This is a genomic window from uncultured Polaribacter sp. (assembly GCF_947503855.1).
In the GTDB taxonomy this organism is placed as follows: domain Bacteria; phylum Bacteroidota; class Bacteroidia; order Flavobacteriales; family Flavobacteriaceae; genus Polaribacter.
The window spans coordinates 56,716-172,058 of the sequence record NZ_CANNFF010000003.1 but is presented as its reverse complement, the minus strand read 5'-3'; the positions used below and the strand labels follow the sequence as shown (position 1 = coordinate 172,058).

Here is a 115,343-nt window from a genome sequence, read left to right as displayed (position 1 = left end):
CTTTATACCAGGTTCTGTAGGGGAAACATCAACATTGCTAATTCTTTTAGGAGCCGCTTTTTTAATATTTACAAAAATAGGAAGTTGGAGAATTATTGTATCAACTTTTATGGGTGCAGCTGTTATGGGTTTAATATTTAACCAAGTTGTAGCAGCAGATATTATTACAGAATCTAGTAAGTTTTACGGATTAATGAACACACCATTTTGGGAACACTTAATGATTGGTGGTTTGGCATTTGGTGCTGTATATATGGCTACAGATCCTGTAACTGCATCGCAAACTAACAAAGGAAAATGGATTTACGGTTTCCTTATCGGTTTCTTATCAATAATGATTCGTGTCTTTAATCCAGCATATCCAGAAGGAGTATTCTTAGCAATATTATTAATGAATGTTTTTGCACCAACCATAGACCACTATGTAGTACAAGGCAATGTTAAGAGAAGAATGAAACGTTTAAAAGCTAAAACTGCTTAATTATGAGTAACAAAACAGATAGCAATAGTTATACAATAATATTTGCCATTGTAATGGTAATTGTTGTAGGGTCATTATTAGCATTTACAGCTTCTTCATTAAAACCTAATATTAAGGAAAATGAAAGAATGGAAAAGCAACAAAATATTTTGTACGCTATGGGTGTAAATGAAAATGAAGAAGGAAGTATTACATTTATATCAACAGAAAAAGTTGCAGAAGCATTTTCAACAAAAATTTCTGAACAAATTGTTTTAGAAGTCAAAGACGGTAAAATTTTAAAAGAAATGAACCGTGATGAATTTATGGCAGCAAACAACAATAAAGAACCTTATTTAATTGATATTAAAAAGCAGCAAACCAGAGCAAAAAATGGTAAATCTCGTTTTTTACCTTTATTTAAAGGTCAACAAGAAGGTAACACTGTTTATGTTGCGCCAATTAGAGGAAATGGTCTTTGGGATGCAATTTGGGGTTATGTAGCTTTAGATACAGATATGATTATTAAAGGAGTATTTTTTGATCATGCTGGTGAAACACCAGGCCTTGGAGCAAACATTAAACAACGTTATTTTATGGATGATTTTTATGGAGAAAAATTATTAACAGAAGCAGGTGTATTTAAAGGAATTACAGTTGCTAAAGGTAATAATGATCCTAAAAACGAAGATAAAGACGATTATGAAGTAGATGCATTAGCAGGTGCTACAATTACAGGTGATGGTGTTTCTGCAATGATAAAAAAAGATTTAAAGTTGTATTTACCATACTTCAAAAACTTAAAAAAATAAAACACAATGGGACTACTTTCAAAAAAAGACGCAAAGTTAATTACAGATCCATTAGCAGATAATAACCCAATTACGATACAAGTATTAGGTATTTGTTCTGCATTAGCAATAACAGCAGAATTAAAAGCCTCTTTAGTAATGGGGATTGCTGTATTATTTGTTCTTGGTGTTGGTAATGTGGTAATTTCTTTAATGAGAAACATTATACCCTCTAAAATTAGAATTATTGTACAACTTATTGTAGTTGCCTCTTTAGTAATTATAGTAGATCAAGTACTTAAAGCATTTGCTTATGAACTCAGTAAAACATTATCTGTTTTTATTGGTCTAATTATTACAAACTGTATCATAATGGGCCGTTTTGAGGCTTTTGCATTAGGTAATGGTCCTTGGAAATCTTTTTTAGATGGAATCGGAAACGCATTAGGATATGCAGTAATTTTATTAATTGTTGGTTTCTTTAGAGAATTATTAGGTTCTGGTACTTTATTTGGTATTCCAGTTTTAGGAGACCCAATTGAAAAAACAGGTTTGTACGCTACAGGTTATGAAAATAACGGATTCATGTTAATGCCACCAATGGCACTAATTATTGTAGGTCTAATTATCTGGGTACAACGTAGTAGAAACAAAGCATTAATTGAAGATTAAAAATTAGTTATTAGTTACCGGGTTTTTCTTGATACTTGTATCTACTAAAAACCAAAAACTAAACACTAAACACTAAAAAATATGGAACATATAGAATTATTTTTCAAATCTATCTTTATAGATAACATGGTATTTGCAGTATTCCTAGGAATGTGTTCATACCTAGCAGTATCAAAAAAAGTATCTACAGCAGTAGGTTTAGGAGCTGCAGTAATATTTGTTTTGGCTATTACAGTACCTTTAAACTGGCTGTTAGATCAATATTTATTACAACCAGGTGCTTTAGTTTGGTTAGGACCAGAATATGCAGATTATGACTTAGGTTTCTTATCATTTATCATGTTTATTGCAACCATTGCAACCATGGTACAATTGGTAGAAATAATTGTTGAGAAATTCTCCCCATCATTATACAATTCATTAGGGATTTTCTTACCATTAATCGCTGTAAACTGTGCAATTTTAGGAGGAAGTTTATTTATGCAATCTCGTGAAATACCTTCTTTAGGTTTAGCTTTTAACTATGGTATCTCATCAGGAATAGGATGGTTTTTAGCAATTTTAGCAATTGCAGCTATTCGCGAAAAAATTAGATATTCAAGTGTACCACCTGCATTAAGAGGTTTAGGAATTACGTTTATAATAACAGGTTTAATGGGAATTGGTTTTTTAAGTTTTGGAGGCATGTTAACTGGGGGAGATGAAGAAGAAAAACCAGCTACAAAAATAGAAACAACTCTTAAAAAAGTAGACGTAGAAGAAGCACAAAAAGAAGAAATAGCAAAGAATACGAAAACCATACAATAATATGATATTAGCAGCAGGCACAACAGGAACTGTTATAGCAACAGTGGTCGCATTTTTAATAATAGCTTTATTATTAATAACTCTATTATTAGTCGTAAAACAAAAATTATCTCCATCTGGTCCCGTAAAGATTATGATTAATGGAGAAAGAGAAATAGAAGTAGCTTCTGGAGACTCTTTATTATCTACTTTAGGTAGTAACAAAATCTTTTTACCATCTGCTTGTGGTGGTGGAGGTACTTGCATACAATGTGAATGCCATGTTACAGAAGGTGGAGGAGAAGCTTTACCAACAGAAGTACCACACTTTTCTAGAAAAGAGTTAAAGGATGGAGCTCGTTTAGCTTGCCAGGTAAAAGTAAAACAAGACATGAACATTTCTATACCAGAAGAAGTTTTTGGTATTAAGAAATGGGATGCTGTAGTAGTTAGAAATTATAACGTAGCTTCTTTTATTAAAGAATTTGTGGTAGAAATTCCAGAAGATATGGGTTACAAAGCTGGTGGATATATTCAAATAGAAATTCCTCCTTGTGAAGTAAAGTTTTCTGATATGGACATTACTGCTCATCCAGAAGAGCATGACACTGCAGATAAATTTGAAGCAGAATGGGATAAATTTAATTTAAGACCCCTTGTAATGAAAAATACCGAAACTGTTGAAAGAGCCTATTCAATGGCTTCTTACCCAGCAGAAGGTAGAGAGATTATGTTAAATGTACGTATTGCAACTCCTCCTTTTGACAGAGCCAAAGGTGGTTGGATGGATGTAAACCCAGGTGTTGCTTCTTCGTATATTTTCAATTTGAAAAAAGGAGATAAATGTGTAATTTCTGGTCCTTATGGAGAGTTCTTTATTAATGAATCTGAAGCAGAAATGTTGTATGTTGGAGGTGGAGCAGGTATGGCACCAATGCGTTCTCACTTATACCAATTATTTAGAACTCTAAAAACAGGTAGAAAAGTAACATATTGGTACGGTGGTCGTTCTAAAGCAGAGTTATTTTACATAGAACACTTTAGAGCCTTAGAAAAAGATTTCCCTAATTTTAAATTCTACTTGGCATTATCTGAACCTTTAGAGTCAGATAACTGGAAAGTTAAAAAAGATATTAACGATGAAGAAGGTGATGGTTTTGTTGGTTTTATTCATAATTGTGTAATCGAAAATTATTTAAATCATCATGAAGCACCAGAAGACATCGAATTGTATTTCTGTGGACCACCATTAATGAATAAGGCTGTTCAGAAAATGGGAGAAGATTTTGGTATTGCAGATGAGAATATTCGCTTTGATGACTTTGGTGGATAAACCAATAAAAATTTCATAAATTTTTAAATAAACCGATTCAGAAATGAATCGGTTTTTTTATTTTTTAAATCTTTCGATAGATGACACATCTATAGCGTGTTTATCAATGATTTTTATATTTTAGACTTTACCAAGTAGAAAAAACTTTACTTAAAAAAGAGTTCTCTTTTAAAACATTAAATATGTTTCTAAATGATATTTTGCGTGGTTATTTTCATATTCAAACAACTTAGAATAATACATCACATTGGGAACATAATCTAACTTATGTTAATTAATATTTTACTTTTTTAACTCTAATTTTTCTGCAAAGTAATCACAAAAATCTTTCATTGTCGCGCTCATTTTCTGATCATCTGTAGCACGTTCAAAAGTATCTGCCATAGACACTAAGGTTTGATGATAAAATTGCTTCATTTCATCTACAGGCATATCTTTTGTCCATAAATCCATACGTAGAGTATCTTTCTTTTTATGATCCCAAACAGATAACATTATTGCTTTAGAGGCTTCATTATCTATACCTCCGTCTTTTGCAGACCAAGCAATTTCTTCTGGCACTTTATTTTCGTCTAAACCAACTTTAAATTTAATTTCTGAATGATGTTTTACTGACATTATCTTTTAGGCTTATATTTAGATTTTTTATATAAATCTAATTCGTTTGTATTTATTAATTCTTGCAAAGATACATCATTATGCTGCATATAAGAACGAACAATTTGCCATCCTACCCAAACACCAATTCTACCAGGAGATAAATTATCTTGCTCCATATAAAACTTAGAAAAAGGTGCTACGTCTAAAAAACGACTATTTAATTTTGTATCTGTGCTAAAAAGCAAATTCTTTTCTACAAAATAACTCCAAATTTGCTCTTCATTTGCTTTTGCCCAAGCCAATTTATCTTCTGCAAAACCAATTTTTTCTTTGTCTGATACTAAGGGTAAATAAGCGTCTAACAAATACATTTTTTTTCCTTCAAAAATCATTTTATTTACAAAACTTCTATTGTTAGATGGTGGTATTTGTTTTTTTACAATCTCTGTAGCAACATCTATAATTAAATGTTCTTTTGAATTGTTTTCTTTTATATACTTGGGATAATCTTTATAGAAAGGATGATTTTTTCCCAAATAAACATCTAAAGAAACAATTAACAAACTATCTGCATAAATTACCCTACTTGCATAATCTATATTGGTAAGCATTGTTATTACTTTTGGAGCTCTAAACTTTGGTTTATAGTATTTTATATGTTTAAACAGATTCGTTAACTGCAATTTGTACTCCGTAAAATCCTTATATATCTTCTGAGTTTCTGCAAATAACTCTTGTTCATCTTTATTATATATTTTAGCTAAAGAAACACTATCTGTTATTTGAGGTGGAAAAAAGTAAGGATATTTTTCCTTTAAATCAGGAAGCTGACTTTCTGTAGCCATATAAAAATCTTCCTCAAATCTTTCTATGGTAAAATCTATATTCACCTTAGAAACATCAATTTTATGTTTTTTAGTCTCAGTACATGCAGAAAACCCAAATAAAACCATCAAACCAATTAGAAAAAATCTCATAAACTTTGTATATTGTTGTTTTAAAGTTAAAACGATAAAAATACTAAATTAGTTTATTACATGAATACAGAAAAAGTAGCAAGTCATATTATAAATTGGTTAAAAACATATGCAGAAAATGCAAAAGTAAAGGGTTTTGTTGTGGGTGTTTCTGGTGGAATAGATTCTGCTTTAACCTCTACTTTATGTGCAAAAACGGGATTGCCAACGTTGTGTGTAGAAATGCCTATACACCAAGCAGAAAGTCAAGTTAGCAGAGCAGAAGAGCACATAAAACAATTAAAAGAACACTTTAAAAATGTTACTAAAACTAGAGTAGATTTAACTTCTACATTTGAAGATTTTAAAAACGCTGTACCTCAAGTAACTGCTTCTGCTAAAGTAGACTTATCTTTAGCCAATACAAGAGCAAGGTTAAGAATGACCACTTTATACTATTTAGCAGGATTAAACAATTATATAGTTGCAGGAACAGGAAATAAAGTAGAAGATTTTGGTGTAGGTTTTTATACCAAGTATGGTGATGGTGGTGTAGATGTTAGTCCTATTGCAGATTTATTAAAATCTGAAGTTTATGAATTAGCAGCCTATTTAAAGGTGCCAACCTCTATACAAAAAGCACAACCTACAGATGGCTTGTTTGGAGATAGTAGAACAGATGAAGACCAAATTGGCGCTTCATATGACGAATTAGAATGGGCTATGAAAATGCAAGATGCTGGAAAAACTGCTGCTAATTTTAAAGGAAGAGAACAAGAAGTGTACACCATTTACGAAAGATTGAATCGCATTAACCAACATAAAATGGTACCTATTCCTGTTTGCGAAATTCCACAAGCTTTAAAATAAAAAAAAAGCTATCAAATATTTGATGGCTTTTTTTCAAATTTTTTAAAATGGTTTTATAGTAAGTTTGCTGCCATCATCATTTTTTTAATCCTCATGTGGGTTCTTTTTTTAGAGCCTTTAGAAATTTCAAAAGGTAATAAAATAAATAATTGAATAATTTTTAGTAGTAATAAAATTCTTTTCATAGGTTATTTTTTTTCTTTCTGCAATATACAAATATTTCTATTTTATATAAAACTATCAGAAAATACCTATTTTTAGAATTTAATAAACAATAATATCATAGTTATACAACTCTATTTAATTTCTCAAAAAGTCTAATCTTTAAACCTGTATAGCCTTTTATAGTTTCTAAATCTATGATTTGTTTTTCTGTAGATTCTTTAAGTAATTCTTCTATTTTTTTACCAATTAAAACTCTTCTTAAATTAAAAACAGCATCACTAACTAATTTTGGCAACACTTCTTTTTCAGACTTCACCTCTATGTTTTTACTTTCCCAATTACTTAATTGATGTTTTTCTTCATCCATTAAAATAGAAGTAACTGTTTCAGAAATTTCTACATTTTTATGGTTAACCAAAGCATCTATTTCTAATTTTTCAAATTGATTTAATTGATGAATAATTTCTGTATATATTTCTTGAAATACAGAATTTGTAAATTCTATTTCATCATCCTGTAAATGCACATAAATTTCTGCAGAAACATTGTTATTATATTTTCTAATAGTGGTGGTTATTTTACCATCTTCGTCTTCATTTTCTATTTCTTCAGAAAACTCTGTAACTTCATTACCAAATAATAATAATATTCTTATAATTTCTTTTTCTAAAATAGCTAACTGATCTATTTTTTGAGAAGCAAAACCACCTTTTACTAAGCCCATTTGTGCTTGTTCTTGTTCTAAAAAATATTCTGGGGGTGGCTCATTAGGGTCTTGCTGCTTTGTTTTAAAATTTTGTTTTTTAGCACTTTTACTTTTTTCTTGAATCTCTTTTTTAAGTATTTGTGCCAATTCGCTAAATAAAACACGCTCAGAAATATCCATAATTCTAGCACATTCTTGTACATAAATTTCTCTTTTTATTCCATCTGGTATTTTAGAAATACTTGTTACAATTTCTCTTATTACACTTGCTTTTTTTATAGGATCATTTTTAGAATCTTGTAATAAAAGAGATACTTTAAAATTGATAAAATCTTGAGAATTATTATCTAAGTGCGCTTTTAGTTGTTCTGTTGAATGTGCTTTGGCAAAACTATCTGGATCTTCTCCATCTGGAAATTGCACCACTTTTACATTCATGCCTTGTTCTAGTATTAAATCGATACCACGTATGGAAGCTCTAATACCAGCTGCATCTCCATCAAATAAAACAGTAATATTTTTTGTTAACCTGTTTACCAAACGTATTTGGTCTGATGTTAAGGCTGTACCAGAAGAAGCTACTACGTTTTCTATACCAGATTGATGAAAAGAAATTACATCTGTATAGCCTTCTACCAGATAACAATTATCTTGTTTGGCTATTTCTTTTTTTGCCTGATAAATACCATATAAAATTTTGCTTTTATGGTAAATATCACTTTCTGGTGAGTTTAGATATTTAGCTGCTTTTTTATCAGCAGTTAAAATACGACCTCCAAAACCTAAAATACGACCAGACATAGAATGTATAGGAAACATAACTCTACCCTTAAAACGATCGAATTGTTTGTTTTCTTTTACAATGGTTAAACCTGTGGAGGCTAAGTATTTAATATCGTAACCTTTTGCTATGGCTGCGTCTGTAAAACCACTCCATTCATCTAAACAATAACCCAGTTCAAAAGTTTTTATAGTATCGTCTCTAAAACCTCTTTCTTTAAAGTAAGAAAGTCCAATTGCTTTACCTTTATGGGTATTAAGCATGGTTTCATAAAAGTAATCTTTGGCAAATTTAGATACCAAAAACATACTTTCTCTTTCGTTCATCTGAGCTTTTTCTTCTGATGTTTGCTCAGTTTCTTCTATTTCTATATTATACTTTTTTGCCAACCATTTTATGGCTTCTGGGTAGGTGTAATGCTCATGTTCCATTAAAAATGAAATGGCATTACCTCCTTTTCCTGTAGAGAAATCTTTCCAGATTTGTTTTACTGGAGAGACCATAAATGAAGGTGATTTTTCGTCTACAAAAGGACTTAAACCTTTAAAATTACTACCCGCTTTTTTTAGTTGTACAAATTCACCGATAACCTCTTCTACTCTTGCAGATTCGAAAACACGGTCTATGGTACTTCTGGATATCATTTAAAGTTTTAATTTTTAATGTGAAACAAATATAAGGACTTTGTTTTTCTATTTGTTTGGTTGGTTAAAAAAACCTTACAGGTTTAAAAAATCTGTAAGGTTTTTTTCTAATTATTGTTTTAACGAACTTCCTTTTTTAAGTTAGCAATACGCGTTAAGGATTGAGCAATTGTTTGAGCTCTTTTTTGTTTTTTCTACAAAAAAAAGCGAGTGCGAAAGCCTGACCTGAAAGGGAACGCCAAAAAAATTATGAAGCTGCCTTAAGCTTTTTTAAAGTTGTGTTGGTTAATTTTGCTGCTGCATATTCTTTGGTTACGCTTAATTCTTTTTCGTCAGAACTTGGTAAATCGAACATAGCGTCTGTAAAAATAGCTTCGCATAAAGAGCGTAAACCTCTTGCACCTAACTTGTACTCTACTGCTTTCTCTACGATATAATTTAAAGCGTCATCTGATATAGTAAACGCAACATCGTCTATAATAAACAGTTTTTCATATTGTTTAATTATAGCGTTTTTGGGCTCTGTTAAAATTGCTCTTAGTGTTTTGGCATCTAAAGGATTCATATGACTTAACACTGGTAAGCGCCCAATAATTTCTGGTATTAAACCAAATGCTTTTAGGTCTGATGGTATGATGTATTGCAATAAATTTTCTTCGTCTACTTTGTCTTCATCTAAAGAGGCTCCAAAACCAACAGCTTGCATGTTTAAACGTTTGCTAATAATTCTTTCGATTCCAGAAAAAGCGCCACCTGCAATAAATAGGATTTCTTTGGTATCTACTTCTATAAATTTTTGTTCGGGGTGTTTTCTACCTCCTTTTGGTGCTACATTTACAACTGTACCTTCTAATAATTTTAGTAAGGCTTGCTGCACACCTTCTCCTGAAACGTCTCTTGTGATAGATGGATTGTCTCCTTTTCGGGCAATTTTATCTATTTCGTCTATAAATACGATACCTCTTTGGGCTTTTTCTACATCGTAATCTGCAGTTTGTAACAACCTGCTTAAAATGCTTTCTACATCTTCGCCAACATAACCTGCTTGTGTTAATACTGTTGCATCTACAATAGAAAATGGTACGTTTAACATTTTTGCAATGGTTTTTGCTACTAATGTTTTACCTGTTCCTGTTTCTCCTACTAAAACAACATTCGATTTTTCTATTTCTACCTCGTCTTCATTGTCTTTGGTTTGTAACAATCTTTTATAGTGATTGTATACAGCTACAGACATGGTTCTTTTGGTTTCGTTTTGACCAATGATGTATTTATCTAAAAAGTCTTTAATTTCTTTAGGCTTTTTTAGTGTTAAATCTTTTGATAAACTACTTGATTTTGCCTCAGAAATTTCTTCTTCTACAATACCATGAGCTTGCTCTATACATTTATCGCATATATGGGCATCCACTCCAGCAATAAGCAAATCTGTTTCTGCTTTTTTGCGTCCGCAAAACGAACATTCTAAGTTTTCTTCTTTTGACATTTAATTGGCTTTAGGCAATAGGCTATATACTTTACGCAAAATGCTTTTTATAATTATTTAAGCAAATTGCATATGGCTTTTAGCTTATAGCTTTTTATTTTCTGGCTAATACTTCATCAATCATTCCGTAAGCTTTTGCTTCTTCTGCTTTCATCCAGTAGTCTCTGTCAGAATCATTATGTACTTTTTCTACGGTTTGGCCAGAATGATTTGCTATGATAGCGTATAATTCGTCTTTTAATTTTAAGATTTCTCTCGCTGTAATTTCGATGTCTGATGCTTGTCCTTGTGCGCCTCCTAATGGTTGGTGAATCATAATTCTAGAGTGTGGTAAAGCAGAACGCTTTCCTTTTTCTCCTGCACACATTAAAACGGCACCCATAGACGCAGCCATACCTGTACAGATAGTAGCTACATCTGGTTTTATAAATTGCATGGTATCGTAAATACCTAAACCGGCATATACGCCTCCACCTGGAGAGTTGATGTAGATAGAAATGTCTTTATTAGCATCTACACTTTCTAAAAATAATAATTGTGCTTGTATAATATTAGCAACTTGGTCGTTAATTCCTGTTCCTAAAAAGATAATTCTATCCATCATTAAACGAGAAAAAACATCCATTTGTGTAATATTCATTTGGCGCTCTTCCATAATATATGGTGTTAAGCTACTTGTAATTTTTGTGTAGCTTGTACTGCTGATACCATGGTGTTTTGTTGCGTATTTTTCGAATTCTTTTCCGTAATCCATTATCTTGATTCTTTTAGTGTTTGTTTTGTAAAGATAAGAACATTTTTCTTATTTTTTTCTTAGTTTTTATGGCTAAAAAAACCTGAATTTTACAATTCAGGTTTTCTATTTTACTTTGCTTCTAAAGCAAATTCAGCATATCAAATAAAGATAGTTTATTTGTATACTTCTTTAATAAAGTCTTCGTAAGAAAGTTCTTTGGTTTTAAAGCTCATGTTTTCTTTATAAAAAGCCAGTAATTTTTGACTGATTAATTGAGATTGTAATTTTTGAGCTTCTTCTTGGTTTTGCAATATTCTACCAGCAATATCATCTAATTCTTTTTCTTCTGGATTCATGTTACCAAACTGTGCCATTTGTGTTCTAATAAATCCTTTTGCATAGTCTACTAACTCTGCATAGTCTATTTTAATGTCGTTATCTTTCATGATTTTTCCTTCAATTAATTGATAACGTAATCCTTTTTCAGATTTATCGAACTCTTCTTTTGCTTCTTCTGCAGTTAATTCTTTTTCTCCTGCAGTTGCTAACCATTTTTGTAAAAATTCTGCTGGTAAATCAAATTTTGTATTTTCTACTAAATGCTCTGTGATGGCATTTAATAAATATTGATCTCCTTGTTGTGTGAATTGTTTTTCTGCGTCTTCTTTAATTTTATCTCTTAATTCAGTTGCCGTTTTTACGCTTCCATCAGGAAATAATTTATCAAATAATTCTTGATCTAAATCTGCTGGTTCTGTTTTGGTAATTTCTTCTACCGTAAACGTAACTTTAATAGCTAAATCTTTAACGTCTTCTTCTGCAATGCCTAAAATGTGTTGTAATTTATTTTCGTCTTCAAATAATTTCTTAGTTTCTAACTCAATTACATCACCTACTTTAGCACCAATAACTTTTTTCTCGTTTTTCTTTCCTTTTAGGTCGTTTACTAAAAAGGTAGATTTTTTATTGATTTCTTTTTCTTCGTTAACAAATGTACCTGTTACGTTTGCATGTTCTGTAGCTGCTTCTATAGAACTCATTTTGCCATAACGTGTTTGTATATTTTTAACTTCTTCGTCTAAAAGATCTTCTGTAGCTATAATATTGTAAGCTGTTACTTTCTTTTTTGGTTTTAAATCTACATCAAATTCTGGCACTAAACCTAATTCGAACTCAAAAGAAAAGTTGTCTGCATCCCAGTTAAAATCTTCTTTTACTCTTGGTAAAGGGTTTCCTAAAATGTCTAATTTTTCTTCTGTTATAAATTTATTTAAAGAATCTTGTAAAAGTTTATTTACTTCATCTACCAATACAGATTTACCATACTGTTTTTTAACCATACCCATAGGTACATGGCCTTTTCTAAAACCAGGTATGTCTGCTTTTTTACGATAATCTGTTAATACTTTTGCTACTTTTTCTTGATAGTCTTCTGCAACAATATCAACTTTTACCACTGCGTTTAACGCATCTATGTTTTCTTTAGTAATATTCATTTCTTTATGCTCTTATTCTTTAAAAAATCGAGTGCAAAATTACGCTTTTTAATTGATTGCACAAATGTTTAAGTGGTTCTATTTCAGTGATTATTTTATTAATCGAGTTGTTATTTATCATCTTTTAGTAAAGAAAATAATGCAGATCTAAAAAATGACAATAAAATACTAAAAAATAATGCTGCCCAAAAGCCTGAAACAGCAAAGCCATCTACTAATTTATCTGCCAATAATATAATTACTGCATTTATTACAAATATAAATAACCCAAAGGTTACTAGGGTTGCAGGTAGTGTAAAAAAGATTAACAGTGGTCTTACAAACATATTTAACAAAGCAATTACAAAGGCTACAATTATTGCAGATATGTAACCAGATATAGCTACCCCAGGTAAAATATTAGCCAAAACAATTACTGCTACAGCCGTTAATAATATTTTTAAAAATGTTTTCATTTTACAGGTATTTATTTGATAATTAATTAGCTAAAAACGTACCAAATAAAAAAAACTGCTTTTTTGGCAGGTTTTTTCCTGTAAAGGATTCTTAATTTTTTAAAAAAGTTAATTACTGAAACTTTTTTACTACAATTTAAATCACTTTTAAACATGTTGTTTGTTATAAAAGTAGAGCTTTCTTACTATCTTTGTAAAAACAAAATAAAATAATGAGTAATATACTTGCACCTTCAGTTTTAGCAGCAGACTTTGCCAACTTACAACGCGACATAGAAATGGTTAATAATAGTGAAGCAGATTGGTTTCATATAGATATTATGGATGGCGTTTTTGTACCAAACATTTCTTTTGGTATGCCTGTTTTAAAAGCCATAACCAAACATGCTAAAAAAACAATAGACGTGCATTTAATGATTGTAAATCCAGATCAATACATACAAACATTTGCAGATTTAGGTGCCAATATTCTAACAGTACACTATGAAGCTTGCACACATTTACACAGAACAGTACAAGCCATAAAAGCAGCGGGTATGAAAGCGGGTGTTGCTTTAAACCCCCACACACCGATAGCTGTTTTAGAAGATATTATTTCAGACTTAGATTTGGTGTGTATTATGAGTGTAAATCCTGGGTTTGGAGGACAATCTTTTATTGAAAATACTTACAAAAAAGTTAGTCAGTTAAGACATTTAATAGAGTTTACAGCCTCTAATTGCCAAATAGAAATTGATGGCGGTGTTACCAATAAAAATGCAAACCAATTAATAGAAGTTGGTGCCAATGTTTTGGTGGCTGGTAGTTATGTTTTTAAAGCAGAAAACCCAACAGAAACTATTGCCGATTTAAAAAATATTATAGCATAATTGTATGCGGTTGTCGACATAGAAACTACAGGAAATGGCCCTAAAGGTCAAAAAATTACAGAAATTTCTGTGCTGGTTTTTAATGGCGAAAAAATAGTAAATGAGTTGACAACTCTGGTAAACCCAGAGCAAAACATTCCAGCTTTTATTACAAATCTAACAGGCATTGCTAATGCTATGGTTAGAAACGCACCCAAATTTTATGAAATTGCACAAAAGGTAGAAGAAATTACGCAAGATTTAATTTTTGTTGCCCACAATGTTAATTTCGATTACAATATCATAAGAGACGAGTTTAAAAGTTTAGGCTTCGATTGGAAACGTAAAAAACTATGTACAGTGCGGTTAACAAGAAAAATTATTCCTGGCTTACCTTCTTATAGCTTGGGTAATATTTGTTCTGGAGAAAATATTCCAATTAATGGCAGACACAGAGCAAAAGGCGATGCAGAAGCTACTGTAGAATTATTTAGAAGATTGATTAAAAGAGACCAACATTTTATCATCAATTCTTTTTTAAATCCACGTTCTAGACAAGCTACTTTACCACCACTTTTAGATAAAAAAACAGTAGATAATTTACCCGAAACTTTTGGAGTTTATTATTTTAAAAATACAGCTAAAGAAATTATTTATGTTGGTAAGGCCAACAATATTAAACAAAGAGTTATTAGCCATTTTTATGACAAAAAGAAAAAAGAACAAGCAATGTGTATGGAAATTGCACATATTTCTTATTCAGAAACTGGTAGCGAATTATTGGCGTTGTTATTAGAATCTTCAGAAATAAAAAACAAATACCCAAAATACAATCGCTCTCAAAAAAATAATAATGCCGCTTTTGGTATATTTTCTTATGAAGATCAAAAGGGAATTATCCATTTAGCATTTAATAAAATTAAATTAGTTTCAAATTCGATAACAACATTTTACACTTTGGCTGCTTGTAGAGTTTTTCTAGAAAAAATTTGTAAAGAATTTACTTTATGCCCAAAATATTGTCATTTACAAACCAATGTAAAGCAATGTTTTCATCATCAAATTAAAGAATGTAAAGGTATTTGTTGTAACAAAGAACCTGTTAGAGAATATAACAAAAGGGTTTTAAAGGCGATACAATCTGTTAGCGTAGCATTAGAAAATATTGTGATAAAAGAAACGGGGAGGTTTGCAAACGAAATTGGTTTTGCTTTAATTTTAGAAGGGGTTTACCAAGGTTTTGGATATATTGATAAGGAACTAGATGCGCAACTACAAAACCCAGAAGATTATCAATTTTACATACAACCCAAAAGAGATAACAAAGATGTGCAAAAAATATTAACTTCTTATTTACAAAAAAAAGAAGGTTTAAAAGACTTAGAAAATGGAAAAATCAGCATATAAGATACATATTATTGGTGCAGGAATTAGTGGTTTAATTGCAGCACAAGTTTTAGAAAATCATGGTTATCACCCAACAATTATAGAAGCTAGTGCTACAGTTGGTGGACGTGTAAAATCAGATATTGTAGACGATTATATTTTAGATCATGGTTTTCAGGTGTTGTTATCTTCTTATCCCGCAGCACAAAAATATTTAGATTATAAAGCGTTAGATTTACAAGAATTATTACCAGGAGCCACAATTTTTAAAAATGGTAAAACGCAAACTATTGGAGATCCTTTGCGTAATTTTTCTTTGTTATTTCCTACAATAGTATCATCTATAGGAAACTTTTCTGATAAGCGAAAAATTTTTCAATTAAATAGGCTATTAAAAAAGAAAAAGATAGCTAGCATTTTTAATGAAGAAGAAAAAACAACACTTAAATATTTACAAGATTTTGGTTTTTCTAAAGATATTATCTCTAACTTTTTCAAACCTTTTTTTAGTGGAATTTTCTTAGAAGAAAAACTAAACACCTCTAGTAGAATGTTTGAATTTGTGTATAAAATGTTTGGCGAAGGAAAAGCTGTATTGCCAAAAGGTGGTATACAAGCGATCTCTAATCAACTAAAAGACAAGCTACAAAACACCACTTTTATTTTTAATACAAATGTAAAAGAAGTTTTAGATTCTAAAATTATTTTAGACGATGCACACGAAATTCAAACCCATATAAGTATAATTGCAACAGAAGCCAGTGCATTCATATCAAATTTAAACAATCAAGAAACCAACTGGAAAAGTTGCCATACGTTCTATTTTGAAACTAGAAACAAAGCAATACATAAACCTTTAATTGGTTTAATTGCAGATGGTGATGCTTTGATTAATAATATTTTTTATCATACAAGTGTTGCTACAAAATCTAAAGGCACTGTAGAATTACTTTCTGTAACTGTAGTAAAAGAACATAAATTATCTGAATTAGACTTGATATTAAAGGTTACAGAAGATTTAAAAATTCTTTGTGGAATAGAGGTTAAAAGGCTTTTAAAACACTATCATATTAAAAAAGCCTTACCCCAATTAAGCAATTTGCAATACGAAATTTCGAGTTCTGAAACCAAGTTAAAATCTACCATATTTTTGGCAGGAGATCAATTGTTAAATGGGTCTTTAAACGCAGCTATGATTTCTGGTGAAAGAGCTGCATTAGGGGTTGTACAAGCCTTAGAAGATGGTTTAATTGTAGATGAGTTAACATCTGAGTATCAATAAAAAAATAGGCTCTTTTAACAAAAGCCCCTTTTTAAACTACTATTACTAACTAAAAACTATAATTGTTGTACTAAAAAATTTATTAAATCTGTGGTTGTTATAATACCAACTAACTCGCCATTTTTAGCAACAGGTAGTGCATGAAATTCTTTTGCTGCTAACAATTTAGACACCTCTTTTATGGTAGCATCTGGATCTACAACAGTTACATTTTTAGCCATTACTTGTTTAATGGTAAATATATCATACACGAAGGTGTCTACATTATTTTCATCATCTGAAATATCTGCAAAACTAATTCTTAAAATATCTGTATAGCTTAGTATCCCTAAAATTTCTTTATTTCTAACTACAGGTATGTGCCTAATTTTATTTTTTTTGAAAAGTTTTTCTGCTTTTTCTAAAGTATCAGAAACATGTAACTATAACCTTGGTTGTCATTATAGATGATATTGGTGTTCGTTTTTTCATGATTTTTTTATTTAGAATTATAAATCAAATTTCAGGAAAACTATCAAATTAAAAGATGATTTTTATCAGTAATAAACAACAATTTTTTGGTATTTTTTATAGAATTATGTAGAAAAAAACTACTATTTAAAATATAGATAAACTTTATTTTAAATAGTAGTTTTTCTTATTTGTGACCTCCACTGTTGACTCTTCTAACTTTATTGAAGATTTAAATTATATTCTATCCTTAGATTTTTGACTATCTAAAATATAGTACAAAAAAATATTCCCAAGAATAAAAAATTATTCTTGAGAATAAAAAGTGACTCCAGCAGGATTCAAACCTGCAACCCTCAGAGCCGAAATCTGATATTCTATTCAGTTGAACTATGGAGCCTTTTTTAATTTAAATAATCTTTAACTTGGGCTAAAGATAACAATTTGGTAATAAAATTATTTCATTAAATGTTTTCTAACCAATGTAGAAATTATTTTTCCTTCTGCTTGTCCTGCTAACGCCTTTTGTACTACTTTCATTACTTTACCCATATCTTGCATTCCAGAAGCATTTAAATTGTCTATGGTTGCAATTACAACACCTTCTATTTCGGCTTCTGTTAAGGCTTCTGGTAAAAACTGTTCTAAAATGGCAATTTCCGCCAATTCAGGTGCAGCTAAATCTTCTCTACCTTCTTTTAAAAAGATGGTAGCACTATCTTTACGTTGTTTTACTTGCTTTTGTATAATTTTTAGCTCTTGGTCTTCTGTTAATTCTTCTTGAGAACCTGTTTCTGTTTTGGCTAATAAAAAAGCAGATTTTACAGCTCTTAAAGCTTGTAAAGCAACTGTGTCTTTTGCTTTCATAGCTTGTTTCATCTTGTTCATTACCTCTTTTTGTAAACTCATATTCTATTGTTTTAGTTATTTGTTTTTATTTACCTTTTTAAGGTATAAAACGTTTTTATTATAATCTATTATTGCTTTTCCTTTCTGTAAAATATCTGCCCCAATAATACCTGTAACTTCTTTGGCATTGTGTTGTAATAATGCTGTATTTACATGCGATAAATCAAACAAAACCAAATTAAAAGTATTAGTTTGCCATTTGTCTATTTTAAGTTGATTTTTTGTGGATATTAGTGTTTCCATATCAGTTGCTCCTGCACCTGCAGCTTTGGTATCACTTTCTTCTGTTTCTAAATTAAAGTGTTCAATCGATTTTAAACCAACACAAGAATTAGAGGCACCTGTATCTAAAATAAAACGACCTTTTACACCATTAATTTTAGCTTTTAATTCTAAATGGTTGGTGGCAATTTTTTTTAATTTTATTTTAATGTATTTTTTCTTTGTTAAGATTTTTTTTAAACGTTTCATAAAAATTTTTAAGGTCTCAAAAATAAGATTTAATAGATTTAGAAAATACCAACCTACAAAATTTCTTGTAGTTTTTGTTTGTACAATTTAAAGGTTCTAATATTATGATGTGTAGCTTCTTGTAAAGTGATAAAACTATTTACAGGATTGTTATTTAATTGAAATAGTTTTTTTGCACCTTTAATAGGTGTAACACGATCTTTTTTGCCTTGAAAAATGCATATTGGTACTTGTACATTTTTAAAAAAGGTATGTGTTTTAAATTTATATTTTAATAAAAAAGTTGGTGCTAAAAAAAAGGCCTTTTGTACTGCTTTTTTTAAACTATAAAATGGAGATTCTAAAACAAGATGTTTGGGTTTGTACTTTTCTGCAATTTTAGTAGCAAAAGTACAACCTATGGAATAACCGTAAACTACAATTTTGTCTTCACTATACATTGTGTTGACATATTGATACACTTGCATGGCATCTTGATACATTTTTTGTTCATTAAAAGCACCAACGCTTTTACCATAATTTCTATAATCAAAAAGAATTACTTCATAATTGTAGTCTAAAAGATAAGAAACTCTGTTACCCCATTTTGTTAAATTACCTTTATTACCATGACAAAAAAGAATGATTCCTTTAGGATTTTCTAGTTTAAAATGTACTGCATTAATTAGAGTATTATCTTTAGCTTTAATAAATAATTCTTTAAATGAATATAGAAACTGATATTGATAATTTTTGTTTAGTTTTTTACCATTTAAAAAAATAAATTTCTCTTGAAAGAAATAAAACAAAATACAAAAAGCAATTATAAACAAGATTGGTAAATAAATCATTTGTAAAAATTAATTAGCACGAAACTAATGATTTTTAAGGATTCTAAATAATAACTCGACCACCAAATTTACTAGCTAGTATAGTCTGGTTAAAAGCAAGAAAAAACAGAAATGTAATAAATAATCATATTTCCCATTTTTACAGATGTATATAATATACATTGAATAATATTGCAAACGTTCTGGGCGATATTAAAAATATAAGACAAAGTATACGCAGAAAATCGAAGTTCAAACTTTGAAAAAATACTTTGAAAACAATCTTAGATTACGAATAATAGTTTTTAAAAAGAGTAAACGATTAGTGATAAAAAAGTTTTACCTAAATAAAAAAACCGAGACATATGTCTCGGTTTTTGTACTGAAGATGGGACTTGAACCCATACGAGCATTACTGCTCACTGGATTTTAAGTCCAGCGTGTCTACCAATTCCACCACTTCAGCATTGGTATTATTTCATAATAGAGCGAAAGACGGGATTTGAACCCGCGACCCTCACCTTGGCAAGGTGATGCTCTACCCCTGAGCTACTTTCGCAGTCAATGTTATTATGAACTTGCTCCTCTTCTTGGGCTCGAACCAAGGACCCTCTGATTAACAGTCAGATGCTCTAACCAACTGAGCTAAAGAGGAGTTTGCTTCACATTTGTGTTTAGCGAGTGCAAATATATATCTTTTTAATATATCACCAAATAAAAAGTAAAAAAAAATTATTTTTTTCACTTTTTTTATAACTAAAAAAAATTATTTCTTTTATCTCAAATATTGTATTTTTGTCTTCACAATTAGCTAAAAAGATAGCACAAACTATTATATGGATAAATTTTCGTTTTTAAACGCAGCGCATACAGGCTTTATAGCAGATTTATACGATCAATATTTAATAAACCCAGATTCTGTTGAACCTAGCTGGAGAAGTTTTTTTCAAGGATATGATTTAGCAAATGAAAATTATTCTCTTTCTGATGAAGAAACTTCAATAGAAGTACCACAAGAAGTAAAAAAAGAGTTTTTAGTTGTAGACCTAATCAATGGTTACAGAACAAGAGGGCATTTGTTTACAAAAACAAACCCGGTTAGAGAAAGAAGACAGTATCAACCAGTTTTAGATATCGAAAATTTCGGTTTAACTGAAAAAGATTTAGATAAAGAATTCTCTGCTGGAGATGTGTTAGGGTTAGGAAGGGTAAAGCTTTCTAAAATTATAAGTCACCTAAAAACTATTTATTGCGATTCTATTGGGGTAGAGTATATGTATATGCGTAATCCAGAGAAATTAAAATGGTGGCAAAGTCGTTTAAACGAAAATGATAATCATCCTAATTACTCTCAAGATTCTAAAAAATATATACTTTCTAAACTAAACCAAGCAGTTACTTTCGAGAGTTTTTTACAAACAAAATATGTAGGCCAAAAACGTTTCTCTTTAGAAGGTGGTGAGGCCTTAATACCAGGAATCAGTGTAGCTTTAAGAGAAGCTGCAGAAAACCACGGAGTTAAAGAATGTGTTTTAGGGATGGCACACAGAGGTCGTTTAAATACCTTAGTAAACATCTTTAAAAAACCGGTAAGAGATTTATTTAGCGAGTTTGAAGGAAAAGATTTTGAAGATGATGACATTGATGGTGATGTAAAATACCATTTAGGCTTAACGTTAAGTAAAACCTACAGAGATGGCAATGAAATTAAGATGAACTTAGTTCCAAATCCATCTCATCTAGAAACTGTTGCAGCAGTTGCAGAAGGTATTACTAGAGCAAAAATAGATAGAAAATATAATGGAGATTCTAGTAAAATATTACCCATTGTAATTCATGGTGATGCAGCAATTGCAGGCCAAGGTATTGCATATGAAGTAGTACAAATGGCAAAATTGAATGGCTATAAAACAGGAGGAACAATTCATATCGTTGTAAACAACCAAGTTGGGTTTACTACCAATTATTTAGATGCACGTTCTAGTACCTATTGTACAGATGTTGGTAAAGTTACATTATCGCCAGTTTTACATGTAAATGCAGACGATACTGAAGCTGTATGCCACGCAATGCAAATGGCATTAGAGTTTAGAATGAAATTTAAAACCGATATTTTTATAGACTTATTAGGATACAGAAAATATGGCCATAACGAAGGTGATGAACCTCGTTTTACACAACCAAAATTATACAAAGCAATATCTAAACATAAAAATGTAAAAGATATTTATGCAGAAACATTGTTAAAAGAAGGTTGTATAGATAAAGATTATCTAAATACAATTACTACTGAATTTAAAGAAATGCTTAACACGCAATTCGATTTATCTAAAGAAGATAAAAACTCTAAAGTAAAAGAGTTTATGAAATCTACTTGGGAAGGTTTTGAGCGTGAACAATTAGCCACTATGTTACAGCCTGTAGATACAAAATACAAATCAGACAGGTTAAAGCACATTGCTAAAGTAGTTTCTACAGTTCCAGAAGGCGTTAAATTTGTAAGAAAAGCAGAACGTATTTTACAAACAAGAGCAAAAATGGCATTCGAAACCAATCAATTAGATTGGGGAATGGCAGAAAACCTAGCTTATGGTTCTTTAATGGAAGAAGGTTTTAATGTGCGTATTTCTGGCCAAGATGTAGAAAGAGGTACTTTTTCTCACAGACACGCTATTTTACGTGATGAAATTACCGAAGATAGAATTAATTTATTAAATACAAACCCAGATACAAAAGGTCAAATGACCATTTATAACTCTTTATTATCTGAATATGGAGTGTTAGGTTTTGATTATGGTTATGCCATGGGAAATCCAAATACGTTAACCATTTGGGAAGCACAATTTGGAGATTTTTCTAACGGTGCACAAATTATGTTTGACCAATATATTTCTGCTGCAGAAGATAAATGGAAATTACAAAACGGAATTGTAGTGCTTTTACCTCATGGTTACGAAGGGCAAGGTTCTGAACATTCATCTGCAAGAATAGAACGTTATTTACAGTTGTGTGCAATTGATAATATGACAGTTGCCAACTGTACAACACCAGCAAACTTTTATCATTTGTTACGCAGACAAATGAAACGCGATTACAGAAAACCATTAATTGTGTTTACACCAAAAAGTTTGTTACGTCATCCAAAAGTAGTTTCTACTATAGAAGATTTAGCAACTGGCGAATTCCAAGAAGTAATAGATGATACCATCAACCCAAAAAATGTAAAAAAATTAGTTTTTTGTATGGGTAAATTCTATTATGACTTATTAGAAGAAAGAGAAAACCTAAATAGAGATGATGTTGCTTTGGTAAGAATAGAACAACTATTTCCTTTACATTTAGATAAAATACAAAAAGTAATAGACAGATATCCAAATGTAGAAAATTATATTTGGGCACAAGAAGAACCTAGAAATATGGGAGCTTGGAGTTTTATGTTAGAGCGTTTCGATTTGGTAAAACTAAATGTATGCTCTCGTAAATACTATGCAGTACCCGCAGCAGGTTCTAGTACACGTTTTAAAAAGCGTCATAGAGCAGTTATAGATAGTGTTTTTAACGATAAAGAGTAAGCGCGTTAAGGATTGAAACGACATCCTTTTTTTGCTGTCAGTTCCAGTGAAATTTCTTTTTCAGAAATTTTGTATCGAGAACAAAAAAGCAAAAAAAGATACAGTGGAAAGCCTGTTTAAACGCCCAAAAAATAAAAAAAGAATTTCAGATTAAAATAAAATAAGAAACCATGAGTGTTTTAGAAATGAAAGTTCCCTCTCCAGGAGAATCAATTACAGAAGTAGAAATTGCAACTTGGTTAGTTGAAGACGGAGACTATGTAGAAAAAGACCAACCCATTGCAGAAGTAGATTCTGACAAAGCAACTTTAGAGTTGCCTGCTGAAGAAAGTGGAATTGTCACTTTAAAAGCAGAAGAAGGAGATGCTGTAGAAGTTGGTGCTGTTGTTTGTTTGATTGATATGGATGCTGCAAAACCAGAAGAGAATGCTGCTCCTGCCAAAGATGAAGCTCCTAAAGAAGAAAAGAAAACGGAACTTGCTCCAGCTCAAAAAGCAGCTACTTATGCAACAGGAACCGCTTCGCCAGCTGCTAAAAAAGTATTGGCAGAAAAAGGAATTGACGCATCAACAGTAAAAGGAACTGGAAAAGAGGGTAGAATTACCAAAGATGACGCTGTAAAAGCAGTACCATCTATGGGAACACAACCAGCAAACGGTACTCGTGGTATAGAACGCAAGAAAATGTCGATGTTACGTAGAAAAGTAGCAGAGCGTTTGGTAGCTGTAAAAAGCGAAACAGCCATGCTAACTACGTTTAACGAAGTAAATATGCAGCCAATTTTCGATTTACGTTCTCAGTACAAAGAAGACTTTAAAGCAAAACATGGTGTTGGTTTAGGGTTTATGTCTTTCTTTACATTAGCGGTTGTTAGAGCGTTAAAAATGTATCCAGATGTAAACTCTATGATAGATGGAAATTACCAAATAAAACACGATTTTCAAGATATTTCTATTGCAGTTTCTGGCCCTAAAGGCTTAATGGTACCTGTAATTAGAAATGCAGAAAACTTGTCTTTTAGAGGTGTAGAGTCAGAAGTAAAACGTTTGGCTTTGCGTGCAAGAGATGGACAAATTACAGTTGATGAAATGACGGGTGGAACCTTTACCATTACCAATGGTGGTGTATTTGGTTCTATGTTATCTACACCAATTATAAACCCTCCACAAAGTGGAATTTTAGGAATGCACAACATTGTAAACAGACCTATGGCTGTTAATGGCGAAGTTGTAATACAACCAATTATGTATGTTGCCTTGTCTTACGATCATAGAATTATTGATGGAAGAGAATCTGTAGGTTTTTTAGTAGCTGTTAAAGAAGCTTTAGAAAATCCTATAGAATTATTAATGGATAACAATCCAACAAAAGCATTAGAAATGTAGCCCAGAATCTGGGTTCATAAGTATGTAAAACTGAGCTTGTCGAAGTCTTGAACTGAGCTTGTCGAAGTTTATCATAAAATATTAAAATCCTAAGCTTTTGCTTGGGATTTTTTGTTAGTAGTTATTTTCTGTTTGGAATTAATCCTGGGCAAAGACCGAAGTATATAAAAAGAGCTAAACTTAGTCTGTTGACTTTTTAATCAAAAAACCCAAAATACAAAGACTTCGTATACGCCTTATTAAAACACCCACATCTGCTAAACTATTTACAAAACTCCAAAATCACACCTTTTATTTAGTAAATAATTTTTAATTATTTACCTTGCATCAAAAAGAAAAAATGTCCAAAAATCCTGAATTAGAACTTGCCCTAAATTTTATAGAAAAAACAGATAGAAATCTGTTTATTACAGGTAAAGCAGGTACAGGAAAAACTACTTTTTTACATAAAATAAAAAACGAATCTTTAAAAAGAATGGTTATTGTAGCACCAACAGGTGTTGCAGCTATTAATGCAAAAGGTGTTACGATACATTCGTTTTTTCAAATGCCTTTTGGCCCAATTTTACCAAATCAAACTCAAAACAACCAACAACGTCGGTTTTCTAAAACAAAAATAGATATTATAAAATCGTTAGATTTAGTAATTATAGATGAAATTTCTATGGTTCGTGCAGATTTACTAGATGGTATAGACCAGGTAATGAGGCGTTATAAAAACCGAAACAAAGTATTTGGTGGTGCACAAGTTTTAATGATTGGCGATTTGCAACAGTTAGCTCCTGTGGTAAAACCAAACGAATGGAGTTTATTGCAAAGTTATTACGAAACAGTATATTTTTTTAGTAGTAAAGCTTTTCAAGAAGCCAATGTAGTTTCTATTGAACTAAAACACATTTATCGCCAAAAAAACGAAGATTTTATTAAAATTTTAAATGAAGTTAGAAATGATACTTTATCAGCAGTATCTGCAGAAATTTTAAATAAAAATTACAACCCGTCTTTTTCTCCGGAGAAAGAAGAGGGCTACATCACCTTAACTACGCACAACAACAGAGCCAATTTAATCAACAACTCTGAGTTGCATAAAATTAAAAATAAAAGTAATTTTTTTACTGCAGAGGTTTCTGGTAAGTTTAATGAAAACTCATATCCTAATGACGAAAAATTAGAGCTAAAAGTTGGTGCACAGGTGATGTTTATTAAAAACGATTCGTCTATAGAAAAAAGATATTTTAACGGAAAAATAGGAGTTATAACCGATATTTCTAAAGAAACTGTAACGGTACAATGTGCTAATGAAGCAGATGAAATTGTTACAGAAAGAGAAAAATGGGAAAATATAAATTACACTATAAACGACGAAACCAAAGAAATTAAAGAAGATTTGGTGGGTTCTTTTTCTCAAATTCCGTTGCGTTTGGCTTGGGCAATTACCATTCATAAAAGTCAAGGTTTAACCTTTGAAAAAGCTATTATAGATGCAGAAGCCTCTTTTGCACATGGGCAAACTTATGTAGCTTTAAGTAGGTGTACTTCTTTAGAAGGCTTGGTTTTAAAAACTAAAATAACTAGCAATGCCATTATAAACGATAGTACTGTAAGTGTTTTTAATCAATCAGTAGAAGAAAACCATCCAGATGAAAGCATTTTAAACGAATCTGAAAAACAGTTTCAATTAAACTTAATTGCAGAACTATTTGATTATCAGACTTTCTTATATCCCATTACTCGTTTAATAGATATATTTTACAAGAATCAAACTTCTATTAAAGGTGATGTTATAGATCATTTACAAACTATAAAAGATGATGGTGTAGTTGCTTTAATGAAGGTTTCAAATGGATTTAAAAATCAATTACAAAATATTTCTGATGCTAATATTTTACCAGAAAATAGCTCTCAAATTCAAGAGCGCTTTACAAAAGGAGTAGATTATTTTTTAAATCATACCAAAACAAATATTCAAAAATCTTTAGATGCCATTTCATTTTCTACAGATAATAAAGCTGTAAAAAAAGATTTTTTAAAACAGTTTGATGCTTTGCAAGAAAAATTAGAAGAAAAATTATTTGCATTGCAAAAAATGTCAAAGGGTTTTAAAACCAAAGCGTATTTAGAGGTAAGAGCAAAAGCAGTTTTGCAAAAAACGGCACCCAAAAAGAAGAAAAAATCGCCTTCTCAAAGAGACCCATTATTAGCTTTAAAATTGCGCGAATTAAGAGACGAAATTCGCATTGCAGAAAACATACCCGCTTTTCAGGTATTTACGCAAGAAACCTTGTATGCCATGTGCGATGCTTTACCTAGAACAGAAAAAGAACTGATAAAAATCAAAGGCATGGGTAAAATTCGTGTCCATAAATATGGCGAAGAAATTTTACAGGTAATAGAAACCTATTGTAAAGAAAACGGAATTAACCAATTTAACGAACAGAAAAAAGAAGATAAAAAACCGACCAAACAAATTACGTTTGAGCTTTTTAAATCTGGATTTTCCATAAAAGAAATTGCCAAAGAACGCAGTTTAACAACAGGTACTATAGAAAACCATTTGGCAAATTACATTCCTTCTGGAGATATTGATGTGTTAGAATTGATAGATTTAAAACGCTACAAAAAAATATTGAATCAAATAGAAGAGGCTGGAGATGTAAAGGGTTTAACAGTGCTTAAAGAAAAAGTAGATACAGATATTACATACATGGAACTAAAAATGGTTTTAATGTCTATGGAGCGTTAATTTTCTTTTTTTTAGAAGCTATTTCCAGCTTTCGCTACTCAATCTTTTTGCTAAAAAAAGCAAAAAGGATTTCAAACAAATAGCTCAATCTGGGCTAGACTTATTTGCCGACAAATTAGATAATTTTAAAGATGTAAGAGATATTTTAAAACACTTAAAAGCAAATCATATAAAACTAGAAAGAGAAGCTAGTGCAAACACTTCTGGTTCTGCAAGTATTGTTTTTTTTGATCCTAATGGAAATACTATTTTGATTGATAAACATCTTTAGGCGACTTCAAATCCTTCAAAACTAACTGTACAGACTTATAACCTTGCCACTCATTTTCCTCTAAAGCATACACAATATCAAATTTGTCTTGTACAACATCCATTTTATCACCCAAATTAAAACCAATGGCATTATAGGTTTTTTGGTTATCACCTTGAAAAATATTTAATTTTAAATGCGTTTTGTCTGCACCTACTTTTTTACCATAACCATTATCTCTTACACAAGTACTTTTAAAAACGGGTTTCATATTTTGTGGACCAAAAGGTGCCATTTGCTGAATAATTCTAAAAAATTTAGGGGTTATTTCAGACAGTTCTAACGCTGCATCAATAGCAATTTCTTGAGTTAATAATTCTTTGTTGATGGTTTTTGCAACTACTTCTTCAAACTTATTTTTAAAATTTTGGTAGTTTTCTGGTAACAAAGTCAAACCAGCAGCATATTTATGGCCACCAAATTGTTCTATAAATTCGTCACATTCTAATAGTGCATTGTATACATCAAATCCTTTTACAGATCGTGCAGAAGCCGCTAGTTTATCGCCACTTTTTGTAAATACTAAAGTAGGTCTGTAGTATTTTTCTATCAATCTAGAAGCTACAATACCAATAACACCTTTGTGCCAATCTTCTTGAAAAACTACAGATGTAAAACGCTCTTCTTCTTCTTCATTATCTATAATTTGAATAACAGCTTCATCGGTTATCTTTTTGTCTAAATCTTTTCTATCAGCATTAAAAATTTCTATGGATGCTGCAAACTCTACAGCAGCTTCAAAATCCATTTCTGTAAGTAATTCTACAGCATAATTACCATGTTTCATTCTGCCAGCAGCATTAATTCTGGGAGCAATGATAAATACTACATCTGTAATGGTTAATTCTTGTTTTTTTATTTGATGAATAATGGCTTTAATTCCGTTTCTAGGTTGTTGATTAATTACTTGCAAACCAAAATAAGCCAACACTCTATTTTCGCCATTCATGGGTACTATATCTGCAGCAATGGCAGTGGCTACCAAATCTAAATAAGGCACAAAATCTTTTATCGTTTGATTTCGTTTGGAGCCCAAAGCTTGAATCAATTTAAACCCAACACCACATCCACAAAGTTCATCAAAAGGGTAGTTGCAATCTTCTTGTTTTGCATTTAAAACAGCTACCGCATCAGGAATTTCTTTTCCTGGTTTGTGATGATCACAAATTATAAAATCGATATTTTTTTGGTTTGCATAGGCTACTTTGTTTATGGCTTTTATACCACAGTCTAAGGCAATTATTAGAGAAAAATTGTTGTCTTCAGCAAAATCAATTCCTTTATAAGAAATCCCATACCCCTCCTCATATCTATCAGGAATATAAGTGGCAATATTGGAAGTTATTGTTTTTAAATATGAAGAAACCAAAGATACAGCTGTGGTGCCATCTACATCATAATCTCCATACACTAAAATATTTTCATTATTTGCAATGGCTGTTTCAATTCTTTGTACTGCCAAATCCATGTCTTTCATTAAAAAAGGGTCATGAATATCTGTTAAACTGGGCCTAAAGAATTTTTTAGCTTCCTCAAAAGTTTCAATATTTCGTTGACAAAGAATTTTTGCAATTATTAAATCGACTTGAAGTTCTTTAGCTAGATTTTTTACTTTTTCTTTATTAGGTTCCGATTTTAGTGTCCATCTCATAGCAAGTTATTGGGTTACTTTTCTAAAGTATGTAAATATATTTCTGTTTCTACAGTGGCAAATTGTCTAAACATTTCCATGACTCCACAGTATTTTGTAACGGATAGATTTACAGCTTTTTGTATTTTTTCGGGTTTTAAATCTGAATCTGTAAAATGGTAATCTACTTTTACGTTTTTATAAAATTTCGGATGTTCATCTGTTAATTCTGCAGTAACAATTACTTTAAAATTAGTAACTTCTGCACGCATTTTTTCTAATAAAGAAATTACATCTAAACCAGAACAACCTGCTAAAGAAGAAAGCATTAACGCTTTGGGTGCAAAACCAACTGTATTTCCATTGTCTTGAGATTTATCAAACATGGTTAATTTATGCCCACTAAGATTGTCGGTTTCAAAATGCGATTTCCCTGTCCAAACTGTACTAACAATATTTTTAACCATAAATAATATTTTTTAAATTTGAAGTATTAAATTGTGTTTCTTTACAAAAATAAGAAAAGCTTATAAGTTAATGATAAATTTAAATAAATCTCTTTGCAATAAAACCAAAATTTTGCTTGGCTTTTGCTTTTCTCTAGTATTATTTTTGCATGCTCAAGGAAGTCCACCAGAACTTTCTGCAACTGGAGACCAAGCTTATTGCATAGGAAGTCCTATAAAAATAGTTACCAATTTTACAATAACAGATCTAGATAATACTACAATTGATTTTTTTTACATACAAATCTCCTCTGGATATCAAGTAGGTTTTGATCGATTAGAATTGAGTGGAACTCACCCAACTATTTCTCAAAGTTGGAATATGAATGAGGGGAAATTAACTTTGACTTCTTCAACGACTCCAGGAATGTTACTAACTGAATTAGAAAACGCAGTTAAAGATGTAGTTTTTGTAACTACTGCTACTTCTGTAATTACAGAAAAATTATTTTCTCTATCTGCAGATGATGCTAATTATTTACCTGAAACTGATCATTTTTATCAATTTATATCTGCACCAAATATTACTTGGAAAGATGCTAAAATAGCTGCTGAAAATAGTACGTATTATGATAGACAAGGATATTTGGCAACTTTAACAAGTGAAGTAGAAACAATTTTTGCTGGTAAACAAGCTTCTGGTTCGGGTTGGATTGGTGGTTCTGATGAAGAAACAGAAGGGGTTTGGAAATGGGTTACTGGACCAGATGCTGGTACGGTTTTTTGGAATGGAGCTGTAAATGGCTCTACACCAAATTATGCAAAATGGAATAATAATGAACCTAATGATTTTAGAGGAAATAATTCTACAGGTGAAGATTATGCACATATTACAGATGCATCAATTGGGATTGTAGGTGCTTGGAACGATTTGCCAAATGAAGGTGATACTGGTGTTTATGCAGCAAAAGGTTATGTAGTAGAATATGGTGCACCTGGTGATCCAAAATTAAATATTGTAGCAAGTACTAGAATTTATATACCGCAGATAACTTCAATAACTGAAGGCAGAATTTGTGAATCTGGAATAACAACATTATCTGCGACATCAGATGAAGGTATAATAATTTGGTTTGATTCACAAATTGGAGGTACAGAATTAGATAGAGGTACTAATTTTATAACACCCACAATAAATACAACTACAGATTATTTTGCAACAGTGTCTGTAAACGGATGTACAACATTACCAAGAACTAAAGTTACCGCTTCTGTAACACAAAGACCACAAATTACCAATATTTCTGAAGATGTAAATTGTGGTGGTTCCGCAGATTTAGTAGCAAATTCAACTAGTGGAACTGTTTTTTGGTACGATTCTCTAACGAGTACAACTCCTATTTTTTCAGGAAATAATTTTCAAACCCCCAATTTAACAACAACTACTTCTTATTTTGTAGAAGCTAGTTTATTTGGCTGTACCTCTACAAGAAAAGAAGTTGTTGCAACAGTCGATAGCACGATTCCATATTTTGAATTGGAACAAGATACTTATATTTTATGTAGTGATATTGGATCTATAACTTTAAGAACTATCAATTCGAAAGGAAATTATACTTATAGCTGGTCAAAAGAGAATCAAACTATTTCTGGTAATACCACTGAAATATCTGTTTCAGAAGCTGGTTTATATACTGTAAAGGTATTTTCTGACGCTGGTTGCGAATATGTAGAAAAAACCATTATTGTAAAAAACTCAGAAATAGCAAGCATTACTAAAGATGATGTAATTATTATCGATGATAGTAACAATAATTCTATGGAGATAATTGTGTCAAATATAGGAATAGGAGATTATGAATTTTCATTAGATAATGAATTTGGAGGGTATTCTAAAAATAATATTTTTGAAAATATTACAACAGGGACGCATACCTTATATGTGAGAGATATTGGTGGTTGTGGTATATCATCTTATCAATTTTCAATTTTAGAATATCCAAGATTTTTTACACCAAATGAAGACGGAATCAACGATTATTGGTCAATAAGAGGGTATGATAAAAATGTAAACCCATTATCAGAAATATATATTTATAACAGATTTGGAGTTTTATTATACAAAATGGATGCATCTGGACCCGGTTGGAACGGAACTTATGAAGGAAAAAAACTACCCTCAAATACGTATTGGTTTAAGACTTTACTTACAGATCAAAATGGTTTGTCCATAGAAAAAAATGGAAGTTTTAGTTTAATAAGAAAATAAAAAATTAGATTTATGCCCTTAGTAACACCACTATCATCGGAGCACGATTTAGAAACAAAAAAATTAGCAGAATTTTTTAATGAAACTTTAGGGTTTTGCCCAAATTCGGTATTAACCATGCAACGTATACCTGCAATTTCTAAAGCTTTTATCAATTTAAACAAAGCAGTTATGGCAAACCAAGGTAGAGTTACATCTGCTTTAAAAAGAATGATTGCTTGGGTTTCTAGTAACGCATCAGGCTGTAGATATTGTCAAGCACACGCCATTAGAGCTGCAGAACGTTATGGCGCAGCACAAGAACAATTAGATAATATTTGGGAATACAAAACACACCCAGCATTTTCAGATGCAGAACGTGCAGCCTTAGATTTTTCGTTAGCAGCTTCTGTAATACCTAACGCTGTAAATACTAAAATTAAAAAGGAACTTTACAAGTATTGGGATGAAGGTGAAATAGTAGAAATGTTAGGTGTAATTTCTTTATTTGGATACTTAAATCGCTGGAACGATTCTATGGGAACCACTTTAGAAGAAGATGCTATAGATTCTGGAAATCAGTTTTTAGGCAAACACGGTTTTGAGGTGGGTAAACATATTTAATCTATTTTGGTTAAAGCTTGCTTGTCAAAAGATAAACCATCAAAACCTGTTTTTATAAAATTTCTAATATTTTGATGCGATGTTCCATTGATATCTTTTAAAACAGACTGATAATGCTCGCCAAAACAAAAAAGTGTCTCTTCTTTGTTTAATTGTTGGTGCACTGCAAATGCAAATAATTTACAAGAACCCGAGTTTTCTCCTGCTTTATTTTCAATTGATCCATTTCTAAAAGCAGTAGGTATAAAGTTATAATTATCTTCTATTACTTGCATGGTTTCTGCAAACAAAATTACTGTTGGGGTTTCTTTTAGTTTGGTTTTAAAGTTTTGGATGTTCATTTTAGTATCTTTATAAAGTGTCAAATTTAAAGCAAAAAAGGTATCAAAGAAAATGTTTTTATAAAAGTTAAAAAAGGCGCAAACCCATTTTATTTATGTAAATGGTAAAGTTAAAGGCAAAAAATATTTTCAATATAAGTTCATAAACCTACAAATTTTTTAAAACCTTGTAGGTTTTCTTTTATTAAAAGTTATTTGGAAGATTTCCCTTCAACAACCACAACAATTTCTCCTTTTGGAGGTTTCGCAGTATAATGAGCCAATACTTCTGTAGCAGTTCCTCTAATAGTTTCTTCAAACATTTTTGTAAGTTCTCTAGAAACAGAAACTTTTCTATCTGCTCCAAAATACTCAATAAAATGGCCTAAAGTTTTTACCAATTTGTGTGGCGATTCATAAAAAATCATCGTTCTTGTTTCTTCTGCTAACAATAAAAAACGTGTTTGTCTCCCTTTTTTTACAGGTAAAAACCCTTCAAAAACAAACTTGTCATTAGGCAAGCCAGAATTTACCAAAGCTGGCACAAATGCAGTTGCACCAGGTAAACATTCTACCTCAATATTATTTTCTACACAAGCTCTTGTTAATAAAAAACCAGGATCTGAAATAGCAGGTGTACCAGCATCCGAAATTAACGCACAAGTTTCTCCAGCTTGTAAACGTTTTAAAATCCCCTCTATAGATTTATGTTCGTTATGCATATGATGACTGTGCATTTGCGTAGCAATTTCAAAATGCTTTAACAATTTACCACTGGTACGTGTATCTTCAGCCAAAATAAAATCCACTTCTTTTAAAATTTTAATAGCTCTAAAAGTCATGTCTTCTAAATTACCAATGGGTGTAGGTACTAAATATAATTTGCTCATTTTTTTTGGTTTATAGTCTTTAGTTGGCGTCAAATTAGATCAATAATTATAAACCAACAACTAATTAAATTTCCTCATAAGTTTCCATAGTAATATCGGCAACAACATCTCCAGTATGTTTAGTAGATAGAGGCTCAAACAATAAAATATGTACTTCTTCTTTGGCAACAGGTTTGTGTTCAACACCTTGTGGTACAATGTAACATTCGCCTTCATTTATGGTGATGATTTTATCTCTTAAATGAATTTCTAAAATGCCTTTTTGTACCATAAATAACTCATCTTCATGGTCGTGCTTATGAAAAACAAATTCGCCTTTTACTTTGGCTAATAAAATTTGTTGCCCATTTAACTCACCTATTTTTTTAGGCGACCATTGGTCTGAAAACAAATTAAATTTTTCTTGAATATTAATGACACTCATAAAGACAAATTTACAAAGATTTTATGGGAATAAAACAGTAGTAAAAACAATCGAAATTTCTTTAAAAATGATTAATTTTGCTCCTTACTAAACAATAAAGTAATGTATAGAAGTCATTCTTGTGGCGAGTTAAGAGATTCGCATATAAATACAGAAGTAACCTTAGCTGGTTGGGTGCAAAAATCACGTGATAAAGGATTTATGATTTGGGTAGATTTACGAGATAGGTATGGTATTACTCAACTAATTTTTGATGAAGAGCGTACCCCAGCAACCATGATGGAAAAAGCAAAATCTTTAGGAAGAGAGTTTGTTATACAAGTTACAGGTACAGTAATTGAGCGCGAATCTAAAAACAATAACATAGCAACTGGTGCTATAGAAGTGTTGGTTTCTCAATTAGAAATTTTAAATGCAGCTAAATTACCACCTTTTACGATAGAAGATAAAACAGATGGTGGAGAAGATATTAGATTGAAATACAGATATCTAGATATCAGAAGAAATCCTGTAAAAGATAGTTTGATTTTTCGCCATAAAGTAACTATGGAAGTCCGTAAATATTTGTCTAACCAAGCATTTATAGAGGTTGAAACGCCATATTTAATAAAATCTACTCCAGAAGGCGCACGTGATTTTGTGGTGCCAAGTAGAATGAATGAGGGGCAATTTTACGCTTTGCCACAATCTCCTCAAACCTTTAAACAACTATTGATGGTTGGAGGAATGGATAAATATTTTCAGATTGTAAAATGCTTTAGAGATGAAGACTTACGTGCAGATAGACAGCCAGAATTTACACAAATAGACTGTGAAATGGCGTTTGTAGAGCAAGAAGATATTTTAAACATTTTTGAAGGCTTAACACGTCATTTATTAAAAGAAATTAATGGAGTAGAGGTAGATAAATTTCCAAGAATGTTGTTTGATGATGCTATGCGTTTGTATGGAAATGATAAGCCAGACATCCGTTTTGGAATGGAGTTTGGCGAGTTAAATGAAGTAACACAACACAAAGATTTTGGGGTGTTTAATAACTCAGAATTAGTAGTTGGTATTGCAGTTCCTGGTGGAAATGCCTACACAAGAAAACAAATAGATAATATTATTAAATGGGTAAAACGCCCGCAAGTAGGTGCTTTAGGGATGGTTTATTGTCGTGTAAACGAAGATGGTACTTTTAAATCTTCTGTAGATAAATTTTACAACCAAGAAGATTTAGCAAAATGGGCAGAAGTTACAGGAGCAAAACCAGGAGATTTAATTTGTATTTTATCTGGAGAAACCAATAAAGTAAGAACGCAATTGTCTGCTTTAAGAATGCATTTAGCAGAAGAATTAGGTTTACGTAAATCTAATGAGTTTGCACCACTTTGGGTAATTGATTTTCCATTGTTAGAATTGGATGAAGAAACGGGTCATTACCATGCAATGCACCATCCATTTACATCGCCAAAACCTGGTCAATTAGAATTATTAGATACAGATCCAGGAGCAGTAAAAGCCAATGCCTATGATTTAGTATTGAATGGAAACGAGATTGGTGGAGGTTCAATTAGAATTCACGATAAGCAAATGCAAGCAACTATGTTACGTCATTTAGGTTTTTCTGAAGAAGATGCCAAAGCACAATTTGGTTTCTTAATGGATGCTTTTGAATATGGTGCACCTCCTCATGGAGGTTTGGCTTTTGGCTTAGATAGACTAGTTGCTATTTTAGGAGGTCAAGAAACTATTAGAGATTTTATTGCATTCCCAAAAAATAATTCTGGTAGAGATGTAATGATAGATGCGCCAGCTTTTATAGATAATGAACAATTGAAAGAATTAAGTTTGAAATTAAATATTCAAGAATAAATATTTAAGTTGAATTTATTTTAATTTCTTTTTTAAGAATATTTAGTAAACCTTGCAGCTTTTTAAAAACTGTGAGGTTTTTTTTATGAATAAATTTAGTACATTTAAAACATGAAAAATCTACTTCTTTTTTTTCCTTTACACTATGGCAATTAATGGCAACACAAACCCATCTGAAGAACTCAAAAAGAAATTCAGTTTAAGTAACGAGCGAGCTAATTTGTATAAAATTATTATACATATTTATATGGTTTGCCCATGAAATTAAAAAACTAAGAAACTATTATTCACGAAAAAGTAGAAAAAAATTAAAAGAAAAGAATACTTGGTTTTAAAAGCGACTTATAAAAAATAGAGCTTGGTATTATAATAAAAACAAAATATATTTAGGTATAGATATTTTATCGGCAACCAAAAATTAAAAAAATGTCAAAGCAAATTTATGAGGCGATTATCTATTTAAAGATTGCATCATTTTACTCGCAAAAACAACAAAAAAATAATGGCATCATCAAAAAAAATATTTAAAAAAATACTAGTTTGGAGATACAAAAACATCTCTGAAAGACAATTTGTATATGTTTTAAGTATTTTGGTAGGCTTTTTAGCAGGTTTTGGTACTGTAATTCTAAAAAACTTAACACATTATATTCAACTTTTGCTAAGTATCGATTTTGTAAAAAAGTATCAAAACTCCATGTACTTTGTGTTTCCTATTATTGGTTTGATAGTGGTGGCAATCATCAAAAAAAAATGGCTTAAAAAACACATTGGTCATGGTATTTCTTCAACCTTGTATGCCATTTCTAAACGTAAAGGAATTATACCAAGATACAATATGTATGCCTCTTTAATTACGGCGCCACTTACGGTTGGTTTTGGTGGTTCTGTAGGTTTGCAAGGACCCGCAGTTAGCGCTGGTACAGCTTTGGCCTCCTATACGTCTAAGTTGTTTCATATGAACACAAAAACTAGAATGTTATTAATTGGTTGTGCAACAGCAGGTGCTATGTCATCTATGTTTAAAGCACCTATTGCAGGTATCGTATTTGCTTTAGAGGTATTTAGTTTAGATATTGCTTTTGTATCACTTATACCTTTATTGTTGGCCTCTGTAGCAGCTATTGTAACTTCTTATTTGTTTTTAGGTTCAGATGTTTTATTAGGCTTTGAATTGAATGATAAATTTCAAATAAGCGAAATTGGTTTTTACGCTATCTTTGGTGTTGTAACAGGAATTACTTCTGTATACTTCTCTGTAGTTTATTTTGCAATTAGAAAGTTTTTTCATCTTTTTGAAAAACGATTTACAAGATTAATTTTAGGAAGTTTAGTAATTGGTTTTATTTTATATTTAATGCCCTCTTTATATGGTGAGGGGTATGGTTTAATCAATAATCTTCTTAAAGGAAACCATATTGCAGCTATTGGGAACACTCCATTTTCTTTTAATCATGATAATATTTGGTTGGTCATTTTCTTTTTATTGTTAATTACCATTTTTAAAGCGATTGCTATGAGTACTACTTTTGCTGCTGGTGGTGTAGGTGGAATTTTCATTCCAACTCTAGTAATGGGGAGTGCCTTAGGAAATGCTTTTGCCAAAATTATTAATAATATAGGCCTTGGCTTTCAGGTTTCGGAAGCTAATTTTACATTGATAGGGATGACAGGTTTAATGGCAGGTGTATTGCACGCTCCATTAACAGCTATTTTCTTAATTGCAGAAATTACTGGTGGCTACGATTTATTTGTGCCACTAATGTTGGTCGCTGCTATTTCGTTTTCTATTACAAAATACTTTATTTCTAACTCTATTTATACCTATAAATTAGCTCAAAGAGGAGAACTCATTACCCATGATAAAGATAAAAATGTAATGATGATGTTACAAATTGACAAGCTAATTGAAACCAATTTTAAACCAGTACACCCAGAAATGTTATTGGGAGACATGTTAAAAAAAGCAGTAGCAACTTCTGTAAGAAATATTTTTCCGGTAATTAATAAACAAAAACAATTTTTGGGGATTGTATTGTTAGACGATATTAGACCCGTAATGTTTGATACAGAAATGTACAACAGCATTAAAGTAGAGGCTATAATGAAAGCTGCACCAGAAATTATAAAAGAAACAGATCCTGTAGAAAAAGTGATGCAGAAATTTAAAACCAGTGGAGCATGGAATTTACCCGTAGTTAAAGATGGTAAATACATTGGTTTTATTTCGAAATCGAAATTGTTAACTGCTTACAGAAATAAATTGGTAGAAGTAACTGCTTAAAACCAAGGATTTTCGTTGGTTTCTAGTTGTTTTTGACTTTTTATAATAGACTTAGATTTAAACTCATTTTCGCCAACTAAAAGACAAGCGTATAGTAAGAAAATTATTTTCAATTCATTTGTATTTAAAACTAATAACTCTACTCTTTTATTGGTAAAAGATTCATCAAATTCAGCTATTTTTTCACCATCTTTAAAGATAGATTTCTTTTTCTTGTAGTGCACTTTTATTTCGTAATTGCCTGATAATAGGTCAAGCTTAAAAACTGTATTTCTGTTATTTTGAGCAATTAAAATAGATAAATCTGCAGTTTTTTGAGAGATTAAATACACCATTCTCCATTTCCAAAACTGGAATTTTTTGGTGATAGAAAATACAACCTCGTTTTTAGCATTTTTTATTTCTGCACAAGTTTTTCCAAACTCCATAAACCAAAAAGAAGAATAAATAACTTCATTATTAACGGCTTCAGAAATTTTTAAGATATTGTTATTTTGAGATATATGATATCGTTTTAAATTCATAGAAATACAATTTTATCAAATTTAGACGATGTATTTTTACCTGGCAATAATATTCATAAAAAAAATGCTTAATAATTTATAAAATACAGATTACTATATTAAAAGTTATAGAATAAAGATTGATTTGTGAAAATTCATGAAATTCGTATCAAATTATTTTTAAAGATAGACTTTTTGTAATTTTGTAACATGAAAAAAGTACTAACAGTATTGTTTATTGTTTTTTTAGTTTGGATGTCTATTGGAGGTTATTTAATAAATACAGAACATGAAAAAGCAAAAATTGTTATGGGTTTAGGGGTTTTGTATTTGTCTTTTATATTTATGCCCATTTTTATTTATTATAGATATAAAGATGGTAAGTATAAAAAATACATAATAAATGATGATAAATTAAGAAACGCATTTAAACAACAAGGAAAAGGATAACTTCTCTTTTCATAAAACATACACAGGAAAATAGTCTAAAAGCCACCTTAATACCAGGGTCAAATATAGGTTCTAAAAAGGTATCCTTTATAATTATCTTCAAAACATTTTCTACTAAAAATATATTTTTTTAACATTAAATAAAGAATTTATTAATACCACTTTAAGAATAATATTCAAAACGAAATTATAAATTTGTAATACGGGAAACTTAGTAGACTTTCTGTATTTGAATTTGAGTTATATAAATTAAATCTAGACTTTTGTCTAGATTTTTTTTGTGCCAATTTCAAACTAAATCTTTGTATTTTTGTAAATTATGATAGACGCAAAAGAAGCCATTTCCGAAAAAGCCATATTAATCGGTATTATTACCCAACTTCAAGATGAAGAAAAGTCTGAAGAATATTTAGATGAACTGCAATTTTTAACAGAAACTGCCGGTGGTGTTCCTATAAAACGTTTTGTACAAAAAATGGACAAACCCAACCCTAAAACATTTTTAGGAACAGGTAAGTTAGAAGAAGTAAAAGCATATATAGACAGGCATCATGTGGGTACGGCTATTTTTGATGACGAATTATCGCCTGCACAATTAAGAAATATTGAGAAAATATTAGATTGTAAAATTTTAGATAGAACCAATTTAATTTTAGATATTTTTGCACAAAGGGCACAAACAAGTTCTGCAAAAACTCAAGTAGAATTAGCACAAAGCGAATATTTATTACCACGTTTAACAAGACTTTGGACTCACCTTGACAAGCAAAAAGGGGGTATTGGTATGCGTGGACCAGGAGAAACAGAAATAGAAACAGACAGACGTATTATTAGAGATAAAATTGCAGTATTAAAAAAACGTTTAAAAACCATAGATAAACAAATGGCTGTGCAACGTAAAAACCGTGGTAAAATGGTACGTGTTGCATTGGTTGGGTATACCAATGTTGGTAAATCTACTTTAATGAATGTTGTTAGTAAAAGTGATGTTTTTGCAGAAAATAAATTATTTGCAACATTAGATACTACTGTGCGTAAAGTGGTTATTAAAAATATTCCTTTTTTAATGACAGACACAGTTGGGTTTATTAGAAAATTACCTACGCAATTAGTAGAGTCTTTTAAATCTACTTTAGATGAGGTTCGTGAAGCAGATTTGTTGTTACATGTTGTAGATATTTCTCATCCAAATTTTGAAGATCATATAGCTTCTGTAAACACTATTTTGGCAGATATTAAATGCGATGACAAACCAACTTTAATGGTTTTTAATAAAATTGATGCCTACCAATATGAAACCATAGATGATGATGATTTGGTAACTGAAAAAACCAAAGAACATTATACATTACAAGATTGGAAAAAAACTTGGATGAATGATAAAGAAGTAGCCTCTATCTTTATTTCTGCTTTAAACAAAGAAAATTTAGAGGACTTTAAAGAAAAAACATATGAAGAAGTTAAAAAGATTCACATTCAGCGTTTTCCTTATAACGATTTCTTGTATTATGAATATAAAGAGGAAGAATAAAAAAATGAGACAAGGTTAAATTAAGCCTTGTAGCCCTTTTTTTAATATATATTATTTTTCATCAGTTTTCTCATCCTCAATAATACCCATTCTTTTGGCTCTGGTTTTCCATGATTTCCTTGCTAAATCTTGTAGATCTGCAACATTATCGCTTTCATCCATAATTTCTAAACCCAACAGGGTTTCTATTACATCTTCTTGAGAAACAATTCCACTAACAGAGCCATACTCATCTACTACCAAAGCAATATGTTCTTTTTCTTTAATAAGTTTTTCAAATAAATCAGGAATAGATAACTCTCTATTAGTAATTAAAATAGTTCTTTTTATAGTTGCTAATTTTTCTTTACCCTTACCATCTATAATCGCTTTATATAAATCATTTTTTAAGAAATACCCTGTAATTTCATCAGGATTGTTGGCAAAAACAGGAATTCTAGAAAAACGTAGTGTTTTATGATTTTCATAAAATGATTGAATGTTTACGTTTTCGTCTGCAGTCTTTAAAACAGTTCTAGGAGTCATAACATCACTTACCTTAACCTCCTTAAAACCCAATAAATTTCTAATTACTTTGCTTTCATTTTTTTGAAAAACGCCTTCTTTTTCAGCCATATCTGCCATCACTAAAAAGCTTTCTCTACTTAAAATACTACCATGACCTTTACCACCAATTAGTTTTGTGGTTAATTGTAAAACCCATAAAATTCCTGTATATTTTAAAGGAAAAATCATTATTTTTAGGGCTTTAGTTGTAAAGTTAGCTAATTCTTTCCAATAGGTTGCACCCATGGTTTTAGGTATAATTTCTGAAGCCACTAAAATTAAAATCGTCATAATTGTAGATACAAAACCTACCATTATATCTTCGGTAAATTGTATGCTTAAAAAACTTCTACTCGTAGTACCATACATTTCTGCATACGCAACTTTTGCTTGTACACCTACCAAAATAGCACCTACTGTGTGTGCAATGGTATTTATAGTTAAAATGGCAATTAAAGGTTTGTCTACATCTTTTTTTAGTTTTTCTAAAGACGCTGCATATTCCAAACCTTCACTTTTTTTAAGGTTGATAAATGTTGGAGTTATGCTTAATAATACAGCTTCTAAAATAGAACACAAAAACGAGAAAAATATAGAAACGGTTGCATAAATAATTAGAAAAGTCATAAAACAATAAGGTTTATGCGAATTTACATAAAATAAAAAACCTCAAGAATTTCTTCTTGAGGTTTTCTGTAAAATATGTTGTTTTTGTTTAGAAAGAGTAGCTTAAACCAAACAACCAATAAGATTGTAACTTATTGTCTACACTGTTAAAAGTCTCTACAGGATTGTCTATTAATGCATTTAGTAAAGCTTCTTGTTTGTTTTTACGCAAACCAAGTTCAAAACCAACACCTACACCTTTCCAGATTGTGTAACCTAAAGAGTTGGTTAATGTCCAGTTAGAAAAATCTGTAGATTTGTAGCTATGAAACATTGATAAATTAGATTTTACACTAAGTTTACCATATTTGTTTGTGTAATCTGTTACTACTTTTGCTCCTAAAGAAGATTCAAAAACAGTATCTCCACTACTAAATACAAAGTTGTAGTTTCCTGGGTGAATTACCACAACTAAATGGCTTGATGGTGTCCATGTTGCCCCTGCGCCAAAATCTAAATAACCAGGATTATTAAAGTTTTCTATAAGTGTTGTTCTGTATTCTCCTAAAGCAGAAATTGCCCAAGTTTTACTTAATCTTCTACCATATAAAGAAGAAATGTTAAAAACATCTGTAGCAGTTTCAAAATTAGGATTGTCAGTTGCGCTATCTTTATCATCAAACTTTACCCATCCTAAATTAACAGATGCAGCGTTTCTCCAAAAAAAATCTTCTTTTATTAAATTGGCAAATCCATTTACAGAAATACCAATGTTTGCAGATGATGTGTTTGGAGCAGTTCTTGCGTACCAATTATTAAAGCCAGCAATATTTCCACCAATAGTACCAAAAGCACCAATTTTCCAACCAGGTAATGCATCTATTTTAGATTGCAATCCTTTAGCTTCTTTTTGTAATTTAGAAATCTCTCCCTTTTTTTCTTTTAGTTCTTTTTTTAATTCTACTTCAGTTTGTGCATTTGCAGTAAAACTTACACATACAAATACAATTAAAACAATTAATTTTTTCATTAGATTTTTTTTAAGTTTATAGTATGTAAAAGTACTTTATTCTAGTAAACCAAAAACTATTAATAAGTCACTTTTTCGTGGAAGTTATAATTTACACCCAAACCAAATAATTGTCTAAATTGTATTTTACTAGCAGTATTATCATCTACAATGGCTTGAAAAGTTAGTTGCATTTTAATATGCTTATTTACTTTAAAACGAATGTTAGTTTGGTAATCTATATCAAGGTTACCAACATTTGCAAGATAATCTGTATAAATAGATAAAATATTTTCCATTTCAATATTCTCCATTAGTACAAACTTATAGTAACCAGATAAGTTAAAACCCAAACTAAACGCAACTGTTTCTCCTTGGTCTACACCAAATCTGCCAGCATCTTTAGTAAAAAAATCGTTTACAAATGTATATCTGGCTGTAGCTGGTGCAATGTTTAAGTTTATGTCATCAGATTTTTTCCATAACATACCTGGTCCGTAAGTTAAATACGCGGGCGATAAAAACTCTGAGACTAATACTTTTGGGTCTTTTTTATAATCGTAACCTTTTGCATACTGTGTTCTAAAATTGGCTATAAACGAAAAAAACCAATATTTACTCGTTTTAAAACCAAAAAGAGAATTCACTTCAAAACGGTCATCTGTTTTTCTATAACCTTTTTCACTAATATGACTCAAACCATATCCTGTTATAATTCTAGTATCCCAGTTTACGTTCTTTTTTTTGTAGTTAAAATCGTAATTTATATTGATATTTCCTGCAACTGTATTTTCACCACCCGAAGCCCAATTAGAAAAAGAAGATTGGTTAAATATAAAAGCAAATCTTCCGTTAATTTTCCATTTTGGCTTAGGTAAGGAGTCTTGTTTCTTTTTTTGAGAATAAAAAGTTGTAGCCAGTAGCATAAAAAAAAGGATAAATATTCTTTTCATGAAGCATTTTTAAAATGACAAGCAAAAGTAAAATTATTTCTTGGCTTTGAAAATTGGTACTGTAGAACAGGCCTCTCCAAACATAATAGATTTTGCTATGGGTTGTAATTTTGTTATTAATAAAGAGTATGCAGCATTAGGTATGGGTTTTTCTCCACAACCTTTTATGATTACAGGTACATCTGTAAATTCTTTGTAGTCTATAAATTCTAATAATTCTTGATATAAAACAGTCTCTAACAATTCTAAATTACCGATAACCACTTTGTTTGCATAAGGGTTTAACTCTGCAGCAACCAACATAAAAGCCCAAGAAGGTATAATAGCATCTACAGAACAAGTAATTGCTACAAAACAATTTTTGTATTTAGACCAATCATGGTTTTTTACGTAGGCTCTAAAATCTACTTCTTTTAGAATAAGTTCTTGAAAAAGCCAATCTTTTATATCAAATAAAACGCGTTTTCCATCAGGATAAATTTCCTCAAGGTCAAAGGTTTTTAGTTTGCTATTAGCAACTCTGTTTACAATTTCTTCCATTTTATTTTTAGTTTCAAAGTTGTTCTCGATACAATTTCGATGAAAAATCGAAATCACTCGAACTTACAATGACTGCGAATTGTTGACTAACTAATGCCAACTAATTTTACAGCATGCCCAATTCTAATTTAGCTTCTTCGCTCATCATTTCTTGCGTCCAAGTTGGATCGAAAGTAATTTCTACTTCACACTCGTTAATTTGTTTTAAAGATTTTACTTTTTCTTCTACATCTCTTGGTAAACTTTCTGCAACAGGGCAATTTGGCGAGGTTAATGTCATTAAAATTTTTGCGTTGTTTTCATCAGAAACAAAAACATCATAAATTAAGCCAAGTTCGTAAATATCTACAGGTATTTCTGGATCGTAAATGGTCTTTAAAACGCCTACAATCTTATCTCCTATTTCCTCTAATTCTTTATCTGTCATTTTGTAAAATCTTAGTTTTTTAATTTAGTTTGTTGTGCAATTGCATACATTTTTATTTGTTTAATCATAGAAATCAACCCGTTTGCTCTTGTTGGAGACAAATGCTCTTTCAAACCAATTTCGTCAATAAAATTGGTTTCTGCGCCTAAAATATCTACAGGTTTTTGTTCAGAAAAAACGCGCAATAACAATGCCACAATTCCTTTGGTTAAAATAGCATCGCTATCTGCTGTAAATTTAACTTTATCATTTTCTAGTTCAGAGTACAACCAAACTTTAGATTGGCATCCTTTAATTAAATTTTCTTCTAATTTATAGGTTTCGTCTATTATGGGTAAAGATTTACCAAGTTCTATAATATATTCATAACGCTCCATCCAATCATCAAACATAGAAAACTCATCAATAATTTCTTCTTGTATTTCTTTGATAGTCATTTTTAAAACTTATTTTTGCAGTATCGCAGATACCTTAATTATAGTGCAAAAATACGATAAAAATGCATTAAACGTAACTGTAGAATATAAGAATATCAAATATTAACTATTATAATAAATTCCTTCCTTTTGCGAAGGTTAGAATACTAAAATGAGTAAATTATTAGCAGTTGGTACTGTAGCTTTTGATGCCATAGAAACACCTTTTGGTAAAACCGATAAAATTTTAGGTGGTTCAGGATCTTACATAGGATTATCTGCATCTCAATTTGGAGTAGAAACAGGCGTTGTTTCTGTTGTTGGTGGAGATTTTTCTGCATCGTATTTAGAAATGATGAATTCTAAAGGAATCAATACGGATGGAGTTGAAATAGATAAAGACGGTAAAACTTTTTTCTGGAGTGGAAAATATCATAATGATATGAATTCGCGCGATACTTTACTTACAGAATTAAATGTTTTAGAAACATTTACACCAGTTGTACCAGCAGATTTTAAAGATGCAAGTATTGTTATGTTAGGTAATTTACACCCATTAACACAAGCATCTGTATTAGATCAAATGAACCAAAGACCAAAATTAGTAGTTTTAGATACTATGAATTTTTGGATGGATATCGCTTTAGATGATTTACACACAGTATTAAAAAGAGTAGATGTAGTTACTATAAATGATGAAGAAGCGCGCCAACTTTCTGGAGAATATTCTTTGGTAAATGCCGCTAAGAAAATCCATAAAATGGGGCCAAAATATGTAGTGATAAAAAAAGGAGAACATGGAGCTTTGTTATTTAATGAAGGAAAAATGTTTTTTGCACCAGCTTTACCATTGGCAGAGGTTTTTGATCCAACAGGAGCTGGAGATACTTTTGCAGGAGGTTTTTGTGGTTATTTAGCAAAAACAGAAGATGTTTCTTTCGAAAACATGAAAAATGCTATTATTTATGGTTCTAATTTAGCATCCTTTTGTGTAGAAAAATTTGGTACAGAACGCATGCAAGATCTTACAGCGCAAGAAGTTAAGTTGCGTTTGAAAGCTTTTAAAGATTTAACACAATTTGATATAAAAATATCTTAATTTTAATCCGCAGTATTTACGCTGCGGATTTTTTTATAAAACACACACAACTAAAAACTATTATTACCAATGAGTGACGCTATTAAACACGAATGTGGAATTGCACTTGTTCGATTAAAAAAGCCTTTACAATTTTATAAAGATAAATACGGTTCTGCTTTTTACGGAATTAACAAAATGTATTTATTGATGGAAAAACAACACAACCGTGGTCAAGATGGTGCTGGTTTTGCAAGTATAAAATATAATGTGGCACCAGGTACAAGGTACATTAGTAGAGTTAGATCTAACCAGCCACAACCCATACAAGATATTTTTGCACAAATTAACCAGCGTTTAAATGGTGTTTTAGAGCAAAACCCAGATAAAAAAGACGATGTTACTTGGCAAGAAGAAAATATGCCTTATGTAGGAAACCTTTTTTTAGGACACGTTCGTTACGGAACTTTTGGTAAAAACAGCATAGAAAGTGTGCATCCTTTTTTACGTCAAAGTAACTGGAAACATCAAAATTTAATAGTTGCAGGTAATTTTAATATGACCAACTCTAAACAATTATTAGAAGAATTGATAGAGTTAGGGCAGCATCCAAAAGAGTTTACAGATACGGTAACTGTAATGGAAAAAATTGGTCATTTTTTAGAAGATGAAGTGGCTAAATTATACCAAAAAGCAAAGAAAAAAGGCTTCAGTAAAAAAGATGCATCGCCATTTATAGAAGAAAATTTAAGCCTTAAAAAAGTTTTAAAACGCTCTTCTAAAAATTGGGATGGTGGTTATGCAATGGCTGGTTTAGTAGGCCATGGAGATGCTTTTGTGTTAAGAGACCCAAATGGAATTAGGCCTACTTATTTTTATGAAGATGATGAAGTGGTAGTTGTAGCATCAGAAAGACCAGTAATACAAACCGTTTTTAATGTAAATATTGATGAAATTAAAGAATTAGAAAGAGGGCATGCATTAATTATTAAAAAAAGTGGTAAAACATCTATCAAACAAGTGTTAGAACCAAGAGAAAAAAAGGCCTGTTCTTTTGAGCGTATTTATTTTTCTAGAGGTAGTGATGCAAGTATTTACGAAGAAAGAAAAAATTTAGGAAAATTTGTATTTCCAGAAATTTTAAAATCAATTGATAGTGATGTTTCAAATACTGTTTTTTCTTACATACCCAATACGGCAGAAACTTCTTTTTATGGGATGACAGAAGCTGCAGAAGATCTATTAAATCAGCAAAAAACAGCTAAAATCTTAGCTGGTGGAAAACAATTATCTGCAGAAAAAGTAACTCAAATTTTATCTGAAAGACCCCGTTTTGAAAAAATTGCAATCAAAGATGCAAAATTAAGAACATTTATTGCAGATGATAGCAGTAGAGATGATTTGGTAGAACACGTTTACGATGTAACTTATGGGGTTGTAAAACCTACAGATAATTTGGTAATTATAGACGATAGTATTGTACGTGGTACTACTTTAAAAAAGAGTATTATTAAAATTTTAGACAGATTAAGTCCTAAAAAAATAGTAGTAGTTTCTTCTGCACCGCAAATTCGTTATCCAGATTGTTATGGTATAGATATGGCAAGAATAGATGCCTTTATTGCATTTAAAGCAGCTATTGCTTTGTTAAAAGACACCAATCAAGAACATATTATAGACGAAGTTTATAAAAAATCGAAAGCACAACAAAAAACTGAAGATGAAGGTATTGTAAATCATGTAAAAGAAATTTATAAACCTTTTTCAGCTGAACAAATTTCAGCAAAAATTGCAGAAATGCTAAAAACAAAAGATATAAAAGCAGAAGTAGAGGTAATTTATCAATCTATAGAAGGCTTACATAAAGCTTGTCCAGATAATTTAGGAGATTGGTATTTTACAGGAAATTACCCAACTCCTGGAGGTCATAGAGTAGTAAATGAAGCCTTTATAAACTTTTATGAAGGAAACGATAAAAGAGCTTATTAACCTCAATCAAGTTTTAGAACGCATAAAAAAAGCATCCAATTTATTGGATGCTTTTTGCGTATATATAAAATGCTGAAATTTATTTAGCTTCAGCGTAGCGTCTTTCAACTTCATTCCAATTGATTAATTTAAAGAAAGCATCAATATAATCTGGTCTTCTGTTTTGGTAATTTAAGTAATATGCGTGTTCCCAAACATCTAAACCTAAAATAGGTGTTCCTCCACAAGTAACGCCAGGCATTAATGGGTTATCTTGATTAGGTGTAGAACAAACTTCTACTTTTCCTCCAGGAAGCACACATAACCAAGCCCAACCAGAACCAAATTGTGTAGCTGCTGCTTTAGAAAAAGCATCCATAAATTCTTCTTTAGAACCAAAAGCGGCTTCAATAGCATCTTTTAATTCACCAGATAAAGTACCTTTGTCTTTTGGATTCATAACTGTCCAGAACAAAGAGTGATTATAATAACCACCACCGTTATTTCTAACAGCACTATTACTCATGTCTAAATTTGTTAAAATATTTTCAATAGATTTACCTTCTAAATCAGTACCTTCTATTGCTGCATTTAATTTTGTTGTATATCCATTGTGATGTTTGCCATGGTGAATTTCCATAGTTTTTGCATCAATATGTGGTTCTAATGCATCATGTGCATATCCTAATTCTGGTAATTGAAAAGCCATTTTTTTATTGTTTATAAGTTAGTATTTTATTTGTAAATGTAAAATTACTTAATATGTAAGTAAATCCCAAAATATTAGCCTTTTCTTAACTTATAGCAGTATAAGAACAATTTATTCGCCATATATTTTCATAAACTCCTCTACTTTTTCTACCATATTTTTACTACCGCAAATAAAAGGAACTCTTTGATGAAGTTCTGTTGGTATAACATCTAAGGTTCTTGTATAACCATCGGAAGATTTACCATTAGCTTGTTCTGCTAAAAATGCCATTGGGTTACATTCATAAAGCAAACGCAATTTCCCATTTGGATTTCTAGAGCCTTTTGGATACATATAAATACCTCCTTTAATCATATTTCTGTGAAAATCTGATACTAAAGAACCAATATATCTACTCGTGTAAGGTCTGTCTCCCTCTTCTTCTTGACAATATTTTATGTATTTTTTTACTCCTAAAGGGAAATCTAAATAATTACCTTCATTTACAGAGTAAATACTGCCATCTTCTGGAAAAGTCATATTTGGATGCGATAAATAAAACGAACCAATTGCAGGGTTTAAGGTAAAACCATTCACACCATCTCCAGTTGTATATACCAACATTGTAGAGGTTCCGTAAACGATATAACCTGCAGCTACCTGTTTATTTCCTTCTTGTAAAAAATCTTCTAATTGTACAGGTGTTCCAACAGGTGTTACGCGTCTGTATATAGAAAAAATGGTACCTACAGAAACATTTACATCGATGTTAGAAGAACCGTCTAAAGGATCAATTAAAACCACATATTTATTTTGATGATTCTCATCTTGACTGTTAATCGTTATAAAGCTATCTTCTTCTTCACTTGCAATACCACAAACAATGTTTCTTTTGGTTAAGGTTTGTATAAATTTATTATTGGCATAAACGTCTAATTTTTGTTGATCTTCACCTTGAATATTTGTGCCGCCAATGGCACCAATAATATCTACCAAACCAGCTTTATTCACCTCATGGTTTACTACTTTTGCAGCTAACCTAATAGAGTTTATAAGCCTAGAAAGCTCACCAGAAGTGTATTTAAATGCGTGTTGATTTTCAATAATAAATTCGCCAAGAGTTTGTTTTTTATGCGTCATTTTAATAGATATGGTTCTTAATACAAATATGTTATTTTTTTTTTACTATTTAATTTTTTACATCAGTTAATTTACCTGTTTTTTTAAACAAATCATAAAAAAATGTGTAAAATATTCAAAAAATTTTGTCAAGTATCAAATAAACTATCTTTGTACAAAATTTGTAAAAATGAGTTTTATAATTAGAAGAGCAATAGAAAAAGATGTACAAGCTGTGCACGATTTAATTACAGAATTGGCAGTTTTTGAAAAAGAACCAGATGCGGTAGAAATTACTGTACAAGATTTATTAAATGATGGTTTTTCTGAGCGCCCAAAGTTTAAATTATTTGTTGCAGAAGAAAATAATACAGTAATTGGTATTGCTTTGTTTTATGAAAGATATTCTACGTGGAAAGGAAAAACCATACATTTAGAGGATTTAATTGTTACAAAAAGTAGACAAAAAATTGGAGCAGGCAAAGCTTTGTATACAGCTGTTTTAAAATATGCTTACGATCATAATTTTAATAGAGTTGCTTGGGAAGTTATAGATTGGAATACCAACGCAGTTAATTTTTATAAAAGCACAGGAGCAACCTATTTAAATGATTGGTCTGTGGTGCAAATGAATAAAGAAAACTTAGCAAAATTTATTGAAAATAATTAGAAATGAAAATTTTTAAATTTGGAGGTGCATCTGTAAAGGATGCTGTAAGCGTAAAAAATGTTATAAACATTTTACAATCCGAAGGTACAGAAAATATATTAGTTGTAGTTTCTGCAATGGGTAAAATTACCAATGCTTTTGAAGACGTAATAGAAGCTTATTATAACAAAACAGATAATTTGTCTGAAAAATTAGGAGTTATAGAAGATTTTCATAAAGCCATCATGGATGATTTATTTGAAAAAGAGGCTCCAATTTATAAAGAAATAGATATTTTATTGGGCGAGTTAAGTTGGTTTTTAGCTAGAAATACATCGCAAAGATATAATTATGTGTACGACCAAATTATTTGTTTTGGTGAGTTGTTATCTACCAAAATTGTTAGTGCTTATTTAGAAAAAATTGGTGTAGCAAATAATTGGTTCGATGTAAGAAATTACATAAAAACAGATAGTAATTATAGAGATGCAAAAGTTGATTGGAACTTAACCCAAGAACTTATTTCTAAGAAAGTAGATGCTTCTAAATTAAACATTACACAAGGTTTTATAGCTGCAAACGATACAGAAAATACAACCACTTTAGGTAGAGAAGGATCTGATTATACAGCTGGTATTTTTGCATATTGTTTAAATGCAGACAACGTAACTATTTGGAAAGATGTACCTGGTGTTTTAAATGCAGACCCACGCGTTTTTGAAGATACTACTTTGTTAAAACAAATTTCTTACCAAGAAGCTATAGAGATGGCATTTTATGGAGCATCTGTAATTCACCCCAAAACTTTACAGCCTTTACAACAAAAAGAAATCCCATTATTAGTACGTTCTTTTGTAAACCCAAAAGAAGCTGGTACAAGAATTTCTAAAGGGTCTAATTTAGAGCCTTTAATACCTTGTTTTATTGTTAAGAAAAATCAAGTTTTAGTATCTATTTCTGCTTTAGACTTTACTTTTATGGTAGAAAATAATATTAGTTATATTTTTAAGAAATTACACGATTATCAATTAAAAACCAATCTAATACAAAATTCGGCTATTAGTTTTTCTATCTGTATAGATAATAAATTTAATAAGTTTGATAGTTTTTACGAAGAACTAAAAACGGAATTTAAAATAGACGTACAAAAGAAAGTAGATTTGTATACAGTGCGTCATTTTGATGACAAAGCAATTGAAAGTATACAAGAAAAAGGTACTTTTTTGTTAACGCAAGTTAATAAGGAAACTATGCAAATTATTTTGGATGCAAAATAATTGAATTCCTATTTCATTTTTTTAGTATGTTTGTATGAAGCTCTAATTGTATTTTATGGCATTAGTAACCTCTAAAGAAATTGCACAAGTAATTGGTATTCAGAAATTTAGATTTCTAGGTACTTTTGTAGGATGGATTTTATTAAGAATACTTCGTATATCTACTATTAATAAAATTTACGATAAGAATAAAAATAAATCTGAACTAGATTTTTTAAACGGTGTTTTAGACGATTGTAATATAAAGTTTGAAGTTCCAGAAGATGATCTTAAAAGAATACCAAAAGAAGGTCCTTTTATTACAATTTCTAATCATCCTTTAGGGGGGATAGATGGCGTTTTACTATTAAAGTTATTGATAGAAAAAAGAGCTGATTATAAAATAATTGCCAACTTTTTACTACATAGAATAGCGCCATTAAAGCCTTATGTAATGCCCGTAAATCCTTTTGAAACCAGAAAGGACGTAAAATCTAGTGTAGCAGGAATTAAAAGTGCTTTATCACATTTAAGAGAAGGAAAACCTTTGGGAATTTTTCCTGCAGGAGAGGTGTCTACCTATAAAGATGGTAAATTAAAAGTAGATAAGCCTTGGGAAGAAGGTGCAGTTAAATTGATAAAAAAGGCAGAAGTACCTGTTATTCCTATATATTTTCATGCCCAAAATAGTAAACTTTTTTACTTTTTATCTAAAATTTCAGATACGTTAAGAACAGCCAAATTACCATCAGAAGTGATTTCTCAAGGAGGTAGAGTTGTAAGAGTTAGAATAGGAAAACCAATTTCTGTAAAAGACCAAAGTGATTTTAAAGACATTCCGTCTTTTTGTGAGTTTATAAGAAAGAAAACCTATATGTTGGCAAATCCTTTTGAAAAAGCTCACAAACTAATTTCTACTCAAAATATAAAAATTAAAAAGCCAGCAAAAAAAATTGCTGCTCAAAAAAATGTAGATTCATTTATTAACGAAGTAAATATTTTAAGAGCTAAGAATAGTAGATTATTAGAAAGTAAAAACTACGAAGTATTTTTTGCGGGCGCTAAAGAAATACCAAATCTATTGCATGAAATTGGTAGGTTAAGAGAAATCACGTTTAGAGAAGTAGGTGAGGGCACCAATAAATCTTTAGATTTAGATAAGTACGATAAATATTACTCCCACCTTTTTTTATGGGATAGAGAAGCTAGTTGTTTGGTAGGAGCTTATAGAATGGGACTTGGTAAAGATATTTTTAAAAAGTATGGTATCAATGGGTTTTATGTGCAAACCTTGTTTAAAATAGAACCAGAATTACACCAAATGATGAGCAATACCATAGAGATGGGACGCGCTTTTATTGTAAGTGAATATCAACAAAAACCCATGCCACTATTTTTATTGTGGAAAGGAATTGTACATGTTACTTTACGTTATCCAGAATATAAATATTTAATGGGTGGTGTTTCTATTAGCAATCAATTTTCAGATTTTTCTAAATCGTTAATGATTGAGTTTATGAAATCTCATTATTACGACCCATACATTGCCCAATATATTTATGCCAAAAAAGAATACAAGGTAAAACTAAAAGATGGTGATAAAGACTTTGTATTTGATGCTACTAAAGCAGACATGCAAAAGTTTGATAAAATTATAGACGAAATTGAACCAGGAGCATTAAGAATTCCAGTTTTATTAAAGAAATATGTAAAACAAAATGCCCGTTTGGTAGCTTTTAATGTAGACCCAAAGTTTAACAATGCTGTAGATGGTTTAATGTATATAAAAGTAGCAGACATACCAGAAAGTACAGTAAAACCTGTGATGGAAGAATTTCAAGCAGAGTTAGAGCGTAAAGCTACTGAATTACAGAATAAATAGATTTTTCAGATCTTTTGATAATGTTAACAAGATTTTTTTCAAAATAAGCTACCTAAACACCTTGATTTAATTTGAATTAAATTTGTTTTTAAATTGACAATGACAAGTTTTTTTAATAGTTTAAAAAAAATAACTATTATTTTTGTGTTTAAATGCATAAAGAACTCAATTCCTTTTTTTTTCAAGATTTTATTACTGAAAATCAACACGTTCATCTACCTATTTTAGAAGAAAAAAAAGTAACACTTTACATAAAAAGAGAAGACGTAATCCATCCTTTTGTTTCAGGTAATAAGTTTAGGAAACTAAAGTACAATTTAACAGAAGCTAAAAAACTTAAAAAAAATACCTTACTTACATTTGGTGGAGCTTTTTCTAATCATATTGTTGCAACTGCTGTTGCTGGTAAGTTGGCGGGTTTTAAAACCATTGGTGTTATTAGGGGAGATGAGTTAGCTAAAAACTTAAAAGAAACGCTAGCTAATAATGCTACTTTACAAGAAGCCTATAAAAACGGAATGAAATTCCATTTTGTTTCTAGAGAAAATTACCGACAAAAAAATAGCCTTGGTTTCGTAGAAAAATTAAAAAATAAATTGGGTGATTTTTATCTAATTCCAGAAGGAGGTACTAATTGTTTGGCCGTAAAAGGTTGCCAAGAAATTTTAACAAAATTAGATCATAATTTCGATTATATTTGCTGTGCAATAGGTACAGGTGGTACTATTTCTGGTATTATTAATTCTTTAGAAAATGATCAAAAGGCAATGGGTTTTCCTGCTTTAAAAGGTGATTTTTTAGCTGAAGAAATAAAAAAATATACCACAAAAACCAATAATTGGACTATCGTAAAAGATTATCATTTTGGGGGTTATGCAAAATATAATGATGAGCTCATTCGTTTTATAAACGATTTTACAAAACAAACCAAAATTCAGTTAGATCCAATTTACACAGGTAAAATGTTATTTGGTATTTTAGATTTAGTTCAAAAAGATTATTTTCCAGAAAACAGTAAAATTTTGGCAATTCATACTGGAGGTTTACAGGGTATTGCAGGTTTCAATCAAAAATTAAAACAAAAAAATAAAGCGCCAATTAATTATTTTATGAAGTTAAAAATACTTTTCAGTTTTCTATTATTATTGATATTAGCAAGTTGTGGTTCTAAAAAAAGAGTAATTAATAAAAAAAATACAGGGGTGGTTATTGCAGAGCCAAAACCTAAAGAATTACCTTCTGTAAATCAAGTTGAATTTACTAAAAAATTAGCTAATAAAAATCCTCGATTAAATAAACAAACCCTTGCTTATATTAAAAAATATGCACCTATTGCTGTACAAGAAATGCACGAATATAAAATACCAGCAAGCATAACTTTGGCACAAGGTATTTTAGAATCTGGTAGAGGTAGAAGTGAGTTGGCTTTAAAATCTAACAATCATTTTGGTATTAAATGCCATACACAATGGAAAGGAGAACGAGTGTATCATGATGATGATGAAAAAGGCGAATGTTTTAGAAAATACGTATATCCAGAAACCTCTTATAATGATCATTCTTTGTTTTTAACCCAAAGAAAACGTTATGCTTTTTTGTTTGATTACCCTATAAAAAACTACAAAAAATGGGCTTATGGATTAAGAAAGGCAGGTTATGCTACAGATAGAAAATATCCTGTAAAATTGATTCAAATCATAAAAGAGTATAAATTGTACGAGTTTGATAAATTTAAAAAATCTAAATTTAAAAAGGAAGTTAAAAAACTGAATAAAAACAACGAAATAGAGCAGGCTATTGTGATACAAAAAACAGCTAAAAACTATTATATTGTGCAAAAAGGAGATACCCTATATGCAATTGCAGCAAAAAATAATATTACTATAGAATTGCTTAAAGAAATCAATAATTTAGATGGTAATACCATTTCTATTGGACAGAAATTATTAATAAAATAAGTTTCTAGTCTTTTAGTTCGAGTCATTTTAAGGAACGAAAAATTGTGTCGAGATTTTTTTTTATCTTTTAATTTAATGTCTTACTTTAAGAATTATTTGATACAAGTGGCAATCAGTTTGTCATATATTCTATTGATATTTGAGGTAAAAATTTCAAAATTTGTATGCCTGTAAAATCAATACCAAAAAACTAAAATTATGCCCATTATAAAACCTGTAAAAGGTAAACATCCACAAATATTTAAAGATTGTTACATAGCAGAAAATGCCACTATTGTTGGTGAGGTTTCTATAGGCAAAGAATGTAGTGTTTGGTTTAATGCTGTTATTAGAGGAGATGTTCATTTTATAAAAATTGGTAATAAAGTAAATATACAAGATGGAGCTGTAATTCATGCCACATATCAAAAATCGCCCACAACTATTGGTAATAATGTTTCAATTGGTCACAATGCAATTGTACACGGTTGCACTATTAAAGACAATGTTTTGGTTGGTATGGGTAGCATTATTATGGACGATTGTATTGTAGAATCAAACTCAATAATTGCAGCAGGTGCTGTAGTTACAAAGAATACACATATAGAAAGTGGAAGTATTTACGCTGGTATACCTGCAAAAAAAGTAAAAGACATTTCTCAAGAATTAATCTCTGGCGAAATTGATAGAATTGCTAACAATTATGTAAAATATTCAAGTTGGTTTAAAGATTAACAATCTTTTATTTTTTTATAAGTTCATCTTTATTTGGGCGTTTTAACAGGCTATCCATTCTATCTTTTTTTTTTGCACTAATTTTTTTTAGCACTTTTCTATTTAAACTTAGTGTTTTTTTTAATTGAAATATTGTTTCAAGTTTAGAAAAAAAAGGATGCCATTTCTATCTTTAACGCAGAAAATAACTCCCAAAATAAAACCCGACTCCTATCTAGAAATCGGGTATTATATTTCAAATAAATACGATATCGTATAATTATTTTCTTCTCATTTTTTGACCTCTTTTGTCTTGCATTTTTTTCATCTTCATTTTTTTTGTTCGCATTTTTCTTACTTTCTGCATTTTCTCAAACTTTTCAAACTGCTCTTTATTTAAAATTTCTTTCATACTATTTCTCATCGCAATTTGATTGTCTAACACTTTACTTTTTAAAGCATAAACTTCGTCTGCAGTAGGTTTTTTACGCTCTTTTCTAGCTTCTTTTCTTTTTTCCATAAAAGCTTTTCTCTCTGTCATTTTAGCTGCAATTAAAGGCTTAATTTTGTTCTGTTGGTTTTCAGATAAATCTAAGTCTAGGGTCATTTTTTTAACTGCTAAATTAGTATGTTGTTCAATGGTAAGCTGTGGTCTTTTATGACTTCTTTTTTTCTGTTTTTGTGCTTGTGTTGTAAATGTAAAAGCAAATACAAATGCTAAAATTGTTGCTAAATTTTTCATGTTTTTTAAATTTTAATTAATGTTTTATGTTGTTAGGACCTAGTAACTTTAAAAAGGTTTAATTATAGATACCTATTTATTAATATTTATACTTCTTAGGCCTTTAAAAAAAACAAATAGATTAAATTTGTAATTCTATTTATAAATAATTAAATTATTTACATGAAAAATATCATCTATATTATCTTGATTTTTCCATTATTTGTATTTGCTCAAGTACAAGATAAAGACTCTGTAAAAGTAGACTTAAGTAGCCCACATGCAATTATTTATACGCATTTATATTTCCTGCAATCAGATTCTTTTCAACCCAAAAAAGCGGCAAAAACTATTTATGGGTTATCTGAAAGTAAAGCAGAAAAAAAGGCCATAAAAATAAAACAAGTTTTAGATGGCAAGGGGTTGTATGTAGATTTAGATAGAGTGCCTACAAATCCTAACTACAAAGATAGTATTGGCTACTCTTCTTATTATAAATATGTTTTATTTCCTCAAAGAATGCCACAAATTTATGTAGAAAAAGTTGGCAATAAATGGTATTATTCATCAGAAACTATTGCAAAAATAGACGATATTTACAAAGAGGTTTTTCCTTGGTATGTGCAACAAATACAAGAAATAATTCCAGTTTCTGGACATAAAAAGTTTTTTGGAATAGAGATATGGCAGTTTATTGCCTTAGTTTTACTTTTCGTTTTGGCTTATATTGTGTTTTTAGTAGCAAAAAGAATTGCTTTTTTTGTATTGCAAAAAATAAAATCGGTCATTCAGAAAAACACTTCTTTTGAGGTAAATACAGTCTTAAAAAAATTAGCACATCCAATTAGTTTGTTAGTTACATCTGCTTTTGTAGATAAAATATTTCCGTCCTTACAATTTAGTTTAGAAATTAATACCTGGGTATTCTTAAGCCTTAATATAGCTGCAACTGTTTTTTGGATCTATGTTTTCTTAAAGCTTGTAAAAGTAATTATGAAAATTTACAGCGAATACACAGAAACTACACATAATAAGTTAGATGATCAATTAGCCCCTATCGTAAATAACTTTTTTACAGGTTTAGTTATTTTAATTGGTGTTTTTAGGTTGCTAACACTTTTTGGTGTAAATACAACCACAATGTTAGCAGGAGCAACCATAGGAGGGTTGGCATTTGCTTTAGCATCTCAAGACACTGTAAAAAATCTAATAGGTACCATTATGATTTTTTTAGACAAACCCTTTCATATAGGAGATTGGATTGAAGCAAGTGAAGTTGTAGGTACCGTAGAAAAAGTTGGTTTTAGATCTACAAGAGTGCGCGCTGCAGATACTTCTGTGTACCAAATACCCAATAGTAAATTGTCTGAAATTGTTATTAATAACAAAGGTTTACGATTGTTTAGACGTTATAATACAAATTTAGGTTTGCGTTATGATACACCACCAGAATTAATAGAAGCTTTTGTAAAAGGTGTTAGAGAAATTATAATAGCACATCCAGAAACACGTTCAGATTCTTACAATGTAGAGTTTACAGGTTTTGGTGATTCTGCATTATTAGTAATGGTAAATGTATATTTTAAAAGTTTGGCCTGGGGTGTAGAGCAATCTTCTAAGCATAGATTACATATTGCAATTATAAAATTAGCAAAAGCACTGGGTGTAGATTTTGCATTTCCATCGACTACTGTTACAATAGAAAATTTTCCAGAAAAAAAAGCTATTAACCCAAAATATGATACAGAGTCTACAAGAATTAATGAAGCAATATCAAAAGTTTTAGAAGAATTTAATCAAGAAATTGTAGCGGCTAAAAATGAAGAAAATAGAATTTAAAAATTTAACTCTGAATTTTTAAACTTACACAGTTTTTAGGATAGTGTCAATTACTATAGTCTATAGAATCTAGATATATAAGATTTTTTTTATATAGTAGATAGTTCATTTAAAAAAAAAACCTCATCATTATAGATGAGGTTTTGTGTAAAAAAATGGTGATTTTTATTTAGGTTCTAGAATCATATCAATTCTGTCTACTACATCTTGTAAATGGTAACGTCTTAAAGTGTTACCACTATTCATGGCTCTTTTAACATCTTTTTGCAAGCGTTTTAATTCTCCTCTTACAACAGATTTAACATCAGATTGGTTGATGGTAATTCCACTTTGTTTAAAGTAACCACGGTTTGCACCTCTTTGGTTTTTAGCTTCGTTTAATAAGTAGTTTAATCTATCTAAATGAGCTCTTTGTAAATTTCTTCTATAAGTATCTATAGAGCGTCCAGAGTAAACTTCACTCCAAACACCTTTGCGTAAATCATTCATCATGTTAACTAATGTGTAAGCTTTTGAAGATCCATTTAAAGTTTCGTTTTCAATCATTCTAGCCATTCTACCAGCATCTAAAATATTAGTTAGTGTTCTCGCTTGTAAACCTCTTACTCTTTCTATAGAGCCAGAAAATTCTGTTTTGCTAAAAATATTTTCGTCTAACATCCAGGTAGGAGTTTTAAATAACTCATCAATTACAAATTGTAAAGCTTCTCTTTGTTTTGATTTATCTACATGTGTATATACAGCTCCTTCTTGGTCAGATGTTTTGTAATATTCATAGACACCACCAATGTTTGCAGAAACATGCCCCATATATCTATTAAACTGACTTAATAATTGGTCATACATAGTAGATAAATCATCATAATTTTTTCCTTTTTCTGAAGTCCATTCTTCCAATCTTGGTAAAATTCTTTTTAAATTTTTAATGCCATACATAGAAGCTTTCATTGCGTCATCTCCTAAATCTTCCGTTTGAGAACTAGGGTCTACAACACCACCAGCTTGTTGGTGTCCAAATCTGTACATTGGGTCTCCAGCATGTTTTAAAATCCAAGCATCTAAAATTGGTTTTTCTTCTTTAGCAGTTTTATTTAAAATAGGTCTATATCCCCAAGCAATTGCATACTTATCATACACACCAATATTAGGCATTAAAGCTACATCTTCATCACCAGGTTGCGCTATATAATTAAAACGTGCATAATCCATAATAGAGGGTGCTGTTCCATATTTTTTTGTAAATGTTGCAGAACGTAAAGAATCTACAGGATAAGCAACAGAACTTCCCATATTATGAGGCAATCCTAAAGTATGTCCTAGTTCATGAGAAGATACAAATCGTATTAAACGTCCCATAACCTCTGTTTTAAATTCATTTCCACGTGCATCTGGGTTAATGGCTGCAGTTTGTATAAAGAACCAGTTGTGTAATAATGTCATTACATTATGGTACCAGTTTATATCAGACTCTAAAATTTCTCCAGAACGGGGATCACTTACGTGAGGTCCATTTGCGTTTGGTATAGGAGAAGCTAAATATCTAATTACAGAATAGCGTACATCTTCTGGACTATATTCTGGATCTTCTTCTTTAGTTGGTGCTCTTTTACCAACAATTGCATTTTTAAAACCTGCAGCTTCAAAAGCAACTTGCCAATCGTTTACACCTTGTATAATATAAGGAACCCACTCTTCTGGTGTTGCTCTATCTACATAATACACAATTTGTTTTTTTGGTTCTACAAGTTCTCCTCTTTTAAACTTCTCAATATCTTCCTCTTTAACTTCTAAACGATATCTGTCTAAATAAGTAACTGTTTTACTTTTTTGAGCTTCTAAACCATAATCAGTTTGTCCTCTTGCAAACCAACCAACTCGCTCATCAAAATATCTTCGTTTCATTGGTACTTTTGGTAATAAAACCATAGAATTACTCATTTCTAAAGTTATAGAGCCTACAGCACTATTAGATGGTGCTTTGTTTGCAAGATATGTTTTTACATGTCTTACTTCTATGTTTCTTGGGTAGCTACTTACTCTTTCTATGTAAGAACGTGTTTTATCCATTCTTGTAGCTTGGTATCTTTTTCTGTAAAAAGAAGGAAAGCCTAAAGGTTTTATGTCTGTAGAAAATAAAGACGTCGCATCTATTACTGTTGCAGTAGAATCTTTACTAAACGCTTTAATTGGGAAAGAAAATAAAATAGGTTCTAAATTAGAGTTTACTACGGCTTCATGCACTGGTAAAATTGTATCAGCAACTACATCATGAGATACGACTCTTAATAAGATATTTTTATTTTTTTTCTCCCAACGTAAAACTTGTGTGTTGGTTTTACCACCACCAAAACCAATATTACTTGCAGTTTTAGCTATTCTTGTGACCATTAACATTTCTCTTCTTAACAGAGAATCTGGTATTTCGAATAAATAATTATCGTCTTTGGTATGCACTTTAAACATACCTTCGTCTGTTTTATGCTCTTTAGTTACAACTTTATTGTAAGGTTGAATGCTTCCTTTTTTAGGCTTGGGTTTAGCAGCTGTTTTTGGGGTTTCTTTTTTCTTTTTCTTCCAGAATTGAGCAGCAGTTTCTGTTGAAAAACCGAATACAAAAGCAACTAAAAGAAGTTTGATTAGGACTTTTTTGGTCATTATAAATTTGATTTAAATTAGTGTGCTCGAAGTTAGGTAAACTGATTAGCATGCGTTCTTAAATTTTTGTTAAAGAGATTTGTTTTTTTTTCTTAAAATTCAACACAAAAAAAGCCTTTAGAATGAACTCTAAAGGCTTTAAATAAAGGTTTTATTTTTTAAAGATTAAATGTTTGTTTAATCTTTTCTACATAATCTAATTTTTCCCAAGTAAAGGTTTCTACTTCTTCAGAAACAGTTTCTCCCATTGGATTTGTAAATGTAACTGTTTTAATTTTAGGAGTTCTTCCCATATGTCCATAAGCTGCAGTTTCAGAGTAAATAGGTGTTCTTAATTTTAAACGTTGTTCTATAAAATAAGGACGCATATCAAAAATACCTGCTACTTTTTTACTAATTTCTCCATCAGTTAAATCTACGTTCGATGTTCCGTAAGTTTCTACATTAATACTTGTTGGTTTTGCTACACCAATTGCATAAGAAACTTGTACTAAAACTTCTTTGCAAAGACCAGCTGCCACTAGGTTTTTAGCAATATGTCTTGTTGCGTATGCTCCAGATCTATCTACTTTACTTGGGTCTTTTCCAGAAAAAGCGCCTCCACCATGTGCACCTTTACCACCATAAGTATCAACAATAATTTTTCTTCCTGTTAAACCAGTGTCTCCATGAGGCCCTCCAATTACAAAAACACCAGTTGGGTTTATATGGTAGGTAATATTATCTGTAAATAATTTTTGAATGTGATTTGGTAGTTTTGCAACCACTCTCGGAATTAAAATTTCTACGATATCTTTTTTGATTTTTGCTAACATGACATCATCAGATTTATCAAAATCATCATGTTGTGTAGAAATAACAATAGCGTCTATTCTTTGAGGTTTATTGTCATCAGAATACTCAATAGTTACTTGACTTTTTGCGTCTGGTCTTAAATAAGTAATATCATTATTTTCTCTTCTTAAAGCAGCCAATTCTTTAAGTAATCTATGAGATAATTCTAACGCCAAAGGCATATAATTTTCTGTCTCATCTGTTGCATAACCAAACATCATACCTTGGTCTCCTGCACCTTGTTCTTCTGGGCTAGATCTATCTACACCTTGGTTAATATCTGGAGATTGTTCGTGTATGGCAGATAAAACCCCACACGAATTTCCATCAAACATATATTCTCCCTTGGTATAACCAATTTTATTAATTACGTCTCTAGCAATTTGTTGAACATCTAAATAAGTTTTAGATTTGACTTCACCAGCCAAAATAACTTGTCCTGTTGTAACCATGGTTTCGCAAGCAACTTTACTACTTTTATCAAAAGCTAAAAAATTATCTATTAATGCATCAGAAATTTGATCTGCAACTTTATCTGGGTGTCCTTCAGAAACACTTTCTGAGGTAAATAAATATGACATAATATTGTTTTTTTATTTAAAATAATTTAAATGAAAAATAAATTTTGATTGCAAGGCCGCTAAAAGAAGTAGGGATTTACTGCTTTAGCATTTTTTTAATGAGGTTGCAATCAGTTCAAATTTTTCCTCTAAGTTTGGTGCAAAGCTACATTATAAAAATATAATTGAACATAATTTTACAATAATTTTTTTTGATAGTATCATTAATTAAACAATATTAGGCTCTTTATGCTTTTCTTTTTAAAGAATGATGAATTTTTTGAGCTTTTAATTAAATAATCTGTATTAAAATTAAAAAAACTACTTTTTAATTTGGATATTAAATTTTTCTAAACATATATTTGCACTCACAAAGTTCAATAACTTATTGAAATGTTATCAAGAAAGGTGGAGGGATTAGACCCTTTGAAGCCTTAGCAACCCTTTTCAAGAGGAAAAGAAGGTGCTAAATTCTACTTAGTTTCAGATTCATTTATCAGAAATTAGATAGATAACCCAAAACAATTGCACGTTCGTGTAATTGAATAATTCTTAATAACATTTTTCTAGTAAGTACATCAGCAAAAAAAAAGAATCTGATGCATTTGACTTTTGGTTTAATCAGAAATTGATTCACAATTTAAAAATTGTGTTTCTTTTAAAAACTGTTCCTGAACAGACAGGAATTTAAATTAACTCAAAAAAAATAGAAAAATGAGTACACAAAAATTAGCAACCAATGCGTTGCACGCAGGACATGATGTAGCAGCCAATGGAGGTACAAGAGCAGTGCCAATTTACCAAACATCATCGTATGTTTTTAACAATTCAGAACATGCAGCAAATCTTTTTTCGCTACAAGAATTAGGGTTTATTTACACAAGGTTAAACAACCCAACCAATCAAATTTTGCAAGATCGTTTAGCGGCTGTAGAAGGTGGTATAGGAGCTGTAGTTTTTGCTTCTGGTACAGCGGCCATTTCAACTGGTTTGCTAACCTTGTTAAAAGCTGGAGATCATATTGTGGCTTCTAGTAGTTTATATGGTGGAACTTACAATCTTTTAAGCGTTACATTACCAAGATTTGGTATTACAACTACTTTTGTAGATGCTTCAAACCCTGAAAGTTTTGAGACTGCTGTTCAAGATAATACAAGAGCCTTTTTTGTAGAATCTTTAGGAAATCCTAAATTAGATGTATTAGATTTAGAAGCAATTTCTATACAAGCAAAAAAAGCAGAAGTTCCTTTTATAGTTGATAATACAGTAGCAACACCAGCTTTGTTAAACCCAATCAAACACGGTGCAAATATTGTAATTCATTCACTTACAAAATATATTGGTGGTCAAGGAACATCTTTAGGAGGCGCAATTATAGATGCTGGAACTTTTAACTGGGCTAATGGTAAATTCCCTGAGTTTACAGAACCATCTGCAGGATATCATGGATTGCAATATCATGATGTTTTAGGAGCTGCATCTTATACGTTTAAATTAATCTTAGAGGGTTTACGTGATTTTGGTGGTGCTTTAAGTCCAACCAATGCATTTAACATAATTCAAGGTTTAGAAACATTGCCTGTTAGAATTCAAAAACATTCAGAAAATGCACTAGAATTGGCAAAATGGTTAGAACAACAAGAGGAAGTTGCTTGGGTAAACTATCCTGGTTTAGAGAGTAATAAATACAATGCCTTAGCTAAAAAATACTTACCAAAAGGGCAAAGTGGAATTGTAACTTTTGGACCAAAAAAAGGTTTTGAAGCTGCAAAAACAATTGCAGATAAAACTAAAATATTCTCTTTATTGGCAAATATTGGCGATACAAAATCGTTAATTATTCATCCAGCAAGTACAACACATCAACAATTAGATGAGGCAGCTCAAGAAAGTGCAGGTGTGTCTCAAGATTTAATTAGATTGTCTGTTGGTATTGAGGATTTAGAAGATTTAAAAGCAGATTTAAAAGCCGCTTTTTCAGAAATATAATTAGAAAAAAAACGAATTTCACAGGTTTTTAAAACCTGTGAAGTTTTATACTTTAAATTTGGAATATCCATTACAACATATCAAAATTAAAAATTTTACCACAGAATTGGGGACTAAAATCCCTGAGTTGAATTTAAGTTACCAAATTTTTGGTCAAGATTTAGGTACAGCACCGGTGGTTTTAATCAATCATGCATTAACAGGAAACAGTGATGTTGCTGGCAAAAATGGCTGGTGGATTGATATTGTAGGAAAAGAAAAAGCTATAAATACAGAGGTTTACAGTATTTTATCTTTCAATATTCCTGGAAATGGTTTCGATGGTTTTTTAATTGAAAATTATAAAGATTTTATAGCCAGAGATGTTGCTAGAATTTTTATTGAAGGATTAAAAAAACTTAAAATAAATAAATTATTTGCATTAATTGGTGGTTCTTTAGGTGGTGGAATTGCTTGGGAAATGGTTGCTTTAAATAATAAATTAACGCAACATTTTTTACCCATTGCCACAGACTGGAAATCTACAGATTGGTTAATTGCCAATTGTCAAATACAAGAGCAATTTTTGGTAAATTCTAGTAACCCTGTGCACGATGCAAGAATGCATGCGATGTTGTGTTACAGAACACCAGAATCTTTTAAAGAGCGTTTTCATCGAACTAAAAAAGAAAATTCAGATATTTTTAATGTGGAGAGTTGGTTGTTGCATCATGGCAAAAAGTTGCAAGAACGTTACCAATTATCTTCTTATAAGTTGATGAATCAATTGCTAAAAAGTATTGATGTTACTCAAAATGAAGAAAAAAACAGCAGTCTTTTAGATAAAGTTGAAGCAAATATTCACATTATAGGTGTAGATTCAGATTTATTTTTTACAGCCGAAGAAAACAGAGAAACCCATAAAAAGTTAGCATTAACAAAAGAAAATGTTACCTATAACGAAATAAATTCTGTACATGGTCATGATGCATTTTTAATCGAATATGATCAACTACAGAAAATAATAGAACCTATATTCAATAAAGATTATAGTGCAAAAAAGATGAAAGTAATAAAGTTTGGTGGCAAATCTTTAGCCAACGGAAAAGGATTGCAAAACACCATAGAAATTATTTTAGACAAACATAAAAAAGGCGAAAAGTTTACGGTAGTTGTTTCTGCTAGAGGAACTACAACCAACGATTTGGAGGCTATTTTAGAAAAAGCGGCTAAAAAAGAAGCGTATAAAACAACTTTAGATGCTTTAAAATCTTATCAACAAGAACCAAGTAAAAAAGTAGATTTTAGTAAAGAATTTAAAACCTTAGAAACTATTTTCGAGGGTGTTTCTTTATTAGGAGATTATAGTAATAAAATTAAAGATGAAGTTTTAGCACAAGGCGAATTATTATCAACAAAATTAGTTGCTAGTTTACTTGAAGAAAAGGGTGTTGTAGCAAAATCTGCAGATACCAGAAATTTAATTATTACCGATGAAAACTTTGGTAATGCACAACCTATTCATGCCTTATCTTCAGAAAATATAATTGCATATTTTAACGAAAATACTAAACCTGTAAACATTCTTTCAGGTTTTATTGCATCTAATGAAAAAGGAGAAACCACAACTTTAGGAAGAAATGGCAGCAATTATACTGCTGCTTTAATTGCCAATTATTTAGATGCAGATGAGTTACAAAATTACACGCATGTAAGTGGAATTTTTACTGCAAATCCTGATTTAGTGGCTGATGCTAAAAAAATAGAAAAACTATCTTTCTCAGAAGCCAATGAATTGGCAAATTTTGGAGCAACTATTTTACATGCAAAAACCATTATTCCGTTATTAGAAAAAAATATCAATCTACGTATTTTAAACACTTTTCAAAAAGAAGATAAAGGCACCTTAATTACTGCAGAATCCTCCGAAAAAGGAATCAAGTCTATCTCTACAATTAACAATGTTTCTTTGTTAAATTTCGAAGGAAGAGGTTTGTTAGGTAAAGTAGGTGTAGATGCACGTATTTTTAAAGCTTTAAGCGAAAAAAATATAAGTGTAAGCATCATTTCTCAAGGTTCTTCAGAAAGAGGAATTGGTTTAATAATTGACGGAAACCGAGCAAATGAAGCAGTTTTAGCACTGGAAAGAGAATTTGAAAACGATTTTTATGCGCAAGATGTAAACCAGATTTCTATTGTTGACGATGTTGCAGTAATTTCTATAATTGGGCAAGATTTAAGTGAGTTTCATTTACCATACAATGCCTTAATTAAAAACCAAATAATTCCTGTATTATTCAATAATACAGTTACCGGTAAAAATGTGAGTTTGGTAGTTAAAAAAACCGAATTGCACAAAGCAGTAAACGTAATTCATGGACAAGTTTTTGGAGTCGCAAAAAAAGTAAATATTGCCATTTTTGGGAAAGGTTTAGTTGGTGGTACTCTAATACATCAAATTATAGAAAATGCACCTTCTGTTTTAGAGCGTAGAAAAATTCAATTAAATGTTTTTGCAGTGGCAAATTCTAAAAAAATATTGCTAGAAAAAAACGGTGTTACCAAAAATTGGGAACAAGATTTAGAAGAAAAAGGCGAAGATACAACTAATGTAAATGATATTATAGAGTTTGTAAAAACACATCATTTTGAAAATTTAATTGCGGTAGATAATACGGCAAGTGTTTCATTTGTAGAAAATTATATTCCGTTAATAGAAGCCGGTTTCGATTTGGTTTCTTGTAACAAAATTGCCAATACACTGTCTTTTGATTTTTACAAAGAAATACGTTCTAAATTAAAAGAATATAAAAAACAATATCTATACGAAACCAATGTTGGTGCAGGTTTACCTTTAATTGACACCATTCGTTTATTACATGAATCTGGAGAAAATATCACAAAAATTAGAGGAGTTTTTTCTGGAAGTTTAAGCTATTTATTCAACACCTTTTCTGAACAAGATGTTTCTTTTTCAAAAGTTTTAAAAGACGCAATCGAAGCTGGTTTTACAGAACCAGACCCAAGAGAAGATTTAGGGGGTAATGATGTAGCTAGAAAATTATTAATTTTAGCGAGAGAATTAGAATTAGAAAATGAGTTTGAGGATGTGAATATCAACAATTTAATTCCAGAAAATTTAAGAGAAGGTACGGTTGATTATTTTTTATCTAATTTAGAATTGATGAACGAAGAATATCAACAGCTAAAAGAAAATCAACAAGAAAACTACGTTTTACGTTACATTGGAGAGTTAAGTGGAGATTTATCAAAAGAAACAGGAAACTTAGATGTAAAATTGGTTTCTGTTTCTAAAAATTCACCTTTAGGCTCTTTAAAAGGTTCAGACGCAATCTTCGAGATTTATACAGAATCTTATGGAGAGCAACCCATTGTAATACAAGGAGCAGGAGCAGGAAATAAAGTAACAGCAAGAGGCGTTTTTGGTGATATTTTAAGATTGGCAAAACATAATAATTAGTTTTTTATTGATGTTTTTTGGTGGTTAGTTAGCACCAAAATCCAATAACCAACAACGAACAACGAACAACCAAAATGCACAAACATTTCGAAACAGAAGCCATAAGAATTCAAACAGAAAGAAGTCAGTTTTCAGAGCATTCTACACCTTTATATGTAACCTCTAGTTTTGTTTTTAATGATGCAGAAGAAATGAGAGCTTCTTTTGCAGAAGAAAAAGAACGTAATTTATATAGTAGGTTTACAAATCCAAATACCACTGAGTTTGTAGATAAAATTGTACACATGGAAGGTGCAGAAGCTGGTTATGCTTTTGCAACAGGCATGTCTGCAATTTTCACTTCATTTGCTGCCTTATTAAATGCTGGAGATCATGTGGTTTCTTGTAGATCTGTATTTGGTTCTACACATTCTATGTTTACCAAATTTTTACCAAAATGGAATATAGAAACTTCTTATTTTAAAGTAAACGAGGTAGATTTGGTAGAAAGTTTAATTCAGACAAACACCAAAATTTTATACATAGAAACACCTACAAACCCTGCTGTTGATATTTTAGATTTAGAATTGATTGGTAAAATTGCTAAAAAACATAATTTAATTTTTATTGTTGATAATTGTTTTGCAACACCTTACATACAACAACCTATTAAGTTTGGTGCAGATTTGGTAATTCACTCTGCTACCAAATTAATTGATGGGCAAGGTCGTGTATTAGGGGGTGTTACAGTGGGGTCTAAAGATTTAATGCAAGAAATTTATTTGTTTGCAAGAAATACTGGGCCAGCAATGTCTCCTTTTAATGCTTGGGTTTTGTCTAAAAGTCTAGAAACGTTGGCTATTAGAGTAGAAAAACATTCTGAAAATGCACTGAAAGTTGCACAGTTTTTAGAGGAAAATGAGCATGTAGAATTAGTAAAATATCCTTTTTTAAAATCTCATCCGCAATATGAAATTGCAAAAAAACAAATGAAAATAGGAGGTAATATTGTAGCTTTTGAACTAAAAGGAGGTATAGAAGCAGGTAGAAAATTTTTAAACCATATTAAAATGTGTTCTTTATCTGCAAATTTGGGTGATACCAGAACTATTGTTACGCATCCATCATCTACAACGCATGGGAGATTATCTGAAAAAGACAGGTTAGAAGTAGGTATTACAAAAGGTTTGGTTAGGGTTTCTGTAGGTTTAGAAAATATTGTAGATATTATTGCAGATTTAGAACAAGCACTAAATGCGTAAATAATTAAATTTGCGTATTTTTGAAATATGCTTTCTAAAAAAACAAAATACGGTATCAAAGCACTTACTTTTTTGGTAAAACAAGAAAATAAAGTGCCTGTGCAAATTGCTACCATATCTAAAAATGAAAATATCTCCTTAAAATTTTTAGAAAGTATTTTACTTACTCTTAAAAAAAACGGAATTTTAGGCTCTAAAAAAGGAAAAGGTGGTGGCTACTATTTACTAAAAGATGCCTCAGAAATTCAAATGACTACCATAATGCGTGTATTAGAAGGTCCAATTTCTATGGTGCCTTGTGTGAGTCTAAATTTTTATGAAAAATGTGATGATTGCCCAGATGAAAATACCTGTGCAGTTCACAAATTAATGTTACAAGTAAGAGATAATACATTGCAAATCTTTAGAAACACCTCTTTGGCAGATTTGTGCCAGTAATAATCCCATAGTTTTACTTTTTATTCTTTAACTTTTAGTTGATCTATTTTAAGATTCACAATAAAACTTTAGTATTTTTATTAATCTATTAAATCTATAGGGTAATTATAAAATAATTTAATTTTAGTTCTATAAGTTCCATTTTATAAAGTATGTTTGTAATCTCTACTAAAATAGTAGGGTTATTTGAATTGTTTATTAAATATTTATGATTTTAGATCAAATAATTTTTAGTAAAAAGACACAAAGCAAAGGTTTTGAAGAGGTTAGGGTTTCCGAAAAACCTTTGCGTAGTGTTATCAAAGCATTAAGCTGGAGACTTATAGGTACTTTAGATACTTTGGTGGTTTCTTATATTTTAACAGGAGAAATTGCACTAGCAACTTCTATTGCTTCTATAGATTTTTTAACAAAATTGGTGTTGTACTTTTTTCATGAACGAATTTGGAATAAAATAAAATGGGGAAAATAATGAACTTGAATATTGAAGAAATTAATGATTTTTTATCTGATAAAAATCCTTTAGATATTGTGAAATGGGCAGTTTCAATAGCAGAAAATCCTGTAATTACAACCAATTTCAGACCTTATGAAGTAGCTATTTTAAATGCAGTAACAGAAGTAAAAAAAGATATTAAGGTAATTTGGTGCGATACAGGTTATAATACTGTACAAACTTATAGACATGCAGAAGAGCTTATCGAAAAATTGAATTTAAACATCCATTTATATGTGCCTAAGCAAACTGTGGCCCATAGAAATGTGGTGTTAGGAGTTCCATCTATAGATGATAAAAAACATGCGCTGTTTACAAAACAAGTAAAATTAGAACCATTTTCTAGAGCAATGAAAGAACATCAACCAGATGTTTGGTTTACCAACTTAAGAAAAGGGCAAACCGCTTTTAGAGACAGTATCAATATTGTATCGAAAAGTAATGATGGTGTTCTAAAAATAAGCCCATTTTATCATTGGACAGACAAAGATTTAGACACATATTTAGAGCAATACAATTTGCCAAATGAGTTCAAATATTTTGATCCTACAAAAGTAGAAAGTAACAGAGAATGTGGTTTGCATATCTAAAATACACAATTATGAATCAAAGAACATTACAGGCAGATGCTTTAGAGAGCGAAGCTATTTATATATTAAGAGAAGTCGTTGCGCAATTTGAAAAACCTGTTTTATTATTTTCTGGAGGAAAAGATAGTATTACGTTAGTAAGACTAGCCCAAAAAGCATTTTATCCAGCTAAAATTCCGTTTCCATTAATGCACATAGATACAGGTCATAATTTTCCTGAAACGATAAAATTTAGAGACGATTTAGTTAAAGAATTAGGCGTTGAATTAATTGTAAGAAATGTACAAGATAATATCGATTCTGGGAGAGTAAAAGAAGAAACGGGTAGATACGCAAGTAGAAATATTTTACAAACAGAAACCTTGTTAGATGCTATAGAAGAATTCGGTTTTGATGCTTGTATAGGTGGTGCAAGAAGAGATGAAGAAAAAGCAAGAGCCAAAGAACGTATCTTTTCTGTTAGAGATGATTTTGGTCAATGGGATGAAAAAAATCAACGTCCCGAATTGTTTGACATGTTAAACGGAAAAATAGATTTAGGGCAAAATGTTCGTGTTTTTCCAATTTCAAATTGGACAGAATTAGACGTTTGGTCTTATATCCAAAAAGAGAATATCGAAATTCCGTCTATCTATTTTGCACACAAAAGAAAAACCTTTTTAAGAGATGGTTTTATTTGGTCGGCAGATGATGATGTAGTGTACAGAGATAAAGAAGAAGAGGTAGTAGAAAGAATGGTTCGTTTTAGAACGGTTGGTGATATGAGCTGTACAGCAGCAGTATTATCTCATGCAGTAGATATCCATAAAGTAGTAGAAGAAATTAGAGATTCCTCCATTTCAGAAAGAGGTGCAAGAATAGACGATAAACGCTCTGAAGCTGCAATGGAAAAGCGCAAACAACAAGGGTATTTTTAAAAGCCCCCTCAATTCCCCAAAGGGGGAAGTCAGCAAGTTTGAAAACAAAAAAATATTAATTATCAATAAAAAGTAGCATTTTTCACAAGAGTGTTCCTTCCCCAAGCCTGCATTGAGCGCAGTTGAAATGGGAAGGTTAGGATTTAATTATGAATAGCAATAAAACACAAACAAACTCAACTCCTTCTCCTTTGGGGAAGGTTGGGTTGGGGCACTTAAAAATAGCAACAGCAGGTAGTGTAGATGATGGTAAAAGTACCTTAATTGGGCGTTTATTATATGATACAAAATCCTTAACAGACGATAAATTAGAAGCTATTGAAGAGAAAAGCAAACAACGTGGTTTCGATTATTTAGATTTTTCTTTAGCAACAGATGGTTTAGTTGCAGAACGTGAGCAAGGTATTACCATTGATGTTGCACATATTTATTTTTCTACAAAAAAGAAAAGTTTCATTATTGCAGATGCTCCAGGGCATATAGAATACACAAGAAATATGGTTACTGGTGCTTCTACAGCACAAGCTTCTATTGTTTTAATTGATGCAAGAAATGGAGTTGTAGAACAAACGTATCGTCACTTTTTTATCAATAATTTATTACGCATAAAAGATGTTGTAATTGCCATTAATAAAATGGATTTGGTAGATTTTTCTGTAGAAAAATACAATATTATAAAAGGAGAAATCGAATATTTAGCAAGTAAAAGCGAATATAAAAATCAGAACTTGACGTTTATTCCTTTATCTGCCTTAAAAGGCGATAATGTTGTAGAAAAATCAGAAAATATGCCTTGGTACAAAGGCGAAACATTGTTAAATCATTTAGAAAAATTAGATGCAGAAGATATAAATGATGTTTCTCAAACACGTTTTCCTGTTCAAACAGTAATTAGACCCAAAACAGAAGAACATCACGATTTTAGAGGCTATGCAGGTAAAATATATGGTGGCGATTTTGAAATTGGCGATAAAGTAGCTGTATTACCATCGCAAACAACATCAACCATAAAAAGTATACATTTTTTTAATGAAGAATTCGCCAAAGCAAAAAGTGGAAGTTCTGTAACCATCACTTTAGATGATCATGTAAATATAAGTAGAGGAGATATGTTGGTGAAAGTAGATGAAGAACCTACCATTACAAAACAACTAGATGCCACCATTTGTTGGATGGATAAAGAACCTTTACAAGCATCACAAAAATATTATATCAAGCATGGTGTAAATGATGCACAAGCAAAAATCACCCAATTACATAGCATCATAAAAACAGATTTTTCTGGAAAATTAGAAAAACCATCAGCGTTAGAATTAAACCAAATTGGTGATGTTCAATTAAAGTTAAGTAAACCATTATCGGTAGATGCTTACAATCAAAATAAATATAATGGAGCGTTTATTTTAATCAATCCAAAAACAAACAATACAGTTGGTGTTGGTTTTATAAAGTAGAAAAACGACGAGTTTGGTAGTTAGAAGATGTAAAATGTTTTTTAAATCTTAGCTATCAACATTTAAACACAAACAAATGCAAAGTTTTAGAACAGAAATAGAAAATCCAGTTGTAGAAAAAGATATTATTGAATTGGCAGATAAAATTGCTGCATTTAATAACTTACAAATTGATGAAGAAAAATTTAGAAGTTTACGTTTAGCAAGAGGTGTATATGGACAGCGACAGCAAGGTGTTCAAATGATTCGTATCAAATTACCTTATGGTAAAGTAAAAAGTAATCAATTAAAAAGAATTGCAGAGGTTTCAGATGAATATTCTAGAGGAAGATTGCACATTACAACTCGTCAAGATATTCAAATTCACTATGTAGATCTAAATAGAACGCCACAACTTTGGGCCGCATTAGAAAGAGATAAAGTAACTTTAAGAGAAGCTTGTGGTAATACTGTAAGAAACGTAACCGCTTCAGAAACAGCAGGTATAGATATAAATGAGCCCTTTGATGTTTCTCCCTATGCAGATGCGCTTTTTAGATTCTTTTTAAGAAATCCAATTTGTCAAGAAATGGGAAGAAAATTTAAAGTTTCTTTTTCGTCTTCAGATCAAGATACAGGTCTTTCTTACATGCACGATTTAGGTTTTATTGCTAAAACAGAAGCTGGTGTTCGTGGTTTTAAAGTAATGCTTGGTGGTGGTTTAGGATCTCAGCCAAGACATGCAGATTTGTTTTATGATTTTTTACCAAGTGATAAAATAATTCCTTTAATGGAAGGTGTTTTAAGAATTTTTGATAGATATGGAGAACGTAAAAGTAGAGCCAAAGCTAGGATGAAATTTTTAATAAAAGATATTGGTTTAGATCGCTTTAAAGAATTGGTAGAGAAAGAGCAAACAGCAATTGAATTTAAATCTGTTCAAATTGATGCAGATGCTTATGAAAGCTCAAAACCTGTTGATATAAAAGAAATACCAAAAGTAGAAATTAAAAATCATCAAGCTTTTGAAACTTGGAAATTAACCAATGTAATTCCTCAAAAACAAAAAGGGTATGTTGCTATTGGTATAAAAGTTTTATTAGGCGATTTTTATACAGACAAAGCAAGGCTATTAGCTGATTTAGTTGAAAATTTTGCAGCAGGAGAAATTAGATTATCTCTCCGTCAAAATATTTTAATTCCTTTTGTAAAAGAAGAGTTAGTTCCTTTTTTTTATCAAGAACTAGAAAAGTTAAATTTTGTAGAAGCAGGTTATAATAAAGCAGTAGATATTACGGCTTGTCCAGGCACAGATACTTGTAATTTGGGTATTGCAAGCAGTACAGGTATTGCAGCAGAATTAGAAAGAGTTATAGCTGCAGATTATCCTCAATATTTAAAAAACGAAGATTTAATCATTAAAATTAGTGGCTGTATGAATGCTTGTGGCCAGCATAATATAGCAAATATTGGCTTTCAAGGTATGTCTGTACGCACCCCAGAAAAGTTAGTAGCGCCAGCTTTACAAGTACTTTTAGGAGGTGGTAATTTAGGTGATGGAAATGGAATTTTTGCAGATAAAGTTGTAAAAGTGCCAAGTAGAAGAGGTCCAGAAGCTCTACGCAGAATTTTAAATGATTTTGAAGTAAATTCTAATGGAAATAAGTTTGTTGATTATTACAAAATAAAAGGTGAACGTTATTTTTATGATTTATTGAATGATTTACAAGATGTTACCAATCTAACCCAAGAAGATTTTATTGACTGGGGAACCAATGAAGAGTATGTTAAGCAAATCGGAATTGGAGAATGTGCTGGTGTTGTTATCGATTTAATAGCAACTTTATTTTTAGAAAGTGAAGAGAAAATTGAAAAAGCAAAAGAAGCTTTTGTAAACAACGTATATTCAAACGCTATTTATCATACATACAGTTCTTTGGTAAACTCTGCAAAGGCATTGTTATTAGCAGAAAATACCAAAACAAATTCGCAAGCAAATATTATTAAATTGTTTGATGAGTATTTTATTGACACTAAAAAAATTGATATAGGAACTTCATTTTCTGAATTTATTTATCAGATTCATAAATACGCTCCAAAAGAAGAGTTTGCAAAAAAATATATAAAAGATGCTGAATGTTTTTTACAACAAGTAAGAACTTTTAGAGAAAACGAAACAGCAGTCAACGAAACTATAAATTAGGAGGTATGATTTTTAAAAATCCAAAATTAACGGTAGTTGGAGCTGGTCCTGGAGATGTAGATCTAATCACATTAAAAGCCATAAAAACTTTAAAAAATGCAGATGTTGTTTTGTATGATGCTTTGGTAAACGAAGAATTATTAGACCATATCAACCCAAAAGCAGAAATTATTTTTGTGGGAAAACGCAGAGGTTGTTACAGATATCAGCAAGAGCAAATTAACGATTTAATTGTAGCCAGAGCAAAAACACATGGGCATGTTGTACGTTTAAAAGGTGGAGACCCATTTATTTTTGGACGTGGAGCAGAAGAAATGGAGTTCGCAGCAAGTTTTGGCATAGAAACAGCTATGGTTCCAGGTATTTCATCTTCTTTAGCAGTACCTGCATATCAAAATATACCTTTAACAAAAAGAGGAAATGCAGAAAGTTTTTGGGTAATTACAGGCACAACAAAAGACCATAAATTGTCTAATGATGTTGCGATAGCAGCAAAATCAAACGCAACTATAGTGGTTTTAATGGGAATGGGAAAATTGCCAGAAATCATCAAATTATTTCAACAAGAACATAAAAATAATTTACCAGTAGCAATTATTCAAAATGGAACAAGAGATAACGAAAAAATCGGAGTTGGCACGGTAGATACCATTTTAGATGTGGTAAAAAAACAAAAATTAAGCAATCCTGCAATTATTGTTTTGGGTGAAGTTGTAAATCACAGGCAAATATTAGCAAATGTTCAACAAGAACATCAAAAAGCACTAATTGCTTAATTTTTTGTAATGGAAAGAAACAATTTATATCCTATTTTCTTAAAAACTAAAAACCTGCAAATATTAATTGTTGGTGGTGGCTTTGTTGCTGAAGAAAAATTAACGTTTTTACTAAAATCGAGTCCTAATGCGAATGTAACAATGGTTTCGCCAATGTTTAGAGAAGGTACAAAAACCTTAGCTAAAACAGGAAATGTAAAAATAATTCAAAAAAAATATAGCAAGCGATTTTTAAAAGGAAAACATATTGTGGTAGCAACTACAGATATTCCTGCCATTAATCAAAATGTTTACAAACATTGTAGAAAGCGCAGTATTTTAGTAAATGTAGCAGATAACCCGCCTTTTTGCGATTTTTATATGGGAGGTATTGTAACCAAAGGGAACGTAAAAGTGGCAATTTCTACCAACGGAAAATCGCCAACAACAGCCAAAAGATTACGCCAGTTTTTTGAAGAAGTGATTCCAGAAAATATAGACGATTTAGTAAAAAATTTAAACGAATATAGAAAAACCATCAAAGGAAATTTTGAGGAAAAAGTAGAAAAGTTAAACGAGTTTACAAAAAGTTTAGTAGAAAAAAAATAGAAATATTGAGACCTTTCAGTTTTTTAAAATTTGAAAGTTCTAAAAAAAGTAAATTATGATACAAACAGATATCCTAATTATTGGAGCAGGACCAACAGGTTTATTTACCGTTTTTGAAGCAGGTTTATTAAAATTAAAATGTCATTTAATAGATGCATTGCCACAACCTGGTGGGCAGTGTTCAGAAATTTATCCTAAAAAACCTATTTATGATATACCTGCATACCCAGAAATTTTAGCAGGAGATTTAACAAAAAATCTATTAGAACAAATCAAGCAGTTTGAACCTGGATTTACATTAGGAGAAAGAGCAGAAACTATAGAGAAACAAGAAGATGGTACTTTTATTGTAACTACAAATAAAGGTACAAAACATCATGCAAAAGTGGTGGCTATTGCTGGTGGTTTAGGTTCTTTTGAACCAAGAAAACCCTTGTTAGAAAATATTGCAAAATTTGAAGATCTTGGAGTTGAGTATATTATAAAAGAACCAGAATTTTACAGAAATAAAAGAGTCGTAATTTCTGGTGGAGGAGATTCTGCTTTAGATTGGGCAATCTTCTTATCAGATGTTGCTTCAGAAGTAACTTTAATTCACAGAAGAAATGAATTTAGAGGCGCTTTAGACTCTGTAGAGAAAGTACAAGAATTAAAAAACTTAGGTAAAATAAACTTGATAACGCCAGCAGAAGTTAAAGCTATATTAGGTACAGAAAAAGTATCAGGTGTGGTTGTAGAAAAAAAGGGCGAAGACGCTTTTATGATTGATACAGATCATTTTATTCCACTTTTTGGCTTATCTCCAAAACTAGGCCCTATAGGAAACTGGGGTTTAGAAATCGAGAAAAATGCCATTAAAGTTAATAATGCTTTAGATTATCAAACTAATATTCCAGGTATTTATGCCATAGGAGATGTAAATACCTATCCTGGAAAATTAAAGTTAATTCTTTGCGGATTTCACGAAGCAACCCTAATGTGTCAAAGTGCTTATAAACGTATTTTTCCAGATAAAAAATATGTAATGAAATATACTACTGTAGGTGGTGTAGATGGTTTTGACGGAACAAGAAAAGAAGCGCCAAAAGCAGTCGTAAAAGCCATCAATTAAATTTTTAGAAGCTATTTCTAGCTTTCTACTATATTTTTTATTTTTGTTACATGCGTATAAAAGAATCTTAAAAATAAAGAATAAAAATATCAACAGATATTTGAAATATTTCAATGTGGGCTAAATTTGCTTAAAAGTCATTGCTTTCTTTCAACAAATAATCAATCTATATTGTTAGGTTTCTGTAACTTTGCAAAAAGGCAGCAGTTATCATAGCTAACTATAAAAACTATTAACTAGGCAGATGCAAGACATCAATATAAAAATAACAGATAGAAATGGCGTAACACATGATATAGTTGCACCAACAGACATGGCAATGAACTTAATGGAAGTTGTTCGTTCTTACGAATTGGCAGAAGAGGGAACCATTGGTATTTGTGGTGGAATGGCAATGTGTTCATCTTGCCAATGTTATGTAAAATCAGACCACGAATTACCAGAAATTAGCGATGATGAAGACGCGATGTTAGCAGAAGCATTTCATGTAGAAGATAACAGTAGACTAGGTTGTCAAATTCAAATAACCCCAGAAATTAACGGTTTAGAAGTAGAGTTAGCACCAGAATCATAAGTTTTATGAAAGAAATAAAAGAAAAAGTTCAAGTAATAAATTATAGTATGTGTTTAAGAGACGCTGTAGAAGTTTTTACAAAACAACTTTTAAATTGTTTGTTTGATAAGGCTTATCAAAAAGAGAATGCTGTAAAAACTAAAAATAAATTCTTTAAAATTTTAGAGAGATTAGAGGTAGATAATGAAAACTGTTCCTGGTTAGCCTTTGAAAATACATTTCCTAAAATTAGAAAAAAATTAGATTTAGATGCGCAAGCTGCTGTAAATAGAGATCCAGCCGCAAAAAGTTTACAAGAAATTTATTTAGCATATCCAGGGTTTTACGCAATTGCAGTGTATAGATTAAGCAATCAGTTATTAAAACAAGAAATCCCTGTTTTACCTAGAATGATGAGCGAGTTTGCACACAGTACAACAGGTACAGACATTCATCCAGGTGCAGAAATTGGCGAATCTTTTTTTATAGATCATGCAACTGGTATTGTTATCGGAGAAACTACAATAATAAAAAACAATGTAACCATTTTTCAAGGGGTAACTTTAGGCGGAATCCAAGTTAAAAAAAATATGGCATCTACCAAAAGACATCCAACCATAGAAAACAATGTTGTCATTTATGCAAATGCTACAATTTTAGGTGGTGATGTAGTTATTGGAGAAAACTCTATAATTGGAGCAAATGTATGTGTAACTGAATCAATTTCAAAAGATTCGGTAGTTACAGTTCAAGCAGAAAATAAAATCTTTCAAAGAAAATAAATCACATGAAAACAAAAAGTATCATAGATTTTGTAGGAAATACACCTTTGGTGGAAGCTCAAAATATTTTTAAAAAAGAAGGAGTTACACTTTTACTAAAACTAGAAGGTAACAATCCAGGAGGAAGTGTTAAAGATAGAGCTGCCTATAATATGATTTCTGAAGCTTTGAAAAGAAATAATATTAAAAAAGGCGATACTTTAGTAGAAGCAACCAGTGGTAACACAGGGATTGCTTTGGCTTTAATGGCAAAAGTTTTAGGTGTAAATATGGTATTGGTAATGCCCGAAAACTCAACTATAGAAAGAGTAAAAACCATGCGTGCTTATGGTGCAAAAGTGCATTTAACACCACAAAAACTAGGTATGGAAGGTTCTATAGATTTTGCTTTAGAGTTAAAATATAAAAAAGGGTATTTTAGATTAAATCAGTTTGATAATACAGATAATTCTAAAGCACATTATAAAACTACAGGCCCAGAAATTTGGAGAGATACAGAAGGTAAAGTAACACATTTTGTTGCTGCAATGGGTACCACAGGAACTATAATGGGAGTTTCAGACTTTTTAAAAGAAAAAAATAAAAATATTACCATTGTAGGAGCACAACCTAAAGATGGTGCCAAAATCCCAGGAATTAGAAAATGGCCAGAAGAATACTTACCTGCTATTTTTAATAAAAATAAAGTAGATCAAGTTATTGGAGTAAGTGAGCAAGAAGCTATTACTATGACCAAAAGATTGGCAACAGAAGAAGGTATTTTTGCAGGTATGAGTAGTGGAGGTTCTATAGCAACAGCCATAAAAGTAGCTGAAAAATTAGATAAAGGTGTCGTAGTTGCCATTGTATGCGATAGAGGAGATCGTTATCTATCATCTTCACTTTTCGAATAAGTATTTTTTTAAAGTATAATATTCTTTAAATAAAAAAATAATCCTTTTATTTGTACTATCGTTCATAATCTTATTGATTTACGTTATCATGAAAGGCAGAGGGATTAGACCCAATGAAGCCTTGGCAACCTCTCACTTTTGAGAAAGGTGCTACATTCTACCTGTATTGAACTTGTTTCAGTAACCTATAAAAAGGGACAGATAACAGCGAAAAAATTACCTTTCCTGATGACATACATTGATAAAAATATCAGAAAATGTCAAACATTTACAAAGAATTACAAAAAAGAATTTTAGTTTTAGATGGTGCAATGGGTACCATGTTGCAAGCCTATAAATTTACAGAAGAAGATTTTAGAGGAAAACGCTTTATAGACTACCCAACACCATTGCAAGGTAACAACGATTTGTTGTCTATTACCCAACCAGAAGCTATCAAAACCATCCATGGTAAATATTTTGAAGCTGGTGCTGATATAGTAGAAACCAATACATTTTCTGGAACAACCATAGCAATGGCAGATTATCAAATGGAAGATTTAGTATATGAACTAAACTATCAATCAGCAAAAATTGCGAAAGAAGTAGCAGAAGAATTTACAAAAAAAGAACCACAAAAACCACGTTTTGTAGCAGGTTCTATTGGGCCTACAAATAGAACAGCAAGCATGTCTCCAGATGTAAATGATCCCGGTTATAGAGCGGTTACTTTTAACGAATTAAGAATTGCTTATAAACAACAAGTAGAAGCTTTATTAGATGGTGGAGCAGATTTATTATTAGTAGAAACTGTATTTGATACCTTAAATGCAAAAGCAGCTTTATTTGCAATAGAAGAAGTAAAAGACGAAAGAAATATAGAAGTTCCAACCATGTTAAGCGGCACCATTACAGATGCTTCAGGTAGAACTTTATCAGGGCAAACAGCAGAAGCTTTTTTAATTTCTGTTTCCCATATACCATTATTATCTGTGGGTTTTAATTGTGCTTTGGGAGCCAATTTATTACAACCTCATTTAGAAGCAATTGCTAATAAAACAAACTTTGCAATTTCTGCTCATCCCAATGCAGGTTTGCCAAATGCTTTTGGTGAATATGATGAAACTCCAGAAGAAATGGGCGAGCAAATAGAAGAATATTTAAAGAAAAATTTAATTAATATTATTGGTGGTTGTTGTGGTACATCTCCAGAACATATAAAAGTGATCGCAAATATTGCCAAAAAGTATCAACCTAGAAAATTAGTTATTGGTTAGTGGTTTTTAGTTTTTGGTTGACGCCAAAATACCATTAAATATAAACTTACAACCAAAAACCATTTAATAATATGAATTATACAGATTTAGACGTTTGGAAATATTCCAGAGAACTTGTAAAAAAAGTATATCTTCTAATAAAAAAAAATCCAAAAGAAGAAATATATGGATTAACAAATCAAATTAGAAGATCTGTGGTTTCTGTCCCTTCTAATATCTTAGAAGGCATTGGAAGACAGTCAAACAAAGAAACAATTCATTTTTTATACATAGCTAAAGATTCTTTACAAGAAGTTGAAACACAATTGTATTTATCTTTTATTTAGATTATATGTCAAAGGAAGATTTAAAAATTATTTTAGAAAAAGTGATTTCATGCAAGAAATTATTAAATGGTTTTATTAATTATTATAAAAAATTATAAGTATGAGTGAGACCAACAACCAACAACCAATAACCATTAACCAAAAACGTTACATGAAATTGTCTGGATTAGAACCACTAGTTCTAAACGAGAACAGCAATTTTATAAACGTTGGAGAACGAACAAATGTAGCAGGTTCTCGTAAGTTTTTACGTTTAATTAAAGAAGAAAAATTTGACGAGGCTCTTGATATTGCAAGGCATCAAGTAGATGGTGGTGCACAAATTATCGATATTAACTTTGATGACGGCTTAATTGATGGAAAACAAGCCATGGTTCGTTTCTTAAATTTAATTGCAGCAGAACCAGATATTTGTAGAGTACCAATAATGATTGATAGTTCCAAGTGGGAAATCATAGAAGCTGGACTTCAAGTGGTACAAGGAAAATGTGTGGTAAACTCCATTTCGTTAAAAGAAGGAGAAGAAAAATTCATTTGGGAGGCCACCCAAATAAAACGTTATGGAGCAGCCGTAATTGTAATGGCTTTTGACGAAGTTGGGCAAGCAGATAATTATCAAAGACGCATCGAAATTGCAAAACGTTCTTATGATATTTTAGTTAATAAAGTAAATTTTGCATCCGAAGATATTATTTTCGATTTAAATATTTTTCCTGTAGCAACAGGTATGGATGAACACAAAAGAAATGCTATCGATTTTATAGAAGCAACAAAGTGGGTAAGAGAAAATTTACCCAATGTTTCTGTAAGTGGTGGTGTAAGTAACGTATCATTTTCGTTTAGAGGAAATAATGGTGTTCGTGAAGCAATGCACTCTGTGTTTTTATATCATGCCATAAAAAACGGAATGAATATGGGTATTCTAAACCCTGCTTTGTTAGAGGTTTATGATGACATTCCTAAAGATTTATTAGAACATGTAGAAGACGTAATTTTAGACAGAAGAGAAGATGCCACAGAACGTCTTTTAGATTTTGCAGAAACTGTAAAAGGGTCTAAAAAAGAAGCTGGTGCAGATTTATCTTGGAGAGAAAACACATTGCAAGAAAAAATTACACATGCCTTAGTAAAAGGGATTGACGCTTTTATTATAGAAGATGTAGAACAAGCAAGACAAGAAGCTGAGGCACCTATCGAAGTCATAGAAGGTCATTTAATGATTGGTATGAATGTAGTAGGTGATTTATTTGGAGCAGGAAAAATGTTTTTGCCTCAAGTAGTAAAATCTGCAAGAGTGATGAAAAAAGCTGTTGCGTATCTAAATCCATTTATTGAGGCTGAAAAATCTGATAAATCAGAACCCGTTGGTAAAATTTTAATGGCAACTGTGAAAGGGGATGTGCATGATATTGGTAAAAATATTGTAAGTGTTGTTTTGGCTTGTAATAATTACGAAATTGTAGACTTAGGTGTGATGGTTCCACCAGAAAAAATTATACAAACAGCTATAGATGAAAGAGTAGATGCTATTGGTTTAAGTGGTTTGATAACACCATCTTTAGATGAAATGGTGTATCTAGCAAAAGAAATGCAACGTCAAAATTTTGAAGTTCCTCTATTAATTGGAGGTGCAACAACTTCTAAAGCACATACAGCAGTAAAAATAGATACACAATACAAAAATGCCGTAGTGCATGTTAATGATGCCTCAAGAGCCGTAACAGTTGTAGGAGATTTATTAAACAAAAAATCGAGCCATTTATATACTGCAAAATTGAAAAAAGATTATGACGAATTTAGAACCAAGTTTTTAAAACGTGGGAAAGAAAAATCATATATTTCCATTGAAGCTGCCAGAAAACGTAAGTATAAAATAGATTGGGAAACCACAGAAATAAAAAAGCCAAACGAACTTGGAATTCAGACCTTAGAACAACTAAGTTTAAAAGAATTGTTGCCCTTTATAGATTGGAGTCCGTTTTTTAGAAGTTGGGATTTACATGGTAAATACCCAGCTATTTTAACAGACAATTTGGTTGGCGAACAAGCCACAGAATTGTTTAACGATGCTCAAAAAATGTTGCAAGAAATTATAGCAAAACAATTGCTAAAATCCAAAGCAATATTTAGCTTGTTTGAAGCAAACTCAATTAACCATGATGATATTTCTGTTCATAAAAAAGGCAAAGAAATTGCGGTTTTTAGAACTTTAAGACAACAACTTAAAAAAAGAGAAGGAATCCCTAATTTAGCATTAGCAGATTTTATTGCACCAAAAGAAACAAAAAAAACAGATTATATAGGTACATTTTGTGTAGCTATTTTTGGCGCACAAGAATTGGCCAACAGTTACAAAGCAAAAGAAGACGATTACAATGCAATTATGGCCCAAGCTATAGCTGATAGGCTTGCAGAAGCTTTTGCAGAATATTTACACAAACAAATAAGAATAAAACATTGGGGGTATGCTACAGATGAAGCTTTAACCAATGAAGATTTAATAAAAGAAAATTACAAAGGTATTCGACCTGCACCAGGTTATCCTGCATGTCCAGATCATTTAGAAAAAGAAACAATTTGGAAGTTACTAGATGTAGAAAATCAAATAGGAGTTAGCTTAACAGAAAGTTTAGCCATGTGGCCAGCAGCAGCAGTTTCTGGATATTATTTTGCCAACAAAGAAGCCAAATATTTTGGTTTGGGTAAAATTACAGAAGACCAAGTAACCGATTTTGCAACAAGAAAAGGAATTACATTAGAAAAAGCGAAAAAATGGTTGCATCCTAATTTGGCAGAAGAATAGTTTTTTTAGACCTTACGGGCTTTTAAAGCAAAAGTGGGTTTTGCGTTAGCGATTGAAATGGCATCCTTTTTGGTTGTCAGTTAGAGTGAATTTTGAGGAACGAAAAATTTGTAACGAGAACAAAGCAAAAAAGATATAATGTAAAGCGCGACCTTTAGGGAACGCCCAAAAAATAAGTTTAGCGTTAAAAGTTTAGGGTGTTTAAACCAAAAACGAATAACCAAAAACGAATAACTAATTAAAATGAAAATTACAGACCACATTAAAAATGCAAACGGAAAAACATTGTTTTCCTTTGAGATTATTCCACCTAAAAAAGGAAATAATATACAAGAATTATACAATAATATAGATCCTTTAATGGAGTTTAATCCGCCATTTATAGATGTAACCACTTCTAGAGAGGAGTATGTGTATGTAGAAAAATCGGGTTTATTAGACAGAAAACTAACTAGAATGCGCCCAGGAACTTTAGGTATCTGTGCAGCCATAAAACATAAGTACGAGGTAGATACAGTACCACATGTACTTTGTGGAGGATTTACCAAAGAAGAAACCGAATATTTGTTAGTAGACTGTCAATTTTTAGGTATAAATAATGTAATGGCATTAAGAGGAGATGCTATGAGTCATCAAAAATATTTTTCGCCATCCAAAGGGGGGCACGAATATGCCTCTCAATTAGTAGCTCAAATACAAGATTTAAATGGTGGTAAATACTTGCACGATGTTGTAGAACCAGAAAACGCTGCCGATTTTTGCATTGGTGTTGCTGGTTATCCAGAAAAACACTTAGAAGCGCCCTCTTTACAAACCGATTTAAAACGCCTAAAAGAAAAGGTAGATGCAGGTGCAGATTATGTGGTTACACAAATGTTTTTCGACAATAAAAAGTATTTCGAGTTTGTAGAAGCCGCAAAAAAAATTGGTATAAATGTGCCTATTATACCAGGAATTAAGCCCTTGGCTGTAAAACGTCATTTACAAATTTTACCACAAGTATTTAGAATCGATTTGCCAGAAACTTTAATAAACGAAGTTTCTAAATGCAAAACTAATAAAGATGTGCGCCAAGTAGGTGTAGAGTTTGCCATTGCTCAATCTAAAGAGTTGTTGGCAGCAGGTGTGCCAGTATTGCACTATTATTCTATGGGAAAATCGTCTAACATAAAAGAAATTGCGAAACAAGTTTTTTAGGGCGTGCCCTTTTTTGTTTTAAGATTTTGCAAGGCAAAACGAAAACAAAAAACGTCAGGCTTTCGGTACTCGCTTTGCACAAAAAAGTGCAAGAGCTCAAACAAAGCCTCAATCCTTCACGCACATACTTATAAAAGCTATTGCATATAGAAACCATTGATAGTTTTATCAATAGAAATAATTTAAGCAAAATAAAAAGGCAAATAATTTAATTACTTTTGTATATCAAATTAATAACAATCAATTTTAAAAACATATAAAATGGCATTAGAAATAACAGACGCAACTTTTGAAGAAGTAGTATTAAAATCAGACAAACCAGTATTAGTAGATTTTTGGGCAGCTTGGTGTGGGCCATGCAGAATGGTAGGACCCATTGTAGACGAAATACATGCAGAATACGATGGTAAAGCAGTTGTAGGTAAAGTAGATGTAGATGCCAACCAAGAATTTGCTGCAAAATACGGAGTTAGAAACATACCAACAGTTTTAGTGTTTAAAAACGGAGAAGTTGTAGACAAACAAGTAGGTGTTGCTCCTAAAAAAACATATACAGATAAAATAGAAGCTGCGTTATAGTAGAGTAGCAATATTTTTTATGATCTTAAAAAGGTTTGGCTAACGCTAAACCTTTTTTTATTTTAGTAAAATTCAATTTTTAAAAGTAACAAAAGCTATTTTGTAATAATATTTAGACAATAGTACAGATTATAACCCTATTTTTAAAGAAACTATAGCAAACTACAGATCATTTAAAAAGAGTATTAGAAATTAAAAAGTAAGTATGAATTTATCTAAAATAAAATCTTCTGAAATTAAAAACCTAAACATGTTAGCAAAAAGTGTGGTAGAAGGTTTTATAACAGGTATGCATAAAAGTCCATTTCATGGTTTTTCTGTAGAGTTTTCTGAGCACAAACTTTATAATAAAGGCGAAAGTACACGTCATATAGATTGGAAATTGTATGCGAAAACAGAAAAATTATATACTAAAAAATACGAAGAAGAAACTAATTTGCGTTGTCATATTATTATAGATAATTCTGCATCTATGCATTATCCCATTGTAAAAAAGCAAACATTAGCTTCTTTAAATAAGGTGGGTTTTTCTGCGGTAGCGGCAGCCTCTTTAATGGAAATCTTAAAGCGTCAAAGAGATGCTGTCGGTTTAAGCATTTATTCAGATTTATATGAATATTACGCACCCGAAAAAGGGAGTGAACGTCATAGAAAGATGTTAATTCATCAATTAGAACAATTATTAGTGTCAACATCTACCAAGACTACAGAAACGTATAAATATTTGCATGAAATTGCAGAAAAAATTCAAAGGCGTTCATTAATTTTTCTGTTTACTGATATGTTTCAAACAACCAAAAAAAACGAGGCGCTTTTTGAAGCTTTACGTCATTTAAAATACAACAAACACGAGGTGGTTTTATTTCATACGTTTGATGGTAAAACAGAACTAAACTTTAATTTTGATAATTCACCCAAGAAATTTATTGATTTAGAAACCGGAGAAGAAATAAATGTTTACGCAGAAAATGTTAAAGAAAAATACAGGGAAATTGTAGAAAATTATTTTAAAGATTTGAAAAATAAATGTTTACAGTATCAAATAGATTATGTTCCTTTAGATATTAATGCAGGTTTTAATGATGTATTGACAAAATATTTAATTAGTAGAAAAAAAATTAGATAATAATTCATTTTTTTATTTGCAGATATTAAAATCTATTATATATTTGCATCCGCTATAAGCAACGGTTTGGTAGTTCAGCTGGTTAGAATACCTGCCTGTCACGCAGGGGGTCGCGGGTTCGAGTCCCGTCCAGACCGCAAAAAGCATCTCATTTACGAGATGCTTTTTTTGTTTTATGTCAATATAACTTATTGTTTTTCAGTTATTTATGAGGTAAAATTTCACTATTTTTTCACAATCTCAAAAACCGCTCGGGGACTAAACCGGGGACTCTTTTTTTCTTGTAACCTAAAATAATTTTTATTTTTAAAATAAAGCAACTGGCTTTTTTAAAATAATTTTAGCACCAATAAGTAGGATTCTAAATATACGAAAAATAGTGCTGTTTGTTATTTTATAAAACAATTTTTATTTTTTTAAATAAAGCGATGTTGACAGCATCTAGTCTGCGTTTTGATTTTTTGCTCTAAAAAAACCAATAGATATCTCGATTTTTAAAAGAGTTAAAAAATAACTTATTGTAAAGGATGTATTATAAAGTAAATACATATTGATTTTCATTGTTTTTTATTTTATTTCAAAACCTCTTCCGCAATTGGTTTTACTGGGATTTTCCTTTGGTTGTTTTTCTTTATCATTTTGATGATTTTTAATAAAATTAAAGTTTCAAATCCATTAAAAGTTCCATTGAAAACAATGACAATCATGGTCAAAAAAGGAGTTGAATATTTTAAAATTATTCTAGGAGATAATATTTAAGTTTTTACTACCTTTTTTACTTCTTTTTTACAAGGAAAATAATATTTTTTTCATTGTGAATTTCAATATCTTTAAAATCAATTAATTTTAAGCATTGGTTTCATTGAGAACCTTATATTTTATTGTCAAGTGGACTATTGATTTTATGGGGGTTTTGCTTTGTTAGTTTGTGCTTGTTATTTTTGACGATTTTTTAATAAAATTAAAGTATCAAACCCATTAAGAGTTCCATGTAAAATAATGAAAATAATCGTTAAAAAGGAATTGAGTATTCTGAAATTATTCTAAGAGATAATATTTAATTTTTTAATACCTTTTTAACTCCTTTCTTACAATGAAAATAATTATTTTTTTCATTGTGAATTTCAGATTGCTAAAGATTAATGAATTTTAAGTAATGGTTTCATTGAAAACCTTAAATTTTATCGACAAGTGGCTTATTGATTTTATTGCAGTTTTCCTTTGGTAGTTTGTGCCTATTATTTTTGATGATTTTTAGTAAAATTAAAGTATTAAATCCATTAGAAGTTCCATTGAAAACAATGAAAATCATGATTAAAAAGGAATTGGGTATTTTAAAATTATCCAAGGTGATGATTTATTGCTATTAAAATATTTTTCAAAAGAATTCAATAATTCAAAGTCAGTGAAAAAATCTTAATTTTCTATCATCTTATTTTAGATGGATTCACAAGTTTTAAAAAACTTAACTCAGATTTAGAATTAAGATTTTCATATAATATAAAATTTGAAACTTTTGAATCTGCTATTTATAATCTTGAGCTTAAATTTGTTACTGAAAATAATGAGCGTAAACTTAGTAAAAGTTACAACTATTTATTTACTATAGTATACACCTCTGGTGTTAAGAATATTAAAAAAATCTAATTAACTTATTTGTGTAAGAAAGTATATACCAAAAATTAGCAATTAATTCTATACCTTGTTTCTAGTAGTATTTCTCCTTTTTCAGTTTTTATTTAATTATTTGCTCTTTTTCTTAATGTGAACATACCTGTATAGGCTTCACTATGATTTTCTTTATAATACATTTTTTTTATTTTAAAATATTGATTTTTTTAAGTTTTAAACCATACATTTGTATTGTATTTTGAACCTAAAAATAGGTACCAACCGAGAGTAGTCTCCACGGTGGTAAGACAATACGGACATTACGTCACAATAAACGTCTTTATCAAAGTACAAATAAAGTACAAACTTGAACTCAAGAAATTATATCTCTATTATTGTAATTCAAATTAACTTAAAATTTTAAAAATGAAAAAAGTATTATTATTATTTACAATTGCTATTTTATCAGCAATGCATTCATTTGCACAGGAATCTAAAGGGTATATTGGTGTTTCGATTGGATTGGCAGCACCAATGGGTGATACAGCTGATGGAGCTGATGCAGGGCTAGAGCTTGGTTTAATTAACGCAGGTTATCGCTTTAATGAAACTTGGGGTGCAACATTAAATTGGGGTGCCAGTAGTCACGAGCATCCAGATTTCGAAGATTTTACTATAGGAGTAGGATACCTAGCAATTGGGCCTATGATATCATTTGGAGGTCTTGACATAAAACCTCAATATGCATTTACTGCATTAGTAATTAATGATTCTCTCGGAAACGAAACTACATATGATGGTGAATCAGGATTTATTTTAGGCGCAACTTACAATTTTTCTCTAGGAGGAAATTGGGGTATCGCTGCAAATGCCGATTATTTAAACTTTACTTCTGAGGGTTTTGATGATTCTGATAGTATCTTTAAATTATCTGTTGGTGTAAGGTATAACTTCTAAAAAATAGCAGTTATTTCTAAAATGTTTTTAATTCACACCTTAAATCAAGTAATTATTTTAAGGTGTTTTTTTTTAAAATTTTTATATATGAAAAAAAGGATATTATTTATTCTGACACTCTGCTTAAGTTTTAGTCTTTTTGCACAGAAAAAAAACAAAAGAGTTTCAGATAGAAAACAAAATACTATTGAAACTATAAATGAAGTTGCTACAGCAACTGAAGATACCCGTACTTTAAAAAGAAAGGTAGCTATTGCCAGATTCTCTAATGAGACAAGCTATGCGAAAGGTCTTTTCTATGACAAAAATAATGATCCAATGGGCAAGCAAGCAGTTGATATTCTTTCAACTAAACTAGCCTCTTCAGGAAAATTTATCTTACTAGAAAGGCAGGATTATCAGTTGATTAAAGATGAATTAAAAATTGCTGATAACGAAGGATTTCAAGAAATTGGTGCAGATTATTTAATAATAGGTTCCATTACAGAATTCGGAAGAAAAAACGTTGGAGAATCAAAGGTGTTTTCTCGAAGTAAAACACAGATTGTTGAAGCTGGTATTAGCATCAGACTTATTGATGTTTCTACTGGACAAATCATCTATTCTGAAGAAGCAAAAGGACAAGCGAAGACAAGTAACAAGACCACTCTTGGTCTTGGAAAAAGGACAGATTACGACTCATCTCTTTCAGATAAGGCAATTTCTGCAGCAATTTCTCAATTGGTCGAGAATATTATAAATAATTGTTTAAACAGACCTTGGAAGTCCTATTTTTTATCTTATGACCAAGATGGCATCATAATTTCAGGAGGTGAAAGTCAGGGTTTAAGGTTAGGAGACCGCTTTGATGTTTTTAGTAAAGGAAGAAAAATAAAAAACCCTCAAACAGGTATGTTTATCGAATTACCAGGTAAAAGAGTAGGTCAAATTACAATTGATTATTCAGGTGGTGAATCCCCTGAAAGTGAATTTTCAATAGTTTCTTTTGTTGATGGAGATATTGATAAAAATAGCCTTGGTAAATATTATATTAAACAAATAGACTAATGAAAAAAATACTATTTTTTACAATTTTGACAACACTTCTAATAGGGTGTGGAATAACAAAGACCGTCAGTAAAGGTATAGAGAATCAGGCTTTTCTACTAATTGTAGGAACGCCTTCTAATTACCCTAACGGTGTTGAGGTGGTAATTGACGATAAAACGAAGTTTAATGCTGAAGTACAAAAAAACAGAGATAAAGTTAAACATCTTCGACTTTACGGAATTTCTACAGGAAAGCATAAGGTTTCTATCTCAAAAAACAATAAAAGTATTTATGAGAAAATAATTTTTGTTTCATCACAACAAACTAAAAAAATCATATTACCATGAAAAAATACATTTATATATTTATAGTAGTTTTTGCTTTTTACTCTTGCAGCGCACCTAAAGGATTGTATTCATTTGAAAAATACCAGGAGGCAAGTTATAATTATTTAAAAAAAGCTGATGAAAAATCAATAAATAATATAATGGAGCAGTACCAAAAGATAATTAAAAAACAAAAAGGCACAAGAAAGGTAACTCCCCCAGGAATGTTAGCTGACTATGGTTTTTTCTTAATTCAAAGAGGGGATTTAAAGGCAGGAAAAGAGAATCTAAACAAAGAAATTTCACTTTATCCGGAATCAAAAATTTTTATAGATCGAATTTTAAAATTAATTGAAAAATGAAGCACTCCATATACTTATTATTATCAGCAACACTTTTAATTGTTGGTTGTGGTACAACCTCAAAATTAAATAAGGCCCAGGCATACAAAGGAATGTATGAAGAAAAACCTGTGTCTGTTTTGATAATGCCTCCAATAAATAGAAGTACAAACGTAGATGCAAAAGAATATTTTCATACTACATTAAATGTACCAATTTTAAATGCAGGGTACTACGTTATTCCTCCATTTTTGTCAATGGAAATTTTAAAGAGAGAAAGTGCCTATGATTCTGAACTTTTTATTGAAAAACCTTCACTAAAAATATTTAATAAAATATTTGGTGCTGATATTATACTATTTACTAAAATTAACAAATGGGACAAATCTAGTTTAGCTTCTCGAGTAACTGTTGAAGTTGAATATATACTTAAATCTGCCCATACAAGCGAAATCTTGTATTCTAGAAAAGGAACAATATCTTATAATACTTCAATTTCAACTGGCGGTAGTTTTTTACTAAATTTGGCAGCTTCAGCTATAAACACTGCTGCTACAAAGTATGTAGATGTTGCTAAAGCAGCGAATAATTTTATTTTTACTGATTTACCAAAAGGCAAATATAGTCCAATGTTTGGATTAGATAAGGAAGAAATGGCTGGACTAAAAGTGATAAAAGTTAGATTACCCAAATAACAAGAGCTGTACTTAACTTAGAGCAGTACTGGTTTTAAAAAATATACTAATGACAATTTTATGGTTACTAAAAATATTAATGACAACATCTATAAAATAATACTGGAGTTTTCTAAGGTTAGTGGTACCTATGTTTAGAAGTTCAATTGTTTTTTTTTTATTTATAGTTAGTTTGACAGAGTAGATAGATATGCTCTATAAAAGGTATTTTAATTAATGTTATTTATTACAGAGAGTTTGATTAGAAAGATAAAATATAATTTTAAATTCTTTTTAAAAGTGGTTTAAGTTATTGATTAAATTTATAACATTGTTAACTATAAATATTTTCTAAGTTCAAGTAATAAGTGCAAAAGATAAATTTAAAATGAAAAAAATAATAATTATTTTTATTGGGATTTTAATATGGTCTTGTAGTGGGGAATCGTCTAGTGATATACAATTTGAACCTGAGATAACTGCTTTTAATTTTGAGGAACGATTACCTAAAAATATTCAAAATGGTGCACCTTTGATCTATTCTCAAGTGATGAGTATGCAAGGGCAAATAAATGCCATGGGTTTATTTATGAGTAATAATGGCTATATGAATAAAACTACAAACAAAGCTAAAACCAACAGCGACTGGTCGTATGGAGATTTCAATGTAGATCATAGCTATGATTTAGTAGGTAATCAGTATCAATTTTATTATACAATTTCTTACCAAGGTACAGTTTATTATCTTATTGAAGGTTGGCAAATGGTTGATGGGTCTTCAGGATATTGGGATTCAAAAGTCGATTTCGAGGCTTTAGGTCAAGGCATGAAAAATATACCAGACTACACAACAGAACTCTCTTGGACTTCCGATGCCGATGGTCTGGATATGGAAATATCATTTGATTTTGGTGATACTATGCAAATATTTTATGAGATGACTATTAATAATGATGACTCTGGATATTTTGCTTACACATTAAATGGCGATTTAACTTATTCTGCTTTATGGTATGCAAACGGTTCTGGTCTATGGACAAATCATCTCACTACCCCTTCAACTGTATATACTTGGTAAAATCACATTGCTTACATCCTTTTAATCTTAACTATATAAAAAAGGTCTTAGTAGAATTATTAAATTCAGGTAAATCACTAAAAGGCCTAAAAAATGTTATTAGTTTTGTTCTGTTTTTAACTTGATTTTAAAAATTCAAAAATCTAAGGATAGAATATAATTTAAATCTTCAATAAAGTTAGAAGAGTCAACAGTGGAGGTCACTTTTTATTCCCAAGAATAATTTTTTATTCTTGGGAATATTTTTTTGTACTATATTTTAGATAGTCAAAAATCTAAGGATAGAATATAATTTAAATCTTCAATAAAGTTAGAAGAGTCAACAGTGGAGGTCCATATTTAATCAATTAAAAAAATGCTTTATATTTTTTGGCGACTACTTCAGCATCTAATTTTAGATATTTAAGAAACGAGCGTTCACTGCTATGACCAGAGAATTTCATAATTACAGAAGCGGGGAGTCCCTTTAGAAATTTATTAGTACAAAAAGAACGACGGGCCGTATGTGAACTTACCAACTCATATTTTTTAGAAACCAGCTCATGAGTTCCGTATTTACTTACTTTCTGTACTAAGACCTCTTGGTCTATGCCCGCTTCTTCGCATAACGAACGCAGGGTTTTATTGAAAACAAACGTATTATAAGTCAGTTTAGGGAGTTCGTAATTGTAAGAGCTGGCAATTTCTCGATGTAAATCGCTTAAAGGAATGATTAGTTTTGCTTTGATTCCCGAAGATTTTACTTGAAAGAAAATTAATTGGTCGTCTTGGTAGTTTATTTTTTTAATCTGAGTTAAATTTTTAAAACGCATTCCGGTTTCACAAGCAATTAAAAACAAATCACGCGTTTCCTTTTCTTTAGTTGATAAATCTTTAAGTTCATATAGTTTCTGTATTTCATCTTGGGTTAAATAAACTTTATCAGACTCTACTTGTTCTACAACCATATGTTTTAAAGGAAATCGCGTACATATCTCTTTGTCAAAACACCAATGTAAAAATGCTTTTAAGTTTTTTACATTTTTCCCTACGGTATTTACAGAAAGTCCTTTATTGCCTTCTTGGTTAATGGCTTCGTAACTTAGGTATTCATAAAACAGGTCATAAAAACTATCACTTTCTTGTTTTAAGCTAGAAAACCCCGTTATACGTCCATGCATTGACTCTGTTGCTTTTAAATGCTTACGGAGTGAATAATGATAATCTCTATACACATAACTAGATTGAGTCTTTTTTTTAAAGGCTACAAATTCATCAAAATAATACCAAAAAGATTTTCCGTCTTTCACGTAAGAGGGAAGTTGTGCTTCTTTTTTAATACGTTCTTTAAATTCTTTTGCACTAATTGTTGCCTTTTTATCAATTAGCTCATAAGTGATTTTCTGAAAGGAAGTTTCAAAGTTCTGGAGTCGCTCATTTATTTTTTTTGCTTCGGGAAATGAGCTATGGACTCGAGCTCTCATTTGCTTTTGAATCCACATACTAGGTTTAACTGAAAGACCAGTTGACATCTTAATACGCAGGTTGTTAAATCGACAAACTAATTGTATGCTCGTAGCATAATTAGCATGTGGGTCTCTAAGATAGAAGCTCGTTTTCCGCATATCATAGGGTTTTATAGGGGCAAATGTACAAAAAAAATTGGGGACTAAACCGGGGACTTTTTTTTACTTATCAACTTTTTAAAAAATATTATTTATAAAAACAAATAATTATATTTCAAGTATTTAAGTCGTATTTTTGGAGATAATATTTTATTTTTAAAAATAATATTTTAAAAACATATTTAACTTATAATCAATATTTTAAGACAATTTATAAGTCCCGTACAGACCGCAAAAAGCATCTCATTTACGAGATGCTTTTTTTGTTTTAGTATGTTACCCCAACCAACCTTCTCTGTCTAAACTTCTATATTGTATGGCTTCTGCAATATGGTCTGGAGAAATATCGTTTTCATTAGCTAAATCTGCTATAGTTCTTGCTACTTTTAAAATTCTGTCATAAGCTCTTGCAGAAAGATTTAATTTTTCCATGGCTGTTTTTAAAAGCGTTTTACTTTCTTTAGATAATTTACAAAATCCTCTAATTTGTTTTACGCTCATTTGTGCGTTATAATGCATGTTTTCTAATGTTTTAAATCGTTCTGATTGTATTTCTCTTGCAGCTGTAACTCTTTTTCTAATTTCTACAGAAGATTCTCCTCTTCTTTCTTCAGAAAGTTTATCAAATGGTACTGGTGTAACTTCTATGTGAATATCAATTCTATCTAACAACGGGCCAGATATTTTACTTAAATAACGCAGCATTTCTTGTGGAGTAGAAGTCATTGGGCTATTTGGGTCATTAAAAAATCCAGAAGGACTTGGATTCATACTAGCTACCAACATAAAACTACATGGATAAGTTACTGTAAATTTTGCTCTAGAAATGGTAACATCTCTATCTTCTAATGGTTGACGCATTACTTCTAAAACATCTCTTTTAAATTCTGGTAATTCATCTAAAAACAAAACACCATTGTGAGAAAGTGATATTTCTCCTGGTTTTGGATATTGGCCTCCACCTACAAGCGCAACATTTGAAATTGTGTGATGTGGGCTTCTAAAAGGTCTTTGGTATAGTAAACCTTCGTTTTTAGTTTTACCAACCACAGAATGTATTTTTGTAGTTTCTAAAGCTTCATGCAAAGTCATTGGTGGTAATATAGAAGGCAATCGTTTTGCCAGCATTGTTTTTCCAGATCCTGGAGGTCCAATTAAAATAATATTATGACCACCAGCTGCTGCAATTTCCATACATCGTTTTATAGATTCTTGGCCTTTTACATCAGAAAAATCGAATTCTGGGAAATCGATATTTTTGTAAAACTCTGCTCTTGTATCAACAATGGTAGGCGCAATCTTTTTATCACCATTAAAATGATTGATGACTTCCATAATGTTATCTACTCCTAAAACTTCTAAATTGTCTACAATAGCAGCTTCTTTGGCATTTTCTTTAGGTAAAATTAAATGCTTAAATCCTTCTTCTCTCGCCTTTATGGCAATAGGCAAAGCGCCTCTTATAGGTTGTAAACTTCCGTCTAAAGAAAGTTCTCCCATAATTACATAATCATCAATATGGGTAGATTTTATTTGGTTGGAGGCCGAAAGAATTCCGACAGCTAAGGTTAAATCGTAAGAAGCACCTTCTTTTCTGATATCTGCAGGAGCCATATTAATAATAATTTTTTTACCCGGAAGTTTATAGTTGTTGTTATTGAGCGCTGCAGAAATACGGTACGAACTTTCACTAACCGCTTTGTCTGGTAAACCGACTAAGTGGTAACCAATTCCTTTGTCAATATTTACTTCAACAGTAATTGTAGTAGCTTCTATACCAAAAACGGCAGAACCATAGACTTTAACAAGCATATTTTTTTTTCTAAAGATAAAAAAATAATTGGGAATCTAAATTTCTCCGTAAATCACTAAAAAAACAAAAAAAGACAGATTACCTCTAAGTTTAGAGATCATCTGTCTTTGAAATTATTTAGATTATTAAAGTAAAACTAACTTTTAAGCAGAATTTCTACTCGCGTTAATATTACCAAATAAAGAACGCATTACCATTTTTTCGTAGGTTTCTATTTTTTCTTGATTTCCATCTATCTTTTGCAAATCTTGAATTTGTTTTAAAGCAAACTGTTGTATTGTTAATAAAGGCAATACAATTTGTTCTCTAATTTCTATAGATGCTTTTCCAATAGGGAAGTTTTCCATCAATTCTTTATGACCAGTAAGCTTTAAAAGTAATCTCTTTGTAGTTTTATATTCTTTATAAATTAATTTCCAGAAATCTCCAAAAACAGGGTCTTCTGCCATATATGCTGTTAAACCAAAGAAAGATTTTGTTAAACTCATCATACTGTTTTCTAACAATGTTTTAAAGAAATCTGAAGCATTGTAAAAGTCTACAATTTCATCAAAACGCCCTGCATCTTCGTACTTTTTTAATGCTGTTCCTACTCCAAAAAAACCGGGTACATTTTGTTTTAATTGACTCCAACTACCCACAAATGGGATGGCTCTTAATGCAGAAAAATCTAGTGTATCAGAAGAAGCACGTTTGCTTGGTCTACTTCCAATATTTGTTTTTGCGTAATATTTTAACGTACTCATTTGTTCTAAATACGGTAAAAATTGTGGATGATTTTTAAAATCTACATAGGTTTGGTAACTGGTAGAGGCCATATCTTCTATCAACTCTCTATGTTTATCATTAAGTTGGTCTTTGGTAAAAACTTCATTTTTTATACCAGAACTAACTAGTTGTTCTAAATTGTATTGAGATGAGGTTTGCGTACCAAAATTAGAACTTATGGTTTGTCCTTGTATGGTTAATTGTATTTCTTTATCCTCAATAGTTGGTCCTAAAGAAGCATAAAACTGATGCGTTTTACCACCACCTCTTGCTGGTGGTCCTCCACGTCCGTCAAAGAAAATTACCTCAATATCAAATTCTCTTGAAACCTTTGTTAAAGCTTCTTTGGCTTTAAAAATTCCCCAGTTTGCCATTAGATAACCACCATCTTTGGTTCCATCAGAAAAACCAAGCATTATGGTTTGTTTATTTTTTCTTTTTTCTAGGTGATACCTGTAACTTCTATTAGAATACAGCGTTCTCATTACATCTTCTGCATTTCTTAAATCTTCTACAGTCTCAAAAAGAGGAATTACATCTACAGGCAATTCGTTTTCGAAACCACATAAATTTAACATGGCAAAAGTTTGCATTACGTTTAATGCAGTTTGGTTATTACTAATAATATAACGATTTGCACCACGTTCTCCATTTCTTTTCTGAATTTCTTTAAGGGCATACATAGATTCAATCGTTTTTACAGAAATATCGTCTGTAAGTATTTTTGGGTCTATGTTTCCTTTTACAACTGCCAAAATTTTAATTTGTTCAGCTTCAGATAAATGTTCAAAATTTTCAGGAAAAGTAGTATCGCCAATGGCTTGTAAATCTTTTACAATTTGGGTAAAGGCTTTATGATGCACTCTACTATCTTGTCTGATATCTAATGTAGCAAAATGGAAACCAAATATTCTAACTTTATTTATAAAATCATCTAATTCTTCTAAAAATAAAGATTGATGTTTAGTTTCTATAATTTTTCTAGCAGTTGCTAGTTCTTCTAATAATATTTTTTGAGAAAAGTTGACTTTCGTATAGCTTCTTACAACGTGTTTGTAAAGGCGCTTTTCTATTCTACCAAAAATTTCTTGAACACCATCAAACGTAAAACGTCTTTTTAGTTTTCTAACATCTCTGTAGTAATTCCTTAGGATAGTTTGCCTTAATCTTTCTGCAACATTTAAGGTAATTTCTGTAGTTACAAATGGGTTTCCATCTCTATCTCCACCTGGCCAAAAACCAAGATCTATAATTTCGTTATCAATAGGGTTTCCATCATATACATTATTTTGAATGTAGTTGTAAATTTTTGGTACTGAGTGGTAAAATACGTGCTCTAAATACCAAATTAAACTTACAGCTTCATCAAAAGGAGATGGTTTTTCTTTTTTATAAAATGGTGTTTTACCTAATTGTGCTAGTAATCTTTTTATAAGAATTAAATCATCATTTTGTATCGCTTTATCTAAATCTGTAATAATACCTAAAACGGAACCTGGATAAAATTGTGTTGGGTGTGCAGTTAATACAATACGCACCTTAAACTCTTCTAAATAAGCTTTTAATTCTTCTTTTTTATTTCTAATAATAGAAATTTCTTTAGAGTTCCTAAGGGTACCAATACCATCCATATTATTTACTTCAGAAAAAGCAGCATCTTCTATAGCATCAAAAAGAACTACTTGACGTTCTATATACTGTATAAAATGGAAAAGCATGTCTGTTTTCTCTTTCTCTGTAGGGTTTTCTAAGTATTTTGTGAAGAAAGAATTTATAATTTCTGTTGGATTTTTTCCTTCTTCGAAACCTTTTTTACATAATTCATGAAACAACGGTAACAATACACCTGTATTGCTTATAGAATCGAAAGGTAGCGTTGTAAATACACTGTTGTAAATTTGGTATTTAGACAATACGTTTTCGTTAAAACGAGATAATTTTGGTAGTCCAGACATACATATAAAATTTTATGTAGTAAAGCTACAAAAAAGCCTTGTTACAGAACTTAGTTTTTTGCTAATAATTAACCTATTATTTACGAAAACGATATAAATGTTGAGTGATTTTTATAAAAATCTAAAAAAGTGTCTGTGTTTCTTTTATTAGAAACTTTTATTGATTAAAAATAACACAAAATCATCCGATAGAAAAAATTACTGTGAGAAATTTTTTAATAAGTTCCTTTATTTTTTAAAATTTTCTAAGCCTTTTTGTAACCAATTTTTATACGTTTCTGTATCTGTGTATTGTTGTGGTGTGTTTAAAATTTCTAACTCTGAATTCATTAAAACATAATAAGGTTGTGAGGCGTTTTTAAAGTTTACAATTTGAAATGTAGCCCACTTATCACCAAAGGTTTTTATTTTTTTTATTTGTCCATTTGCTCTCTTAAAATCGAATTGCGCAGCCTTTGGTAATTCTTTTTCATTATCATCTACGTATAAAGAAATAAGAATATAATCGTTTTGCAAAATATTATATACTGTTGGGTTGCTCCAAACATTTTCTTCCATTTTTCTGCAATTTACGCAAGCCCAACCTGTAAAATCTAATAAAATAGGTTTGTTGCTTAATTTGGCGGCTTGTAAACCTTTATCAAAATCTTTATAACAATTTAAGCCTAAAGGACACTCTGATTCTTGTTGATAAATACTGTAAAATTGAGGTGGAGGAAAGCCACTTAATGCATTTAAATTCCAAGTAGGTGTTTTAAACGTACCAGGAACTAAATAAATGACAAAAGCAATTACTAAAACACCAAAAGAAACTCTAGAAAACGATAATTTTTTTATTGGTGAATCGTGTGGAAATTTTATTTTGCCTAAAATATATAAAGCCAATCCTAAGAAAATAACAATCCAAATACCAATAAAAATTTCTCTTTTTAAGATTTCCCAATGCCCAACTAAATCTGAGTTTGATAAAAACTTAAAAGCAAAAGCCAATTCTAAAAAGCCTAAAACTACTTTGGTGGTGTTAAGCCAGCCACCAGATTTTGGTAACGATTTTAACAGGTTAGGAAACAAGGCAAATAAAGCAAAAGGTAAAGCGAGTGCTACACCAAAACCGGTCATACCCGCAGAAAGCTGGCTTGCAGGATTGCCAACAGTACTTAAAGAACCTGCTAAAAGAGATCCTAAAATTGGTCCTGTACAAGAAAAAGAAATGATGGCTAAAGTTAATGCCATAAAAAAGGTTCCTACAATTCCGCCAACACTAGAGGCAGAATCCATTTTATTGCCCCAAGAACTTGGTAATGTAATTTCGTAGTAGCCAAAAAATGAAAAAGCAAAAAATACTAGAATGGCAAAAAAGAAAATATTTAACCAAATATTGGTAGAAATGGTATTTAAAATATTAGGATCTAAGCCATCAATTAAATGAAAAGGCACGCTTAATAAAATATAAATTACTACAATAAATACCCCATACAAAATAGCGTTAAAAATACCTTTTCTTTTGTTTTTACTTTGTTTTGTAAAAAAAGAAACCGTTAAAGGAATCATAGGAAATACACATGGTGTTAATAAAGCTAACAACCCACCCACAAAACCTAATAAAAAGATACTAATTAAAGAGCTATCCGTTTCTGAATTATTTGTATTCTGCTTTAATAAGGATGTGTTTTTTAAATCTAATTTTAAATTTTTAGTTAATTGTTTACTCTTATCATCTAAAACAACAATTTCTTTTTCAAGTTTTTTTCCTGATAAAGAAAATGTAAATAATTCTTCTATTTGTATACAAGCTTCTTTACAAACTTGCCCATAAACTTCTAATGAAATAGTGGATAGACTTGTATCTGTAATTTTTATTTTTTGAGTTAAGATAGCAACATCACTAAAGAAAATTTCTTCTTTTTCCCATACCTCAGAATATTCTTTATTGGTTTTACTTTCTATAGCTTTACCAACCAATTCGTAACCAGTTTTACCTTCTGGAATTAAAATTTCTAAAGGTTGAGAGGCTCCATCTGGATTGTATTGAGAATACAAATGCCAATCTTGTAAAAGGTTTGCTGTGAAAACAATATTGTATTCAGTATTAGAAATTTTATTGATAGTACTTTGCCAAACAGCAGGACTTTCTTCGGTTTGCGAAAAACTTATAAGTGTAAAAAGTAAAATAAAAAGAGAAAAAATTTTCTTCATAATTTGCTATGCATTAAAGGTTTAAACTATTTAAAGTTTCTACTAATTTTTTGTTTGATGGTCTTGGTGCATTGGCGCTAATAATTTTACCTTCTGCATCTAACAAAATAAAGCGCGGAATTCCCTTAATCATATAATCTTGTACAAATTGAGATTTCCAAGCATTTTCTGCTAATAATTGGATTCCACCCAACTCTCTATCTACAATCATTTTTTTCCACTTATTATAAGCATCTTTTGTGTCAATAGAAACACTTACAAATTTTATGTTTTTATTATGGAATTCTTTTTCTACTTTCTTTAAAGATGGTATTTCTGCAATACAAGGACCACACCAAGTTGCCCAAACATCTATATAAACATAGCTTCCTTTTAAATCTTCTAAAGACATTTTACCACCTGCATTGTTTTCGTAGTCTGTAAATTTTGGAGAAGGACTTCCCTTTGCCAAAGATTTTAGTTTCTTATAATCTGCAGCAATTTTTGTGTTATTTTCTTCATCTGTAGAGTTTTTAGAAAATAATTTGTAATATTCTTCTAAATTATCTGTGTAGGTAATGCCATATCTAGCATCATCATACAATAATTTGTTTTTTATTTTTTGATTATTTAATTCTGATACCACTTTTAAATAGGTAATATCTCTAGAAATTGTTGAGTCTTGTTTAACCAAATCACTTGTTTTATCTCTTAATTTAGAACTTACAATATCTCTATAAAATTTAGAGTTTAAAAAATCTTTTTCATTTTCTAAGACCAAACCTTTTAAATCATCAAGAAAATTTTCTGATGGTTCAAAAGCTCTATTTTTTGAATAGTAACCATGGTAAGTTTTATAATTGTTCAGCGTAGCTAAATATTCATAATTTATACTGTTTTTCTCCATATTAGAAAAATCTTCTGAAATGCCATCTGTTTTAAAAAGTAAATCTTCTTCTGCCGTTTTTATTTTTAAAATATGTTCTTTAAACGCAGCTTCATCTTTTAAAAACATTTCTTTTTGATCTCCTATTAACTCTTTAGAAAGTTTTCCTTTTGCAAGTAAATAGTTGTTAATAGCACTTAGGCTTCCTGTAATTTGTAAAGTAGAATCTTTTTTAGTGGCATTATAGCTAATATTTGATTTACTGCCATTTGGCGCATAAAGTTCAATTAAATTATTGTCTTGCCTTAAAACAAAAAAATTGCTATCCATTTTTAAAGTATCTACAAAAGTACCATCTTCAGCTAAAGAAATATCAACTTTTTTACTTGTATCATATTGGCTAAATAGGGTTAGTTTTTTTGTTTTTACATTTTCTATTTTACCAGAAATAATTGCATAGTTTATCGGTTTTTCTTGTTGGCAAGAAATCATTGCTACGATTGCTACCAAAAGGCATATTTTTTTCATAAATTAGTAATGTTGATTCATTTTTGGAAGGTACAAAATCTTACTTGTTTAGCATAATTTTTAAACTAGTCTCCTGGCTTTTGCTTAAAAAACGATTGTCTTGTCTTTTACTGATAACCCAAATAATGTCGTTATTATTGTTGCAGAGCAACCAAATTTGTTGTTTTTCTATGAGTGATAATTTTTCGTCCTTAAAATATTTACTTAATTTCTTTTTTCCTTCCATTCCAGATGGGTAAAAATAGTCGCCATTTTGCCACTTTCTTACAATTAAAGGGAATTTTAGTTTTGTTTTATCAACAAAAATGCTGTTTTTAGTATCTGTTAATTTTTCAATATTTTCCTCAAAAATCATGTGAATGGGTTTTGAAATTTCAGATTGATTTTCTTCAATTTTAAATATTGATTTTGATATAAACGAAAAATCTCTTTCAGATAAAATCAATTGACTTCTGTCTTTTAATAAAACATGAGTTTTAGAAAAAATTTGTTTACCAGATTGTGCAGCAAGTAAATGGTACACATCATTCCACTCTGTAAAATTGTAGTGTTTTAAAAGTTGATACAAATAAGCTTTTGGGTTAGATAACTTTTGGATTTTTGAAACATTTATATGTAAAAGCCCATTTTTTTTGCTAATGATTTCTTTAGAAACCTCAGTAATTTTATCTTCAATAATTTGTTGACTTTCTTTTAGGTTTTCTAATGTTTTAGAAAAACTGTCTAATAAATAAGGGTTTATTTCCTTTAAAACTGGCGCAATTTTATGTCTAATTTTATTACGAACATATTTGGTAGCAGCATTGCTTTTGTCTTCTCTCCAAGAAATTTTATTTTCTTTCGCAAATGCGATGATTTCTTCTCTAGAAAAAGGTAATAACGGGCGTACAAAATTACCGTTCACTACAGGTATTCCTGTAAAACCCTCTAAACCAGAGCCTCTTGTTAAGTTAATTAAAAAGGTTTCTAAATTATCATCTGCATGATGTGCTGTTAATACAAAATCAAACTGGTCTTTATCAATTAATTCTTGAAACCATTGATAACGCAACTCTCTTGCTGCTAATTGTATAGAGCCAATGGGTTCTATAGTAAAATGAATGGTTCGTGTTTTTAGTTTTAGTTTTTCACCTAAATCAATTACAAATTTTTCGTCTAAATCGCTTTCTTCTTCACGTAAGTGAAAGTTACAATGTGCTAAAGAAATATTGAAATTTAAACGAGTTAAAAGGTGTGTTAATACTACAGAATCTACGCCGCCAGAAATAGCAATTAATAGTTTTTTATCCTTTAAAAAAGGAAGATTTTTAGCAATATGATTTTTAAGTTTTTCTTGCATCTGTTGCTCAAAAGTACTGAATAATTTAGAAATTATTATAGTTTGTATTTAGCAGGATTTCATAGGTTTTTAAAACCTGTGAGGTCTATTTTTGACTTTTCTTATTTAACCAAATTCTTATTTCTTTTCTTAAAGACATTTCTGGTTTTGGTAAAGGAATTGTTTTACCAAATTGTTTACTTCTGTTAAATTTAGAAAACGCAATTTTTAGTTGTTTCCATTCAGTTGGATATATTTTTAAAAAAGCATTAAACATATTTTGCTCATTGGGTTTTTCTTCTAAACTTTCTAAAGTTTTTTGGAATAGCTCTTCTTTCTTGGGTATCATAGAATTTATTTAGAATTTGACAACACATGTTTCATAGCTTTTGCTTTTAACAAACACTCTTCATATTCTTTTTCTGCTGATGATTTTATGGTAATAGCACTTCCCACAGAATAAGAAATATACTTTTCTTCTTCGTTATATAAAATGCTTCTTATCACAACATTAAAATCGAAATCTCCCTTTGGAGTAAAATAACCAATTGTACCAGAATACAAGCCACGTTTGGTTTCTTCTAGGTTTTCTATAATATTCATGGCAGAAACTTTGGGTGCACCTGTCATACTTCCCATTGGAAACGTACTTCTAATAATTTCTACAGGATGTATGTTTCCTTCCACTTGAGAAACTACTGTAGATATCATTTGATGCACTTGTTTAAAAGGATACACTTTGCACAATTCTTCTACTTTTACAGTTCCCATTTTTGCAGTTTTAGACAAATCATTTCTTACCAAATCTACAATCATTACATTTTCTGCACGCTCTTTTTCGTCTTTTTGTAAATCTGATGCAATTTTCTCATCATCAACTTTACTAATTAACCTTTTTGCAGTGCCTTTTATAGGTTGAGAAATTACTTTGGTTCCTTCTTTTTTAATATATCTTTCAGGTGATGAGCACAATGCGTATTGATGCTCCAATTTTAGAAAACAAGCAAATGGAGGTGCCGCAATATTATTAAGTTGTTGATAAGTTTCTACAGGATTTATAGTGGCGTTTTCAGCATAAAACTCCTGACAAAAATTAGCTTCATAAATATCTCCTTTTTGTATGTGGTCTAATATTTTATGTATCTTTTTATGGTATTGATCTTTATGAATTCTAAGTTTTATTTTGATATCTGAGTTTACGATATTATCTTGTTGAACACAGTTGAAACCAAGATTTTTAATTTCTTCAAAATCAGTTTCAATCTCATTATCAACCATATTCAAATACTTAAATTCTATGTTATTACCACGAATAAAAATTAGTTTTTGAGGTTGAAAAAAATACAAGTCTGAAAAGTCTAAACCGTCAAAATTTTTAGATGAAATTTGTTCTATATCATTTTTTACATCATAAGAAATATAGCCAAAAATATAGTCATTGGTCATGCTTTGGTATTCCTTTAATTTATCAAAAGCATTGTCATAGTCGGTTTTTATTGCGGTAAATTCTTCTACTGCTAAAGCAGCATCAAAGTTGCTGTATTGTTGGTGATAATTATTAGCATCTAGCCAAAGAGCAGTATCAAATTGTTGAGACCAAATTAATAAATGTTCTTTAAAATCAGCAATATTATCAACAGAAAAAGTACGGTTAGTTCTTTGCATAGTAATGGGTAAAAATACAAATCTTATTGGTTACAAAACAATATTTTTAAAGTAGATTAAAATGTTTTTCCGAGTGTGAATTGAATAGGAACTGCAACTCCAGAATTTTGCGGAAAAATATTTCCATTAAAATAATGCATAATTCTAAGTTCTGCATTGTAACTTCTTTTTTTTCAAAGAAAATATCTAATCCTATGGTGTCTTGAAACGTTGTTTTTGGCCCAGTATTTAAATTATCTAGATTTTTTTAGTAAGTAATGTAGGCCCAATTATAGCGTAATTTGCGTAAATATTAAAACCAATTTTTCTAGAAAAATAATTTTTAGAAAAAGTGTCTGTTTTGTAGCCATCAATTAAATTATCATTTGTAAAAGGTTAAAAAATACCCCCAAAGTTTACGGTATAATAAAAATTTTCTAAAAATTTAGAGGCTTGTGTTTTAGGGCTTTTATGTTCTTGACATTGAAGTAAAGTATAAAAGAATAAAAGAAAAAAAATAGATAGGAATTTTTTCATTTGCTAAATGTAAGAAACTTTATCAAAACAAAAAGCAACCAAAAAATGGTTGCTTTTAAAATAGTTATAAAAATGCGTTTTAGGCATTTAAAGGTTTGCCATCCCAAGCAGCTTTTGCAGCTTCTTTTACAGCCTCAGAATAGGTTGGATGTCCATGACAAATTCTTGCCAAATCTTCTGCAGAGGCTCTATATTCCATAGCTACAGCAGCTTCCATAATTAAATCTGCAACTCTAGCACCTACCATATGAACTCCTAAAATTTCGTCTGTATTTTTATCTGCTAAAACTTTTACAAAACCATCAATATCTCCACTTGCACGAGATCTACCCAAAGCTCTCATCGAAAATTTACCAGATTTGTAGTCAATTTTTGACTCTTTTAATTCGTCTTCAGTTTTACCAACTGCAGCAACTTCTGGCCAAGTGTAAACAATGCCAGGAATTAAGTTATAATCTATATGTGGCTTTTCACCAGCTAAATATTCTGCAACAACAACGCCTTCTTCTTCAGCTTTGTGTGCTAACATTGCACCTTTAACAACATCGCCAATGGCGTAAATATTAGAAACGTTGGTTTGTAAATGATTGTTTACAGAAATCTGACCACGTTCATTAACTTCTACACCTACTTTTTCTAAACCTAAACCTTCGGTATATGCTTTTCTACCAACAGCAACTAAACAATAATCTCCCGTAAAAGTTACTTCTTCTCCTTTTTTATTGTTTGCTTTTACAATTATTTCGTCACCTTTTCTTTCTACAGCTGTAACACCGTGGCTTACGTTGAATTTAATACCTTGTTTCTTTAACACTTTTTGTAATTCCTTTGAAACATCAGCATCCATAGTTGGTGTAATTTTTGGAGCATACTCTACCACAGTTACATTTGCACCTAGGCGTTTGTACACAGAGCCTAGCTCTAAACCAATTACACCACCACCTATAACAATTAAATGTTTTGGTAATTCGGGTAATTTTAAAGCTTCTGTTGATGTAATAATACGTTCTTTATCAATTTCTATAAATGGTAAAGTTGCTGGTTTAGAACCTGTTGCGATAATAATATTAGTACCTTCTATTACTTTAGATGAACCATCATTTTTAGTGATTTTTACATGCGTTTTATCTTCAAAAGAACCCAAACCTTCAAAAACATCGATGTTATTTTTGTCCATCAAATATTTGATTCCTCCTGTTGTAGTTTCTACAACTTTGGCTTTTCTTTCTACCATTTTACCAAAATCAAAACTCGGTTTTTCTACAGAAATACCATGTTCTTCAAAATGATGAATAGCATCGTAATAATGATGCGAAGAGTCTAATAATGCTTTAGATGGAATGCAACCAACATTTAAACAGGTTCCACCAAGAGTGGCGTATTTTTCTATAATTGCTACTTTTTTACCTAATTGTGATGCTCTAACAGCAGAAATATATCCACCAGGTCCTGAGCCAATTACAATAATATCGTATTTCATGAGTACTTTTTTTTGCGTATTCTGTAACCTTTTGGTTCGTTTTTTAATAATAGTTGACAAAAATACGGATATTTTCACAGAATAAAGTAAGAATTTAGTAGTTTTACAGTATAAATTATCCTTAAAATTTACCAATGAAAATTATAAAAAAAATACTCGTTTTTCTTTTAGTTGTTTTACTGATAGCTCAATTTTTTGGTCCAGAAAAAAATGATGGAGATATTGCTACTGTAAACACATTTTTAGTGGAAACAAATCCGCCAGCAGATGTAAAAAAAATATTAGAAACTACTTGTTTTGATTGCCATTCTGCAAAAACAAGATATCCTTGGTATGATAAAATTACTCCTATAAATTATTGGTTAGATGAGCATGTAAAAGATGGAAAAAAACATTTAAACTTTTCTAAATGGAGTGAGTATTCTTTAAAAAGAAAAGAACATAAAATGGACGAGTTATATGAAGAAGTTGAAAAAGGAGAAATGCCTTTAAATTCTTATACTTGGACACACTCTGAAGCAAATTTAACAGAAAAGCAAATTGCAACTGTTGTAGCTTGGGGTAAAAAAGTACAAGCAGATTACAAGCAACAAATGTCTGTTAAATAGGTGCAAAAACAAACTGTTTTAATTATTGGTACAGTTTGGGTAGAGCCCAATTCTTCTGCAGCAGGAAAACGAATGTTGCAGTTAATTCATCAATTTTTAAAAAGAGCTGATAAGATAATTTTTGCAGCTACTTCTTTAAAAAGTGAAAAAGCAATAGACTTAACTTCTTTGGGTGTTAAAGAGGTTACCATACAATTGAATCATACTTCTTTTGATGATTTTATAAAAGAATTGCAACCTAATATTGTATTGTTTGATAGGTTTATGACCGAAGAACAATTTGGTTGGCGAGTTGCAGAATACTGCCCTAAAGCACTTAGAATTTTAGATACAGAAGATTTACATTGTTTGCGAAAAACAAGAGAGCTTTGTGTAAAGAATAAAATTAATTTTACTACAGATGAGTTGTTGAAACAAGATATTACCAAAAGAGAAATCGCGTCTATTTTACGATGCGATTTGTCTTTAATAATTTCGACTTTCGAAATGGATTTATTAAAAAATCTCTTTAAAATTGATGAAGCTATTGTAATGTATTTACCCTTTTTGTTTGATGAGATTAGCAAATATCAACAAGAAAAATGGAAAAACTTTGGTGATAGACAGCACTTTATATTTATAGGAAACTTTTTTCATAAACCCAATGTAAATGCTGTTTTAACTTTAAAAAAAGAAGTTTGGTTTCGTATTAAAAAACAAATTCCTAATGCAGAGTTACACATTTATGGTGCTTATATAAATCAACAAATACAAGATTTGCACAACCAAAAAGAAGGCTTTTTAATTAAAGGATTTGCAAAAGATGCAAACCAAGTAGTAAAAAATGCAAAAGTAGTTTTAGCGCCTTTAAATTTTGGAGCAGGTATTAAAGGTAAATTAACAGAAGCAATGCTTTGTGGTACACCAAGTGTTACTACAAAAATAGGTGCAGAAGGGATGCATAACAATCTACCTTGGAATGGCTTTATAGAGGACAATTTTACAGAATTTTCAAACAAAGCAGTTCAGCTATATACAGATAAAAATATCTGGGAAACTTCACAAAAAAACGGAATTGATATTATAAATACCATTTACGGTAAAGAAAAACATGGGAAACTATTTTTCGATAAAATTGATACAATTCAACAAAACTTAGAAACACATAGAATTTGTAATTTTATGGGGTCTGTTTTACAACATCAAACTTTGCAAGCAACCAAATACATGAGTAAATGGATTGAAGAAAAGAATAAATAATTTACAGACACATTTATCAGAACCAAACGGCCTGTAAAACTGCTTACTGAGAATTGCCAACGGGCTATAATCTAAAGGTAAAGAATTTGCTGAGCATAAAGAAATAGCAAGAGAATTTTAAATAAACAAATGATTTACAACAACTTATATTATTAAAGAAAAAGCAATCTTGAAAAACAGAGTTGTATAAATCAGAAGATTTTTTCAAAGAAAATAGAATTAAACAAGAGAAATTATTTTGTTACTAATAATCCTGCTCTTTTTAAAAGTGCATCTGGCTTAGGCTCTTTTCCTCTAAATTGTTTATATAAATCCATCGGGTTAATGGTGCCTCCTTTAGATAAAACTGTTTCTTTAAATTTTGTAGCAACTTCTTTGCTAAAAATTCCTTTTTCTAAGAAAAACTCAAAAGCATCTGCATCTAACACTTCTGCCCATTTGTAAGAGTAGTATCCAGAAGAATATCCTCCTTGAAAAATATGAGAAAATGAAGTACTTATGCAATTTTCTGCAACATCAGGATATAATTTTGTGTTGGCAAAAGCATCAATTTCAAACTCTTTTACAGAGTTGATTTCAGATGGGTTTTCACTATGCCATTTCATGTCTAATAAGCCAAAACTTAATTGGCGTAAGGTTTGCATTCCTTCATGAAAACTTGCAGATTCTTTAATTTTTGTAATGTATTTCATAGGAATTACTTCTCCAGTCTCGTAATGTTTAGCAAACAACTCTAAAGCCTCTTTTTCGTAACACCAATTTTCTAAAATCTGACTTGGTAATTCTACAAAATCCCAAGAAACAGAAGTGCCAGATAAACTATTATAGGTTGTATTTGCTAACATGCCATGTAACGCATGCCCAAACTCGTGAAACAAAGTAGTTACCTCGTTAAAAGTTAGTAATGATGGTTTGGTTGGTGTAGGTTTTGTAAAATTACACACGATAGAAACATGAGGTCTTTCGTTTACACCATTTTTAATTTTTTGCGATTTATAAGATGTCATCCACGCTCCATTACGTTTTCCTTTTCTTGGATGAAAATCTGCATAAAAAACAGCAATAAAATTTCCTTGAGTATCTGTTACCTTATAAGTTTTAACATCTTCATGATATTTGTCGATATTAAAAACTTCTTCAAATTGTAAATCGTACAAACGATTTGCAATTTCAAAAACACCATCAATTACATTTTCTAATTTAAAGTAAGGTTTTAATATTTCTTGGTCTAAATCAAAAATTTCTTTTTTTAATTTTTCTGAATAATAAGCACCATCCCATTTTTGTAATTGATCAATTCCGTCTAATTTTTTAGCGTATTTTTCTAAATTTTCGAATTCTTTTTTTGCAGCAGGTTTTGCTTTTTCAAGCAGTTCGTTAGAAAAGGAAATTACTTTTTCTGGGTTTTCTGCCATTCTTTCTTCTAAAACAAAATGTGCATGGGTTTTATAGCCTAATAAATTGGCTCTTTTATGGCGTAGTTTTACAATTTTTAAAACAATTTTTTTATTGTTGTTTTTGTTGTTTTGAAATGCTTTTTTTCCTGCAGCAATTGCTATTTTTTTACGCAATTCTCTATTATCTACATAGGTCATAAAAGGGATGTAACTTGGGTAATCTAAAGTAAAAATCCAACCTTCTTTCCCTTTTTCAGAGGCTAATTGCTTTGCCGCTTCTTTAGCAGATTCTGGTAACCCAGACACATCATTTTCATTCGTTAAGTGCAACTCAAAAGCATTGGTTTCTGCCAACACATTTTCGCCAAACTGTAAAGACAATTTAGAAAGTTTTGAATCTATTTCTCTTAAAGTATTTTTGTCAGCACCTTTTAAGTTAGCACCATTTCTAGCAAAACCTTTGTATTGTTTTTCTAATAGCATGGTTTGTTCTGCATTTAAATCTAAATTTTTTAGGTTATCAAAAACAGTTTTCACTTTTTTAAAAAGCCCCTCGTTTAAAGTAATGTCATTTTTAAAATCACTTAACCAAGGTGAAACTTCTTGTGCTATTTTCTGAATTTGATCATTGGTTTCTGCTGAGTTTAAATTGAAAAAAATACTTGTAATTCGGTTTAGTTTTTCGCCAGCAAAGTCTAAAGCTACAGTTGTGTTTTTAAATGTTGGTTTATCTGTATTGTTTACAATTTCATCAATTTCTGCTTTAGCAATGTTGATGGCTTTTTTAATAGCAGGTTTGTAATGTTTTTCTTCAATTTTAGAAAAAGGCGCTGTATTAAAATCTTGTAAAAGTGGATTCATGTGTTGTTCTAAGTTTAAAATTTAATCATCAAAATTTATTTTTTGAATCGTAAATCTTTGATGTTTAATGAAAAATATGATGCCACAAATCAACAAATATGCATTTGATGATTTGTGGCATAAAAATAAGAAATAAGTAGTTGAATTTATTGTTTTTGAAAGCTATTTTCTAACTCTTTCAGAAGCTTTTTCTACCTTTAATTTTAAGCCTTCTTTGTAAGCAATAATTTTATCTAACACACATTTGTCTGAAGCTCCAATAATTTGTGCTGCTAAAATACCTGCATTTTTAGCGCCATCTAAAGCAACAGTTGCTACGGGTACACCACCAGGCATTTGCAAAATAGACAATACAGAATCCCAACCATCTATAGAATTTCTGCTTTTTACAGGTACACCAATAATAGGCAAAGGACTCATACTTGCCACCATTCCTGGTAAATGTGCAGCACCACCTGCACCAGCAATAATTACTGTAATACCTCTTTTATGGGCATTTTTAGAATAGTCTACTAGTTTTTCTGGAGTTCTGTGTGCAGATACAATATCTACTTCTATCTGAATGTCAAAACTCTCTAAAATGTCTATTGCCTCTTGCATTATTGGAAGATCAGAATCGCTTCCCATTATTATTCCTACCATTTTTCGTTCATTTTGTAGTTATCAATTTTATTGATAATTGTTATCTAACAATTGTTTATTGTTTACTAATTACTTTAATCGTTTCTTTTACCTTTTGAGCAATTTCTCTGGCTTTGTCAATATCTTTATTTACAATGGTTACATGCCCCATTTTTCTAAACGGACGCGTTTCTTTTTTTCCGTAAATATGGGGTGTAACACCTTCAATTTTTAAAATATCTTCAATTTTTTCGTAAACAACCTCACCAGAAAAACCTTCTTCACCCACCAAATTCACCATAATTCCTGCTACTTTGCTTTCTGTATTTCCTAAAGGTAGGTTTAAAATACTACGTAAATGTTGTTCAAATTGATTGGTATAGCTAGCTTCAATAGAATAGTGACCAGAGTTATGTGGTCTTGGTGCAACTTCGTTTACTAAAATATCATCTTTTTTAGTTTGAAACATTTCTACAGCTAATAAACCAACAAAATCTAACTTGCTAACTACTTTTAAAGCAATTTCTCTTGCTTTTTCTGCCACTTTAAAGTCTATTCTTGCAGGGCAAATTACATATTCTACTTGGTTTGCTTCTGGATGAAACTCCATTTCTACAACAGGATAGGTGTTTGTTTCTCCATCAGCATTTCTAGCTACAATTACAGCCAATTCATTTTTAAACGGAATTAACTTTTCTGTAATGCACTCAACATTGGGTAGGCTTTCTAAATCCTCAACATTTCTAACAATTTTAACTCCATTTCCATCATAACCAAAACGTGCAGCTTTCCATACAAAAGGAAAATCGATGATATTGTTTTCGTAAGAATGTTTTAACTCTTCTAAATAAGCGTAGTGAGAAAAATCTGCTGTAGGTATTTGGTTGTCTACATAAAAATTTTTCTGCCTTGCTTTGCTTTGTATAACTCGTAAATCTTTTGGTTTAGGATAAATGATTAACCCTTCTTCTTCTAACTTATCTAAAGCATCTAAATTTACATTTTCTATTTCTATGGTTAAAACATCTACAGTTTTACCAAAATTGTAAACAGCATCAAAATCTAATAAATTACCAACCACAAATTTGTTACAAATTTCTGCACAAGGTGCATTTGTACTGCTATCTAAAATGGTTGTGTAAATATCTAGTTTTTGCGTTTCTGCAAGCAGCATTCTACCTAATTGACCACCACCAAGAATGCCTAATTTAAAATCTGAAGAAAAATAGTTTTTCACGATAAATATGTGTTGTGTTTCCACAAAAATACATAACTCTAACTAACTATTCTATAAAATTAATTTGTTATTTGTATAGCGTTGTTACCAACAGGTGTAACATTGTACATTAACATACTACAACCTTCTTCTCCTATAACTCTGCCACCTTCTAGATAATTGTATTTTTTGTCATGACAAGGACAAGTTATTGTTGGTAAATTAGAAATATCTAAAGGAGAATTACAAGTTCTAAGAGGACATTCTAAATCAAAAGCAATATAATTAGAAGATGAGTTTCTAATGATATGAATTAATCTTCCATTTATGGTATTGGTAGTGCTACCACCATTTACAATTAGGTCTTGATAAACAGGAAGCCTAAATTCTATAACTTCAGATACAAAAACACCTCTAAAACAATCGTTTATGGTAGTATTATCTTCGCAAGAAAAAAGCGATAAAAACAATAAGCAAATAAGTGTTTTTTTAATCATAATTGGTTTCCTTTCATTTAAAACGATGGCAAGTTACAAATATTTTGTACATTTGTTATAATCTCATTCCTGTGAAGGCAATGAGATTTTTAAATTTAAATCCCTAGTAAGTAGTGGTTTAGAAAAATATAAAAATTACCTTATAATTTATTTAAGGTAAAAAAGAATTAAAATCAAAAAATTATGAGTGATATATCATATTATTCTCCAGAAGGTTTAAAAAAACTGAAAGATGAGTTAGTGCAATTAGAGCAAGTAGAAAGACCTAGAGTTACACAAGAAATTGCAGATGCAAGAGATAAAGGAGATTTAAGTGAAAATGCAGAGTATCATGCTGCAAAAGAAGAGCAGTCTCATTTAGAAACAAAAATTGCAAAACTAAAAAATGTAATAGCAAATGCACGTATTTTAGATGAAAGTCAACTAGACACCTCTAAAATATTAATCCACTCTAATGTAGTCATAAAAAATACTGCAAACGGTATGGAGCTTAAATATAGATTGGTAGCAGATTCTGAAACCGATGTAAGAAACGGAAAATTGTCTGTAAACTCGCCAATTGGAAAAGGTTTACTAGGTAAAAAAGTAGGCGAAATTGCAGAAATTAAAGTGCCTAGTGGCATTATGAAATTTGAAATTGTAGAGATTTCTAGGTAATTTTTTTAAGAAGCTATTTCCTGCTTTCCATTATATCTTTTTATACTGAAACGAGTT

General features: G+C 30.6%; 99 protein-coding genes, 5 tRNA genes, 1 pseudogene and 3 riboswitches (1 of these 108 running past the window's edge). Of the genes and pseudogenes, 59 read left to right on the top strand and 46 right to left on the bottom strand.

The window, feature by feature from the left end; all coding sequences use genetic code 11:
* The 5 genes from Q0662_RS03795 to nqrF form a co-directional block, all read left to right on the top strand.
* Positions 1 to 481, top strand: the 3' end of a protein-coding gene (locus Q0662_RS03795) for an NADH:ubiquinone reductase (Na(+)-transporting) subunit B (protein ID WP_298947289.1). Its footprint begins 719 nt before the window's first position; the window shows 481 of its 1,200 coding nt (coding positions 720-1,200); its start codon lies off the left edge, out of view; its stop codon occupies positions 479 to 481.
* Between the two features lie 2 nt (positions 482 to 483).
* Positions 484 to 1,272: a Na(+)-translocating NADH-quinone reductase subunit C gene (locus tag Q0662_RS03790; RefSeq protein ID WP_298947287.1), complete on the top strand. Its 789-nt coding sequence runs from the start codon at positions 484 to 486 to the stop codon at positions 1,270 to 1,272.
* Positions 1,273 to 1,278: 6 nt separating this feature from the next.
* Positions 1,279 to 1,923 (top strand): NADH:ubiquinone reductase (Na(+)-transporting) subunit D, encoded by a 645-nt coding sequence (locus Q0662_RS03785; RefSeq protein WP_298947285.1) that lies wholly within the window; start codon positions 1,279 to 1,281, stop codon positions 1,921 to 1,923.
* Between the two features lie 81 nt (positions 1,924 to 2,004).
* Positions 2,005 to 2,730, top strand: coding sequence for an NADH:ubiquinone reductase (Na(+)-transporting) subunit E (nqrE, locus tag Q0662_RS03780; RefSeq protein ID WP_298947283.1), 726 nt, complete (start codon positions 2,005 to 2,007; stop codon positions 2,728 to 2,730).
* Position 2,731: 1 nt separating this feature from the next.
* A complete protein-coding gene (gene nqrF, locus Q0662_RS03775; RefSeq protein ID WP_298947281.1) occupies positions 2,732 to 4,042 on the top strand; it encodes an NADH:ubiquinone reductase (Na(+)-transporting) subunit F in 1,311 nt (436 codons plus the stop codon).
* A 282-nt stretch (positions 4,043 to 4,324) separates the two neighbouring features.
* Here the strand turns inward: nqrF and gldC are convergent, their stop codons facing one another.
* Positions 4,325 to 4,660, bottom strand: coding sequence for a gliding motility protein GldC (gene gldC / locus Q0662_RS03770; RefSeq protein ID WP_298947279.1), 336 nt, complete (start codon positions 4,658 to 4,660; stop codon positions 4,325 to 4,327).
* Entirely contained in the window at positions 4,660 to 5,619 is a 960-nt protein-coding gene (gldB, locus tag Q0662_RS03765; RefSeq protein WP_298947277.1) for a gliding motility lipoprotein GldB, read from the bottom strand. Before gldB ends, gldC begins: the two co-directional genes overlap by 1 nt.
* Before the next feature lie 60 nt (positions 5,620 to 5,679).
* Between gldB and nadE the strand changes: the two genes are divergently transcribed.
* Positions 5,680 to 6,468 (top strand): NAD(+) synthase, encoded by a 789-nt coding sequence (nadE, locus tag Q0662_RS03760; protein WP_298947275.1) that lies wholly within the window; start codon positions 5,680 to 5,682, stop codon positions 6,466 to 6,468.
* Positions 6,469 to 6,521: 53 nt separating this feature from the next.
* Here the strand turns inward: nadE and Q0662_RS03755 are convergent, their stop codons facing one another.
* The 6 genes from Q0662_RS03755 to Q0662_RS03730 form a co-directional block, all read right to left on the bottom strand.
* On the bottom strand, positions 6,522 to 6,653 hold the full coding sequence (locus tag Q0662_RS03755; protein WP_298947274.1) for a hypothetical protein: 132 nt from the start codon (positions 6,651 to 6,653) through the stop codon (positions 6,522 to 6,524).
* Between the two features lie 101 nt (positions 6,654 to 6,754).
* Positions 6,755 to 8,764, bottom strand: a complete 2,010-nt coding sequence (gene dnaG, locus Q0662_RS03750) for a DNA primase (RefSeq protein ID WP_298947272.1) — start codon at positions 8,762 to 8,764, stop codon at positions 6,755 to 6,757.
* Between the two features lie 247 nt (positions 8,765 to 9,011).
* Positions 9,012 to 10,250: an ATP-dependent Clp protease ATP-binding subunit ClpX gene (gene clpX / locus Q0662_RS03745; protein ID WP_298947270.1), complete on the bottom strand. Its 1,239-nt coding sequence runs from the start codon at positions 10,248 to 10,250 to the stop codon at positions 9,012 to 9,014.
* Between the two features lie 94 nt (positions 10,251 to 10,344).
* On the bottom strand, positions 10,345 to 11,004 hold the full coding sequence (gene clpP, locus Q0662_RS03740) for an ATP-dependent Clp endopeptidase proteolytic subunit ClpP (protein WP_298947268.1): 660 nt from the start codon (positions 11,002 to 11,004) through the stop codon (positions 10,345 to 10,347).
* A gap of 155 nt (positions 11,005 to 11,159) precedes the next feature.
* A complete protein-coding gene (gene tig / locus Q0662_RS03735; protein WP_298947266.1) occupies positions 11,160 to 12,482 on the bottom strand; it encodes a trigger factor in 1,323 nt (440 codons plus the stop codon).
* Between the two features lie 110 nt (positions 12,483 to 12,592).
* Positions 12,593 to 12,937, bottom strand: a complete 345-nt coding sequence (locus tag Q0662_RS03730) for a phage holin family protein (RefSeq protein WP_298947264.1) — start codon at positions 12,935 to 12,937, stop codon at positions 12,593 to 12,595.
* 212 nt (positions 12,938 to 13,149) lie between these two features.
* Between Q0662_RS03730 and rpe the strand changes: the two genes are divergently transcribed.
* From rpe to Q0662_RS03715, 3 genes are read left to right on the top strand one after another with little or no spacing between them, the layout of a single operon-like run.
* Complete coding sequence (gene rpe, locus Q0662_RS03725; protein WP_298947263.1) at positions 13,150 to 13,806, top strand: ribulose-phosphate 3-epimerase; 657 nt, start codon at positions 13,150 to 13,152, stop codon at positions 13,804 to 13,806.
* Positions 13,807 to 15,192, top strand: coding sequence for an exonuclease domain-containing protein (locus Q0662_RS03720; protein ID WP_298947261.1), 1,386 nt, complete (start codon positions 13,807 to 13,809; stop codon positions 15,190 to 15,192).
* Positions 15,173 to 16,453 carry an FAD-dependent oxidoreductase gene (locus Q0662_RS03715; RefSeq protein ID WP_298947259.1) on the top strand — a complete coding sequence of 427 codons (1,281 nt, stop codon included), beginning with the start codon at positions 15,173 to 15,175 and terminating at the stop codon, positions 16,451 to 16,453. The genes Q0662_RS03720 and Q0662_RS03715 overlap by 20 nt, the downstream gene beginning before the upstream one ends.
* A 56-nt stretch (positions 16,454 to 16,509) precedes the next feature.
* Here Q0662_RS03715 and Q0662_RS12010 read toward each other — a convergent pair whose 3' ends face one another.
* The 8 genes from Q0662_RS12010 to Q0662_RS03675 form a co-directional block, all read right to left on the bottom strand.
* Positions 16,510 to 16,704 (bottom strand): CBS domain-containing protein, encoded by a 195-nt coding sequence (locus Q0662_RS12010; protein WP_367181280.1) that lies wholly within the window; start codon positions 16,702 to 16,704, stop codon positions 16,510 to 16,512.
* 525 nt (positions 16,705 to 17,229) lie between these two features.
* Positions 17,230 to 17,303: transfer RNA gene (locus tag Q0662_RS03705), tRNA-Arg, on the bottom strand.
* Positions 17,304 to 17,359: 56 nt separating this feature from the next.
* Positions 17,360 to 17,812: a GatB/YqeY domain-containing protein gene (locus tag Q0662_RS03700; RefSeq protein WP_298947257.1), complete on the bottom strand. Its 453-nt coding sequence runs from the start codon at positions 17,810 to 17,812 to the stop codon at positions 17,360 to 17,362.
* Between the two features lie 15 nt (positions 17,813 to 17,827).
* Positions 17,828 to 18,283, bottom strand: a complete 456-nt coding sequence (locus tag Q0662_RS03695) for a retropepsin-like aspartic protease (protein WP_298947254.1) — start codon at positions 18,281 to 18,283, stop codon at positions 17,828 to 17,830.
* A gap of 53 nt (positions 18,284 to 18,336) precedes the next feature.
* Positions 18,337 to 19,113 (bottom strand): alpha/beta fold hydrolase, encoded by a 777-nt coding sequence (locus Q0662_RS03690; RefSeq protein ID WP_298947252.1) that lies wholly within the window; start codon positions 19,111 to 19,113, stop codon positions 18,337 to 18,339.
* 359 nt (positions 19,114 to 19,472) lie between these two features.
* Positions 19,473 to 19,558: transfer RNA gene (locus tag Q0662_RS03685), tRNA-Leu, on the bottom strand.
* A gap of 21 nt (positions 19,559 to 19,579) precedes the next feature.
* A tRNA-Gly gene (locus Q0662_RS03680) sits at positions 19,580 to 19,651 on the bottom strand.
* A gap of 22 nt (positions 19,652 to 19,673) precedes the next feature.
* Positions 19,674 to 19,747: transfer RNA gene (locus Q0662_RS03675), tRNA-Asn, on the bottom strand.
* A 181-nt stretch (positions 19,748 to 19,928) separates the two neighbouring features.
* Between Q0662_RS03675 and Q0662_RS03670 the strand changes: the two genes are divergently transcribed.
* The 4 genes from Q0662_RS03670 (at position 19,929) to Q0662_RS12005 (ending at position 27,063) form a co-directional block, all read left to right on the top strand.
* A complete protein-coding gene (locus Q0662_RS03670) occupies positions 19,929 to 22,664 on the top strand; it encodes a 2-oxoglutarate dehydrogenase E1 component (protein WP_298947250.1) in 2,736 nt (911 codons plus the stop codon).
* Between the two features lie 170 nt (positions 22,665 to 22,834).
* Positions 22,835 to 24,049, top strand: a complete 1,215-nt coding sequence (gene odhB / locus Q0662_RS03665; protein ID WP_298947247.1) for a 2-oxoglutarate dehydrogenase complex dihydrolipoyllysine-residue succinyltransferase — start codon at positions 22,835 to 22,837, stop codon at positions 24,047 to 24,049.
* A gap of 340 nt (positions 24,050 to 24,389) precedes the next feature.
* Entirely contained in the window at positions 24,390 to 26,792 is a 2,403-nt protein-coding gene (locus Q0662_RS03660; RefSeq protein WP_298947245.1) for a helix-turn-helix domain-containing protein, read from the top strand.
* Between the two features lie 79 nt (positions 26,793 to 26,871).
* Positions 26,872 to 27,063 carry a VOC family protein gene (locus tag Q0662_RS12005; RefSeq protein WP_347186311.1) on the top strand — a complete coding sequence of 64 codons (192 nt, stop codon included), beginning with the start codon at positions 26,872 to 26,874 and terminating at the stop codon, positions 27,061 to 27,063.
* On the opposite strand, the gene recJ is transcribed toward Q0662_RS12005, so the two are convergent.
* Together recJ and Q0662_RS03650 are read right to left on the bottom strand one after the other, a co-directional pair.
* Positions 27,038 to 28,753: a single-stranded-DNA-specific exonuclease RecJ gene (gene recJ, locus Q0662_RS03655; protein WP_298947243.1), complete on the bottom strand. Its 1,716-nt coding sequence runs from the start codon at positions 28,751 to 28,753 to the stop codon at positions 27,038 to 27,040. The two genes, Q0662_RS12005 and recJ, sit on opposite strands and share 26 nt — an antisense overlap.
* A gap of 14 nt (positions 28,754 to 28,767) precedes the next feature.
* Entirely contained in the window at positions 28,768 to 29,199 is a 432-nt protein-coding gene (locus Q0662_RS03650; protein ID WP_298947241.1) for an OsmC family protein, read from the bottom strand.
* A gap of 112 nt (positions 29,200 to 29,311) precedes the next feature.
* On the opposite strand from Q0662_RS03650, the gene Q0662_RS03645 reads away from it, so the two are divergent.
* The gene (locus Q0662_RS03645; RefSeq protein ID WP_298947239.1) at positions 29,312 to 31,447 is read left to right on the top strand and encodes a T9SS type B sorting domain-containing protein; all 2,136 of its coding nucleotides are present in this window, start codon (positions 29,312 to 29,314) and stop codon (positions 31,445 to 31,447) included.
* Between the two features lie 12 nt (positions 31,448 to 31,459).
* Positions 31,460 to 32,050, top strand: coding sequence for a carboxymuconolactone decarboxylase family protein (locus tag Q0662_RS03640; RefSeq protein WP_298947237.1), 591 nt, complete (start codon positions 31,460 to 31,462; stop codon positions 32,048 to 32,050).
* Here Q0662_RS03640 and Q0662_RS03635 read toward each other — a convergent pair.
* The 3 genes from Q0662_RS03635 to Q0662_RS03625 form a co-directional block, all read right to left on the bottom strand.
* Complete coding sequence (locus Q0662_RS03635; protein ID WP_298947235.1) at positions 32,047 to 32,391, bottom strand: HopJ type III effector protein; 345 nt, start codon at positions 32,389 to 32,391, stop codon at positions 32,047 to 32,049. The genes Q0662_RS03640 and Q0662_RS03635 overlap by 4 nt on opposite strands.
* A 191-nt stretch (positions 32,392 to 32,582) precedes the next feature.
* Positions 32,583 to 33,260 carry a 16S rRNA (cytidine(1402)-2'-O)-methyltransferase gene (gene rsmI, locus Q0662_RS03630; RefSeq protein WP_298947233.1) on the bottom strand — a complete coding sequence of 226 codons (678 nt, stop codon included), beginning with the start codon at positions 33,258 to 33,260 and terminating at the stop codon, positions 32,583 to 32,585.
* Positions 33,261 to 33,324: 64 nt separating this feature from the next.
* On the bottom strand, positions 33,325 to 33,684 hold the full coding sequence (locus Q0662_RS03625) for a cupin domain-containing protein (RefSeq protein ID WP_298947231.1): 360 nt from the start codon (positions 33,682 to 33,684) through the stop codon (positions 33,325 to 33,327).
* A gap of 102 nt (positions 33,685 to 33,786) precedes the next feature.
* On the opposite strand from Q0662_RS03625, the gene aspS reads away from it, so the two are divergent.
* Together aspS and Q0662_RS03615 are read left to right on the top strand one after the other, a co-directional pair.
* Positions 33,787 to 35,541 (top strand): aspartate--tRNA ligase, encoded by a 1,755-nt coding sequence (gene aspS, locus Q0662_RS03620; RefSeq protein ID WP_298947229.1) that lies wholly within the window; start codon positions 33,787 to 33,789, stop codon positions 35,539 to 35,541.
* 502 nt (positions 35,542 to 36,043) lie between these two features.
* On the top strand, positions 36,044 to 37,825 hold the full coding sequence (locus Q0662_RS03615) for a chloride channel protein (protein WP_298947227.1): 1,782 nt from the start codon (positions 36,044 to 36,046) through the stop codon (positions 37,823 to 37,825).
* On the opposite strand, the gene Q0662_RS03610 is transcribed toward Q0662_RS03615, so the two are convergent.
* Positions 37,822 to 38,349 (bottom strand): hypothetical protein, encoded by a 528-nt coding sequence (locus tag Q0662_RS03610; protein WP_298947225.1) that lies wholly within the window; start codon positions 38,347 to 38,349, stop codon positions 37,822 to 37,824. The two genes, Q0662_RS03615 and Q0662_RS03610, sit on opposite strands and share 4 nt — an antisense overlap.
* A 189-nt stretch (positions 38,350 to 38,538) precedes the next feature.
* Between Q0662_RS03610 and Q0662_RS03605 the strand changes: the two genes are divergently transcribed.
* Positions 38,539 to 38,778, top strand: a complete 240-nt coding sequence (locus tag Q0662_RS03605) for a hypothetical protein (RefSeq protein ID WP_298947223.1) — start codon at positions 38,539 to 38,541, stop codon at positions 38,776 to 38,778.
* A 319-nt stretch (positions 38,779 to 39,097) separates the two neighbouring features.
* The gene (gene hflX / locus Q0662_RS03600; RefSeq protein WP_298947220.1) at positions 39,098 to 40,309 is read left to right on the top strand and encodes a GTPase HflX; all 1,212 of its coding nucleotides are present in this window, start codon (positions 39,098 to 39,100) and stop codon (positions 40,307 to 40,309) included.
* Positions 40,310 to 40,360: 51 nt separating this feature from the next.
* Here the strand turns inward: hflX and Q0662_RS03595 are convergent, their stop codons facing one another.
* The 6 genes from Q0662_RS03595 to Q0662_RS03570 form a co-directional block, all read right to left on the bottom strand.
* Positions 40,361 to 41,482, bottom strand: a complete 1,122-nt coding sequence (locus Q0662_RS03595; protein WP_298947218.1) for a CNNM domain-containing protein — start codon at positions 41,480 to 41,482, stop codon at positions 40,361 to 40,363.
* A gap of 88 nt (positions 41,483 to 41,570) precedes the next feature.
* Complete coding sequence (locus Q0662_RS03590) at positions 41,571 to 42,491, bottom strand: DUF3078 domain-containing protein (RefSeq protein WP_298947216.1); 921 nt, start codon at positions 42,489 to 42,491, stop codon at positions 41,571 to 41,573.
* Positions 42,492 to 42,550: 59 nt separating this feature from the next.
* Positions 42,551 to 43,423: a DUF3078 domain-containing protein gene (locus tag Q0662_RS03585; RefSeq protein WP_298947214.1), complete on the bottom strand. Its 873-nt coding sequence runs from the start codon at positions 43,421 to 43,423 to the stop codon at positions 42,551 to 42,553.
* Between the two features lie 33 nt (positions 43,424 to 43,456).
* On the bottom strand, positions 43,457 to 43,963 hold the full coding sequence (locus tag Q0662_RS03580; RefSeq protein ID WP_298947212.1) for a DUF2480 family protein: 507 nt from the start codon (positions 43,961 to 43,963) through the stop codon (positions 43,457 to 43,459).
* A 106-nt stretch (positions 43,964 to 44,069) separates the two neighbouring features.
* Complete coding sequence (locus Q0662_RS03575) at positions 44,070 to 44,390, bottom strand: DUF59 domain-containing protein (protein WP_298947210.1); 321 nt, start codon at positions 44,388 to 44,390, stop codon at positions 44,070 to 44,072.
* 11 nt (positions 44,391 to 44,401) lie between these two features.
* Complete coding sequence (locus Q0662_RS03570; RefSeq protein WP_298947208.1) at positions 44,402 to 44,827, bottom strand: SufE family protein; 426 nt, start codon at positions 44,825 to 44,827, stop codon at positions 44,402 to 44,404.
* A gap of 151 nt (positions 44,828 to 44,978) precedes the next feature.
* On the opposite strand from Q0662_RS03570, the gene Q0662_RS03565 reads away from it, so the two are divergent.
* Positions 44,979 to 45,905, top strand: coding sequence for a PfkB family carbohydrate kinase (locus Q0662_RS03565; protein ID WP_298947206.1), 927 nt, complete (start codon positions 44,979 to 44,981; stop codon positions 45,903 to 45,905).
* Positions 45,906 to 45,974: 69 nt separating this feature from the next.
* A complete protein-coding gene (locus Q0662_RS03560) occupies positions 45,975 to 47,873 on the top strand; it encodes an amidophosphoribosyltransferase (RefSeq protein WP_298947204.1) in 1,899 nt (632 codons plus the stop codon).
* Between the two features lie 79 nt (positions 47,874 to 47,952).
* On the opposite strand, the gene Q0662_RS03555 is transcribed toward Q0662_RS03560, so the two are convergent.
* Together Q0662_RS03555 and fbp are read right to left on the bottom strand one after the other, a co-directional pair.
* Positions 47,953 to 48,561, bottom strand: coding sequence for a superoxide dismutase (locus Q0662_RS03555; protein ID WP_298947202.1), 609 nt, complete (start codon positions 48,559 to 48,561; stop codon positions 47,953 to 47,955).
* Positions 48,562 to 48,672: 111 nt separating this feature from the next.
* Positions 48,673 to 49,683, bottom strand: coding sequence for a class 1 fructose-bisphosphatase (gene fbp / locus Q0662_RS03550; protein WP_298947200.1), 1,011 nt, complete (start codon positions 49,681 to 49,683; stop codon positions 48,673 to 48,675).
* A gap of 169 nt (positions 49,684 to 49,852) precedes the next feature.
* Between fbp and Q0662_RS03545 the strand changes: the two genes are divergently transcribed.
* From Q0662_RS03545 to Q0662_RS03520, 6 genes and pseudogenes are all read left to right on the top strand, one after another.
* Positions 49,853 to 50,332 (top strand): GNAT family N-acetyltransferase, encoded by a 480-nt coding sequence (locus tag Q0662_RS03545; RefSeq protein ID WP_298947198.1) that lies wholly within the window; start codon positions 49,853 to 49,855, stop codon positions 50,330 to 50,332.
* 2 nt (positions 50,333 to 50,334) lie between these two features.
* Entirely contained in the window at positions 50,335 to 51,588 is a 1,254-nt protein-coding gene (locus tag Q0662_RS03540) for an aspartate kinase (protein ID WP_298947196.1), read from the top strand.
* A gap of 55 nt (positions 51,589 to 51,643) precedes the next feature.
* Entirely contained in the window at positions 51,644 to 53,449 is a 1,806-nt protein-coding gene (locus tag Q0662_RS03535; RefSeq protein WP_298947192.1) for a lysophospholipid acyltransferase family protein, read from the top strand.
* Positions 53,450 to 53,601: 152 nt separating this feature from the next.
* Positions 53,602 to 54,549: pseudogene (locus tag Q0662_RS03530) on the top strand (1-aminocyclopropane-1-carboxylate deaminase/D-cysteine desulfhydrase); the annotation flags it as partial.
* 9 nt (positions 54,550 to 54,558) lie between these two features.
* Positions 54,559 to 55,407, top strand: coding sequence for a glucosaminidase domain-containing protein (locus Q0662_RS03525; protein ID WP_298947458.1), 849 nt, complete (start codon positions 54,559 to 54,561; stop codon positions 55,405 to 55,407).
* A 198-nt stretch (positions 55,408 to 55,605) separates the two neighbouring features.
* Positions 55,606 to 56,121 (top strand): gamma carbonic anhydrase family protein, encoded by a 516-nt coding sequence (locus Q0662_RS03520; protein WP_298947190.1) that lies wholly within the window; start codon positions 55,606 to 55,608, stop codon positions 56,119 to 56,121.
* Positions 56,122 to 56,380: 259 nt separating this feature from the next.
* On the opposite strand, the gene Q0662_RS03515 is transcribed toward Q0662_RS03520, so the two are convergent.
* Positions 56,381 to 56,842 (bottom strand): hypothetical protein, encoded by a 462-nt coding sequence (locus tag Q0662_RS03515; protein WP_298947189.1) that lies wholly within the window; start codon positions 56,840 to 56,842, stop codon positions 56,381 to 56,383.
* A gap of 162 nt (positions 56,843 to 57,004) precedes the next feature.
* Here Q0662_RS03515 and Q0662_RS03510 point away from each other — a divergent pair, with 162 nt between their 5' ends.
* On the top strand, positions 57,005 to 58,660 hold the full coding sequence (locus Q0662_RS03510) for a mechanosensitive ion channel family protein (RefSeq protein ID WP_298947187.1): 1,656 nt from the start codon (positions 57,005 to 57,007) through the stop codon (positions 58,658 to 58,660).
* Between the two features lie 165 nt (positions 58,661 to 58,825).
* Here Q0662_RS03510 and Q0662_RS03505 read toward each other — a convergent pair whose 3' ends face one another.
* Together Q0662_RS03505 and metK are read right to left on the bottom strand one after the other, a co-directional pair.
* Positions 58,826 to 61,315 (bottom strand): zinc-dependent metalloprotease, encoded by a 2,490-nt coding sequence (locus Q0662_RS03505; RefSeq protein ID WP_298947185.1) that lies wholly within the window; start codon positions 61,313 to 61,315, stop codon positions 58,826 to 58,828.
* A 158-nt stretch (positions 61,316 to 61,473) separates the two neighbouring features.
* Complete coding sequence (gene metK / locus Q0662_RS03500; RefSeq protein WP_298947184.1) at positions 61,474 to 62,730, bottom strand: methionine adenosyltransferase; 1,257 nt, start codon at positions 62,728 to 62,730, stop codon at positions 61,474 to 61,476.
* A gap of 372 nt (positions 62,731 to 63,102) precedes the next feature.
* Positions 63,103 to 63,227, top strand: a riboswitch (SAM riboswitch).
* 196 nt (positions 63,228 to 63,423) lie between these two features.
* On the opposite strand from metK, the gene Q0662_RS03495 reads away from it, so the two are divergent.
* The 28 genes from Q0662_RS03495 to Q0662_RS03360 all read left to right on the top strand — a co-directional run bounded on the left by Q0662_RS03495 (position 63,424) and on the right by Q0662_RS03360 (position 93,482).
* The gene (locus Q0662_RS03495; RefSeq protein WP_298947182.1) at positions 63,424 to 64,698 is read left to right on the top strand and encodes an O-acetylhomoserine aminocarboxypropyltransferase/cysteine synthase family protein; all 1,275 of its coding nucleotides are present in this window, start codon (positions 63,424 to 63,426) and stop codon (positions 64,696 to 64,698) included.
* Between the two features lie 58 nt (positions 64,699 to 64,756).
* Positions 64,757 to 68,158 carry a bifunctional aspartate kinase/homoserine dehydrogenase I gene (gene thrA, locus Q0662_RS03490; protein WP_298947180.1) on the top strand — a complete coding sequence of 1,134 codons (3,402 nt, stop codon included), beginning with the start codon at positions 64,757 to 64,759 and terminating at the stop codon, positions 68,156 to 68,158.
* Between the two features lie 74 nt (positions 68,159 to 68,232).
* A complete protein-coding gene (locus Q0662_RS03485) occupies positions 68,233 to 69,399 on the top strand; it encodes an aminotransferase class I/II-fold pyridoxal phosphate-dependent enzyme (RefSeq protein WP_298947178.1) in 1,167 nt (388 codons plus the stop codon).
* 27 nt (positions 69,400 to 69,426) lie between these two features.
* The gene (locus Q0662_RS03480; protein ID WP_298947176.1) at positions 69,427 to 69,837 is read left to right on the top strand and encodes an Rrf2 family transcriptional regulator; all 411 of its coding nucleotides are present in this window, start codon (positions 69,427 to 69,429) and stop codon (positions 69,835 to 69,837) included.
* A 208-nt stretch (positions 69,838 to 70,045) separates the two neighbouring features.
* Positions 70,046 to 70,309, top strand: coding sequence for a DUF2061 domain-containing protein (locus Q0662_RS03475; protein ID WP_298947173.1), 264 nt, complete (start codon positions 70,046 to 70,048; stop codon positions 70,307 to 70,309).
* Entirely contained in the window at positions 70,309 to 70,923 is a 615-nt protein-coding gene (locus Q0662_RS03470) for a phosphoadenosine phosphosulfate reductase family protein (RefSeq protein ID WP_298947171.1), read from the top strand. The genes Q0662_RS03475 and Q0662_RS03470 overlap by 1 nt, the downstream gene beginning before the upstream one ends.
* A gap of 11 nt (positions 70,924 to 70,934) precedes the next feature.
* The gene (gene cysD, locus Q0662_RS03465; protein ID WP_298947170.1) at positions 70,935 to 71,840 is read left to right on the top strand and encodes a sulfate adenylyltransferase subunit CysD; all 906 of its coding nucleotides are present in this window, start codon (positions 70,935 to 70,937) and stop codon (positions 71,838 to 71,840) included.
* 206 nt (positions 71,841 to 72,046) lie between these two features.
* The gene (locus tag Q0662_RS03460; protein ID WP_298947456.1) at positions 72,047 to 73,294 is read left to right on the top strand and encodes a GTP-binding protein; all 1,248 of its coding nucleotides are present in this window, start codon (positions 72,047 to 72,049) and stop codon (positions 73,292 to 73,294) included.
* A gap of 76 nt (positions 73,295 to 73,370) precedes the next feature.
* The gene (locus tag Q0662_RS03455) at positions 73,371 to 75,476 is read left to right on the top strand and encodes a HEPN domain-containing protein (RefSeq protein WP_298947169.1); all 2,106 of its coding nucleotides are present in this window, start codon (positions 73,371 to 73,373) and stop codon (positions 75,474 to 75,476) included.
* A gap of 5 nt (positions 75,477 to 75,481) precedes the next feature.
* Entirely contained in the window at positions 75,482 to 76,252 is a 771-nt protein-coding gene (gene cobA, locus Q0662_RS03450) for a uroporphyrinogen-III C-methyltransferase (RefSeq protein ID WP_298947168.1), read from the top strand.
* A 9-nt stretch (positions 76,253 to 76,261) separates the two neighbouring features.
* Entirely contained in the window at positions 76,262 to 76,840 is a 579-nt protein-coding gene (locus tag Q0662_RS03445; protein ID WP_298947166.1) for a bifunctional precorrin-2 dehydrogenase/sirohydrochlorin ferrochelatase, read from the top strand.
* A 55-nt stretch (positions 76,841 to 76,895) separates the two neighbouring features.
* Entirely contained in the window at positions 76,896 to 77,951 is a 1,056-nt protein-coding gene (locus tag Q0662_RS03440; protein ID WP_298947165.1) for an NAD(P)/FAD-dependent oxidoreductase, read from the top strand.
* A 244-nt stretch (positions 77,952 to 78,195) separates the two neighbouring features.
* Positions 78,196 to 78,525, top strand: coding sequence for a 2Fe-2S iron-sulfur cluster-binding protein (locus Q0662_RS03435; RefSeq protein WP_298947164.1), 330 nt, complete (start codon positions 78,196 to 78,198; stop codon positions 78,523 to 78,525).
* Between the two features lie 5 nt (positions 78,526 to 78,530).
* Positions 78,531 to 79,286: a serine O-acetyltransferase EpsC gene (gene epsC / locus Q0662_RS03430; protein WP_298947163.1), complete on the top strand. Its 756-nt coding sequence runs from the start codon at positions 78,531 to 78,533 to the stop codon at positions 79,284 to 79,286.
* A 5-nt stretch (positions 79,287 to 79,291) separates the two neighbouring features.
* Positions 79,292 to 80,179 (top strand): cysteine synthase CysM, encoded by an 888-nt coding sequence (cysM, locus tag Q0662_RS03425; protein WP_298947162.1) that lies wholly within the window; start codon positions 79,292 to 79,294, stop codon positions 80,177 to 80,179.
* Between the two features lie 80 nt (positions 80,180 to 80,259).
* Positions 80,260 to 80,387: riboswitch (SAM riboswitch) on the top strand.
* 49 nt (positions 80,388 to 80,436) lie between these two features.
* Positions 80,437 to 81,435 carry a homocysteine S-methyltransferase family protein gene (locus Q0662_RS03420; protein ID WP_298947160.1) on the top strand — a complete coding sequence of 333 codons (999 nt, stop codon included), beginning with the start codon at positions 80,437 to 80,439 and terminating at the stop codon, positions 81,433 to 81,435.
* Positions 81,436 to 81,506: 71 nt separating this feature from the next.
* The gene (locus Q0662_RS03415; RefSeq protein ID WP_347186307.1) at positions 81,507 to 81,761 is read left to right on the top strand and encodes a four helix bundle protein; all 255 of its coding nucleotides are present in this window, start codon (positions 81,507 to 81,509) and stop codon (positions 81,759 to 81,761) included.
* Between the two features lie 100 nt (positions 81,762 to 81,861).
* Positions 81,862 to 84,564, top strand: coding sequence for a methionine synthase (gene metH / locus Q0662_RS03410; protein WP_298947159.1), 2,703 nt, complete (start codon positions 81,862 to 81,864; stop codon positions 84,562 to 84,564).
* Positions 84,565 to 84,807: 243 nt separating this feature from the next.
* On the top strand, positions 84,808 to 85,761 hold the full coding sequence (gene metF, locus Q0662_RS03405; protein WP_298947158.1) for a methylenetetrahydrofolate reductase [NAD(P)H]: 954 nt from the start codon (positions 84,808 to 84,810) through the stop codon (positions 85,759 to 85,761).
* Between the two features lie 261 nt (positions 85,762 to 86,022).
* Positions 86,023 to 86,340, top strand: coding sequence for a thioredoxin (gene trxA, locus Q0662_RS03400; RefSeq protein WP_298947157.1), 318 nt, complete (start codon positions 86,023 to 86,025; stop codon positions 86,338 to 86,340).
* A 205-nt stretch (positions 86,341 to 86,545) separates the two neighbouring features.
* Positions 86,546 to 87,466, top strand: a complete 921-nt coding sequence (locus tag Q0662_RS03395) for a DUF58 domain-containing protein (RefSeq protein WP_298947156.1) — start codon at positions 86,546 to 86,548, stop codon at positions 87,464 to 87,466.
* A 63-nt stretch (positions 87,467 to 87,529) separates the two neighbouring features.
* Positions 87,530 to 87,603 (top strand) — tRNA-Asp (locus Q0662_RS03390).
* Between the two features lie 1,723 nt (positions 87,604 to 89,326).
* A riboswitch (SAM-I-IV-variant riboswitch) is annotated at positions 89,327 to 89,420 on the top strand.
* A gap of 83 nt (positions 89,421 to 89,503) precedes the next feature.
* Positions 89,504 to 90,034 (top strand): outer membrane beta-barrel protein, encoded by a 531-nt coding sequence (locus tag Q0662_RS03385; protein WP_298947154.1) that lies wholly within the window; start codon positions 89,504 to 89,506, stop codon positions 90,032 to 90,034.
* 87 nt (positions 90,035 to 90,121) lie between these two features.
* Positions 90,122 to 91,081 (top strand): CsgG/HfaB family protein, encoded by a 960-nt coding sequence (locus Q0662_RS03380; protein ID WP_298947152.1) that lies wholly within the window; start codon positions 90,122 to 90,124, stop codon positions 91,079 to 91,081.
* Positions 91,081 to 91,410 carry a hypothetical protein gene (locus Q0662_RS03375; RefSeq protein ID WP_298947150.1) on the top strand — a complete coding sequence of 110 codons (330 nt, stop codon included), beginning with the start codon at positions 91,081 to 91,083 and terminating at the stop codon, positions 91,408 to 91,410. The genes Q0662_RS03380 and Q0662_RS03375 overlap by 1 nt, the downstream gene beginning before the upstream one ends.
* Positions 91,407 to 91,751, top strand: coding sequence for a DUF4810 domain-containing protein (locus tag Q0662_RS03370; RefSeq protein ID WP_298947148.1), 345 nt, complete (start codon positions 91,407 to 91,409; stop codon positions 91,749 to 91,751). Before Q0662_RS03375 ends, Q0662_RS03370 begins: the two co-directional genes overlap by 4 nt.
* Entirely contained in the window at positions 91,748 to 92,425 is a 678-nt protein-coding gene (locus Q0662_RS03365) for a GNA1162 family protein (RefSeq protein WP_298947146.1), read from the top strand. The genes Q0662_RS03370 and Q0662_RS03365 overlap by 4 nt, the downstream gene beginning before the upstream one ends.
* Positions 92,426 to 92,960: 535 nt before the next feature.
* Entirely contained in the window at positions 92,961 to 93,482 is a 522-nt protein-coding gene (locus Q0662_RS03360) for a hypothetical protein (protein ID WP_298947145.1), read from the top strand.
* 347 nt (positions 93,483 to 93,829) lie between these two features.
* Here Q0662_RS03360 and Q0662_RS03355 read toward each other — a convergent pair whose 3' ends face one another.
* The 9 genes from Q0662_RS03355 to lpdA form a co-directional block, all read right to left on the bottom strand.
* Positions 93,830 to 94,993, bottom strand: a complete 1,164-nt coding sequence (locus Q0662_RS03355) for a tyrosine-type recombinase/integrase (RefSeq protein ID WP_298947144.1) — start codon at positions 94,991 to 94,993, stop codon at positions 93,830 to 93,832.
* Between the two features lie 369 nt (positions 94,994 to 95,362).
* A complete protein-coding gene (locus Q0662_RS03350; RefSeq protein WP_298947143.1) occupies positions 95,363 to 96,898 on the bottom strand; it encodes a YifB family Mg chelatase-like AAA ATPase in 1,536 nt (511 codons plus the stop codon).
* A gap of 144 nt (positions 96,899 to 97,042) precedes the next feature.
* A complete protein-coding gene (locus Q0662_RS03345) occupies positions 97,043 to 99,622 on the bottom strand; it encodes a phosphoenolpyruvate carboxylase (protein ID WP_298947141.1) in 2,580 nt (859 codons plus the stop codon).
* Between the two features lie 228 nt (positions 99,623 to 99,850).
* A complete protein-coding gene (locus Q0662_RS03340) occupies positions 99,851 to 101,818 on the bottom strand; it encodes a cytochrome c biogenesis protein CcdA (protein WP_298947140.1) in 1,968 nt (655 codons plus the stop codon).
* Positions 101,819 to 101,831: 13 nt separating this feature from the next.
* The gene (locus tag Q0662_RS03335; RefSeq protein WP_298947139.1) at positions 101,832 to 103,211 is read right to left on the bottom strand and encodes a TlpA disulfide reductase family protein; all 1,380 of its coding nucleotides are present in this window, start codon (positions 103,209 to 103,211) and stop codon (positions 101,832 to 101,834) included.
* A gap of 40 nt (positions 103,212 to 103,251) precedes the next feature.
* Positions 103,252 to 104,550 (bottom strand): tRNA lysidine(34) synthetase TilS, encoded by a 1,299-nt coding sequence (tilS, locus tag Q0662_RS03330; RefSeq protein ID WP_298947138.1) that lies wholly within the window; start codon positions 104,548 to 104,550, stop codon positions 103,252 to 103,254.
* An 85-nt stretch (positions 104,551 to 104,635) separates the two neighbouring features.
* Positions 104,636 to 104,878, bottom strand: coding sequence for a hypothetical protein (locus Q0662_RS03325; protein ID WP_298947137.1), 243 nt, complete (start codon positions 104,876 to 104,878; stop codon positions 104,636 to 104,638).
* Between the two features lie 5 nt (positions 104,879 to 104,883).
* On the bottom strand, positions 104,884 to 106,194 hold the full coding sequence (locus tag Q0662_RS03320; RefSeq protein ID WP_298947136.1) for an anthranilate synthase component I family protein: 1,311 nt from the start codon (positions 106,192 to 106,194) through the stop codon (positions 104,884 to 104,886).
* A gap of 595 nt (positions 106,195 to 106,789) precedes the next feature.
* Complete coding sequence (lpdA, locus tag Q0662_RS03315; RefSeq protein ID WP_298947135.1) at positions 106,790 to 108,190, bottom strand: dihydrolipoyl dehydrogenase; 1,401 nt, start codon at positions 108,188 to 108,190, stop codon at positions 106,790 to 106,792.
* A 134-nt stretch (positions 108,191 to 108,324) separates the two neighbouring features.
* On the opposite strand from lpdA, the gene Q0662_RS03310 reads away from it, so the two are divergent.
* Positions 108,325 to 108,798, top strand: coding sequence for a heme-binding domain-containing protein (locus Q0662_RS03310; RefSeq protein WP_298947134.1), 474 nt, complete (start codon positions 108,325 to 108,327; stop codon positions 108,796 to 108,798).
* A complete protein-coding gene (locus Q0662_RS03305) occupies positions 108,799 to 110,037 on the top strand; it encodes a glycosyltransferase (protein ID WP_298947133.1) in 1,239 nt (412 codons plus the stop codon).
* Positions 110,038 to 110,270: 233 nt separating this feature from the next.
* Here the strand turns inward: Q0662_RS03305 and Q0662_RS03300 are convergent, their stop codons facing one another.
* The 4 genes from Q0662_RS03300 to Q0662_RS03285 all read right to left on the bottom strand — a co-directional run bounded on the left by Q0662_RS03300 (position 110,271) and on the right by Q0662_RS03285 (position 114,629).
* Complete coding sequence (locus tag Q0662_RS03300) at positions 110,271 to 112,295, bottom strand: M3 family metallopeptidase (RefSeq protein ID WP_298947132.1); 2,025 nt, start codon at positions 112,293 to 112,295, stop codon at positions 110,271 to 110,273.
* Between the two features lie 162 nt (positions 112,296 to 112,457).
* Positions 112,458 to 112,937 (bottom strand): 5-(carboxyamino)imidazole ribonucleotide mutase, encoded by a 480-nt coding sequence (gene purE / locus Q0662_RS03295; protein WP_298947131.1) that lies wholly within the window; start codon positions 112,935 to 112,937, stop codon positions 112,458 to 112,460.
* 55 nt (positions 112,938 to 112,992) lie between these two features.
* A complete protein-coding gene (locus Q0662_RS03290; RefSeq protein ID WP_298947130.1) occupies positions 112,993 to 114,153 on the bottom strand; it encodes a 5-(carboxyamino)imidazole ribonucleotide synthase in 1,161 nt (386 codons plus the stop codon).
* Between the two features lie 59 nt (positions 114,154 to 114,212).
* Positions 114,213 to 114,629: a Rieske 2Fe-2S domain-containing protein gene (locus Q0662_RS03285; RefSeq protein WP_298947129.1), complete on the bottom strand. Its 417-nt coding sequence runs from the start codon at positions 114,627 to 114,629 to the stop codon at positions 114,213 to 114,215.
* Positions 114,630 to 114,812: 183 nt separating this feature from the next.
* Here Q0662_RS03285 and greA point away from each other — a divergent pair, with 183 nt between their 5' ends.
* Positions 114,813 to 115,286, top strand: a complete 474-nt coding sequence (gene greA / locus Q0662_RS03280) for a transcription elongation factor GreA (protein WP_298947128.1) — start codon at positions 114,813 to 114,815, stop codon at positions 115,284 to 115,286.
* Positions 115,287 to 115,343: the final 57 nt, after the last annotated feature.

What these genes read in the sequence shown, in the direction of transcription:
- Q0662_RS03790 (WP_298947287.1), top strand. Translation starts at nt 484, where the DNA reads ATGAGTAACAAAACAGATAGCAATAGTTATACAATAATATTTGCCATT.
- Q0662_RS03785 (WP_298947285.1), top strand. Translation starts at nt 1,279, where the DNA reads ATGGGACTACTTTCAAAAAAAGACGCAAAGTTAATTACAGATCCATTA.
- nqrE (WP_298947283.1), top strand. Translation starts at nt 2,005, where the DNA reads ATGGAACATATAGAATTATTTTTCAAATCTATCTTTATAGATAACATG.
- nqrF (WP_298947281.1), top strand. Translation starts at nt 2,732, where the DNA reads ATGATATTAGCAGCAGGCACAACAGGAACTGTTATAGCAACAGTGGTC.
- gldC (WP_298947279.1), bottom strand. Translation starts at nt 4,660, where the DNA reads ATGTCAGTAAAACATCATTCAGAAATTAAATTTAAAGTTGGTTTAGAC.
- gldB (WP_298947277.1), bottom strand. Translation starts at nt 5,619, where the DNA reads ATGAGATTTTTTCTAATTGGTTTGATGGTTTTATTTGGGTTTTCTGCA.
- nadE (WP_298947275.1), top strand. Translation starts at nt 5,680, where the DNA reads ATGAATACAGAAAAAGTAGCAAGTCATATTATAAATTGGTTAAAAACA.
- Q0662_RS03755 (WP_298947274.1), bottom strand. Translation starts at nt 6,653, where the DNA reads ATGAAAAGAATTTTATTACTACTAAAAATTATTCAATTATTTATTTTA.
- dnaG (WP_298947272.1), bottom strand. Translation starts at nt 8,764, where the DNA reads ATGATATCCAGAAGTACCATAGACCGTGTTTTCGAATCTGCAAGAGTA.
- clpX (WP_298947270.1), bottom strand. Translation starts at nt 10,250, where the DNA reads ATGTCAAAAGAAGAAAACTTAGAATGTTCGTTTTGCGGACGCAAAAAA.
- clpP (WP_298947268.1), bottom strand. Translation starts at nt 11,004, where the DNA reads ATGGATTACGGAAAAGAATTCGAAAAATACGCAACAAAACACCATGGT.
- tig (WP_298947266.1), bottom strand. Translation starts at nt 12,482, where the DNA reads ATGAATATTACTAAAGAAAACATAGATGCGTTAAACGCAGTGGTAAAA.
- Q0662_RS03730 (WP_298947264.1), bottom strand. Translation starts at nt 12,937, where the DNA reads ATGAAAACATTTTTAAAAATATTATTAACGGCTGTAGCAGTAATTGTT.
- rpe (WP_298947263.1), top strand. Translation starts at nt 13,150, where the DNA reads ATGAGTAATATACTTGCACCTTCAGTTTTAGCAGCAGACTTTGCCAAC.
- Q0662_RS03715 (WP_298947259.1), top strand. Translation starts at nt 15,173, where the DNA reads ATGGAAAAATCAGCATATAAGATACATATTATTGGTGCAGGAATTAGT.
- Q0662_RS03700 (WP_298947257.1), bottom strand. Translation starts at nt 17,812, where the DNA reads ATGAGTTTACAAAAAGAGGTAATGAACAAGATGAAACAAGCTATGAAA.
- Q0662_RS03695 (WP_298947254.1), bottom strand. Translation starts at nt 18,283, where the DNA reads ATGAAACGTTTAAAAAAAATCTTAACAAAGAAAAAATACATTAAAATA.
- Q0662_RS03690 (WP_298947252.1), bottom strand. Translation starts at nt 19,113, where the DNA reads ATGATTTATTTACCAATCTTGTTTATAATTGCTTTTTGTATTTTGTTT.
- Q0662_RS03670 (WP_298947250.1), top strand. Translation starts at nt 19,929, where the DNA reads ATGGATAAATTTTCGTTTTTAAACGCAGCGCATACAGGCTTTATAGCA.
- odhB (WP_298947247.1), top strand. Translation starts at nt 22,835, where the DNA reads ATGAGTGTTTTAGAAATGAAAGTTCCCTCTCCAGGAGAATCAATTACA.
- Q0662_RS03660 (WP_298947245.1), top strand. Translation starts at nt 24,390, where the DNA reads ATGTCCAAAAATCCTGAATTAGAACTTGCCCTAAATTTTATAGAAAAA.
- recJ (WP_298947243.1), bottom strand. Translation starts at nt 28,753, where the DNA reads ATGAGATGGACACTAAAATCGGAACCTAATAAAGAAAAAGTAAAAAAT.
- Q0662_RS03650 (WP_298947241.1), bottom strand. Translation starts at nt 29,199, where the DNA reads ATGGTTAAAAATATTGTTAGTACAGTTTGGACAGGGAAATCGCATTTT.
- Q0662_RS03640 (WP_298947237.1), top strand. Translation starts at nt 31,460, where the DNA reads ATGCCCTTAGTAACACCACTATCATCGGAGCACGATTTAGAAACAAAA.
- Q0662_RS03635 (WP_298947235.1), bottom strand. Translation starts at nt 32,391, where the DNA reads ATGAACATCCAAAACTTTAAAACCAAACTAAAAGAAACCCCAACAGTA.
- rsmI (WP_298947233.1), bottom strand. Translation starts at nt 33,260, where the DNA reads ATGAGCAAATTATATTTAGTACCTACACCCATTGGTAATTTAGAAGAC.
- Q0662_RS03625 (WP_298947231.1), bottom strand. Translation starts at nt 33,684, where the DNA reads ATGAGTGTCATTAATATTCAAGAAAAATTTAATTTGTTTTCAGACCAA.
- aspS (WP_298947229.1), top strand. Translation starts at nt 33,787, where the DNA reads ATGTATAGAAGTCATTCTTGTGGCGAGTTAAGAGATTCGCATATAAAT.
- Q0662_RS03615 (WP_298947227.1), top strand. Translation starts at nt 36,044, where the DNA reads ATGGCATCATCAAAAAAAATATTTAAAAAAATACTAGTTTGGAGATAC.
- Q0662_RS03610 (WP_298947225.1), bottom strand. Translation starts at nt 38,349, where the DNA reads ATGAATTTAAAACGATATCATATATCTCAAAATAACAATATCTTAAAA.
- Q0662_RS03605 (WP_298947223.1), top strand. Translation starts at nt 38,539, where the DNA reads ATGAAAAAAGTACTAACAGTATTGTTTATTGTTTTTTTAGTTTGGATG.
- hflX (WP_298947220.1), top strand. Translation starts at nt 39,098, where the DNA reads ATGATAGACGCAAAAGAAGCCATTTCCGAAAAAGCCATATTAATCGGT.
- Q0662_RS03595 (WP_298947218.1), bottom strand. Translation starts at nt 41,482, where the DNA reads ATGACTTTTCTAATTATTTATGCAACCGTTTCTATATTTTTCTCGTTT.
- Q0662_RS03590 (WP_298947216.1), bottom strand. Translation starts at nt 42,491, where the DNA reads ATGAAAAAATTAATTGTTTTAATTGTATTTGTATGTGTAAGTTTTACT.
- Q0662_RS03585 (WP_298947214.1), bottom strand. Translation starts at nt 43,423, where the DNA reads ATGAAAAGAATATTTATCCTTTTTTTTATGCTACTGGCTACAACTTTT.
- Q0662_RS03580 (WP_298947212.1), bottom strand. Translation starts at nt 43,963, where the DNA reads ATGGAAGAAATTGTAAACAGAGTTGCTAATAGCAAACTAAAAACCTTT.
- Q0662_RS03575 (WP_298947210.1), bottom strand. Translation starts at nt 44,390, where the DNA reads ATGACAGATAAAGAATTAGAGGAAATAGGAGATAAGATTGTAGGCGTT.
- Q0662_RS03570 (WP_298947208.1), bottom strand. Translation starts at nt 44,827, where the DNA reads ATGACTATCAAAGAAATACAAGAAGAAATTATTGATGAGTTTTCTATG.
- Q0662_RS03565 (WP_298947206.1), top strand. Translation starts at nt 44,979, where the DNA reads ATGAGTAAATTATTAGCAGTTGGTACTGTAGCTTTTGATGCCATAGAA.
- Q0662_RS03560 (WP_298947204.1), top strand. Translation starts at nt 45,975, where the DNA reads ATGAGTGACGCTATTAAACACGAATGTGGAATTGCACTTGTTCGATTA.
- Q0662_RS03555 (WP_298947202.1), bottom strand. Translation starts at nt 48,561, where the DNA reads ATGGCTTTTCAATTACCAGAATTAGGATATGCACATGATGCATTAGAA.
- fbp (WP_298947200.1), bottom strand. Translation starts at nt 49,683, where the DNA reads ATGACGCATAAAAAACAAACTCTTGGCGAATTTATTATTGAAAATCAA.
- Q0662_RS03545 (WP_298947198.1), top strand. Translation starts at nt 49,853, where the DNA reads ATGAGTTTTATAATTAGAAGAGCAATAGAAAAAGATGTACAAGCTGTG.
- Q0662_RS03540 (WP_298947196.1), top strand. Translation starts at nt 50,335, where the DNA reads ATGAAAATTTTTAAATTTGGAGGTGCATCTGTAAAGGATGCTGTAAGC.
- Q0662_RS03535 (WP_298947192.1), top strand. Translation starts at nt 51,644, where the DNA reads ATGGCATTAGTAACCTCTAAAGAAATTGCACAAGTAATTGGTATTCAG.
- Q0662_RS03525 (WP_298947458.1), top strand. Translation starts at nt 54,559, where the DNA reads ATGAAGTTAAAAATACTTTTCAGTTTTCTATTATTATTGATATTAGCA.
- Q0662_RS03520 (WP_298947190.1), top strand. Translation starts at nt 55,606, where the DNA reads ATGCCCATTATAAAACCTGTAAAAGGTAAACATCCACAAATATTTAAA.
- Q0662_RS03515 (WP_298947189.1), bottom strand. Translation starts at nt 56,842, where the DNA reads ATGAAAAATTTAGCAACAATTTTAGCATTTGTATTTGCTTTTACATTT.
- Q0662_RS03510 (WP_298947187.1), top strand. Translation starts at nt 57,005, where the DNA reads ATGAAAAATATCATCTATATTATCTTGATTTTTCCATTATTTGTATTT.
- Q0662_RS03505 (WP_298947185.1), bottom strand. Translation starts at nt 61,315, where the DNA reads ATGACCAAAAAAGTCCTAATCAAACTTCTTTTAGTTGCTTTTGTATTC.
- metK (WP_298947184.1), bottom strand. Translation starts at nt 62,730, where the DNA reads ATGTCATATTTATTTACCTCAGAAAGTGTTTCTGAAGGACACCCAGAT.
- Q0662_RS03495 (WP_298947182.1), top strand. Translation starts at nt 63,424, where the DNA reads ATGAGTACACAAAAATTAGCAACCAATGCGTTGCACGCAGGACATGAT.
- Q0662_RS03485 (WP_298947178.1), top strand. Translation starts at nt 68,233, where the DNA reads ATGCACAAACATTTCGAAACAGAAGCCATAAGAATTCAAACAGAAAGA.
- Q0662_RS03480 (WP_298947176.1), top strand. Translation starts at nt 69,427, where the DNA reads ATGCTTTCTAAAAAAACAAAATACGGTATCAAAGCACTTACTTTTTTG.
- Q0662_RS03475 (WP_298947173.1), top strand. Translation starts at nt 70,046, where the DNA reads ATGATTTTAGATCAAATAATTTTTAGTAAAAAGACACAAAGCAAAGGT.
- Q0662_RS03470 (WP_298947171.1), top strand. Translation starts at nt 70,309, where the DNA reads ATGAACTTGAATATTGAAGAAATTAATGATTTTTTATCTGATAAAAAT.
- cysD (WP_298947170.1), top strand. Translation starts at nt 70,935, where the DNA reads ATGAATCAAAGAACATTACAGGCAGATGCTTTAGAGAGCGAAGCTATT.
- Q0662_RS03455 (WP_298947169.1), top strand. Translation starts at nt 73,371, where the DNA reads ATGCAAAGTTTTAGAACAGAAATAGAAAATCCAGTTGTAGAAAAAGAT.
- cobA (WP_298947168.1), top strand. Translation starts at nt 75,482, where the DNA reads ATGATTTTTAAAAATCCAAAATTAACGGTAGTTGGAGCTGGTCCTGGA.
- Q0662_RS03445 (WP_298947166.1), top strand. Translation starts at nt 76,262, where the DNA reads ATGGAAAGAAACAATTTATATCCTATTTTCTTAAAAACTAAAAACCTG.
- Q0662_RS03440 (WP_298947165.1), top strand. Translation starts at nt 76,896, where the DNA reads ATGATACAAACAGATATCCTAATTATTGGAGCAGGACCAACAGGTTTA.
- Q0662_RS03435 (WP_298947164.1), top strand. Translation starts at nt 78,196, where the DNA reads ATGCAAGACATCAATATAAAAATAACAGATAGAAATGGCGTAACACAT.
- epsC (WP_298947163.1), top strand. Translation starts at nt 78,531, where the DNA reads ATGAAAGAAATAAAAGAAAAAGTTCAAGTAATAAATTATAGTATGTGT.
- cysM (WP_298947162.1), top strand. Translation starts at nt 79,292, where the DNA reads ATGAAAACAAAAAGTATCATAGATTTTGTAGGAAATACACCTTTGGTG.
- Q0662_RS03420 (WP_298947160.1), top strand. Translation starts at nt 80,437, where the DNA reads ATGTCAAACATTTACAAAGAATTACAAAAAAGAATTTTAGTTTTAGAT.
- Q0662_RS03415 (WP_347186307.1), top strand. Translation starts at nt 81,507, where the DNA reads ATGAATTATACAGATTTAGACGTTTGGAAATATTCCAGAGAACTTGTA.
- metH (WP_298947159.1), top strand. Translation starts at nt 81,862, where the DNA reads ATGAGTGAGACCAACAACCAACAACCAATAACCATTAACCAAAAACGT.
- metF (WP_298947158.1), top strand. Translation starts at nt 84,808, where the DNA reads ATGAAAATTACAGACCACATTAAAAATGCAAACGGAAAAACATTGTTT.
- trxA (WP_298947157.1), top strand. Translation starts at nt 86,023, where the DNA reads ATGGCATTAGAAATAACAGACGCAACTTTTGAAGAAGTAGTATTAAAA.
- Q0662_RS03395 (WP_298947156.1), top strand. Translation starts at nt 86,546, where the DNA reads ATGAATTTATCTAAAATAAAATCTTCTGAAATTAAAAACCTAAACATG.
- Q0662_RS03385 (WP_298947154.1), top strand. Translation starts at nt 89,504, where the DNA reads ATGAAAAAAGTATTATTATTATTTACAATTGCTATTTTATCAGCAATG.
- Q0662_RS03380 (WP_298947152.1), top strand. Translation starts at nt 90,122, where the DNA reads ATGAAAAAAAGGATATTATTTATTCTGACACTCTGCTTAAGTTTTAGT.
- Q0662_RS03375 (WP_298947150.1), top strand. Translation starts at nt 91,081, where the DNA reads ATGAAAAAAATACTATTTTTTACAATTTTGACAACACTTCTAATAGGG.
- Q0662_RS03370 (WP_298947148.1), top strand. Translation starts at nt 91,407, where the DNA reads ATGAAAAAATACATTTATATATTTATAGTAGTTTTTGCTTTTTACTCT.
- Q0662_RS03365 (WP_298947146.1), top strand. Translation starts at nt 91,748, where the DNA reads ATGAAGCACTCCATATACTTATTATTATCAGCAACACTTTTAATTGTT.
- Q0662_RS03360 (WP_298947145.1), top strand. Translation starts at nt 92,961, where the DNA reads ATGCAAGGGCAAATAAATGCCATGGGTTTATTTATGAGTAATAATGGC.
- Q0662_RS03355 (WP_298947144.1), bottom strand. Translation starts at nt 94,993, where the DNA reads ATGTCAACTGGTCTTTCAGTTAAACCTAGTATGTGGATTCAAAAGCAA.
- Q0662_RS03350 (WP_298947143.1), bottom strand. Translation starts at nt 96,898, where the DNA reads ATGCTTGTTAAAGTCTATGGTTCTGCCGTTTTTGGTATAGAAGCTACT.
- Q0662_RS03345 (WP_298947141.1), bottom strand. Translation starts at nt 99,622, where the DNA reads ATGTCTGGACTACCAAAATTATCTCGTTTTAACGAAAACGTATTGTCT.
- Q0662_RS03340 (WP_298947140.1), bottom strand. Translation starts at nt 101,818, where the DNA reads ATGAAGAAAATTTTTTCTCTTTTTATTTTACTTTTTACACTTATAAGT.
- Q0662_RS03335 (WP_298947139.1), bottom strand. Translation starts at nt 103,211, where the DNA reads ATGAAAAAAATATGCCTTTTGGTAGCAATCGTAGCAATGATTTCTTGC.
- tilS (WP_298947138.1), bottom strand. Translation starts at nt 104,550, where the DNA reads ATGCAAGAAAAACTTAAAAATCATATTGCTAAAAATCTTCCTTTTTTA.
- Q0662_RS03325 (WP_298947137.1), bottom strand. Translation starts at nt 104,878, where the DNA reads ATGATACCCAAGAAAGAAGAGCTATTCCAAAAAACTTTAGAAAGTTTA.
- Q0662_RS03320 (WP_298947136.1), bottom strand. Translation starts at nt 106,194, where the DNA reads ATGCAAAGAACTAACCGTACTTTTTCTGTTGATAATATTGCTGATTTT.
- lpdA (WP_298947135.1), bottom strand. Translation starts at nt 108,190, where the DNA reads ATGAAATACGATATTATTGTAATTGGCTCAGGACCTGGTGGATATATT.
- Q0662_RS03310 (WP_298947134.1), top strand. Translation starts at nt 108,325, where the DNA reads ATGAAAATTATAAAAAAAATACTCGTTTTTCTTTTAGTTGTTTTACTG.
- Q0662_RS03300 (WP_298947132.1), bottom strand. Translation starts at nt 112,295, where the DNA reads ATGAATCCACTTTTACAAGATTTTAATACAGCGCCTTTTTCTAAAATT.
- purE (WP_298947131.1), bottom strand. Translation starts at nt 112,937, where the DNA reads ATGGTAGGAATAATAATGGGAAGCGATTCTGATCTTCCAATAATGCAA.
- Q0662_RS03285 (WP_298947129.1), bottom strand. Translation starts at nt 114,629, where the DNA reads ATGATTAAAAAAACACTTATTTGCTTATTGTTTTTATCGCTTTTTTCT.
- greA (WP_298947128.1), top strand. Translation starts at nt 114,813, where the DNA reads ATGAGTGATATATCATATTATTCTCCAGAAGGTTTAAAAAAACTGAAA.